The 102,774-nt window shown below is 35.0% G+C and carries 88 protein-coding genes, 5 pseudogenes, 2 riboswitches and 4 other annotated features; of the genes and pseudogenes, 73 read left to right on the forward strand and 20 right to left on the reverse strand.

Going from position 1 to position 102,774, the window contains the following annotated elements; translation table 11 throughout:
- The first annotated feature begins 78 nt into the window (after positions 1 to 78).
- The 4 genes from malS (at position 79) to DM800_RS11070 (ending at position 7,401) form a co-directional block, all read left to right on the forward strand.
- Positions 79 to 1,791, forward strand: coding sequence for an oxaloacetate-decarboxylating malate dehydrogenase (gene malS / locus DM800_RS11055; protein ID WP_002096733.1), 1,713 nt, complete (start codon positions 79 to 81; stop codon positions 1,789 to 1,791).
- Positions 1,792 to 1,854: 63 nt separating this feature from the next.
- On the forward strand, positions 1,855 to 3,153 hold the full coding sequence (locus DM800_RS11060; RefSeq protein WP_079998372.1) for a sensor histidine kinase: 1,299 nt from the start codon (positions 1,855 to 1,857) through the stop codon (positions 3,151 to 3,153).
- Between the two features lie 2 nt (positions 3,154 to 3,155).
- Positions 3,156 to 4,088, forward strand: coding sequence for a response regulator (locus DM800_RS11065; RefSeq protein ID WP_147786859.1), 933 nt, complete (start codon positions 3,156 to 3,158; stop codon positions 4,086 to 4,088).
- A gap of 118 nt (positions 4,089 to 4,206) precedes the next feature.
- A complete protein-coding gene (locus DM800_RS11070) occupies positions 4,207 to 7,401 on the forward strand; it encodes a DEAD/DEAH box helicase (protein ID WP_097906907.1) in 3,195 nt (1,064 codons plus the stop codon).
- Between the two features lie 95 nt (positions 7,402 to 7,496).
- Here the strand turns inward: DM800_RS11070 and DM800_RS11075 are convergent, their stop codons facing one another.
- Positions 7,497 to 7,631 carry a DUF3934 domain-containing protein gene (locus DM800_RS11075; RefSeq protein WP_000047588.1) on the reverse strand — a complete coding sequence of 45 codons (135 nt, stop codon included), beginning with the start codon at positions 7,629 to 7,631 and terminating at the stop codon, positions 7,497 to 7,499.
- 405 nt (positions 7,632 to 8,036) lie between these two features.
- Positions 8,037 to 8,295, forward strand: a binding site (T-box leader).
- 70 nt (positions 8,296 to 8,365) lie between these two features.
- On the opposite strand from DM800_RS11075, the gene asnA reads away from it, so the two are divergent.
- The 3 genes and pseudogenes from asnA to DM800_RS11090 form a co-directional block, all read left to right on the forward strand.
- Positions 8,366 to 9,349: an aspartate--ammonia ligase gene (gene asnA, locus DM800_RS11080; protein ID WP_000284898.1), complete on the forward strand. Its 984-nt coding sequence runs from the start codon at positions 8,366 to 8,368 to the stop codon at positions 9,347 to 9,349.
- A 136-nt stretch (positions 9,350 to 9,485) separates the two neighbouring features.
- Positions 9,486 to 9,599: a helix-turn-helix transcriptional regulator gene (locus DM800_RS11085; protein ID WP_000052039.1), complete on the forward strand. Its 114-nt coding sequence runs from the start codon at positions 9,486 to 9,488 to the stop codon at positions 9,597 to 9,599.
- Positions 9,600 to 9,727: 128 nt separating this feature from the next.
- Positions 9,728 to 10,066: pseudogene (locus DM800_RS11090) on the forward strand (helix-turn-helix domain-containing protein); the annotation flags it as partial.
- A 207-nt stretch (positions 10,067 to 10,273) separates the two neighbouring features.
- Here DM800_RS11090 and DM800_RS11095 read toward each other — a convergent pair.
- Positions 10,274 to 10,726 (reverse strand): VOC family protein, encoded by a 453-nt coding sequence (locus tag DM800_RS11095; protein WP_087983092.1) that lies wholly within the window; start codon positions 10,724 to 10,726, stop codon positions 10,274 to 10,276.
- Positions 10,727 to 11,072: 346 nt separating this feature from the next.
- Entirely contained in the window at positions 11,073 to 12,302 is a 1,230-nt protein-coding gene (locus tag DM800_RS11100; RefSeq protein ID WP_147786861.1) for an aspartate kinase, read from the reverse strand.
- Between the two features lie 200 nt (positions 12,303 to 12,502).
- Positions 12,503 to 12,689: riboswitch (Lysine riboswitch) on the reverse strand.
- 191 nt (positions 12,690 to 12,880) lie between these two features.
- Here DM800_RS11100 and DM800_RS11110 point away from each other — a divergent pair.
- The 3 genes and pseudogenes from DM800_RS11110 to DM800_RS11120 all read left to right on the forward strand — a co-directional run bounded on the left by DM800_RS11110 (position 12,881) and on the right by DM800_RS11120 (position 16,034).
- Positions 12,881 to 13,788: pseudogene (locus tag DM800_RS11110) on the forward strand (DoxX-like family protein).
- Between the two features lie 3 nt (positions 13,789 to 13,791).
- Positions 13,792 to 14,403 carry a DUF4166 domain-containing protein gene (locus DM800_RS11115; RefSeq protein WP_147786862.1) on the forward strand — a complete coding sequence of 204 codons (612 nt, stop codon included), beginning with the start codon at positions 13,792 to 13,794 and terminating at the stop codon, positions 14,401 to 14,403.
- Positions 14,404 to 14,408: 5 nt separating this feature from the next.
- The gene (locus DM800_RS11120; RefSeq protein WP_147786863.1) at positions 14,409 to 16,034 is read left to right on the forward strand and encodes a YndJ family protein; all 1,626 of its coding nucleotides are present in this window, start codon (positions 14,409 to 14,411) and stop codon (positions 16,032 to 16,034) included.
- 28 nt (positions 16,035 to 16,062) lie between these two features.
- On the opposite strand, the gene DM800_RS11125 is transcribed toward DM800_RS11120, so the two are convergent.
- Positions 16,063 to 16,548 carry an 8-oxo-dGTP diphosphatase gene (locus DM800_RS11125; protein WP_098133621.1) on the reverse strand — a complete coding sequence of 162 codons (486 nt, stop codon included), beginning with the start codon at positions 16,546 to 16,548 and terminating at the stop codon, positions 16,063 to 16,065.
- Positions 16,549 to 16,717: 169 nt separating this feature from the next.
- Here DM800_RS11125 and DM800_RS11130 point away from each other — a divergent pair, with 169 nt between their 5' ends.
- The 4 genes and pseudogenes from DM800_RS11130 (at position 16,718) to DM800_RS11145 (ending at position 20,323) form a co-directional block, all read left to right on the forward strand.
- Positions 16,718 to 17,959, forward strand: a complete 1,242-nt coding sequence (locus DM800_RS11130; RefSeq protein ID WP_097889348.1) for an N-acetylmuramoyl-L-alanine amidase — start codon at positions 16,718 to 16,720, stop codon at positions 17,957 to 17,959.
- Between the two features lie 255 nt (positions 17,960 to 18,214).
- Positions 18,215 to 19,627, forward strand: a complete 1,413-nt coding sequence (locus DM800_RS11135) for an S-layer homology domain-containing protein (protein WP_147786864.1) — start codon at positions 18,215 to 18,217, stop codon at positions 19,625 to 19,627.
- 145 nt (positions 19,628 to 19,772) lie between these two features.
- A pseudogene (locus DM800_RS11140) lies at positions 19,773 to 19,910 on the forward strand (MFS transporter); the annotation flags it as partial.
- Between the two features lie 134 nt (positions 19,911 to 20,044).
- Positions 20,045 to 20,323 (forward strand): hypothetical protein, encoded by a 279-nt coding sequence (locus tag DM800_RS11145; protein ID WP_087983074.1) that lies wholly within the window; start codon positions 20,045 to 20,047, stop codon positions 20,321 to 20,323.
- 19 nt (positions 20,324 to 20,342) lie between these two features.
- Here the strand turns inward: DM800_RS11145 and DM800_RS11150 are convergent, their stop codons facing one another.
- The 3 genes from DM800_RS11150 to DM800_RS11160 form a co-directional block, all read right to left on the reverse strand.
- Complete coding sequence (locus DM800_RS11150) at positions 20,343 to 20,807, reverse strand: hypothetical protein (RefSeq protein WP_087983072.1); 465 nt, start codon at positions 20,805 to 20,807, stop codon at positions 20,343 to 20,345.
- A gap of 619 nt (positions 20,808 to 21,426) precedes the next feature.
- Positions 21,427 to 22,530 (reverse strand): ABC transporter ATP-binding protein, encoded by a 1,104-nt coding sequence (locus tag DM800_RS11155; RefSeq protein WP_000829430.1) that lies wholly within the window; start codon positions 22,528 to 22,530, stop codon positions 21,427 to 21,429.
- Positions 22,531 to 22,632: 102 nt separating this feature from the next.
- Positions 22,633 to 23,496 (reverse strand): PucR family transcriptional regulator, encoded by an 864-nt coding sequence (locus DM800_RS11160; protein ID WP_016134130.1) that lies wholly within the window; start codon positions 23,494 to 23,496, stop codon positions 22,633 to 22,635.
- A gap of 434 nt (positions 23,497 to 23,930) precedes the next feature.
- On the opposite strand from DM800_RS11160, the gene DM800_RS11165 reads away from it, so the two are divergent.
- From DM800_RS11165 to DM800_RS11220, 12 genes are all read left to right on the forward strand, one after another.
- Positions 23,931 to 25,181, forward strand: a complete 1,251-nt coding sequence (locus DM800_RS11165; RefSeq protein ID WP_088608704.1) for an ABC transporter substrate-binding protein — start codon at positions 23,931 to 23,933, stop codon at positions 25,179 to 25,181.
- 53 nt (positions 25,182 to 25,234) lie between these two features.
- Positions 25,235 to 26,179: a carbohydrate ABC transporter permease gene (locus DM800_RS11170; RefSeq protein WP_000389888.1), complete on the forward strand. Its 945-nt coding sequence runs from the start codon at positions 25,235 to 25,237 to the stop codon at positions 26,177 to 26,179.
- Positions 26,172 to 27,005, forward strand: coding sequence for a carbohydrate ABC transporter permease (locus tag DM800_RS11175; protein ID WP_033659821.1), 834 nt, complete (start codon positions 26,172 to 26,174; stop codon positions 27,003 to 27,005). The genes DM800_RS11170 and DM800_RS11175 overlap by 8 nt, the downstream gene beginning before the upstream one ends.
- A gap of 26 nt (positions 27,006 to 27,031) precedes the next feature.
- Complete coding sequence (locus tag DM800_RS11180; protein ID WP_073517940.1) at positions 27,032 to 28,297, forward strand: Gfo/Idh/MocA family protein; 1,266 nt, start codon at positions 27,032 to 27,034, stop codon at positions 28,295 to 28,297.
- Positions 28,298 to 28,461: 164 nt separating this feature from the next.
- On the forward strand, positions 28,462 to 29,181 hold the full coding sequence (locus DM800_RS11185; RefSeq protein WP_088608703.1) for a GntR family transcriptional regulator: 720 nt from the start codon (positions 28,462 to 28,464) through the stop codon (positions 29,179 to 29,181).
- A 77-nt stretch (positions 29,182 to 29,258) separates the two neighbouring features.
- Positions 29,259 to 30,446, forward strand: coding sequence for an SIS domain-containing protein (locus tag DM800_RS11190; RefSeq protein ID WP_088608702.1), 1,188 nt, complete (start codon positions 29,259 to 29,261; stop codon positions 30,444 to 30,446).
- A 6-nt stretch (positions 30,447 to 30,452) separates the two neighbouring features.
- Positions 30,453 to 31,616, forward strand: a complete 1,164-nt coding sequence (gene nagA / locus DM800_RS11195) for an N-acetylglucosamine-6-phosphate deacetylase (protein WP_088608701.1) — start codon at positions 30,453 to 30,455, stop codon at positions 31,614 to 31,616.
- A gap of 4 nt (positions 31,617 to 31,620) precedes the next feature.
- Positions 31,621 to 32,466, forward strand: coding sequence for a tagatose-bisphosphate aldolase subunit GatY (locus tag DM800_RS11200; protein WP_098133623.1), 846 nt, complete (start codon positions 31,621 to 31,623; stop codon positions 32,464 to 32,466).
- Between the two features lie 12 nt (positions 32,467 to 32,478).
- Positions 32,479 to 33,402 (forward strand): 1-phosphofructokinase, encoded by a 924-nt coding sequence (pfkB, locus tag DM800_RS11205; RefSeq protein WP_147786865.1) that lies wholly within the window; start codon positions 32,479 to 32,481, stop codon positions 33,400 to 33,402.
- 19 nt (positions 33,403 to 33,421) lie between these two features.
- Positions 33,422 to 34,363 carry an ROK family protein gene (locus DM800_RS11210; RefSeq protein ID WP_088608699.1) on the forward strand — a complete coding sequence of 314 codons (942 nt, stop codon included), beginning with the start codon at positions 33,422 to 33,424 and terminating at the stop codon, positions 34,361 to 34,363.
- Positions 34,364 to 34,647: 284 nt separating this feature from the next.
- Positions 34,648 to 35,460 carry a polyphosphate kinase 2 family protein gene (locus tag DM800_RS11215; protein WP_098133625.1) on the forward strand — a complete coding sequence of 271 codons (813 nt, stop codon included), beginning with the start codon at positions 34,648 to 34,650 and terminating at the stop codon, positions 35,458 to 35,460.
- 173 nt (positions 35,461 to 35,633) lie between these two features.
- On the forward strand, positions 35,634 to 36,902 hold the full coding sequence (locus DM800_RS11220; RefSeq protein WP_097906898.1) for an MFS transporter: 1,269 nt from the start codon (positions 35,634 to 35,636) through the stop codon (positions 36,900 to 36,902).
- An 84-nt stretch (positions 36,903 to 36,986) separates the two neighbouring features.
- On the opposite strand, the gene DM800_RS11225 is transcribed toward DM800_RS11220, so the two are convergent.
- Entirely contained in the window at positions 36,987 to 37,970 is a 984-nt protein-coding gene (locus DM800_RS11225; RefSeq protein ID WP_087983062.1) for a ketoacyl-ACP synthase III, read from the reverse strand.
- A 180-nt stretch (positions 37,971 to 38,150) separates the two neighbouring features.
- Between DM800_RS11225 and DM800_RS11230 the strand changes: the two are divergent.
- Together DM800_RS11230 and hflX are read left to right on the forward strand one after the other, a co-directional pair.
- A pseudogene (locus DM800_RS11230) lies at positions 38,151 to 38,685 on the forward strand (cobalamin biosynthesis protein CbiN).
- A 483-nt stretch (positions 38,686 to 39,168) separates the two neighbouring features.
- Positions 39,169 to 40,428 (forward strand): GTPase HflX, encoded by a 1,260-nt coding sequence (gene hflX, locus DM800_RS11235; protein WP_061673188.1) that lies wholly within the window; start codon positions 39,169 to 39,171, stop codon positions 40,426 to 40,428.
- Positions 40,429 to 40,469: 41 nt separating this feature from the next.
- Here hflX and DM800_RS11240 read toward each other — a convergent pair whose 3' ends face one another.
- Complete coding sequence (locus tag DM800_RS11240; RefSeq protein WP_147786866.1) at positions 40,470 to 42,110, reverse strand: peptide ABC transporter substrate-binding protein; 1,641 nt, start codon at positions 42,108 to 42,110, stop codon at positions 40,470 to 40,472.
- Positions 42,111 to 42,354: 244 nt separating this feature from the next.
- Here DM800_RS11240 and DM800_RS11245 point away from each other — a divergent pair, with 244 nt between their 5' ends.
- From DM800_RS11245 to DM800_RS11260, 4 genes are all read left to right on the forward strand, one after another.
- Positions 42,355 to 43,566, forward strand: a complete 1,212-nt coding sequence (locus DM800_RS11245) for an MFS transporter (RefSeq protein WP_087983058.1) — start codon at positions 42,355 to 42,357, stop codon at positions 43,564 to 43,566.
- A gap of 10 nt (positions 43,567 to 43,576) precedes the next feature.
- Positions 43,577 to 44,494: a cysteine synthase A gene (gene cysK, locus DM800_RS11250; RefSeq protein WP_000762271.1), complete on the forward strand. Its 918-nt coding sequence runs from the start codon at positions 43,577 to 43,579 to the stop codon at positions 44,492 to 44,494.
- An 80-nt stretch (positions 44,495 to 44,574) separates the two neighbouring features.
- Positions 44,575 to 45,087 carry a GNAT family N-acetyltransferase gene (locus tag DM800_RS11255; protein WP_087983247.1) on the forward strand — a complete coding sequence of 171 codons (513 nt, stop codon included), beginning with the start codon at positions 44,575 to 44,577 and terminating at the stop codon, positions 45,085 to 45,087.
- A 93-nt stretch (positions 45,088 to 45,180) separates the two neighbouring features.
- Positions 45,181 to 46,005, forward strand: a complete 825-nt coding sequence (locus DM800_RS11260) for a DUF4037 domain-containing protein (RefSeq protein ID WP_048543298.1) — start codon at positions 45,181 to 45,183, stop codon at positions 46,003 to 46,005.
- Between the two features lie 38 nt (positions 46,006 to 46,043).
- On the opposite strand, the gene DM800_RS11265 is transcribed toward DM800_RS11260, so the two are convergent.
- Entirely contained in the window at positions 46,044 to 47,678 is a 1,635-nt protein-coding gene (locus tag DM800_RS11265; protein WP_087983056.1) for a putative polysaccharide biosynthesis protein, read from the reverse strand.
- Between the two features lie 221 nt (positions 47,679 to 47,899).
- Positions 47,900 to 48,122 (forward strand) — a binding site (T-box leader).
- Positions 48,123 to 48,425: 303 nt separating this feature from the next.
- Between DM800_RS11265 and DM800_RS11270 the strand changes: the two genes are divergently transcribed.
- Entirely contained in the window at positions 48,426 to 49,763 is a 1,338-nt protein-coding gene (locus DM800_RS11270) for a sodium-dependent transporter (RefSeq protein WP_060489936.1), read from the forward strand.
- A gap of 35 nt (positions 49,764 to 49,798) precedes the next feature.
- On the opposite strand, the gene DM800_RS11275 is transcribed toward DM800_RS11270, so the two are convergent.
- On the reverse strand, positions 49,799 to 50,503 hold the full coding sequence (locus DM800_RS11275; RefSeq protein WP_087983054.1) for a polysaccharide deacetylase family protein: 705 nt from the start codon (positions 50,501 to 50,503) through the stop codon (positions 49,799 to 49,801).
- 326 nt (positions 50,504 to 50,829) lie between these two features.
- Here DM800_RS11275 and DM800_RS11280 point away from each other — a divergent pair, with 326 nt between their 5' ends.
- From DM800_RS11280 to DM800_RS11300, 5 genes are all read left to right on the forward strand, one after another.
- On the forward strand, positions 50,830 to 51,093 hold the full coding sequence (locus tag DM800_RS11280) for a CD3324 family protein (protein ID WP_087983052.1): 264 nt from the start codon (positions 50,830 to 50,832) through the stop codon (positions 51,091 to 51,093).
- Between the two features lie 164 nt (positions 51,094 to 51,257).
- The gene (locus DM800_RS11285; protein WP_088062986.1) at positions 51,258 to 51,944 is read left to right on the forward strand and encodes a DUF421 domain-containing protein; all 687 of its coding nucleotides are present in this window, start codon (positions 51,258 to 51,260) and stop codon (positions 51,942 to 51,944) included.
- Between the two features lie 110 nt (positions 51,945 to 52,054).
- Positions 52,055 to 52,696, forward strand: coding sequence for a FusB/FusC family EF-G-binding protein (locus tag DM800_RS11290; protein WP_085310389.1), 642 nt, complete (start codon positions 52,055 to 52,057; stop codon positions 52,694 to 52,696).
- 164 nt (positions 52,697 to 52,860) lie between these two features.
- Positions 52,861 to 53,757, forward strand: coding sequence for an RCC1 domain-containing protein (locus tag DM800_RS11295; RefSeq protein ID WP_147786867.1), 897 nt, complete (start codon positions 52,861 to 52,863; stop codon positions 53,755 to 53,757).
- A gap of 204 nt (positions 53,758 to 53,961) precedes the next feature.
- Positions 53,962 to 54,162: a hypothetical protein gene (locus DM800_RS11300; RefSeq protein ID WP_087983046.1), complete on the forward strand. Its 201-nt coding sequence runs from the start codon at positions 53,962 to 53,964 to the stop codon at positions 54,160 to 54,162.
- Positions 54,163 to 54,325: 163 nt separating this feature from the next.
- Here DM800_RS11300 and msrA read toward each other — a convergent pair whose 3' ends face one another.
- The gene (msrA, locus tag DM800_RS11305; RefSeq protein ID WP_087983044.1) at positions 54,326 to 54,862 is read right to left on the reverse strand and encodes a peptide-methionine (S)-S-oxide reductase MsrA; all 537 of its coding nucleotides are present in this window, start codon (positions 54,860 to 54,862) and stop codon (positions 54,326 to 54,328) included.
- 247 nt (positions 54,863 to 55,109) lie between these two features.
- On the opposite strand from msrA, the gene DM800_RS11310 reads away from it, so the two are divergent.
- Genes DM800_RS11310 through DM800_RS11325 form a run of 4 tightly spaced genes read left to right on the forward strand, consistent with a single transcriptional unit; the run spans position 55,110 to position 60,222 of the window.
- The gene (locus DM800_RS11310) at positions 55,110 to 56,738 is read left to right on the forward strand and encodes a multicopper oxidase family protein (protein WP_087983042.1); all 1,629 of its coding nucleotides are present in this window, start codon (positions 55,110 to 55,112) and stop codon (positions 56,736 to 56,738) included.
- Positions 56,739 to 56,754: 16 nt separating this feature from the next.
- Positions 56,755 to 57,999: a copper resistance CopC/CopD family protein gene (locus DM800_RS11315; protein WP_087983040.1), complete on the forward strand. Its 1,245-nt coding sequence runs from the start codon at positions 56,755 to 56,757 to the stop codon at positions 57,997 to 57,999.
- Between the two features lie 27 nt (positions 58,000 to 58,026).
- A complete protein-coding gene (locus DM800_RS11320; protein WP_087983038.1) occupies positions 58,027 to 59,517 on the forward strand; it encodes a sensor histidine kinase in 1,491 nt (496 codons plus the stop codon).
- A 15-nt stretch (positions 59,518 to 59,532) separates the two neighbouring features.
- Complete coding sequence (locus DM800_RS11325) at positions 59,533 to 60,222, forward strand: response regulator transcription factor (RefSeq protein WP_087983036.1); 690 nt, start codon at positions 59,533 to 59,535, stop codon at positions 60,220 to 60,222.
- 49 nt (positions 60,223 to 60,271) lie between these two features.
- On the opposite strand, the gene DM800_RS11330 is transcribed toward DM800_RS11325, so the two are convergent.
- Positions 60,272 to 61,030, reverse strand: a complete 759-nt coding sequence (locus tag DM800_RS11330) for an SDR family oxidoreductase (RefSeq protein ID WP_147786868.1) — start codon at positions 61,028 to 61,030, stop codon at positions 60,272 to 60,274.
- Positions 61,031 to 61,290: 260 nt separating this feature from the next.
- Positions 61,291 to 61,536: a binding site (T-box leader), on the forward strand.
- A 67-nt stretch (positions 61,537 to 61,603) separates the two neighbouring features.
- Positions 61,604 to 61,843, forward strand: a binding site (T-box leader).
- 151 nt (positions 61,844 to 61,994) lie between these two features.
- Here DM800_RS11330 and ilvE point away from each other — a divergent pair.
- From ilvE to ilvA, 6 genes are read left to right on the forward strand one after another with little or no spacing between them, the layout of a single operon-like run.
- The gene (ilvE, locus tag DM800_RS11335) at positions 61,995 to 62,894 is read left to right on the forward strand and encodes a branched-chain-amino-acid transaminase (RefSeq protein WP_087983034.1); all 900 of its coding nucleotides are present in this window, start codon (positions 61,995 to 61,997) and stop codon (positions 62,892 to 62,894) included.
- A 23-nt stretch (positions 62,895 to 62,917) separates the two neighbouring features.
- Positions 62,918 to 64,630: an acetolactate synthase large subunit gene (gene ilvB / locus DM800_RS11340; RefSeq protein WP_087983032.1), complete on the forward strand. Its 1,713-nt coding sequence runs from the start codon at positions 62,918 to 62,920 to the stop codon at positions 64,628 to 64,630.
- Complete coding sequence (locus DM800_RS11345) at positions 64,627 to 64,857, forward strand: ACT domain-containing protein (RefSeq protein ID WP_142287553.1); 231 nt, start codon at positions 64,627 to 64,629, stop codon at positions 64,855 to 64,857. Before ilvB ends, DM800_RS11345 begins: the two co-directional genes overlap by 4 nt.
- A gap of 14 nt (positions 64,858 to 64,871) precedes the next feature.
- Positions 64,872 to 65,879, forward strand: a complete 1,008-nt coding sequence (gene ilvC, locus DM800_RS11350; protein WP_087983028.1) for a ketol-acid reductoisomerase — start codon at positions 64,872 to 64,874, stop codon at positions 65,877 to 65,879.
- Between the two features lie 46 nt (positions 65,880 to 65,925).
- Positions 65,926 to 67,599: a dihydroxy-acid dehydratase gene (gene ilvD / locus DM800_RS11355; protein WP_087983026.1), complete on the forward strand. Its 1,674-nt coding sequence runs from the start codon at positions 65,926 to 65,928 to the stop codon at positions 67,597 to 67,599.
- A gap of 31 nt (positions 67,600 to 67,630) precedes the next feature.
- The gene (ilvA, locus tag DM800_RS11360; protein ID WP_046959078.1) at positions 67,631 to 68,893 is read left to right on the forward strand and encodes a threonine ammonia-lyase IlvA; all 1,263 of its coding nucleotides are present in this window, start codon (positions 67,631 to 67,633) and stop codon (positions 68,891 to 68,893) included.
- Between the two features lie 79 nt (positions 68,894 to 68,972).
- Here ilvA and DM800_RS11365 read toward each other — a convergent pair.
- Positions 68,973 to 69,201, reverse strand: a pseudogene (locus DM800_RS11365) (hypothetical protein).
- Between the two features lie 52 nt (positions 69,202 to 69,253).
- Positions 69,254 to 70,357 (reverse strand): CapA family protein, encoded by a 1,104-nt coding sequence (locus tag DM800_RS11370; protein WP_048543278.1) that lies wholly within the window; start codon positions 70,355 to 70,357, stop codon positions 69,254 to 69,256.
- A gap of 211 nt (positions 70,358 to 70,568) precedes the next feature.
- Here DM800_RS11370 and DM800_RS11375 point away from each other — a divergent pair, with 211 nt between their 5' ends.
- The 3 genes from DM800_RS11375 (at position 70,569) to DM800_RS11385 (ending at position 73,537) form a co-directional block, all read left to right on the forward strand.
- On the forward strand, positions 70,569 to 71,285 hold the full coding sequence (locus DM800_RS11375) for a DUF554 domain-containing protein (protein WP_046955070.1): 717 nt from the start codon (positions 70,569 to 70,571) through the stop codon (positions 71,283 to 71,285).
- An 18-nt stretch (positions 71,286 to 71,303) separates the two neighbouring features.
- Entirely contained in the window at positions 71,304 to 72,155 is an 852-nt protein-coding gene (locus DM800_RS11380) for a GNAT family N-acetyltransferase (RefSeq protein ID WP_142287552.1), read from the forward strand.
- Positions 72,156 to 72,322: 167 nt separating this feature from the next.
- A complete protein-coding gene (locus tag DM800_RS11385; RefSeq protein WP_087983022.1) occupies positions 72,323 to 73,537 on the forward strand; it encodes a multidrug efflux MFS transporter in 1,215 nt (404 codons plus the stop codon).
- Positions 73,538 to 73,589: 52 nt separating this feature from the next.
- Here the strand turns inward: DM800_RS11385 and DM800_RS11390 are convergent, their stop codons facing one another.
- Entirely contained in the window at positions 73,590 to 74,351 is a 762-nt protein-coding gene (locus DM800_RS11390; protein ID WP_048543275.1) for a DODA-type extradiol aromatic ring-opening family dioxygenase, read from the reverse strand.
- A 204-nt stretch (positions 74,352 to 74,555) separates the two neighbouring features.
- On the opposite strand from DM800_RS11390, the gene DM800_RS11395 reads away from it, so the two are divergent.
- From DM800_RS11395 to DM800_RS11445, 12 genes are all read left to right on the forward strand, one after another.
- The gene (locus DM800_RS11395; RefSeq protein WP_087983020.1) at positions 74,556 to 75,479 is read left to right on the forward strand and encodes an alpha/beta hydrolase; all 924 of its coding nucleotides are present in this window, start codon (positions 74,556 to 74,558) and stop codon (positions 75,477 to 75,479) included.
- Between the two features lie 55 nt (positions 75,480 to 75,534).
- Positions 75,535 to 76,140 (forward strand): pentapeptide repeat-containing protein, encoded by a 606-nt coding sequence (locus DM800_RS11400; protein ID WP_087983019.1) that lies wholly within the window; start codon positions 75,535 to 75,537, stop codon positions 76,138 to 76,140.
- 81 nt (positions 76,141 to 76,221) lie between these two features.
- Positions 76,222 to 76,866, forward strand: coding sequence for a LytTR family DNA-binding domain-containing protein (locus DM800_RS11405; RefSeq protein ID WP_087983018.1), 645 nt, complete (start codon positions 76,222 to 76,224; stop codon positions 76,864 to 76,866).
- A gap of 127 nt (positions 76,867 to 76,993) precedes the next feature.
- Positions 76,994 to 78,508 carry an acetyl-CoA hydrolase/transferase family protein gene (locus DM800_RS11410; RefSeq protein WP_147786869.1) on the forward strand — a complete coding sequence of 505 codons (1,515 nt, stop codon included), beginning with the start codon at positions 76,994 to 76,996 and terminating at the stop codon, positions 78,506 to 78,508.
- 212 nt (positions 78,509 to 78,720) lie between these two features.
- Complete coding sequence (locus DM800_RS11415) at positions 78,721 to 79,164, forward strand: GNAT family N-acetyltransferase (RefSeq protein WP_087983016.1); 444 nt, start codon at positions 78,721 to 78,723, stop codon at positions 79,162 to 79,164.
- A gap of 27 nt (positions 79,165 to 79,191) precedes the next feature.
- Entirely contained in the window at positions 79,192 to 79,551 is a 360-nt protein-coding gene (locus tag DM800_RS11420; protein WP_087983015.1) for a YunG family protein, read from the forward strand.
- Positions 79,552 to 79,604: 53 nt separating this feature from the next.
- Entirely contained in the window at positions 79,605 to 80,930 is a 1,326-nt protein-coding gene (locus tag DM800_RS11425; protein WP_137035941.1) for a bifunctional S-methyl-5'-thioadenosine deaminase/S-adenosylhomocysteine deaminase, read from the forward strand.
- Between the two features lie 154 nt (positions 80,931 to 81,084).
- Positions 81,085 to 82,713 (forward strand): peptide ABC transporter substrate-binding protein, encoded by a 1,629-nt coding sequence (locus DM800_RS11430; RefSeq protein WP_147786870.1) that lies wholly within the window; start codon positions 81,085 to 81,087, stop codon positions 82,711 to 82,713.
- A gap of 348 nt (positions 82,714 to 83,061) precedes the next feature.
- On the forward strand, positions 83,062 to 83,202 hold the full coding sequence (locus tag DM800_RS29140) for a hypothetical protein (RefSeq protein ID WP_179955670.1): 141 nt from the start codon (positions 83,062 to 83,064) through the stop codon (positions 83,200 to 83,202).
- Positions 83,203 to 83,261: 59 nt separating this feature from the next.
- Entirely contained in the window at positions 83,262 to 83,642 is a 381-nt protein-coding gene (locus tag DM800_RS11435; protein WP_147786871.1) for a BA_1872 family lipoprotein, read from the forward strand.
- Between the two features lie 63 nt (positions 83,643 to 83,705).
- Positions 83,706 to 83,918, forward strand: coding sequence for a hypothetical protein (locus DM800_RS11440; RefSeq protein ID WP_147786872.1), 213 nt, complete (start codon positions 83,706 to 83,708; stop codon positions 83,916 to 83,918).
- Positions 83,919 to 83,969: 51 nt separating this feature from the next.
- Positions 83,970 to 86,015: a class I SAM-dependent methyltransferase gene (locus DM800_RS11445; RefSeq protein WP_147786873.1), complete on the forward strand. Its 2,046-nt coding sequence runs from the start codon at positions 83,970 to 83,972 to the stop codon at positions 86,013 to 86,015.
- 310 nt (positions 86,016 to 86,325) lie between these two features.
- On the opposite strand, the gene DM800_RS11450 is transcribed toward DM800_RS11445, so the two are convergent.
- Entirely contained in the window at positions 86,326 to 86,850 is a 525-nt protein-coding gene (locus tag DM800_RS11450) for a GNAT family N-acetyltransferase (RefSeq protein ID WP_147786874.1), read from the reverse strand.
- A 142-nt stretch (positions 86,851 to 86,992) separates the two neighbouring features.
- On the opposite strand from DM800_RS11450, the gene DM800_RS11455 reads away from it, so the two are divergent.
- The 3 genes from DM800_RS11455 to DM800_RS11465 all read left to right on the forward strand — a co-directional run bounded on the left by DM800_RS11455 (position 86,993) and on the right by DM800_RS11465 (position 89,760).
- Positions 86,993 to 87,691, forward strand: a complete 699-nt coding sequence (locus DM800_RS11455) for a response regulator transcription factor (protein ID WP_147786875.1) — start codon at positions 86,993 to 86,995, stop codon at positions 87,689 to 87,691.
- On the forward strand, positions 87,681 to 88,748 hold the full coding sequence (locus tag DM800_RS11460; RefSeq protein ID WP_147786876.1) for a sensor histidine kinase: 1,068 nt from the start codon (positions 87,681 to 87,683) through the stop codon (positions 88,746 to 88,748). Before DM800_RS11455 ends, DM800_RS11460 begins: the two co-directional genes overlap by 11 nt.
- Positions 88,749 to 88,830: 82 nt before the next feature.
- Positions 88,831 to 89,760 carry a M23 family metallopeptidase gene (locus DM800_RS11465; protein WP_147786877.1) on the forward strand — a complete coding sequence of 310 codons (930 nt, stop codon included), beginning with the start codon at positions 88,831 to 88,833 and terminating at the stop codon, positions 89,758 to 89,760.
- Here the strand turns inward: DM800_RS11465 and DM800_RS11470 are convergent.
- Complete coding sequence (locus DM800_RS11470) at positions 89,717 to 91,012, reverse strand: Nramp family divalent metal transporter (RefSeq protein WP_048543263.1); 1,296 nt, start codon at positions 91,010 to 91,012, stop codon at positions 89,717 to 89,719. The two genes, DM800_RS11465 and DM800_RS11470, sit on opposite strands and share 44 nt — an antisense overlap.
- A gap of 491 nt (positions 91,013 to 91,503) precedes the next feature.
- Here DM800_RS11470 and trhO point away from each other — a divergent pair, with 491 nt between their 5' ends.
- The gene (gene trhO, locus DM800_RS11475; RefSeq protein WP_000246241.1) at positions 91,504 to 92,463 is read left to right on the forward strand and encodes an oxygen-dependent tRNA uridine(34) hydroxylase TrhO; all 960 of its coding nucleotides are present in this window, start codon (positions 91,504 to 91,506) and stop codon (positions 92,461 to 92,463) included.
- A 208-nt stretch (positions 92,464 to 92,671) separates the two neighbouring features.
- Here trhO and DM800_RS11480 read toward each other — a convergent pair whose 3' ends face one another.
- On the reverse strand, positions 92,672 to 94,147 hold the full coding sequence (locus tag DM800_RS11480; protein WP_147786878.1) for a hypothetical protein: 1,476 nt from the start codon (positions 94,145 to 94,147) through the stop codon (positions 92,672 to 92,674).
- A 175-nt stretch (positions 94,148 to 94,322) separates the two neighbouring features.
- Here DM800_RS11480 and panE point away from each other — a divergent pair, with 175 nt between their 5' ends.
- Positions 94,323 to 95,267, forward strand: coding sequence for a 2-dehydropantoate 2-reductase (gene panE, locus DM800_RS11485; RefSeq protein WP_088092009.1), 945 nt, complete (start codon positions 94,323 to 94,325; stop codon positions 95,265 to 95,267).
- Between the two features lie 54 nt (positions 95,268 to 95,321).
- Here the strand turns inward: panE and DM800_RS29595 are convergent, their stop codons facing one another.
- On the reverse strand, positions 95,322 to 95,450 hold the full coding sequence (locus DM800_RS29595) for a hypothetical protein (RefSeq protein ID WP_000031869.1): 129 nt from the start codon (positions 95,448 to 95,450) through the stop codon (positions 95,322 to 95,324).
- Between the two features lie 139 nt (positions 95,451 to 95,589).
- Positions 95,590 to 95,736, forward strand: a riboswitch (cyclic di-AMP (ydaO/yuaA leader).
- Between the two features lie 144 nt (positions 95,737 to 95,880).
- Here DM800_RS29595 and DM800_RS11490 point away from each other — a divergent pair.
- The 5 genes from DM800_RS11490 to DM800_RS11510 all read left to right on the forward strand — a co-directional run bounded on the left by DM800_RS11490 (position 95,881) and on the right by DM800_RS11510 (position 102,749).
- Entirely contained in the window at positions 95,881 to 97,707 is a 1,827-nt protein-coding gene (locus DM800_RS11490; RefSeq protein WP_048543259.1) for an APC family permease, read from the forward strand.
- Between the two features lie 593 nt (positions 97,708 to 98,300).
- Positions 98,301 to 99,461: a non-hemolytic enterotoxin NHE subunit A gene (gene nheA / locus DM800_RS11495; protein ID WP_048543258.1), complete on the forward strand. Its 1,161-nt coding sequence runs from the start codon at positions 98,301 to 98,303 to the stop codon at positions 99,459 to 99,461.
- Between the two features lie 31 nt (positions 99,462 to 99,492).
- Positions 99,493 to 100,701: a non-hemolytic enterotoxin NHE subunit B gene (gene nheB, locus DM800_RS11500; RefSeq protein ID WP_087982994.1), complete on the forward strand. Its 1,209-nt coding sequence runs from the start codon at positions 99,493 to 99,495 to the stop codon at positions 100,699 to 100,701.
- Between the two features lie 107 nt (positions 100,702 to 100,808).
- Positions 100,809 to 101,888, forward strand: coding sequence for a non-hemolytic enterotoxin NHE subunit C (nheC, locus tag DM800_RS11505; RefSeq protein ID WP_147786879.1), 1,080 nt, complete (start codon positions 100,809 to 100,811; stop codon positions 101,886 to 101,888).
- Between the two features lie 234 nt (positions 101,889 to 102,122).
- Entirely contained in the window at positions 102,123 to 102,749 is a 627-nt protein-coding gene (locus DM800_RS11510; RefSeq protein WP_088608654.1) for a LysE family translocator, read from the forward strand.
- Positions 102,750 to 102,774: the final 25 nt, after the last annotated feature.

Below are 102,774 nucleotides of genomic sequence, written 5' to 3' on the forward strand. Positions count from 1 at the left end.
TAAAAGAAGAGGGGGGACAATCCCCTCTTTTTTGTTTACAATATAGAAATGCTATATATGAATAGAGGTAGGGATGTTATGAGTAAGTTTACAGTAGCTTCTAATGGTTCATTAGAAACGACATTAAGAGGAGTAGAAGTATTATCAACACCACTTTTAAATAAAGGGGTCGCTTTCACGCAAGAAGAGAGAGAAGAATTAGGTTTAAAAGGGTTATTACCGCCAGCGGTTTTAACATTAGAAGAACAAGCACGCCGAGCGTATGAACAATTTTGTTCTCAGCCGGACGATTTATTAAAGAATGTATACTTAACAGCGTTACATGATCGAAATGAAGTGTTATTTTATCGTATATTAACAAATCATTTACGTGAAATGTTACCAATCGTATATACACCAACTGTTGGTGTAGCGATTCAAAGATATAGTCATGAATATCGTAAACCGCGTGGTGTGTATTTATCAATTAACGATCCGTCGGGTATTGAAGAAGCATTTGCGAATATCGGTGCAACAGCTGAAAACATTGATTTAGTCGTTGTAACAGATGGAGAAGGCATACTTGGAATTGGTGACTGGGGTGTTGGTGGTATAAACATCGCAATCGGGAAATTAGCTGTTTATACGGCCGCAGTTGGTATCGATCCTAGCCGTGTATTACCGGTAATTTTAGATGTGGGTACAAATCGTGAGGAACTATTAAACAATCCATTTTATATTGGAAATCGTCACCCTCGTATAACTGGTGAAGCTTATGATGAATTTATTGATACATTTGTACAAGCAGTGAATAAACAATTCCCGAAAGCACTTTTACATTGGGAAGACTTTAGCTCTCGAAATGCACGAAAAATTTTAGATAAATATCGTCATGATATTTGTACATTTAATGATGATATTCAAGGTACAGGTGCAGTTTCACTTGCTGCTGTGTTATCGGCAGTGAAAGTTTCGGGTGTACCTTTAAGTGAACACCGCGTTGTTGTGTTTGGTGCTGGTACGGCTGGAATCGGTATCGCAGATCAAGTTAGAGATGCAATGGTCCGCGTTGGCGTATCAGAAGAAGAATCATATAAGCGTTTCTGGTGTATTGATCGTAACGGGTTAGTTACAGATAATATGGAAGATCTTCTTGATTTCCAAATTCCATATGCAAGAAAAGAAGCGGAAGTAAGTGAGTGGAAACAAAATGATGTGATCGGACTTGCTGAAGTTGTGAAGCATGTAAAACCGACAATTTTAATCGGTACATCAACTGTTGCAGGAGCATTCAAAGAAGAGATTATTAAAGAAATGGCTTCTCACGTAGAAAGACCAATTATTTTACCGATGTCGAATCCGACGCCACTTGCTGAAGCAAAACCAGCTGATTTAATCGAGTGGACAGAAGGAAGAGCATTAGTTGCAACAGGAAGTCCATTTGAACCAGTTACATACAACGGTGTAACGTATGTGATTGGACAATCAAATAACGCACTTATTTTCCCAGGTCTTGGTCTTGGAACAATTGTTGTACGTGCAAGCGTCATGACGGATGGAATGTTCGCAGCAGCTGCTGAAGCAGTTGCAAGCATGGTAGACACAAGTCAGCCAGGAGCACCTATTTTGCCAGAGGTTGAAGAGTTACGTAATATCTCGGAAATGGTTGCAATTGAAGTAGCGAAAGTTGCCGTTGCAGAAGGTGTTGCTAGAGAGAACTTAAGTGATAACGATATCAAGATTGCAGTGAAAGAAGCAATATGGGAGCCGGAGTACCGCCAAATAAAAGCGGTAGAAAAGGTTAGAATATAGAAATAAAGCCCGTTTATTATAATAAGCGGGCTTTCACTTTTATTACCGAAAAAAGTATAGGAAGTGGCACCTTTGAATTGGAATCAATTATGGAAGAAAGATATATCCCTTTTAATTATATTAATGGTTGTTGTTCCGATTGCTGGAGAGCTTAATTTTCACCCTTTTAACGATACGTTTCGCGTTAGCTTTGGGACACCGCTTTTCTTCTTTTTATTATTATTTTTAAGAAGAATACCAGCAGCGGCTGCAGGTATTCTTGTCGGTATATGTGTCGTTTTATTCCGTGTATGCCTTGATTGGATCATGCAAGGTTCATTTCATATGACAGAATCATTTTATTTGCGCTATCCTGTGTTCTTTTATTATTTTATTTATGGAAGTCTTTTTTCACTTTGTAGGGTGAATAAGTTTCATCAGAAACCAATCGTTATTGGGTGCCTTGGAATTACAATTGAAATTATCGCAAGTATGTCAGAACTTGCGATTTATCATATGGTAGTACTCGGTACAACAATAACAGTTTCTGAAGTGAATAAATTAATTATTATTGCTATTTTTCGTAGTTTCTTTGCACTTGGCTTTTTAAATATGATGATTTTATATGAAACGAAATTAAAAGAGTCACAAGTCCGAAAAGAAAATGAAAAAATGTTCATGCACCTTTCAAATTTATATGTAGAATCTGTTCACTTGAAAAAAACGTTACAAAATGCAGAATTGATTACACAAGAAGCATATCAACTATATCGAAATTTACAGACAGACGATGATTCCAGTAGTAAAACAGCATTGAAAATAGCAGGAGAAGTGCACGAAATAAAAAAGGATAATCAAAGGATTTTTGCAGGATTATCTAAACTGTTATTAGATAAAAATGTGACTGAGTATGTAGAAGGACATGAGCTTACAGAAATGATCGTAAGAATAAATGAGAAATATGCTGAAATGCTAGGGAAAGATATACGTTTTTCAAAACATATAGAAGGTGAACACGCTGCATATCACGTGTATACAGTGCTATCAATCTTTAATAACTTAGTTGCCAATGCAGTGGAAGCAATTGAAGATAGAGGTCTCATTCGTATTAAGTTATATAAACGAGAGCAACATGTAATCTTTGAAGTAATTGACGATGGCCCTGGTATTGCACAAAAGTATAAGAAATTAGTATTTAAGCCAGGGTTTACTTCCAAGTATGATCAAACAGGAACACCGTCAACAGGTATTGGACTTTCTTACATACACGAAATGGTAACAGAGCTCGGCGGAGAAGTAAGGTTAGAAGACAATGAAACTGAAAAAGGGTGTAAGTTTATCGTTTGTTTACCGGAGTGCAGTTTAAAGAGGGAAGGGGAATAGGTTTGTTTTATTATATTGTAGATGATGATGAAGTTTTCCGTTCAATGCTTTCGCAAATTATTGAGGATGGCGATCTTGGGGAAGTAATTGGAGAATCGGAAGATGGAGCGTTTATTGAAGCAGAACAGCTAAATTATAAAAAAGTAGATATTTTATTTATTGATTTACTAATGCCGATGAGAGACGGCATTGAAACAGTTCGTCATATAGCGTCTTCATTTACTGGGAAAATTATTATGATTTCCCAAGTTGAATCGAAACAGCTCATTGGTGAGGCGTATACACTTGGTGTGGAATATTATATTACAAAACCACTAAATAAAATAGAAGTAGTATCTGTTGTACGAAAAGTGATGGAGCGTATTCGTTTGGAACGTTCTATACATGACATTCAAAAATCATTAAATAATGTGTTTCAGTGGGAAAAGCCGCCAATGCGTAGTGAAACAGTACAAGAAGGAAAAAAGATATCAGATTCAGGACGCTTCTTACTAGCAGAGCTCGGTATTGCGGGAGAGAACGGAAGTAAAGATTTACTTAGTATGCTGGAATATTTATACGGACAAGAAAAGGCGCAAACATTTGAATTTGGCTTTCCTGCGTTAAAAGATATTTTTCACTATATTACGATAAAAAAATTAGGGGATGAAGCTTTACATACGGATATTGATAAAGAGAAAAAAGCATCTGAACAAAGAGTGCGCAGAGCAATTTATCAATCATTGAATCATTTAGCCTCCATCGGACTAACAGACTTTTCAAATCCGAAATTTGAAAGCTATGCTCCGAAATTTTTTGATTTCACTGTAGTTAGAAAACGGATGACAGAAATGACAAAGGATGAAGTAGCAACTTCTGGCCATATACGAATTAATACGAAAAAATTTATTCAAGTGTTATATTTTGAGGCGAAACGGTTGATGGAGATAGAGTGAAGAAGGTGCTTATAAATAAGCATCTTTTTTTGTTCAATCAATATTTTATATTTTCTCGTAGAGCATGTAAAATGTTAAGTAAGAGAAAATGGTTTTACATTAAGGAAGTGTCAAAACAATGAGTTTTACATTAAATAAATCGATTATAAAAGAAGTATGCGGAGAGACCTCATATAAAAGAGGCGAAGCTTATTATAAAGCAAATAAAGTAATCGTGAATCATTATGATGAAACGAAAGAAATTTGTGAGGCGACGGTAAAAGGGAATGAGGATTTTCATGTTACAGTAGAAAAAGCTAAAAAAGGTGATGTAGTTGCGAGATGTAGTTGTCCTTCATTAGCGTCTTTTCAAACGTATTGTCAACATGTTGCAGCCGTACTAATACAAATAAATTATAACCAGCAAACGGGCGGCATGTCCGAAAATATGAGCGGAAATGATCAATTAACGAGCGGGATGTTTCAGTTGTTTGCAGACAAACCACTTAGGCCAAAAAGTAAACAACACCGTTTTGATACACGTGAAATATTAGATGTGGCTTTTATATGTTCACCAGTGGATACGAAAAGTGGTGGGGCCCTTCTTGGAATTCAGTTAAAACTTGCGCAAACATATTTTATAAATCATATTAGAGAATTTCTTTCTAAAGTGGAGAAAAGAGAGACTTTTCATTGTTCTAATGAATTTACATACACACCAGATGTACATAGCTTCAGGCAAGAAACGGATGCGGTTATTCAGCAACTTATTAAAATGTATCATAATGAAAAAATGTATGAAGATGCGTTAGAAGTACATGCGAAACAAGATGAAAGTATGATATTCATACCGCCAGCTTCGTGGAAAGATATGCTCTCTTCACTTTCTAAAGTTGAGTATGTACAGCTGAAACAAAATGAACAACAGTTTCAGGGCTTACAAATTTCAAACGGTTTATTGCCATTACATTTTGAGTTTACGAAAGGAAATAATGGTGGATTCACACTTCATATAGACGGCCTAAATCGTGTTCAAGTTATGGAAATGTATAACAACGCTCTTTACGATGGGAAATTATATCATTTACCTATGGAAGATTGTATGCGACTTATTGAATTACAAAAGATGATGAGTCGCTCAAATAGCAATCAGTTTTATATTCCTGAAAGTAAGATGGAACATTTCGTAGCGAAAGTTGTGCCAGGATTAATGAAACTGGGAACGGTACGCATTGATGAAGTAATATCAGATCGTGTTGAAACGCCGTCGCTAAAAGCAAAGCTGTATTTAGATCGAGTGAAAAATCGTTTGTTAGCAGGTCTTGAATTTCATTATGGAAACGTCATGATCAATCCGTTAGAAGAAGATGGACAGCCGTCTGTTTTTAATCGTGATGAGAAAAAGGAAAAAGAGATTTTAGACATTATGAGTGAAAGTGCCTTTGCAAAAACAGAAGGCGGTTATTTTATGCATAATGAAGAGGCTGAGTATAACTTTTTATATCACGTCGTTCCGTCGTTAAAAGGCTTGGTTGACATTTATGCGACGACAGCAATTAAATTACGCATTCATAAAGGCGATACCGCACCTCTTATTAGAGTGAGAAGAAAAGAAAGAATTGATTGGTTATCATTTCGTTTTGATATAAAAGGAATACCGGAAGCGGAAATTAAAGGTGTGTTAGTGGCTCTGGAAGAGAAACGCAAATATTACCGATTAGCGAATGGTTCTTTATTATCACTAGAGAGCAAAGAATTTAATGAAATTAATCAGTTTGTAAAAGAATCGGGTATTCGGAAAGAGTTTTTACACGGAGAAGAAGTGAACGTTCCGCTTATCCGGAGTGTAAAATGGATGAACGGACTTCACGAAGGTAATGTTTTAAGTTTAGATGAGTCTGTTCAAGATTTAGTAGAAAGCATTCAAAATCCGAAAAAATTAAAGTTTACAGTGCCGCAAACTTTAAATGCTGTAATGAGAGAGTATCAAGTATACGGATTTGAGTGGATGAAAACACTCGCCTATTACCGTTTTGGCGGTATTTTAGCAGATGATATGGGACTTGGAAAAACGCTGCAAAGTATTGCTTACATAGATTCTGTGTTGCCTGAAATTCGAGAAAAGAAACTACCTATATTAGTCGTTTCACCGTCCTCTCTCGTTTACAATTGGTTTAGTGAATTGAAAAAATTCGCCCCGCATATTAGAGCGGTTATTGCAGATGGAAATCAAACAGAGCGGCGAAAAATATTAAAAGACATAGTGGAATTTGATGTCGTAATTACGTCATATCCATTACTGAGAAGAGATATAAGATCGTATGCGAGGCCGTTTCATACACTGTTTCTTGATGAAGCACAGGCGTTTAAAAATCCTACAACCCAAACTGCAAAAGCAGTGAAAACAATTCAAGCTGAATTTCGTTTCGGGCTAACGGGAACGCCTGTAGAAAATTCATTAGAAGAGCTATGGTCTATCTTCCATGTCGTATTTCCGGAATTATTACCAGGAAGAAAAGAATTCGGTGATTTAAGGCGCGAAGATATAGCGAAGCGCGTAAAACCTTTCGTATTAAGACGATTAAAAGAAGACGTATTACAGGAGCTTCCAGATAAAATAGAGCACTTACAGTCATCGGAGTTATTACCAGATCAAAAGAGACTTTATGCTGCTTATTTAGCGAAATTAAGGGAAGAAACGTTAAAACATTTAGATAAAGATACGTTACGTAAAAATAAAATTAGAATTTTAGCTGGCTTAACAAGACTGCGCCAAATCTGTAATCATCCGGCTTTATTCGTTGATGATTATAAGGGTAGTTCAGCTAAATTTGAACAACTATTAGAGATACTAGAGGAATGCAGAAGTACTGGTAAGAGAATTTTAATCTTTTCTCAATTTACGAAGATGCTGTCTATTATTGGTCGTGAGTTAAATCGTCAAGCGATTCCATACTTTTATTTAGACGGGAGTACACCATCACAAGAACGTGTAGAGCTATGTAATCGGTTTAACGAGGGGGAAGGGGATCTATTTCTCATTTCTTTAAAAGCTGGTGGTACGGGTCTTAACTTAACGGGTGCCGATACGGTTATATTATACGATTTATGGTGGAATCCAGCTGTTGAACAACAAGCAGCTGATAGAGCATATCGAATGGGACAAAAAAATACAGTACAAGTTATAAAATTAGTAGCCCACGGAACAATTGAGGAAAAAATGCATGAACTGCAAGAGAGTAAGAAAAATTTAATCGCTGAAGTGATTGAGCCAGGAGAAGAGAAATTATCATCAATCACGGAGGAAGAAATACGAGATATTTTAATGATTTAATATAAAAAGCTATGCTTTCACATGTATGAGAGCATAGCTTTTTTAGTGTAATAATTATAATTTGTTTTGAACAAAGTAAAGAGATAATACAGAATTTATTTTTTAGTCCCTTTACTTTTATATGGCTTGGCAGCTGCCTTTTTCTTTGCACTTGATTGCCAACGATTCCATCCTTTACTTCCTGTACCTTGCCCTACACCTTTTTTCGGTTTTGCTTTCGTTTTACTCATATGATCACTCCGTTATATAAAAATCTCATTTGATAATAGTCAATGATTTAGAACATACTCTTTATAAATGACTATGATTGCTTTAAGTAAAAATAAACTGCTTGAATGTTATAGTATAACACGAATTTGCAAGTAAACTGAAAGGAATTACAAAGAAAATGAAAATAATACGAAATACTGCGGATTCTATATTTCGAACGATTACATTACTTGTTGTGTATATGTTAGTTTCGGTTAGTGAAACGTTTTTTGGATTGACAAGACAAAAGAAGTGAAGACGTTATATTGAAAACAATCAATAAAGCCGAAAAATAAAGAATTGAAAAATATTTTTAAATTTTTGTTGACTTTCTTTATTTTTTGTATAGAATAATCATTAATAAAATGTTTCAGAGATGTGACAACAAAACGACTATGAAAGGACGAGTAGTAGTAGGAAGTAGTTTAAGCGAGTCAGGGGTGGTGTGAGCCTGATACGAAGCCTATTATGAAGAACCTCCTGGAGTTGCTAACCGAAATCCTTTACAGGAAAGTAGACTTAGCCGGGAACTTCGCCGTTACAAGAAGAACAGTATCGAGATATTTCATCTCCGTATTGTATAAGTGAGCAACCTCTGTTGCTAATTTGGGTGGTACCGCGGAACCAAAGTCTTTCGTCCCAGTTTTTTGGGAAAGAAGGGCTTTTTTTGTTGGCTTCTTTTCACAACATCCAAACATTTTAGGAGGAAACCACCATGTATCAATCATTAATGACAGTAAGAGAGACTCAAATCGCAATTAAGGAAGTTAAAACATTTTTCGAGGATCAATTAGCAAAACGCCTTGAACTATTCCGCGTGTCTGCACCATTATTCGTAACGAAAAAATCAGGATTAAACGATCATTTAAACGGTGTAGAACGTCCAATTGAATTTGATATGTTACATTCAGGAGAAGAATTAGAAATTGTTCACTCACTAGCGAAGTGGAAAAGATTCGCATTACATGAATACGGATATGAAGCTGGTGAAGGTTTATATACAAACATGAACGCGATACGTCGTGATGAAGAACTTGATGCAACACATTCCATTTACGTTGACCAATGGGATTGGGAAAAAATCGTTCAAAAAGAATGGCGTACTGTAGATTACTTGCAAGAAACAGTACAAACAATTTATGGAATATTCAAAGATTTAGAAGACCACTTATTTGAAAAGTATCCGTTCCTTGGAAAGTATTTACCAGAAGAAATTGTTTTCATCACTTCCCAAGAACTAGAAGATAAATATCCAGAATTAACACCGAAAGATCGTGAACATGCAATTGCGAAAGAACACGGTGCAGTCTTCATTATCGGAATTGGTGATGCACTTCGTTCAGGTGAAAAGCATGATGGACGCGCAGCTGATTATGATGATTGGAAATTAAACGGTGACATTTTATTCTGGCACCCAGTATTACAATCTTCATTCGAATTATCATCAATGGGAATTCGTGTTGATAGTAAATCACTTGATGAGCAGTTAACGAAAACAGGTGAAGACTTCAAACGTGAGTACGATTTCCATAAAGGTATTTTAGAAGACGTACTACCGTTAACAATTGGCGGTGGTATTGGACAATCAAGAATGTGCATGTACTTCTTACGTAAAGCACATATTGGTGAAGTTCAATCTTCTGTATGGCCTGACGATTTACGTGAAGCTTGCAAGAAAGAAAACATCCATCTGTTTTAATAGAAGAGAGAGGATAGCTCAAAGAGTTATTCTCTCTTTTTCATTGTGTAAACGAATGGTTTACAGTGGGTTTTACTAATGGTTTCTTTCTTTTTTGGATCCTTTTATGTAATAATTTGTTAAAGGAGGGGATGTTATGAGCTTAGGACAACAACTTAAAAAATTAAGAGAATCAAAAGGATTTTCACAAGAAGATGTTGCTAAAAAGATTGGTATAACGAGGCAAGCAGTGTATAAAGTGAAACTTTAATCAGTGGGCGATTTATCCTACTGATTATTAGTTGAACCAATCGGGCTTTTATAGGCAGTTAATCGCATCTGGCTGCCTTGATTGTGCTTAAAAGCTTTGATGAGATTTACTGCCTGTTAAAGCGGGGTAAGTGGGAAAATGATAAAAGTTGCCCTGATATTGAAAATTTAATTTTATTGAGCGAAATGTATAATGTTACGCTCGATGAGTTAATAAAAGGGAAGCGAAATTTAAAAGAGAAAATACATATTGATGAAGATGAGGATTTTGAGAAAGAAAATGAGTTTGGTTTTTATATTGGGTTTGGTTTGCTAATTGTGAGTGCTTTCATTGATTATGAAGGAATGCAAGAGATTTTATTAGGAATTGCACTATTCATGATGGTTTTTTACTCTGATGTGAAGAAAGTTATTTTGAATGAGTTCAGATCGTTTTTTAAAAGAAAAGATATATATGATAAGAAGTGAGAAGAGTCCGTTATATTTCCTAGGAAAGAGTATAACAAGTAATTGAATTGTTTTATAATGATTTCGGGATGTTGATAGTATGTTAAAAAGCTCAAACAAGTATAACCCCGTTCTAAAGCTAGGACGGGGTTCAAAATCTAAGTTTTATTAAGCGTAAAGTTCTTTCAAGTATTTTTACTTCGGCAAAGACTTCATATAAAACATTACTTATTTGTTACCGAGTTCTTCCGCCAAACCGATTAAAATACCTTCGGTTCCACGAATGTAGCAGAGTCGATATGAGTCCTCGTACTGAACTACTTCGCCAACGAGCTGAGCACCATGCTTTGTAAGTCTCGATACCATTTCGTCAATGTCTTCAACGGTGAACATGACGCGCAAATAACCGAGGGCATTTACAGGAGCTGTCCGGTGATCTGCTATAGTAGGTGGGGTGAGAAATCGCGAAAGTTCAATTCGGCTATGGCCATCTGGCGTAACCATCATAGCAATCTCTACGCGCTGAGAACCGAGTCCTGTTACGCGACCAGCCCATTCACCTTCGACAGTAGCTCGCCCTTCGAGTTTTAGTCCAATCTCCTCGAAGAAAGAGATTGCGTTATCAAGGGATTCTACAACGATGCTGACATTGTCCATTCTTAGTAATCTGTTGTTTGCCATAGTCTTTATCTCCTTATATGTATAATTTTATTAGTTAATTCTCCTCATAATTATACTAAAATCTCTTCTAAACAAAAAACACCTTGTCACAGTGTAGGAAAATGTGACAAGGTGTTTTCGGGTATAGTATAAAACATTTTGTTAACGAACAACACTTTTTAAACCCTCTACTATTGAAATATGCGCGAACTTTATTTCGAGAATGCTATCATTTTAAGAATTCAATAATGTAGTTTCTATTCGATAATATAACTTCGACTTGCCCGCAAAATATTCCGACCCTATTGCTATTAATATAGGAAGGAAATAGATTTATATAATTTATTTTAAGTTTTACTGGTGGAAATTAACTCATCTGCACTAAAGGCTCAATTTTCGCCATAAATGATTGATGAAGCGCCTCGACACCTATTACTAAATGAAGGCGGTCAATAACGACAGACACTTTAATTTCTGATGTACTTACCATTTTAATATGAACATCTTCTTCTTTTAAAGTAGTGAACATATTTGCAGCAACACCTGGATTAGAGACCATACCAGATCCTACAATGGATACTTTTGCTAAATGATTTTCATATTCTACAGATTCATAGTGAAGTGTTTCTTGATTTTGTTCCAATACCTCTAATGTTTCTTTTAAATCATTAGAATGGATTGAGAAGGAGAGGTGAACAGTTCCTTCATTTGTAATACTTTGAATGATGATATCTACATTAATATGTGCCGCTGCTAATGTAGAGAAAACTGTTGAAAGTGCACCTTGTTCTAATCCTTTCATTGTGACGCGTGTAATATTATCTTCAAATGCAATACCTTTAACGATTGATTGTTGTTCCATGTTACATTCTCCTTTTACAATTGTTCCGTTTTCTCGTTCCATACTTGAGCGAACTTCTAAAATGACATTGTGATTTTTAGCAAACTCAACAGCACGCGGGTGTAATACACCAGCACCGAGATTTGCAAGTTCCAACATTTCATCATAAGAAATTTCATCTAATTTATAAGCATTTTTTACAACTCGTGGGTCCGTCGAATAAACACCGGTCACATCCGTGTAAATATCACATTTTTTTGCTTTCAGTGCAGCAGCTAATGCAACAGCAGTTGTATCAGAACCACCGCGGCCAAGTGTTGTAATTTCATGGTTTTCACTAACTCCTTGGAAGCCAGCTACAATAACAATCGTGCCTTCAGTAAGATAAGACTGAATTCGATCAGTATTAATTTCAGTAATCCGTGCACTACTATGTACAGATTCTGTCGTAATACCAGCTTGCCATCCAGTTAATGAAGTCGCGTTATAGCCTTTTGCTTGTAGTGCCATCGTTAATAATGAAATAGTCACTTGCTCTCCTGTTGATAGAAGCATATCCATTTCGCGTTTACTCGGATTTTCTGAAATCGCGTTAGCAAGTGCTACGAGTTCATCTGTGCTTTTTCCCATTGCTGAAACGACAGAGACGATGCTATGTCCTCGTTCATATTCTTCAATAATTAAATTTGCTACATGTTGAATGCGCTCAACGCTTCCAACAGAAGTGCCACCAAATTTTTGTACAATCGTTTCCATTACGAATTCCTTCTTTCATCCATTTTTAAGAATAGATTAGGACATATATAGATCCCAATATTCCTGTAGTTACCAGAGAAAAAACAAAAAACACCATCTCAAATAAGTGAGGATGGTGCTGTTACAGGAAAAGGGAAACAGAAAACGGAGCTAATAAAAAAACCGCCAAAAAAGGAATACCATAAAAATGATATCTCTTTTTTGTAGATAGCTCTTCATACATACACGTCTGTACATATGACAGTTCTGTTTCTATTCGAAAACAGCCCCAATCGATAAATGCAGAGAAATGTATCGATTTCGGCAATACTTCCTTTCATCTAATTTCATAGACATCTCTGTGTCTCCATTAGAATACTCATAAGTATCGCAACCTCTATCTCACGTTTTAGGCGAGAGTGTTTGATTTATGAAGTTGTTGGTAACATTTGTTTTATAATAATTTAAATTTTTCGGGGAATCAAGTGTTTTATATATATTTTAAAAATTCTTTCTATTTATGAGAAAGTTTGTGAAAAATGTAGCAAAATAAATTCATTGCATGTACATTAAAATTATAGTGCATTGGAGGTGGAAGAATGAAGGGGAAAAAGCCTATTTATGTTTCGGCAGAAATGAACACAACAATGGAGAAATTATGGGAATACACGCAAGAACCACATATACATACAGAATGGGATGCTCGCTTTACTGAAATTTCGTATTTAGAGAAAAAGAAGGAGAACCGCAGAAGTTTTTATATAAAACAAAGATTGGATTTGGACTTGAAATAGCTGGTGAAGGGGAATCGATAGGTGAAATAAGAAAAGAAACGGGTGAAAGAATTTCTTCTTTAAAATTTTGGACGGATAATAAATTATCACTTATTCAAATAGGGCGTGGTTATTGGAAGTATACACCGCGTGAAGAACACATTTATTTTGAGACACAATATGATTATGATACGAGGTTTGGTCGTATAGGAAATGTAATAGATTTCTATATGTTTCGGCCTTTATTAGGCTGGGCGACTGCTTGGAGTTTTGATGCGTTAAAATTATGGATAGAAAAGGGACTTCATCCTAAGTTACTAATTAGAAGAACAATGACACATTGGCTCGTATGTTTTTTATTTGCATTTGTATGGATGTATCAAGGAATAGTACCGAAACTAGTGTTTACTCATTCAGAAGAAGTAAAAATGCTATCTGTGATAATTGGTTCAACTGAACATAGTATTTTTGTACTTAAAATAATTGGATTGTTAGAAATTATTTTTGGTGTCATATGGCTGTTGCCATTTCCAAAACGAAAAGTATTTATCGTACATATTTTTATGTTAATAGCCTTAACGATAGCGGCAGGGATTACGAATATTGCAAGTTTTACAGAGCCGTTTAATCCAATTACATTAAACGTTCTAATCATGGGATTATCAATTGTCGGTTATATAAATAGCACGAACTTGCCAAGCTCAAAAAATTGCAAGAGGAAGAGAAAGGGATAATGTATGGCTAATATGTATGAAAGACTATTAGGGGATTCTTATAAAAAACTACATCCAAAATTACAGAAACGCTATGAAATTACAGAAGAAAATAGTTTTACTGGAGAAGGAAAGATGGATGAGATTTATGGTGGTTCTTTTTTCGTAAAATTCATATTAAAAATTGCATCAAAGTTCCGTATGTTTTTCTCTGAGCGGGGGAAGGAAGTGCCATTTACAATACATAATACCGCTGAGCGGGATGAACATGGACATGAACTTGTGCGGTGGAATCGTACTTTTTATTTTCACAATAAGAAAAGATATTTTAACGCCGTTATGCAGTTGGATGAAGAGAATAATGAAATTGTAGATTGTTTTGGTGAACCACACATACTTGTTTCTACATTGAATTTTCATATTGATGAGGTGGGGGCAATGCATATTTTCTCAAAGAAACAATGGTTTTACATGTTTGGCAGAAAAGTCCCGTTACCTAGATTCTTATACGGAGAGGCCAACATTGTAGAAAGTTATGATGAAACACGACAATGCTTTCGAATTCATGTACAAGTACGCAATCCGTTAATCGGTTCATTATTTTCATATAAGGGAACATTTGTGGAGAGGAAATAAATGATATGAAAAATATAATAGTTGGGCTTGCTTGTTATATTGTTTTTCTAATATGTGAGTGGACAAATGTAAACCCAGTTGAAGCAATTATTTTATTATCTATTTTGTTATTTATACCGATGTCATTTTGCATTCTTGATAAAAAGACAAGAAGTGGATCATATTTATCCTTTTATAAACTAGTATCGCTTTTATATCCAATCGCAGCAATTAGTGCAATGTTAGCTTTCGTAACAAATCACTATTTCTTTGCATTACTTTGGTTTGTATATACAGGAATCGTTGCGTTATTCGGTGTAAGTAGAGTGCTAGAAAGAGGATGGAAACCGTTAGAGGAGACAGCTATCGATAGTGCGTTTATGTATTTGTTTTTAGGTGGTTTCTGGTTTTTTGCTTCTGTAGCAAAGCTTTCCATTATGCACTTTAGTTCCGACATTGTTTTGCTTACAGCTGCACACTTTCATTATTCGGCATTTCTATTGCCGTTATCAGCTGGTTTAATTGGGAGGAAAAGAGAAAAGAGAAGTAAAGTATATGATGCTATTATGTTTGTCATCGTCATTTCACCTATGACAGTTGCAATAGGAATTACGTACTCAAGAGTATTTGAATTTTTTGCAGTGTTCCTATATTTATGCGCTATTTATAGTTATGGGATTTATGTTTGGCGTACGAAATTTAATGCTATTAGTGCAAAGGTTCTTCTGATCATATCGTCTAGTACACTCATGGTAACAATTATGTTTTCGCTTATATATTCATATGGGAATTTGAAACATGTAATGACGATTACAATTGCTCAAATGGTTTGGATTCACGGTTTTGTCAATGGAATTGGAGTAGCGTTACCCGCATTTGTCGGCTGGATGATTGAAAAGACTGCTCCGAATTATAAATATTACGGGAAACCAATGAGCAGGTTAAGAGGAAATACGACAGTTGGTGAAGCATTTTTACATAACAGAAGTTTAATAGATAGCAAGGAATACAAAGGTTTAGTTGATAATATGAACGATTTTCATAGTGAGGGATTTGACATAGCAAAGATTCCTTTAAGTATTACTCGTTTTTATGAAAATACAAAAGAGTATGAGTTACAATCGCATATTAAGTGGGCTCGTTGGTTTCGTCCGGTTGCATTTTGCTATGAGAAAATGAGTAAGCGTGTAGGACAAATACATTTAGGAATGGGCGGTAAGTGGGAAACGATGCATGGCTCTATCGTTGGGATAATAGATGAGAAAGATGGAAGGGAGAATGTAAGGGCTTGGCTAAGAAAAAATGAAGCAGGAGAATCTATTTTTGTAGCTCTTTACTCAAAGCACACATATAAGAGCGAGACATATATGAATATTGCATTACCTTTACCATATTCGAATATGACGGGGGTTTTAAAATTATGTAATAAGAGTAATGATTTAATCATTACTAGTAAGCTGAGAAGAAACGGTAAAGGAGATGAGGGGATTTATTTACATACTCGTTTCTTTACAATTCGTTTACCGTTAGCAGAGACTTTTATTATAAAAGAGAACACGAATCACATATTAAAAGCTAACCATAGAATGTGGATATTTGGAGTTAAGTTTTTAGAAATTGATTATGAGATTAAGAAAATAGAAGGAAAGTAAAAAAAGCTTGGAGAGATACCAAGCTTTTTTACGTATGCGTAATTGTCATAGCAACTTGTTTATCTAAGTCCCGGTCCCAAACACGTTGAATTTCAAACGTACCTTTTTCAAAAAATAATGGGAATCTCTCTTTAAACCAATTTTGCATAGGAAGATTTAGTGCCTCATCAATTGGCACCCATAATAATTCGCCCTCAGGAGGGTTTATAAGAAGTTCACCATCAAACGAATCTGTCCAATAATTGAATACCATATATCGAACATTTTCTTTCGGATTTACATATTCGTCTAACCCCTTGAAAATTAAATTAGAAACGTGAAGTCCGGTTTCCTCTTTCGATTCTCGTATAGCAGCTTGAACGATACTTTCTGGGAAATCTACTTTTCCGCCAGGAGCGATGTAACCAGGGAAGCCTAGATGATCGGGGCGCTGTATTAGCAATATTTTGTTATTACGCTGAATCATACACATTGTATAAATACGGTGCTCTATATCTTTCCAATTGTTGCTCATACGAATCTCTCCTCTTATAAAATCTTATAGTTTTTAACTATAGTTATATATGACAAAAAATACAATAATAATACAAAATTATACAAATCTCAATTGACTATTACTAATTTTCAGAACTATAATTAGTCTGTTACATAAATACATTGTACTTGAGAGGGGAATATATTCTATGAAAAATAGAATAATCGCAGCAGGATTAATCGCAGCTAGTATATTATCTTATTCATCTAGTAGTTTCGCACAAACAAAAAAATTTCCAGATGTCCCAGCTAAACATTGGGCAGAAGATTCTATTTACTATTTAGTAGAGAAAGGTGCAGTTACGGGTAACGATAAAGGAATGTTCGAGCCTGGAAAAGAAATTACTCGTGCCGAAGCAGCTACAATGATGGCTCGAATATTAAACTTAAGAATCGATACAAATGCTAAACCATCTTACGCTGATTCTCAAAAACATTGGGCTACTCCAATCATCGCAGCTGTAGAAAAAGCTGGCGTTGTTAAAGGTACAGGCAATGGATTCGAGCCAGACGGGAAAATCGACCGTGTTTCAATGGCATCTCTTCTTGTAGAAGCTTACAAATTAGAGTCTAAAGTAAACGGTACTCCAGAAACTAAATTCAAAGATTTAGAAACACTAAACTGGGGTAAAGAAAAAGCGAACATCCTAGTTGAATTAGGCATCTCTCTTGGTACTGGTGAGAAGTGGGAGCCTAAGAAAACTGTAACGAAAGCAGAAGCAGCACAGTTTATTGCAAAGGCTGATTCACTTAAAATAGGCAATCCTTTAGTAGAACAGATGATTATTATTGATCCAGGTCATGGAGGAACAGATCCTGGGAAAGCAACACAAGGATTACATGAGAGTGATATTGTATTAGATACATCTAAAAGATTACAAAGTTTAATAGAGAAACATACTCCATTCCGTGTGATGTTAACACGTGAAACAGATATTCGTCTTGGTGAAAAACAAGGAGAAGACCTTAAAAATCGTGTGGATTTCGCGAAAGAACATAATGGAGATATTTTTGTAAGTATCCATGCAAATGCTTCTCAAAAACATGATGGACATGGAACAGAAACTTTTTATTATAAAGGATCTGAAAAGAAAGAATTAACTGAGCGTGAAAAAGATAGTTATATGTTAGCTGATAAAATACAAAAGCGATTAGTTAAAGCTCTAGATACAAGAGATCGTGGTGTGAAACCAGAAGACTTTTATGTACTAAGAGAAAATGAGATGCCAGCAGTACTAACGGAGCTAGCATTTTTAGATAACAGCGCGGATTATGAGAAGTTAGCTTCAGAATCTGGAAGACAAATAGCTGCTGAGGCAATTTATGCGGGTATTTTAGATTATTATGAGTGGAAAGGTTTTGATGCTTCAAAATCTCGTTTAACGAAATAACAATGTTGATTGTTAAGTCCATCGTCTATATAGAGGTGGGCTTTTTATGTAAGTTTTTGTAATTTTATATCGAAATAGAAAGATATATCGTATTATGCTGATTATGAATAAAATAATGGTAGATTAGTTTATTTTTATCACGTATACTTTTACTGTTGACTAATTAAGAGTTTGTTAGTTTAATAGGGAAAATTATACGATAAAGGGAGGCAAGTTAACACGGTATAAGCATATAGAAAACGTGTTAAACAATTTATGAAAAAAGTTATTTCTAATGTGTTAGCAGTGACAGTCGCACTTCAAGTAGTACTGGCTCCAGCAACTTCGTTTGCATCTACAAAAGAATTTCCAGACGTTCCGAAAAATCATTGGGCACTTGAAGCGATTACTGATTTAACGTCAAAAGGGGTTATTGCAGGTTACGATAATGGTAAATTTGGCTTTGGAGATGTTGTAACTCGTGAGCAAGTAGCAGCATTAATGTATCGCGCATTAAAACCAGAATTAAAAAGCGATTATAAAAATCCATACTCTGATATTAGCGGAGGAACGACGATGTTCCCAAAAGAAATTTTGGCATTAACAGATATGGGGATTTTCATAGGTGATGGTAAAGGGACGTTTAGACCGAAAGAATCATTAACTCGTGCTGAAATGTCTGTTATTTTGCAAAGAGCATTTAAATTAGAAGTAAAAGCACCACATACATTTAATGATATAGATGCAACACACTGGTGGGCAAAAGAAGCAATTAGTGCATTGCAATCCAATGGTGTATCGGTAGGAAATGGACTTGGAGGATTTGATCCATCAGGTATATTAACACGTGAAAGCTATGCGCAATTATTATATAAAGCGATGAAAATTAAAAATGATGTTCCTGTTGAACAGCCATCGTATATTAATCTAGACGTAACTTTGCCATCTAACGTAACGGCACTAGAGATTGATAATTTCATTAAAAAATCTCATTCGGATAGTCCACTTATTGGAACTGGTAAAGATTTTATTCAAGCACAAAATGAGTATGGTGTGAGCGCACTATATTTAGCTGCACATGCAATCTTAGAATCAGCGTACGGTAAATCAGAAATTGCATATCGTAAACATAATTTATTTGGCTTAAGAGCATATGACCGTGACCCATTTGCATATGCAAAATATTTACCGTCATACAAGGAAAGTATTTCTTACAATGCTGATTATGTAAGGAAGAACTACTTAGAAGAAGGTGCTAATCATTTTAATGGTTACACATTACCTGCTATGAATGAAAAGTATGCAACAGATAAAGAATGGGCTGGCAAAATCGCTAATATTATGGAGCGTATTAAACCGTTTAACAAGAAAGATTATGAAAATGTAAAACGATTACCGAAAAATCCTAATACATTAAATGTAGAGGCATTAGGAAAAGACATCCCATATAAAGATTATGCAAAAGATGCAACGGCTACGGTTCAATTAGTAGGTTCTTACTATCAAGTGCCATATCCATTTGGTTATACAATTAAGAGTGTACCAAATATTACACAAAATGAAGTTGGAAAATTAGAAAATGGTAAGAAAGTAACTGTATATCGTGAAGATCCAAACGGTTGGGTAGAATTTTCATTTGAAAATACTCAAGAAAAATATTGGACATTGAAGAAGAACTTAAAATTATAATATAAAAAAAGGTGTTTTCATTTATGAAAACACCTTTTTTATTTTTACCAATAATTTAACAGTTTCATATATAATTATAAGTATTAAAGATTGCATTTTCTGTTTTATATTTAGTGTTAACTTAATTTGAAAAGAGGAGAGAAGTATGCAAGGAGAAATACGAACAGAGAAACATGTAAGTTATGTCGGTAAATTGTTATTGCCAGTTAAAGCGTCACCACATTTTAAATTTTTGTGGATTGGGCAATTACTTTCGACTTTAGGTAGTTCGATAACGATGGTTAGCTACTGTCATAGGTGGCGAAATAACGATTATAACACTAGCTATATTAGTACTTGTAACAATTGGAGTAGTATTATGTGTACCAAGTATTCGACGATTTGATTGATGATATAAGGGGAAGGAGAATAACTTATATGATTATAGAAGACTTGAACGATGTAGTAGTAAAGGAATTGGACAGCCAATACACTTTGCAGGAAAAGGTCTTTGAAGCAAAAAATTTCACAGTCTATATTGCTACCCATAGAGAAAATAAGCTAGCATATAACCAACTAGTATTAATAAAACATTTTTGTAACGAAAAGCCTTCCGTACATATTTGGCATAAGAAAATTAGCACCGATGCAACAAAACTGGATATCACAAAAGAAGTGACAGAAGCAATTCAATCTGGTTTTGTAAATGAAGAGTAAGCCCTAATCAAATTAGGGCTTACTCTTCATTAAATACAAATGTTTGTTTCATTTGTTTCCCTTCATTTACCGGATGACCGTTGTAAGAGAAATTCTTTTCTTCCCAAGTGATGACGACTTTGAAATTGTGGCTGTTAAAATCTAAAGGGAATACGATGTAGTCAAAGCTCGTCTGATTTTTTGAAACGTTGCTATTTAGCAAAGTAGGATTAAAAGTAGCTTTAGAGGTAGGGATGTTATCAACTATTTCTACAGCTACGTTTGACACATCATTGCCGATGTTTTTTACGAGTAAGCGATATGTATCGTATACACCTTGTTTTGGCTGCACTGCTTGCTTGTTTGCGTTATGGGATTTATCAATTTCGATATACCACTGTTTTGACTTTGATGCAATTGGTAGTGATTGAAATGTGTATGCACTAGCTTGTATTGGTAGTGTTAAACAGATTAGTGCGAAGAGAGAAAATATTTTTCGTTTCATTTTTAGAGAGCTCCCATTCTGTAACGGATTTATTTATTATTATTTTCTTTTTGTGAAAGGGTATACCATATAATGTAAGAGTTTGTTTTGTGAATATCGGATTAGGAGTCATTATCTTAGTTGTTACGCTTATACTTAGTGTTAGTACAGCTTTTTCCCAACAAGAAAGCCGATCGCCTTTAGGCATAGAATGAAAGGGAAGCTGGATCCGGAATGCTACTAAAAATCGTAAGGTCCGTGGTAATTTAAGTATCCAAAGTATAGGTAGTTTCTTCAGGTTTTTTGTTTAATTTTTCCGAAATAAATGATTATAGAAGAGTGTTTCAAAGTATTGGTTGAAGGGATATGTAACGAGCTTGATATGGTTAGTATCGCAATGTTATGTGATACTAATCGCGTTCATTTGTTTTTAAGTACACGGACAATCACTCCTTAGCCCTGCGAATATAATGAGAAAATAAAATGAGTGACATCAAAATGTTTGAGAGTAGAATGCCCTCATTAGAACGTTAAATAGTATATTCAATATATTTAGGGGATTAGAGGAAAAAGCTGTGTAGAGGCCATACTACACAGCTTTTTTCGTATGTCTGACTTTAGGATAACCAATTAAGCTTGTTTAATTGTTACGTATACGTACTTCTGTATCACTATCAAAAAAATGTGCTTTTGTTAAACTAAAGGCTACTGAAAGCTTATCGCCAGCTTTCAGTTCTGATCGAGCATTAATTCGTGCGACAAAACTTTGATTTTCAAGTTTTCCATGTATCATAGTCTCAGCACCTAATAATTCAGCAACTTCAATATTAATTTCGACAGTTGAATCGGGAGAAGATTGAAGGACAATTGGTTCATCGTGAATGTCTTCTGGACGAATACCGAGTATAAGTGTTTTTTGGTTGTATCCCTTTTTCTGCAATTTTTTTAATTGTCCTTCTGGTACTTTAAAACGAATGTTTTCTATATGAAAATAGTTATCTTTTAATGTTCCAGTAAAAAAATTCATGGCCGGAGAACCAATGAATCCGCCAACAAAAACATTCTCAGGAGTATCATAGACTTCTTTTGGTGTACCAACTTGTTGGATGATACCATCTTTCATCACAACAAGGCGTGATGCCATTGTCATTGCTTCCGTTTGGTCATGTGTTACATATATAGTAGTTGTGTTTAAACGACGATGAAGCTTAGAAATTTCTGAACGCATACTTACACGTAATTTAGCATCTAAATTGGATAGAGGCTCGTCCATTAAGAATACTTTTGCGTCACGAACGATAGCTCTTCCTAATGCAACACGCTGTCGCTGCCCACCCGATAATGCTTTTGGTTTTCGCTTTAAATAATCTTCAAGACCTAATATTTTTGCCGCCTCAGTTACGCGATGATTAATTTCATCTTTTGGTAGTTTTCGTAATTTTAAACCAAACGCCATATTATCGTAAACAGACATATGTGGGTATAGTGCATAATTTTGAAATACCATTGCAATGTCACGATCTTTTGGAGCGACATCATTCATAAGTTTACCATCAATATAAAATGAGCCATTAGAAATATCTTCTAAACCTGCAATCATACGTAGAGTAGTTGATTTTCCACAACCAGAAGGACCAACAAATACAATAAATTCTTTATCTTGAATATGTAAATTAAAATCAGAAACAGCAGTTGTTTTATTATCATATAATTTGAAAATATGATCTAATACGAGTTCGGCCATTATACATCACCCCTATTTTTATAATTAACTGAATTATAAGGTTTATTGATTGTAAGGTGAATTGGCAAGTTGCACAAAAAATGTTAATTTTTTTATGCAAAATTACGAGATGTTCAAAGAAAGAAAAGCCAAATAGACAGCTACAGCACCTTCAAATGTTTTTATATTCAATCCTGTTTTTTCAATAAATTTGTCAATTCGATACTGTAAAGTATTTCGGTGTAAATATAATTGTTTGGCCGCAAGTGATACATTTAAATTACATTGGAAGAATACTTTAATACTCTCTATTAGCTCTTTATCATTGAAAACATGTGCTAATAAATGATTTGTATATTTTTCCCTCTTTTCTTTTGGTAATAAGGTCATTAATTGATAAGGAAGGAGTTGTTCAATGTATGTAATTTTCTTTGATAGATAGGGAGAAAGATAAGAAAATAAATTTCGTTCCCATTGATACAAGTGAGAAATTTGATTGGTATGGGTGTAGTGTCTGCCGACAAAAAAGGATAAGGATATAAAAAAATCTGTTTCCAGCGTATCAAGGGCTGTTTGCAATCTATATTCAGATATATTTTCTGTTAAGATGAGGACTCCAGTTTGTGAAGTTTCCCATATTGTAGGATTATCAAAACCAAGTATTGAATGTAAAGCATTATGAAATTCTTCTCGTTCCGTTATAGGATGCGTTGTGAAGAAATGTAAAAAGCGTACAGATGTTATTTGAATATCTTTACTCTGATATAACGCTTCGTACCAATACTTTTCTATTTCTGTTTCATAGCATGTGTCAGTATGGAGGGGAGTTAAGAGGGATGAAAGTAATTGACACTCTTGTTTATGTAAGCGAGATTTACGAATTCCTACTCTATTCCCATCAATCAAAAACCAACTGTACTCTTCAGAAAGTATGGCCTCATTAATTTTTATATCTTTATCGTAATATCTTTTTAATTGTTGAATCATATGAACACTCCTTATCTTTATATTATTTATTAATAACAAATGCTATAGGGATAATGGATTGACATAGTTTGCGATGAAGATTTAAAAAATTCAGAAAATATATTGCGGAGGAAAAAGTGATAGTGTTATACTTCATAACAACTGGTAATGACAACATCATGTCGTGATCGAATTGGTATATGTATAAATAATATATCAATGATAGTTTATTCCTTCAACTGGTAATGACATAAGTCTACTAAAATTGATAGGAAGGGAGAGAAGAGCATTGTTTTTATAAATGAATAAAATTCGTTTGTAAACGCTTTATTTACAAGGTGCTCCAAATCTTTTGTAAAGTTGATTATATTAGTTTAATTTGTTGTCAGTGAGTTACAAGAAACATAAGTAAAGATTTTGTTATATAGATGATTGTTTCTAGAGGAGGAAAAGGGATGAAAAAGTGGTTTATTTTCTTTTTGTCAACATTGCTATTGGCAATAGTAGGATGTTCTAACAGTGGCGAAAAAGTTAACACGTCATCTAAAGATGAAAAAATAGAATTACGGTATGCACTTTGGGATAAGAAACAACTACCAGCAGTGGAGAAAGTGGTTCAACAGTTTAATGAAAAACATCCGAATATTAAAGTGAAAATAGAATTAACAGCGTACGGACAGTACTTTCAGAAGCTTGAAACGGCAGCAACAGGAAATGCATTGCCGGATGTATTTTGGATGAATGGACCAAATGCCGTGAAATACGCTTCGGGAAAAGTATTGATGCCTTTGGATGATAAAGCGAAAAAAGATAATTATAAATTGGAAAATTACCCAAAATCTTTAGTTGATTTATATACAGTAGATAATAAAACTTACGGTATTCCAAAAGATTTTGATACAACGGCACTTTGGTATAACAAAAAATTATTTGATGAAGCTGGAGTAGCATATCCAGATGATTCATGGGATTGGGAGAAAATGAAAGAAGCTGCAAAGCAATTGACGAAAAAGGAAAAAGGTGTTTGGGGATTTGCAGCAGCAATGGGAAATCAAGGTGGTTATTATGATCTCATTTACCAAAATAAAGGGTATGTTCTTTCTAAAGATAAAAAAACAGTAGGATTTAATAAACCACAAGCAATTGAAGCAATTAATTATAACATTAGTTTTATTAAAGAAGGATTATCACCAACATTTGCTCAAATGACAGAGACAACAGCATCTGATTTGTTTTTATCAGGTAAAGTAGCGATGATTTTTGACGGGCCTTGGATGGTACCAGAATATAAGAAAAATCCTGATTTAAATATTGCTGTTATGCCAAAAGGGAAAGAAAGAGCTGTTATGATTCATGGTCTAGCAAATGTCATCTCAGCGAAAACAAAATATCCGGATGCAGCTTGGGAATTTGTGAAATATTTAGGTTCTAAAGAGGCAGCAGATGTGTTTGCAGAAACTGGAACAGTCATTCCTGCTTTTAATGGAACACAAGAAGCGTGGGTTAAATCCGTTCCAAACTTGAATTTACAAGCGTATATCACTGGTCTTGAATATTCTTACCCATTACCGAGTGTGAAAAATACAGGAGCTTTATGGGAGCAAGAAACAAAAGTATTAAAAAGGGTATGGGGAGGAGAATTGAATGTTGAAGAAGCAACAAAAGAATTAACAGAGAAAGCAAATGAAGTTCTTTCTAAAAAATAAGGAGAGGGATCCTCTCCTTGCTTTAAATCAAAAATTATGGGAGGAGTGAAGAGATGGAGGATCTATCAATAAAGGTAGTGGAGCAAAAAAACACACATATACAAAAAAAATATAAAAAGAAAAAGAAATTAGATTATATATGGGCATATGTCATGATTGCCCCAACTATGTTAGGGTTATTCATTTTTTATATGTGGCCAATTGTGCAAAATATTTATTTTAGTTTTACAGCGTGGGATGCGTTTGGTAGCTATGAATGGATTGGACTAGAAAACTATAAAAAGATGTTTACTGATAAAGATTTAGGAAAGGCTTTTCAAAATACATTTATTTATATCGTGCTTACTGTTCCAATCGGTATATTTTTATCCATCATATTAGCGGTGCTATTAAATCAAAACATTAAAGGGAAATCCCTTTATAGAACATTATATTTTTTACCTGTTATTACAATGCCTGCTGCAATCGCTATGGTATGGAAATGGATCTATAATTCTGACTATGGGTTACTCAATTACATGTTATCATGGTTTGGAATTGATGGTCCTAATTGGCTTACCAACCCTAACATTGCATTATATTCAATTATTATAGTTGCGATTTGGGGGGGGATAGGATATAACATGGTTATTTTTCTATCTGGTCTCCAAAACATCCCTAAAACATACTATGAAGCGGCAATTATGGATGGAGCCCGGCCAATTACAATTTTCTTTAAGATTACATTGCCACTTTTATCGCCAGTTATTTTCTTCGTAACGATTATGTCTTTAATTGGAGCATTTCAAGTATTCGATCTCATCTTTATGATGATTGGTAGAACAAGTAATGTAATTGAAAATACACAATCTATTGTTTATTTATTTTATCAAAATGCCTTTATTTTAAATGAGAAAGGATATTCGGCAGCCATAGCAGTTGTATTATTAATTATTATATTAATCATTACAGCGATTCAAATGATATTACAGAAAAAGTGGGTGCATTATGATGAATAAAAGAGTAGGTGCAGTCAATAAAAATACAATTATGATTCATGCAATACTTATCATAGGTGCCTTATTAACCATTGGTCCTTTTATTTGGATGATATTAACGTCTCTAAAAACTTATACAGAATCTGTTCAAGTTTCACCAGTTATTATCCCATCTCAATTTATGTGGAGTAACTATACGGAAATATTCAACTTATTACCATTTTTTAAATTTATGATGAATACTGTAATTGTTACAATAGCTAGAACGGTCGGGCAGTTGTTTTTATGCTCATTAGCAGCTTATGCTTTTGCTAGAATACAATTTCCAGGTAGAAATGTACTGTTTTTACTAACTCTTTCCGTCCTAATGGTTCCGGCTCAAGTGTTTTTGCTTCCACAATATTTAATTATGGTAAAACTGGATTGGTTGAATACATTACAAGCGGTAATTGTACCTGGGTTATTTAGTGCATTTGGTACCTTTTTATTACGTCAGTTTTTTATGGGCGTTCCAAAGGAACTAGAAGAAGCAGCAAGATTAGATGGTTGCAATCACTTCCAAATTTATTGGTATGTTATGCTGCCTCTTGCGAAACCAGGTTTAATTGCGCTTGGTATATTTACAACACTCTGGTCTTGGAATGAATTGATGTGGCCGATGATTGTAAATAATTCACCAGATATGATGACATTGTCAGTTGGTTTATCTTCACTACAAGGGCAATATGCAACAAACTATCCGGTACTAATGGCGGGATCATTTTTAGCGATTTTACCAATGTTGTTATTGTTTGTTTTTTTACAAAAACAATTTATTGAAGGAATTACAATTACAGGTGGAAAATAAGAATAATAGAATAGGAGAGGATATAAATGATTACAGCGGCATTAATTGGGGCAGGAAGTCGTGGAATGTACGCTTATGCTTCTTACGCGTTAGAACATCCAACAGAGATAACTTTTGTTGCGGTTGCAGAATTGGATAATGCAAAAAGACGGAAATTCTCTGAAATGCATAGCGTTTCGGAAGATATGCAATTTGAAACATGGGAAGAGTTATTAGCGAAAGAAAAGCTTTGTGATGTATTGCTTATTTGTTCGCCCGACCGGTTTCATTATAAACCTGTTATGCAAGCGATTGAGAAGGGATACAAAATTTTATTAGAAAAACCAATGTCACCAAGCCCTACAGAGACATTGGAAATTGCAGAGGCTGCCACGAGATATAACGCATTATTAACAGTATGTCACGTATTAAGGTATGCACCGTTTTATAGGACTTTAAAAGAAATTGTTGATCAAAAGAAGATAGGGGACATCGTTTCAATTCAATGGAATGAAAATGTTGGTCATTGGCATCAAGCGCATAGTTTTGTAAGAGGGAATTGGCGTAATAAATCTGAATCAAGTTCAATGATTTTGCAAAAATGTTGTCATGATATGGATGTGCTACAATGGCTTGTGGGTGCAGAGTGTGAAAAGATTTCATCTTTTGGAAGTTTGACTCATTTTAAATCCGAACATGCACCTAAGGGTTCGACGTTACGTTGTACAGATGGTTGTGAAGTTGAAGAAAACTGCCAATATTCTGCTTTAAAATGGTATTTACACGAGAGAGATGAATGGCCAGCGAATGTAGTTTCTATTGATACAAGCATTGAAAATAGACTGGAGGCACTAAAAAAAGGACCTTATGGGCGTTGTGTGTACCATTGTGACAATGATGTTGTAGATCATCAAGTGGTAAATTTGCTATTTGATAATGATGTAACAGTTGCTTTTACAATGTCTGCATTTACGAAAGAGTGTTGCCGTACGTTTAAAATTATGGGAACACATGGTGAAATTCATGGTCATGATGTATTAAATGAATTGAAGGTCAAATATTTTTCAGGTGAGGTTGAAACGATTTACCCAGAAACAATAGAAGGTGGACATATGGGAGCAGATAATGCAATTATGACTGATTTTATCGAAAAGGTAAAAAGCAATAAAACAGAAAGTTTAACGTCTGCAATGATTTCGGCAAATAGTCATTTGATTGCCTTTGCCGCTGAAAGATCAAGAATAACGGGTGAAACAGTAAATCTTAAGCAATATGTGACAGACTTACAAGAATCGATGAATCCAGCAAAATAAGAAGAGCGCATATAAAGGAACAAATTAAATGTACGATTAAAGTAAATTTTAACAGTTGGAATAAGCTTATCTTTCTATGTGAGAAAGTGATGGTAATTCCTATTTTCATTCGATATAATAGCCATAAACTGGTTATAACAACTTTATAGATGAGGGAGTAAAACATGATTGCAAAAGATAATCGAACACCATTATACTACCAATTAATGGATATTATTGTGGAGCAAATTGAAGCTGGGAATTTACAAGAACATGATAAGCTTCCATCAGAACGCGAGCTATGTGAGATTCATGATGTAAGTAGAACGACAGTAAGACAGACAATGCAAGAAATGGAAAAAGAAGGATATATTTATAAAAAACATGGTAAAGGGAGTTTTGTCTCACCTCGTGTATTTAATCAAAGTCTTGTTCGTTTTTATAGTTTCACAGAAGAAATGAAAAAATTTGGAAAGGTTCCATCATCAACAGTCGTATCATTTTCCATAATTCATTGCGATAAAAAAATATCGAAAATTATGAATCTTAATCATGAAGAAGAGGTATATCAAATTACAAGACTAAGGTTAGCTGATAAAGAACCGATGCTATTTGAAACATCTTATATTCCTGTAAAGTTCTTTCCATATTTAACGAAGAAAGAATTAGAAGAAACACCAATGTACGAGATTTTTCGTACAAAATATCAAGTCCATATCACGCGCGCGGTGGAAAATTTCAAAGCGATTGCAGCAGAAAAAGAGCATGCAACATGGCTACAAGTTGAAAAGAATGAACCATCTTTATCTCTAGAACGGATTGCATATGCGAAAGAAAATATAATCGAATACACGCAGACCATTGCAAGAGGAGATAAATTTACTTACACAGTTGAATTACAATAAGTATGGTTATACTTATTGTAATTCAACTGGTAATGATGACGTGATAAGATATGAACTAATATTAAGGGGGTTCTCAAATGTTATTACATGCAAATGATGAAATAAGAGAAATATATGGAGCATGTTTTACAACGAAAGAGATTGCACAACAGCCAGATCTTTGGGAGCAAGTATATTTAAATTTTCAAAGCAAGCATCATGAAATTATAGGTTTCTTTTCAAGTATTTCAAGAAAGCATGAACAAGTGAGAGTTATTTTCACTGGTGCAGGGACATCCGCTTTTGTTGGAGACACAATTGTTCCATATATAAAAAGAATAACAAATTTAAAGAAAATGCATATTGAAAGTATTCCCACAACAAATATAGTTTCAAGTCCTTATTACTATCTTCAGCCAGACATCCCAACAATTTTAGTATCTTTTGCTCGCTCTGGCAATAGTCCAGAAAGTTTAGCGGCAGTACAATTAGGAGAACAAATTATTCGTTCAGTTTATCATATTATTTTAACATGTAATGAAGAAGGAAATTTAGCGAAGCAGTTTCAACATAAAGAGAACGCTTTTGTTATGTATATGCCGCCGGAGGCAAATGATCAAGGATTCGCAATGACAGGAAGCTTTACCTCTATGATGTTAACTGCACTTATGTTATGTAACTATAATCATATCCATCTTTTAGAACCTAGCATTATGGAAATTGTAAGATTAGGAAAAGGTGTTATCGAAAAACAAGAACGGGAAATTCAACGAATTGCAGAAAAAGAATTTCGTAAAATTGTATTTTTAGGATCAGGCGTATTTGAAGGGCTTTCTCGAGAGGCTGCTTTAAAATTTCTAGAGTTAACTGCTGGTCGTATCCCAGTTATGTTTGACACCCCCCTTGGGTTTAGGCACGGACCGAAATCAATTTTAGATAAGGATACAGTTGTTGTATTATTTTTATCTAATGATGAGTATACGAAAAAATATGATCTTGATTTATTAAAAGAGATTTTTCAAGAGAAAGAAAGGAGCGAGATTATTGTTATAGCACATCAAGATAATCAAGAAGCAAGGAGACATTGTAATACGTTTTTATGCAATGAAGGACGAAATCTAAAAGATGACATGTATATTACGTTTATTTATATATTATACGGACAAATTTTAGCATTATATAAATCAATTGCATTAGGGATTACTCCAGATAACCCTTGTCCAAGTGGAAGTGTAAATCGTATCGTTCAAGGGGTAACAGTACATCCTTATAAAGGAAAGGAATAGTAATTTATGAACTACTACGTCAAAGCATCTATATATCTACTAGAAGATGGTGTTCGTGAAAGTGGATATTTACATATTGTAAATGGATACTTTCTAAAACATGTTGAAGAAATAGTAGACGGAGCGTTAGTAATGGATTTTGAAGGTAGAATTATTTCTCCAGGATTTGTTGATACACATATTCATGGTGTAGCGGGACATGATGTCATGGATAGCACATATCAATCGTTAAACAATATCTCTATTAAGTTATTGGAAAATGGTGTTACGAGCTTTTTGCCCACAACATTAACTGATTCTTCGGAAAATATAATGGAAGCTTTGAAAAATATAGCTCATGCAAAAAAAAGAGGGGTAGAAGGGGCAAGTATTATTGGATCTTTTCTTGAGGGACCTTGTTTTACGGAGGTATATAAAGGTGCACAAAATCCTAAATATTTTATTGATCCAACCATTGAAATGTTAGAGGAGTGGATTGTTGCATCAGAAGGGACTATTAAAAAAATTGCAATGGCACCAGAGAGAAGAGATGCTATTGCTTGTATACGTCATGCTGTGAAAAAGAATGTCCGTGTAGCAATTGGTCATGCGAATGCAAACTATGAGATATGCCAGAATGCGATTCAAGCAGGAGCGACGATTTTTGTGCATACGTTTAATGGAATGAGAGGATTACATCACCGTGAACCTGGCGTTGTTGGAGCGGTACTCTCAACTGAGCATGTGTATGGTGAAATCATTGCAGATGGACATCATGTACATCCAAGCGTAGTGAATATTTTATATAAATGTAAAGGATACGACAAAACTTGTTTAGTTAGTGACTGTATGCGAGCGGGCTTATTAGGGGATGGCACATATAATTTAGGAGAATTTGTTGTCCAAGTGCAAGACGGCATTGCCCGAACAGAGGCGGGTTCTTTAGCGGGAAGTACACTTCGATTTATTGATGGTGTGAAGAATATGGAGAAATGGACAAATGCATCGTTATGGGAATGTGTTCATATGGGATCGTTAATTCCTGCTAAAAGTATTGGAGTTGATAATGAAATTGGAAGTATAGCACCAGGGAAAAGAGCTGATTTTCTTATATTAACAGAGGATTTAGATCTTATAGGAACAGTTGTAGGGGGAGAAATGAAATATAAAAAGAATAAAGAGAGGATTTGAGAGTATGCTTGTTTCAACTCAATTTATACTGAGAAATGCACAAGAACAGGGTTATGCGGTTCCGGCTTTTAATATTCATAATTTAGAAACTTTAAAAGCAGTAATTGAATCCGCAGTAGAGCTTAGGTCACCTGTTATTATAGCTGCTACACCAGGCACGATAAAATATATGGGAAAAGAATATCTTTTGCATATGATTGAAGCAGCGAGAAAGCGATATGATATACCAATTAGTCTACATTTGGATCATCATGAAGATATAAGTGATATTAAAAATTGTATCGATTTAGGAGTTAGCTCTGTTATGATTGATGCATCGCATCATCCATTCGAAAAAAATATTCAGATTGTTCAGGAAGTTTCGGCGTATGCAAAACAATATGGAGTAACAGTAGAGGCTGAGTTAGGGCAATTATCAGGAATAGAAGAAGATATAGTAGTGGAAAACTCAATTTATACAGATCCTTACCAAGCGAAAGAGTTTGTAGAACGTACAAATATTGACTCATTGGCAGTTGCAATTGGAACGGCACATGGACTATATAAAGGGAAACCAAAATTAGATTTACAAAGATTAACAAATATTAGAAAGCAAGTTGATATTCCCCTTGTATTACATGGTGCCTCCGGATTATCGGACAGTTTAGTGCAAGAAACGATTCGTTTAGGAATTTGTAAAGTGAATATCGCAACAGAGTTAAAAATTGCATTCGGAACAGCATTACGTCATTATTTATTTTCTCATCCAGAAGAAAATGATCCGCGTAAATATTTTTCAGATGCAATTATGGCGATGAAACGGGTTGTTGCAGATAAAATAAAGATGTGCAAAAGTTTAAATCGTGTGTAAGGAGATATTCTTATGATTGCGACAATTACATTGAATCCATCTGTTGATATGCGATATGAATTAGGAGAATTAAAACTAAACAAAGTACATCGCACGAAAGACTATGAAAAAACTGCGGGTGGAAAAGGCATTAATGTATCGAGAGTACTTCGTTTGCTAGGAGAAGAAGTAACTGGAGCTGGGTTACTTGGTGGTAGTAATGGTGAGTTCATAAGAAAAAACTTGAAAGATTTATCAATTATTGATGAGTTTGTTTCCGTTAAAGAAGAAACTCGCAATTGTATAGCGTTAATCACAAAAAAATCTGCGTCAGCTACTGAAGTATTAGAAGCAGGACCAGCTATTTCAGAGGATGAAATAGCTCTTTTTATAAAAAAATATGAAAGGATAGTAAAAGATTTTGAGTTTATTGTTGCATCGGGAAGTTTACCTAAGGGTATTCCAAATTCATTTTATCAGCAGTTGGCACAAAAGGCAGCTGAAAATGGTAAAAAATTCATATTAGATACAAGTGGAGAACCATTATTGCATGGCATACAAGGAAAACCATTTTTAATTAAACCAAACAGGCAAGAAATTTGCCAGTTGCTTCAAAAAAAACGTGTGTCACAGGAAGAAATGATTGCGGAAGCAACTAAAATCTGCGAGAGGGGCGTGCAGTATGTTTTGTTATCACTTGGAAGAGAAGGAGCGATACTTATTACGAAAGATGGAAGCATAAGGGCAATTATTTCAGAAATAAAAACTATCAATACTGTTGGCTCAGGTGACGCAATGGTTGCGGGAATAACGTTAGCACTCGCAAAGGGGTATGGGATAAAGGATGCACTTCGTTTTTCAGTGGCGTGTGGAATGGCTAACGCAGCTGAGGAAATAACAGGTTACATACAGCTTAAAAATGTAGAGAATTTCTATAATGAAATTATAATTGTCTAAAAGTAGGAAGGGGAGAAATATGGGGAAGTACGTTGCTTGTTTTGATATTGGAGGAACTTTTATAAAATATGCAATGATTGACGAACAAGGAATAGTACATGAACAAGGGAAAATAACAACACCAGTACAAAATCAAAAGAAAGAAATTTTGTATCGTATTTGTGAAGTAATATATGAGTTTGAAAAGAGCTATAAAATTCATTCTGTAGGTGTATCATCGTGTGGGATTATCGATAATATCAAAGGGGAAGTTCTGTATTCTGCCAATATTTCGGGATATAGCGGTACAAAAATAGCAGATTACATTTATAGTGAGACAGGGTATGTGGCGATAGTTGAAAATGATGTTCGTTCAGCTTGCCTCGGTGAAATGTGGAAAGGAGCAGGGAAGGGGAAAGAACATATTGTTTTAATCACACTTGGAACCGGGATTGGTAGTGGAATCATTACAAATGGCAAAATGCTTCAGGGAGTGAAAGGGCTAGCAGGAGAGCTTGGTCATATGATAATTGTTCATAATGGAGAAAAATGTAGTTGTGGCGGAGAGGGATGTTATGAGAGATATGCATCGACTTCGGCGTTGATTCGTCAGTATAAAGAAGCATCCAAAATTCAAGGGCTAGAGATAGGCACAATCACAGGTGAAGAAATTATAGAACGTATGTACAGAGGAGAGTGGTTGGCAAAAAATGTATATGAACAGTTTCTACAGTATGTTGTTGCTGGTTTAGTAAATATTACTTATATATTTAACCCCGAATTAATTATTGTTGGGGGAGGTATTACAGGGCAAGGTGAACCATTTTTGAAACAAATTCAAGAAAGGTTCTATGACAAAATAATGGAAATCTATCAAAATAAGGTGAAAATCGTTTTAGCATCATTACATAATGATGCTGGTGTATATGGAGCTTGTTATGTAGCGTTGAATCGATGTGAGGAAAAGTCAATGAATATATAATCTATAATCTTAGAAGATATTTATCGAGAATAGTTAACATGTGTAGAGCTTTTTTATTCAATTCACACAACCATCATCTTGTTTATGTAGAAGGTGATGGTTGTTTTTATTTTGGGATTTAAGGGGAAGATACATTCGTTAATGATGCACTATAAAGTATTTACGGATGTGATTTATCATTTCGGTTTTCGATTTGAAGTATAAGTCAAAAGGAATATAATTATGAAATAATTTCCAAAAATATGTTAAAATAACATTGTCATACAACAAGGGGGATTTGTTTTATGGAAAATGGATATCTTGCTAAAGTGGATTTAATGAAAAGAATAGAATCGAAATCTAAGTATAATAAGAAACTTGAAAAATACCAAAGACGTTTATTAGCACTGCAGCAAATTGTAAAAGAAGAAAAAATTGCGGTTATGCTTGTTATGGAAGGTTGGGACGCAGCTGGAAAAGGCGGAGCGATTAAGCGAGTGACGGAACATCTTGATCCGCGCGGGTTTCAAGTAAATCCAATTGGAGCACCAGCACCTCATGAAAAACGGTACCATTACTTGCAACGTTTCTGGCGAAAACTTCCTCAGTACGGGCAAATTACTATTTTTGATCGCTCATGGTACGGACGTGTGTTAGTTGAGCGTGTTGAAGGGTTTGCTACAAAGGAAGAGTGGACGAGAGCGTATGATGAGATTAATGATTTTGAAAAACTATTAACAGATGATCATTATATAATCGGGAAGTTTTTCTATCATATTAGTAAAGATGAACAATTAAAGAGGTTTAAAGATAGAGAGAAAAACCCTTTGAAAAGATGGAAAATTACAGACGAAGATTGGCGTAATCGTGAAAAGTGGGACGAGTATGCTGAAGCAATGGAAGACATGTTTGAAAAAACAAATAAGCCAAATGCGAAATGGCAAATTATCGCAAGTAACGATAAATTATACGCACGTTTGAAAACGTTGAAAGTTATTATTTCATTAATTGAGGATTACCTCTTAGAACATAATATAGAATTACCTTCGTATTATTATGAAATAAAAGATGGAAAGACAGAAGGCTTTGAAACTATTCAAGATGAAGTTGTAAAATAGTACAAAGCTTGTATATGAAATATAAAGTAGATCCACCCTGTAATTTTGGGAACCCCTCGGTAATAGGCAAAATGTAAACCGTGGGGTTCTTTACATGTATTAATAAATTTCAGCATTTGGTTGTTCTATAGTACATTAACAAGAGGTAGTAGTTTTATAGAGAGGGTGAGAGAATGATAGATACAGCAGATGCTTCAATAAGTAATCGTATGTACACAGAAGAAGACCAACAAAAATTATACAAACGAACATTAATAATCGTCAGCATCTCACAAATGTTCGGCGGAGCAGGGTTAGCTGCTGGCATTACAGTAGGTGCACTTCTTGCGCAGCAAATGCTTGGGACAGATGCATATGCAGGATTACCGGCAGCTATGTTTACAATGGGATCTGCGGTAGCGGCTTTCTTTGTTGGAAAATTATCGCAAAAACATGGTCGCCGTATAGGGCTTTCGGCAGGTTTTATAGTAGGCGGACTAGGGGCTATCGGAGTTGTGGGGGCAGCTTTAACAAATAGTATTATTCTTTTACTAGTTTCTTTACTTATATATGGCGCGGGCACAGCTACGAATTTACAAGCGCGTTATGCTGGAACGGATTTAGCGAATAAGAAGCAAAGAGCAACTGCTATTAGTATTACGATGGTAATGACGACTTTTGGTGCAGTCGCAGGCCCAAATTTAGTAGGTGTAATGGGAAGGTTTGCTCATTCAATTGGAATTCCTGAACTTGCTGGTCCGTTCATATTATCAGCAGCGGCATTTATACTGGCGGGTCTTGTTCTATTTGTTATGCTTCGTCCAGATCCGTTACTTATTGCTAATATGATAGAAACATATAAACAAGAGCATATATATAAAGGGCAACCAGTAATAGAAGAAGCGACAGAAAATAAACGAGGTATTACAGTTGGGGCAATCGTAATGATACTTACTCAAATCGTGATGGTTGCAATTATGACGATGACTCCAGTTCATATGGGGCATCACGGTCATGGATTAAGTGCAGTAGGGCTTGTGATTGGTTTTCATGTAGGTGCAATGTACCTTCCCTCTCTCGTTACAGGAATGTTAATTGATAAAATTGGAAGAACTACGATGAGTATAGCTGGCGGAGTAATTTTACTAGCGGCAGGTGTCATAGCTGCAATAGCGCCGAGTGATTCTTTAATACTATTAATTGTTGCTTTGTCTTTACTTGGATTAGGATGGAACCTCGGTTTAATAAGTGGTACTGCTCAAATTGTTGATGCAACTATACCTTCCACACGTGCAAAAACACAAGGGAAAATAGATGTGTTTATTGCGCTAGCTGGAGCTTCAGGTGGAGCGATGTCAGGTATGGTAGTGGCGAATTCAAGTTATGCGGCATTGTCATTAGCTGGAGGAGTGTTAGCTTTCATGCTCATTCCTGTTGTGATATGGGCTCGGACAGGTAAATAAAGTTAAGATAAAAGAAGCTGCGTTCAAAGGGAGGTAACCAATCTTTGAATGCAGCTTTTTTGTAGTGAATTGTATAAAAAACTTTTAGTTTAAATCCCACTCCACAATAAGCCCTAAATGCGTAAGCCCACCGCCAAATCCGTATAGTAAAAGTGTGTCTCCATTATTTAATTTTCCTTCTTTTCTAGCCAAATCTAGTGCAAGTGGAATAGAGACGGAAGATGTATTCCCCATAAATTCCACACTCGTTAATGTTTTTTGTGTTGGAATTTGAGATTTCTCACAAATAGATTCGATCATTCGTAAGTTAGCGCTATGGGGAATGAACCAGTCTATATCATCTATTTGCATATTTGCGGTATGTAATAGTTCTTTTATACCTGTTGGCACCGTGCGTGTTGCCCATTTATATACTTCTCTTCCATTTTGCACGATTTTTTCATTTGTTTGCAGTGGTGTACCATTCATGGTTGTAGATAAGTTTGTTCGGTATAGATGAATACCACCGTCCCCATTTGTTCCCATGTGTGCGGCAATAAAGCTTGGTTTGTTTTCATCTCTTTCTAATAAAATAGCTCCAGCACCATCGCCAAATAAAATACAAGTCGTTCTATCGGTGTAATCAGTAACTTTAGATAATGTCTCTGTCGCTACGACAAGTACTTTTTCGTGTGATCCAGAAGTGATTAAGCTATTCCCAACGTGCAAGCCATATGTGAAACCAGCGCAAGTTGCATTTAAATCAAATGCTATTGTATGAGGTATGCTGAAATGTTGTTGTATTTGACACGCGACACTAGGGAAAACGTAGTCAGCGGTTGTTGTAGCGACGATGATACAGTCTATATCTTCTAAGTTCTTTTTAAAAGTTGTACATAAATTTTCAATTGCTTGAATGGCTAAGTGTGAAGAGTATTCGTCTTTGCTCGCAATTCGTCTTTCCTTCATTCCTGTTCTTTGTGCAATCCACTCATCATTCGTATCAATCATTCTCTCTAAATCGTTATTAGATAATATTTGATTTGGAACATAAGTACCAATTGCAGTAATACGAGATTTAGAATGCATGGGAACATCTCCTAACTTATTTTATAACCTGATACTATTATTAGGTTATAAAAATGTCAATAAAGACTTTTATTGTATTGAAACGAAAAAGCTTAACTTACTATGAAGGAATTTGGCGAGTGTTGTAAAAAATAATATACGATAAGTTTTTAAAATTGATAATGAAGAGAGTTGGGCTCTTTGAAAAGAATTTTGTATATATTGCCTGTTGTCATTATTTGTAGCTTTATTCTTATTATTTTTCCAGGGAAATCTTATGCTTGTGATTGTATTAACGTATCAGCAGAAGATGCATTTCAAAAAAACGATGTAGTATTTGAGGGGAAGGTAATTGGGGTTGGGATTGAAGTATTATTTGAAGTGAAGAAAATTTGGAAAGGGACAACTTCTTCGCAACTTATTGTATATACAAATGGTGGTGATTGTGTATTTCACTTTGTAGAAGGAGGAGAGTATTTAGTATATTCTTCTCAAAGAGGATCAGAAAAACAATTACACACATAGTTGTAGTGGAACGAAGAGATTAGATGAGGCAGGGGCGGAGAAAGTGGCTTTAAGTCAAATTGCAAAAGAGTCTATTCCGACGAAGAAAGTCGATTTAAAAGAGAAGATGGTCAGCGGTTTCAGTTGGTGGCAAGTTGTTACCCTTTCTATAGGTCTGTTACTGATAGTAGCTTTTGTGATTTTTAGTGTAAGAAGAATGCGCAAAAAATGACGATTAAAGTAAATATATAAAGAATTTCTTTCTGTTTCTATAGGTGGTTTAATCTTGTGAAAGCGAATTACTTATGCTACACTTTATGTAACTTAAAATGAACGGAGGGGCTTCCTTTGATCTTAATCAGATTACGTCTCAATACTTTGTGCCAATAATTGAATAGCGCTCAAAGGCTCTGTCTGTGTGCAGAGTGAACGGGATTGGTCTGCCTATTTTAAAGGAACCCTTTATTAAGCTTATATGTGAAAAAGAGGGAGGGACGAATACGCCCTCTTTTTGTTTTGCCTTTATAAATAGAATGGGATCGTATAGGTGAACACTTATTGTGGATGCGTATATGATTTTGGGACTTATTGACTATGAGATAGGATGAAAGTATAGCTTTCTCCTATTTCTTTGGTGAACCCTTATCCGTTTACGAAAACACAGGCAGTAACCTGTGTTTTTTATTTTACGTAATCGAAATGGAGGAATAAATATATGGAAGAATTATTACAAAGAGCAGTTTTAGTTGGAGTAAATTTAGGTAATGAAGATGATTTTGCATATTCAATGGAAGAGCTAACAAATCTTGCAGAAGCTTGTGATGTAGAGGTAATTGGGCAAGTGACGCAAAATTTACAACGAGTAAATCCGTCCCATTATATTGGAAAAGGAAAGATTGAAGAAGTAGCAGCTTATGTAAATGAAGTAGATGCGAATATGGTAATCTTTAATGACGAATTATCTCCTTCTCAAATTCGAAATTTAGAAGCAGATTTAGATTGTAAAGTAATTGACCGTACCATATTAATTTTAGATATTTTTGCGCAACGTGCGAAAACGAAAGAAGCACAGTTGCAAGTAGAGGTAGCGCATCTTCAGTATATGATGCCACGTTTAATCGGTCTTCGTGAATCGTTAGGAAGACAGAGCGGCGGAGTTGGTACGAAAAATAAAGGTGTCGGTGAGAAGAAATTAGAGTTAGATCGTCGTAAAATTGAAGAACAGATTTCAGTTTTAAATAAAGATCTAGAAGCACTTGTTGCCCAGCGTCAAACGCAGCGAAAGCAACGTAAGAAAAATGAAGTACCAGTTGTAGCATTAGTAGGCTATACGAACGCCGGAAAGTCAACGACGATGAATGCAATGCTTGAAATTTACAATGGTACAGAAGAAAAACAAGTATTTGAAAAAGATATGTTATTCGCGACGCTAGAAACATCTGTGCGAAATATTGATTTGCCAGATAACAAATCATTCCTATTAACAGATACAGTTGGATTTGTAAGCAAATTACCGCATCACCTTGTGAAAGCATTCCGTTCAACGTTAGAAGAAGTAGCGGAAGCAGACCTACTTATTCACGTTGTAGATTACGCGAACCCAAATTACGAACAGTTAATTGACATTACAAATGAAACGTTAAAGAAAATTGGAGTAGAAAATATTCCAACCATTTATGCTTATAATAAATCAGATATGGTAGATGTTGAAATTCCGAAAGTACAAGAAGACCGCGTTTATTTATCAGCGAAGAAACATGTTGGGATAGAAGAGCTTGTCGAAATGATTCGTTCACATATCTATAAAGAGTATACGAAGTGTGAAATGTTAATTCCGTATGATCAAGGACAGGTAGTTTCTTATTTCAATAATCATGCGCACGTTTTATCTACAAGTTATGAAAACGAAGGTACAAAACTAGAAGTAGAATGTAAGACGAGTGATTACGAAAAGTATAAGCGTTTTGCAATTTAATAAAGAAGGCGATCCTAATATATGTTAGGATCGCCTTTTTCTTATTCTGTAATAGAGGCCCACTTATAAGAATAAATTCCTGCAAATGGACGAATAACAACACCTTTTACTGTTGGACGTTCTAAATATACCAGGCCTGATTGGAAGATTGGAGCGATAGCTGCATCATCTTCCAGTAAGACTTTCTCTGCATCTTGGAACGCTTTCCAACGTGCTGGTAAGTCAGTTGCTAAAGTAGAGCTCGTTTTCTCAATTAATTCGTCGTATTGTTTGTTTGAATAGCTCATCTTATTAAACGGTCCGTCAGTGACAAACATATTTAAGAATGTTGTAGGATCAGGATAATCTGGTCCCCATGTAGAAAGTGAAATTTCATAGTCACCATTTCCTTCACGATCTAAAAATGCTTTTACTGGAAGGGGCTGTAATGTGATTTTTAAGCCAGGTAAGTTTTTCTCCAATTCACCTTTTAAAAACTCGCTAATTTTTTTATCGTTAGACTCATCAGTTGTTATGATTGAAAGTGAAGCGTTTTGTAAGTTTGTTTCTTTTTTTGCAGTTTCCCATAGTGTTTTAGCTTCTTTCACATTTGTTCCTACTTTTACATTACTTGTACTGCGAAAATCTTTATTATCAGGTCCTTTTACGAATCCTTTCGGAACAAATGCATTCGCAGGTATAGAACCATTATTTAAAATCGTTGTTGCGATTCCTTGTTTATCAAAAGCGAGCGAAATAGCTTTTCGAGCATTCTTGTTTGCTAATAAAGGATTCTTTTGGCTAAATCGGAAAAATGTCATAGAAGGACGTTCCATTTTCTTTAAGCTCGGATCTTTTTGATATTTATCGACAAACTCTGAATTAATCGTAATTCGGTCTACTTGTTTGCTTTCAAATAAATTAACGGCTGTGGAAGTATCTTTTACGATATTTACATTAATTTCACTTAACTTCACATTTTTATTATCCCAGTAGTTCGGGTTTTTTGACATTTTATAACTTGTATCATGTTTCCATTCACTTAATTGAAACGGCCCGTTATAAACTACATTTGCAGCTTCAAGTCCGTAATTTTTCCCTTGCGCTTCTACAACTTTTTTGTTTTGAGGATAAAATGTTGCGAATCCCATTAACCCTAAAAAGTATGGAACAGGGTGTTCTAACTGTACTTCAAGCGTTTTATCGTCAATTGCTTTTACACCAAATGAGTCAATTGGTAATTCTTTTTTATTTATTTTTTCTGCGTTTTTAATATCGAACATAATATGTGCGTATTCAGAAGCAGTTTCTGGATTAACAGCACGTTTCCATGCATATTCAAAATCATGTGCAGTAACTGGATCACCATTTGACCATTTTGAATCGTGTAATGTAAATGTATATGTTTTTCCGTCTTCGCTCAGCTTGTATGATTCAGCTGCTGCAGGAACAGGTTTATTGTCAGGGCCAGGCATATATAATCCTTCCATTACGTTGTTTAATGCAGCGTAAGAAAACCCATCAGTTGCGATAGATGAATCAAGTGTAGAAATTTCCCCAGCTTCTACAATGTTTAATACTTGTTTTGAAGATTCTTTTTTCTTTTCTCCGGTAGTTGTTGCCTCTTGTTTTTGACCACATGCTGTTAAAAACATAGATAATGTGATTGAGAGTGCAACGATTCCTTTAGTTTTTTTCTTCATAGTTGTCATCCTTTCCTTCATCTCTGTCCTAGTATAAAAGAAAATATAGAAAATTTCTATAAATAAATCCGATAAAACTTATAGAAAAAATATATTATGTAAGAAGTGATATTTCTGGAAAAAGAAATGAAACCAGTATAGAATAGAAATGTTTCAAAAGTCAGAATTTATCGAGGTTAAAGTTTTACTTTATTACACTTGCTGTAATAAATATATATTTTGTACAGGAAGGAGAAATACATATATGCAGGCAGTTTCGAAAAAAAATACAATGGAAACACCGACGATATATCGAATTCTATTTGCGATTAGTTTCGGTCACTTTTTAAATGACTCGATGCAAGCAGTCGTGCCGGCATTGTTTCCTATTTTGGAAAAAACGATGAATTTATCTTATATGCAAGTAGGATGGATTGCGTTTGCATTAAATATGACGTCATCGATTATGCAGCCGGTTTTTGGTATGTATTCAGATAAGAAGCCATCACCATTTTTATTACCGCTCGGTATGTTTTCGAGTATGCTTGGAATGATTGGACTTGCATTTGCACCGAACTTTATTATTGTTATCATTTCTGTTTTATTTATCGGATTAGGTTCCGCAGTCTTTCATCCAGAAGGTGCTCGAGTTGCTTATATGGCAGCTGGTGCAAAACGAGGTTTAGCGCAAGCGATTTATCAGGTTGGAGGAAATACAGGGAATTCCTTAGCTCCTATTTTTACAGCGCTAATTTTCGTTCCGCTCGGCCAAATTGGTTCTTTAGGTTTTACAGCCTTTGCAGCAGTAGGAATTGTATTATTAATTTTCGTATCAAATTGGTATAGGAATGAATTAGCAACTGGCGCTGTGAGAAGAAAAAAGAGGGCTGCGCTTGAGGCGGAAAATGCGATTGTAAGTACACATATTAAATTTGTTATTCTACTTCTTGTTTTTCTTACTTTTGTACGTTCTTGGTACGGTGCTGGTATAGGGAATTTTTATCAATTTTACTTAATTGAGCATTACGGTTTATCTATAAAAAATGCCCAGTATTTCGTATTCGCATTTATGATTGCCGGTGTATTAGGAACTTTCTTTGGTGGACCGTTAGCAGATCGATTTGGAAAGAAAACAATTATTTTATTTTCAATGCTAGGTTCGGCGCCACTTGCCCTTTTATTACCTCACGTTTCGCTCATGTGGGTCGTACCACTATTTTTATGTATCGGTTTTATTAGTTCAAGTAGTTTTAGTGTAATTGTTGTTTATGCGCAAGAGCTTGTTCCTGGAAAAGTAGGGATGGTATCTGGATTAATTGTAGGGCTTGCGTTTGGACTCGGAGCTTTAGGATCTGTAGTACTTGGGAAATTGGCTGACATATATAGTCTACAATTCATTATGTTACTATGTAGTTGTCTACCATTAATTGGACTTACTTCTTGGTTATTACCAAGTGATAAGAAAACGATAGAATAGGGGATGCACTATGAAATTATGTGAAAATGTTACAGAATTAATAGGAGATACACCTGTCGTCCGATTATCTAAATTTATTCCAGAAGACGCAGCGGATGTGTATGTAAAACTAGAAATGTTTAATCCATCACGCAGTGTGAAAGACCGCGCTGCCTATAATTTACTGCACGTTGCAGAAGAGAATGGTCTCATCAAACCAGGAGATACAATTATTGAACCGACAAGCGGAAATACAGGAATAGGCTTAGCAATGAATGCAGCTGCGAAAGGGTATAAAGCAATTTTAATTATGCCAGACAATATGTCAAAAGAGCGTATAAATTTATTGAAAGCATACGGAGCGGAAGTAGTTTTAACACCGGCAGAACAAAGAATGCCAGGAGCAATTGCGAAGGCATTAGAACTGCAAAAGCAAATTCCAAATAGTTTTATTCCGCAACAATTTGAAAATCCAGCAAACCCGAATATTCATCGTTATACGACTGCACTTGAAATTTATGAACAAATGGATGGCGAGCTTGATGCATTCGTAGCAACGGCTGGAACTGGTGGAACTATTACAGGTACTGGGGAAACGTTAAAAGAGAAGCTACCAAACTTATATATTGCAGTAGTAGAACCAAAAGGATCTCCCGTTTTATCAGGCGGTGTTCCAGGTCCTCATAAACTAGTAGGAACAAGTCCAGGGTTTATCCCGAAAAACTTAAATACAGAAGTGTATAACGAAATTATTCAAATTGCAGACGAAGAGGCTTTAACGACAATGAGAAACTTAGCTAGACAAGAAGGTTTATTAGTTGGGCCATCGTCTGGAGCATCTGTTTACGCAGCAATTATGATAGCGAAACGTCTAGGCGCAGGTAAAAAAGTTTTATGTATTGCACCTGATACAGGAGAACGTTATTTGAGTATGGGATTATTTGAATGAAATTGATAGAAACAGCTTAATCGTGAAATTGTCACGATTAAGCTGTTTGTTTTAGGTTGTAAAGAGGGGAGAGAATGACAATGAAACTATTAAAACCAACAAATGAATATAGCGAACAAATTATAGAGTATCGGGAGGCATTTTTACATACGGATGAAAAACCACATGGTAGTAGTTCTTTACAAAATTTTGATTCTCTCGATAAATGGTTTGAAAAAGTGAGTATACAAGAAGTGGAAGAAAACTTACAAGGTAATCGAGTACCGTCTAGTCAATTTTTAAGTTTTGAAAAAGGGGAACTTATAGGTTTTGTGAATATTAGACATAGATTAAACCAAGAATTATTACTGGAAAGCGGTCATATCGGTTATAGTGTACATCCAAATAAACGTCGTCAAGGTTACGCTACGAAACAACTACAACTTGCATTAGATGAAGCACAGAAGTTAGGGTTACAGAAAGTGTTAATAACTTGCGATAAAGTTAATATCGCTTCGGCTAAAACGATTCAAAAGGTTGGCGGTATGTTAGAAGATGAAGTAGTTTCTGTTCATACTGGGGAAATTGTTCAGCGTTATTGGATAGAAATATGATTTAGTGGGACATTGAAAAGGGAATACAATGCATAATATCGAAATAGATAAATGAAAAGGTAACTGTGTACTGCAATTATAGGGGGAAATGAAGTGGGATTAAAAGAGAAAGCAATAGAAATGTCGGAGATTTATAGGAGAAATCCGAAAGTAGAGACTATTATTTTAGCGGGTTCAGTAGCTAGAAAACTAGAAGATGAACATTCAGATATAGAATTGCATATTTTATGGTCAATGCCACCAGAGGATGAGGATCGCAAAGGGCCAATTAACTATATTGGTGGAACAATTTTGTCATATCACCCTTACGAGGAAGAAGAATGGTCGGAAACGTATTTGACAAAAGAGGGAATTAAATTAGAGATTAGTAACTTTTTAACTGAAACTGTAGAGAAAGTTATTTCGGATGTGGTGGATCAATATGATATAAGTTATGAAAAACAATGTATCGTATCATCCGTTCATGATGGTGTTAGTTTGTATGGAGAAGAGAAAGTACATGAATTAAAAGATAGAGTGGTGGCATATCCAGAAGACCTAGCGAAACGGATGATTTCAGAAAATCTTTGGTTAAGTAATCGCTGGCATAATCGAGAGGCGCTTTTAAAACGAAAAGACTGGCTTATGTTATATGATGTTATTTGTGAAGTGCAAAGAAATATATTTGGGGTCTTATTTGGTTTGAATAAAATGTATGTACATCATCCGGCATTTAAATGGATGCCACATAATGTGGAACGAATGATTATTAAGCCTGAAAATCTATACGAGCGTATGGCAAATACGTTAATAGGGAAACCGGAGTATAGTGTACAGGAGTTAGAAGTGTTAATTGAAGAGCTATTACATTTAGTACAACAATATGCTCCAGAATTACATATTACTGAACAACAAAAACGTATACAATATGCGAAGTAAAAAAGAAGGGATGTAACAATGAGTTACCTCCCTTCTTTTTATTTGACTAATTTACCTAGTATGGGTAATCGTTGAAGTCTATCACCGAGAATATGTGAAGCAAGTCCGCTCGTTAGGACGAATAAAAGATAAACAATCCCTCCTACAGCGCCGCATATAAAGACAATGAGAAGTGATTCCATATAGGATTGTCCAGGAATCATCCATTTTAAAATCGCTTTTAATGCAATTACAACAGCAGACATTGCAGCGGAGTAAATTGTAATAAGAAGTACTGTTTTTGCTGTCTCACCAATTTTAAATTTCGCAAACTTAATGATGCAGTACAACATAATAACATTGGAAACGAGGTATCCAAGAATTGTTCCAAGTACAGCACCGTGTCCGCCAAATAAATGTAAGAGCGGTGTATTTACTAAAACTTTAACGAGAATACCGACTGAGAAAGCGATCATCGTTTTTCTTTGATAATCGATTCCTTGTAATATAGCTGCTGAAACTGTGAAAATCGCACTTAGTATAGCAGAAGGTGCAAATGAAATTAAATATTGTGATCCCCCAAGTGCAATTTCAGGATTTACATAAACCATACGGAAGGCATCGTAAGCGATGCTAGCAAGACCGAATGCAGCTGGGATAGTGAAGAATAATAAGACTTGAAATATCTTTGCAATTTGTTCTTGTAGTTCTTCTAGTTTCCCGCTTGTATACGATTTCGTTATAGCCGGAATGATCGTTAATGAGAATCCAGTTGCAAGAGAAGCTGGAATCATAATTAACTTTTGGGCATAGTTCGTTATATAAGCGAAAACTGCATTCGCTGTTTCTAACGGCTCGCCCATCGCCCTAAGGACATCAGCTACAGTATATTGATCTACTAACGTGTAGAGTGGAATTGCAATACCGACAAATACAATTGGGATTGCATATCGAAGTAATTCCATATAAATATTTTTTAATGGAATATTCGATGCCCTTGACTTTAATTCTCCTTCGGGAGGCTTTAATCTATTATATTTTTTCCAGTACAGCATTAAAATCGAAACGCTGGCAAGCGCTCCGATAACAGCGCCAAACGTAGCAACTGCAACAGAAGAGGCGACTGCCCCCCCTAATAGTTTTGAAACGATAAAACTACCAACTAAAATGAAAACCACGCGCGCAATTTGTTCTACGACTTGAGAAACGGCACTTGGTTTCATATGTTGAAAACCTTGGAAATAGCCACGTGTAACACTCATAGCTGGTACGATAATAAGTGCGAAACTTAATGCTCGCATCGTAAGTGTTACGTCGGCGATAAATTGTGGATCTGGCGTTTTCGAGCGAATAATAAATTGTGATATGTATGGTGCTCCAATAAATAAAGTTAAAAACCCTAAAAAGCCCATAAACAACATTAATTTTACGCTAGAGTTGTATAATTTTTTGCTTGTACTATAATCACCGAGCGCATTATGCTTTGCAACAAATTTGGAAACAGCAATAGGAATACCAGCTGTTGAAAAGCTTAATAAAATACCGTACCAAGAGTATGCATATCCATATAAAGCGACCCCTTGTGTTCCGACTAATAGTTGAAAAGGGAAGAAGTATATAAAACCTAATATACGTGAAATCATTGTTGCACCACTTAATAAAGCAGTACCTTTTAAAACTTTTGAAGTAGACAAAATTCTTTCCTCCTACTCGTGCTGTCTTGCATTTATCGTATACTACTATAAACCTGTTAGAGAAGTTAATATAGTATGGAACATAAATATTCTAATATTATTCATTTAAAAGTCATATTTTACATTTTTTAAATAGAACGTAATACATAAAAATTCAAAATATAAGTTGACACTATTTTTAATGTGTGATAAAAATGATAGTAATCAATTCGGAAAATAATATTTGGGCAATGAAAGGGTATAGTAGTGAATATCTCCCTATTTCAGAGAGCTGATGGTTGGTGTGAATCAGTATATAGATTATTCATGAAGTTCGTCCTGGAGCATCTTTCATAAATCTCACATTGTGAGGAAATGAAAGACGGTAGTTTATACCGTTATCAAATAAAGTGGTGAAGATTGTTTCACAACTAGGGTGGTACCGCGATATTTATCGTCCCTACGTATTTACGTAGGGACGTTTTTTATTTAGGTCCTAACTTTGTTGTGGCTTCATAACTAGGGTGGTACCGCGATAATTTATCGTCCCTACGTATTTGCGTAGGGACGTTTTTTATTTAGGTCCTAACTTTGTTGTATCTTCATAACTAGGGTGGTACCGCGATATTTTTGTCGTCCCTACGTATTTACGTAGGGGCGTTTTTTTTATTATTAGGGAGGAAGTGAATGTATTAGAAAAGAGTATTGATAGAACAATATAAATACTGAACTGAAACAAAGAAAAAGAGACAGAGAGGAGATTAACAAATGAATTCACAGCAATGGACATCGAAATTAGGTTTCGTATTAGCTGCAGCAGGTTCAGCAATTGGTCTTGGGGCGATTTGGAAATTCCCATATATGGCCGGCATCGGAGGAGGCGGGGCGTTCTTCCTTATTTTCATCGGTTTCACATTATTAATTGGTTTACCGCTATTATTAGCTGAATTCGTTATCGGAAGAAGTACACAAAAAGAGGCTGTTGATGCATATAGAGAAATCGCACCCAAAACATTATGGCCATGGTTAGGGAAATTAGGGATTATAACTTGTTTCATATTACTTTCTTTCTACAGTGTTGTAGGGGGATGGATTTTATTATACTTATGGAATGCAATTACAGGTAGACTATGGGAAGGAAATGGCGCATACGAAGCTACGTTTGGTGAAATCATTTCCAATCCTTATTTAGCAGTAGGAGCACAGTTATTATTCATTCTTATTACTATTTTTATCGTAAGTAAAGGCGTACAAAACGGTGTTGAAAAAGTAAATAAATATTTCATGCCAGCGCTATTCGTTTTATTCTTTGTATTAATTGTTCGTGCCCTTACATTAGACGGCGCGGGAGAAGGAGTTCGTTTCTTCTTACAACCTGATTTCTCACATGTAACATCAGAAGTTATTTTATATGCGATGGGTCAATCGTTCTTCTCATTATCGGTCGGTGTAGCAGTAATGGTAACATATAGTTCATACTTACCGAAGGAAGAAAGTTTACCGCGTTCAGCATTTTCTATCGTAGCTTTAACATTAGTAATTACATTACTTGCAGGACTTGCAATTTTCCCAGTTGTATTTGCATTTGGATTAGAACCATCTCAAGGACCAGGATTATTATTTATCGTATTACCTGCTATTTTCAGTAAAATGGCGTTCGGAAAAGTATTCTTCGTTATTTTCTTATTGCTGTTCTTCTTCGCAACGATTACATCTGCTATTTCTATGCTAGAAATTAGTGTTGCGTCGTTAACATCAAAAGGTAAAGGCAAACGTGAAAAAACGGCCTTAATCGTAGGTTTATTAATCTTCGTTGTTGGAGTACCATCAGCATTATCATTTGGTATATTAAGTGATCTGAAAATTTTCGGAAAGACAATCTTTGATTTAGCGGACTATGCAGTGAGTAACGTACTAATGCCACTTGGTGTTTTATTAGTTTCCATCTTTGTTCCTTTAAAAATGAAGAAAGATGTATTAATGAAAGAGCTTGGTGTAAGTAAAAATAAAGGCTATAAACTGTTCGTATTATGGTTATTCTTACTTCGCTTTATCGCACCAATTGCGATTATTATCGTATTCTTAAATGTACTTGGCATTATTTAAAAAGGTAGCGTATCGCTCTATGATACGCTACCTTTTTACTTTGCTCTTTTTTGCAGTTCGTTTACTGTTACGAACTGATAGCCCTTTTTAGATAAAGAATCTAAAATACCTTCGATGGTCTGTAAATTTTCATTAGACTCATCATACATAGAGTGCAGTAAAATGATAGAACCTGGTTGTACATTTTTATTAACATATTCAATTTTATCAGCAGCAGATTTATAAAAAGTATCAGGTTCAAGATCCCATGTAATTGTTTCGATATTGTTTTTATTTAAATAATAGGGCAGACCAATTAGCTTTTTTCCGTTTGGTGGTCTAAAGTCAATTGTGTCTGTAAATCCCGTTTGGCGGATTAATGAATTCGTTTTTTCTATTTCTTCTTTAATAAAAGAAGGTGTTTTAAAAACCATTCTGTTATGAGAATATGTATGGTTTCCAAGTTGGTGTCCAGATTGTACGATAGCTTCTCCTAACGATAGGTTTTTTTCTAATTCATTTCCGATTAAAAAGAAAGTAGCTTTTGCATTGTATGTATCTAGTAGCGGTAATATTTGTTTTACATTGTTCGTAGGACCATCATCAAAAGTTAAAGCAATCACTTTTTCATTTGTTTCTACTCGGTTTGTTAAATCTCCAAACAATTGAAAACTTCTTGCGTTCATTAATTTGTATGTTCCAAATAATGCTACAGTAATAATGAATAATGTAACGATTGTAATAATTATTTTCTTTTTCATAAAGCAACCTCACTATATTTTTGAATTGGACTAAAAAGTATTATATCAAACTAAGTAATTTCATGCTTTAAAAAGGATGTGGATGCAAGGGGGAGGAATTTATCATATAATAAAATGCAAAAGGTATATTAGGAGGTGTTTATATGGCGATTACAATTCAATTGCCGGACACTGCAGCGTCTCATGCAAAGCCAAGTATGGAAATGGCGATACTTTGCGTGAGGTAGACAAGTAATATACAATCGCCTAAATGAGCTCGTATCATTTTTTATATTTGGCTTTGCACCTTATTGAAATGAACCATAAAAAATAAGGGGCGAGCAGAAATGAAATACGTTAAAGCTGCAACGGTTTTACCAGAAAGTTTAATTATTGAAATTCAAAAATATATACAAGGTGAAACAATTTACATTCCAAAACAAGAAACGAAACATTATAAATGGGGTACACGATCTGGAGGAAGAAAACAATTAGATGAAAGAAATAAAGCTATTAAAGAAGCGTTTAAAAGCGGAATTTCCATTCATCAACTTGCGGAGGAGCATTTTCTTTCCGGAGAAACGATTAAAAAGATCGTGTATTCTAAATAAAAATAAAAGAGTCTAGTTCAATTATTAAATTGAACTAGACTCTTTTTTGCTTTGTATCTATTGGATATATTGCGTATGAATGGACAAAATAATAGAAAAATGTGTCGTTTTTTTACTAAATAGAATATAGAACATTTGAGTGAAAAGCAGAAAGGTGAGCATTTATGAATCATATTGGACAAATAACGATAGAGCTTTTAATTGGTTTCTTTGTTCTATTAATTGCTACAAAAATACTAGGGAAAACACAAATATCTCAGCTAACCCCCTTTGATTTTATTTCAGCTATCGTCCTTGGTGAGCTCGTTGGAAATTCAATATATGATCCTAAAATTAAAGTGTGGTCTATTTTATATTCAGTATTTGTTTGGGTAATTTTAATTTATTCAATAGAAGTGATAACACAAAAAATAAGAGGAACAAGAAGGTTTTTTGAAGGGTATCCTTCAATTATTATCCGTAATGGAAAGATTGACCGAGAACAATTAAGTTCAAATCATTTAGATATTAATCAATTACAACAAATGCTTAGGCAGCAAAAAGATATTTTTTCAATTCGAGAAGTTGAATATATGATTTTGGAACCTAACGGAAACATAAGCGTTCTGAAAAAGAGCAAATATGAATCTCCTACTATAAATGATTTAAGTTTAAAACATAAGCCTGTATACTTACCAATTTCATTAATTAGTGATGGAAAAGTAGTGAAAGATAATTTGAGGGAAGCTGGTTTTGATGAAGGATGGCTGTACAAGCAAATAAAGCAAAGAGGGATTACTAAATTTGAGGATGTATTATATGCTGAATGGAAAACAGACGATGGTTTCTTTTGTCAGGAAATGGAGCGGTAAAATATAATCGATGTATGTAATATTCGTTTCTAAGTTATCTTTTACATATCAAAAAGCTGAATCATTGTATACAATAAGACTAGATCAACAATTTGTATGGAGTGATAAAGATGGAAGCTTTTATTAGAAGTGATCAATATAATTTTATAAAATCACAAGCTTATATTTTAGCAAATGGACATGCAACTGCAAATGATAGAGGTGTCATTCAAGCGTTAAAATCACTAGCGATTGAAAAAATAATACATGTATTTGAGAATTTAACGGATGAACAGAAAGAGTTAATTGATACCGTATTAACAGTTCAAAATAGAGAAGATGCAGAATCGTTTTTACTGAAAATAAATCCGTATGTCATTCCGTTTCAGGAAGTTACAGCGCAAACATTAAAAAAATTATTTCCTAAAGCAAAAAAATTAAAACTTCCTGACATGGAAGAACTGGATATGAAAGAATTATCTTATTTAAGCTGGATTGATAAAGGGTCAAGTAGGAAATTTATAATAGCGAAAAATGATAAAAATAAGTTTGTTGGTCTGCAAGGAACGTTCCAAAGCTTAAATAAAAAGAGCATTTGTTCATTATGTCATGGACATGAAGAAGTTGGGATGTTTTTAGTTGAAATTAAAGGTGATGTACAAGGAACTTTCGTTAAAAAGGGAAACTATATTTGCAAAGATGGTGTAGCTTGTAATCAGAATATGAAATCACTTGATAAATTGAACGATTTTATTGAACGATTGAAGAAATAAAGAAGGGACCTCTAGTATTTAAACTGGAGGTTTTTATTTTTTGAAGAAGTAATAATAGGCTTCTTTTGTAGCTGTAAATTTATAAAAAAAGTCGGGTCATTTATAATGAAATTAGATAAAAATATCTATTTGGATACAGTTGCTTATATGCAAGGAGGTAAAACATGAATTACATTTCACCGAAAGAAGAAATGTTAAAAGTGAAACGGTGGCCTAAAGATACGATAGCGGCAGGTCGTGGTCATACAGTTGCTCTTAAATCGGATGGCACAGTTGTGGCAGTGGGGCGAAATAAAGAAGGAGAATGCAATGTAAGCGGTTGGTGTGATATTGAAGCAGTCGCAGCGGGCAATGTTCATATGGCGACGAACACGGGTAATGCTCATACAATCGCTCTTAAAAGTGATAATACTGTGGAAGCGGTGGGGTGGAATAAGCATGATCAATGTGATGTAAACGACTGGCATAATATTGTATCGGTTGCGGCGGGGTGGCGTCGTACCATTGGCCTTAAACCGGATGGCACAGTAGTAGCAGTGGGGCGAAATAAAGAAGGAGAATGTAATTTAAGTAGCTGGAGAGATATTGTGGTGGTCACGGCGGGGGACTGGCATACAGTCGGTCTTAAAATGGACGGAACAGTGACGACTGTGGGGAATAATCGATATGGCCAATGCAATGTAAGTGGATGGAGTGCTATGGTGGAGTTGGCGGCAGGTTATCTTCATACTGTTGGTTTGAAATCGGATGGCAAAGTGATGGCAGTGGGTAATAATAAACTTGGTCAATGCGATGTAGGCAGCTGGAAAGATATTATGGCAATAGCGGCTGGTACGAATCATACAATCGGACTTAAATCAGACGGTACCGTGGTGGCAGTCGGCTGGAATGAGTATGGTCAATGTAATGTAAGCGATTGGCGTGATATTGTAGCGATAGCGGCGGGTTGTGCGCATACGGTCGGTCTGAAATTAGATGGCACGGTGGTAGCAGTAGGTGATAATACATACGGTCAATGCGATGTAGGTAGCTGGCGTAACATCCGATTGCCTAGCAAATAGTTAATTCACAACAAATCACTAGTAATATTATTCTATTTTAGGAGTAATTATGGAATAGGATATGTAGATAAGAACCCCTTTTTAAAAGAGGTTCTTATTCTTTTTCCATAAAATGAGTGTCTAAATGGAATTTTGGAACAAACTTTATTTCAAAGCTACAGTAGAAAGTATAAATTACAAATAAAGCATAGGAGAGCTGAAGAAATGCTTAAAAAGTTTTTGCTTTCTTTACCGGATGTTTTACTTGTATGCATTGTTATCTACATAACATACACAACTACTTTTAGTTTTGTACAGATGTTAGTAATTTCAATTGCAATCGGAATTATTGGTGGTCTTGTTATAAAAATTTGTAAGGATGTATTCACGTATATAAGGTGGACAATTAAACAGAAGAAATCTTGAATATGTTGTATTTCTATTAGGAGGAGAGGAAATGAATAAGAAAAAGAGTAGAGTGAAAAATGAAATCGCACTTTGGACATTGACAGCGGTTGTTCTCATCATTGTATGGTACTTTTTTCAAAGATAAAAATGCATCGTACTTAAAAGGTACGATGCATTTTTATTATTTTTTTTGCCAATTTTCTTTTATAAAGTCTTCACGGCCAGATTCTTTTTGCTCAGTAGCATATTTCTCCGGATTTTTTTTATAAAAATGTTGATGGTATTCTTCAGCCTCATAAAAAGGTGCAGCCGGGCGAATTTCAGTTACGATTGGCTCTTTAAACATACCGCTTTCTGCAAGAGCTTGTTTTGATTTTTCAGCAAGCTCTTTTTGCGTTTCATTATGATAAAAAATAGCAGTGCGATAAGAGGGACCGCGGTCAAAGAATTGTCCGCCATCATCAGTTGGATCGATTTGTGGCCAATATAAATCTAGTAATTTTTCATATGGAAAAATAGAAGGATCGAATGTAATTTGTACAACTTCTAAATGACCAGATGTACCAGCTTTTACTTGTTCATATGTTGGGTTTTCTACATGACCACCTGCATAGCCAGAAAGTACTTTATGAATACCAGGAAGTTTATCAAATGGCTTTACCATGCACCAAAAGCAACCGCCTGCGAAGGTTGCGAGTTCGTATGTTTTTTCGGACATTGTTGTAATCCTCCTAAATATATATGTTTTATATAGTATTATACAATCTTTTTTATTACGCAATAAAAAAGATTTAGAAGTAAAGGAAAATTGAAATGTATTTCTTTATAAAGTCTTTAAAATTCCTTCAAAGTTTCTTTTTTTCTGAGTGTTATGATGTAAATCGAAGTGAAGATGTGAGGTGATAGGCAATGAATCCACGTATGAAAATTAATAGTTTACAACAAAAAATGAAAGAGAGACTAATATGAAAAAGGAATTTATACAAAGCGATTTAAGAAATATATTGATTGCGGCATGCTTACTATTAGGGTTAGTTATTTTTGGATATTTTTTAATAAATAATTACCCAGGTACAAATGAAAAAAAGAAGTTAACAGATGCAACATCTACTTCAGAATCAATTACATCTATTGCTAATTCAGATGCCAAAAAAAGGGTTACAAAAACTTTTAATATTACGGCGAAAGTAGCAAGTTTAGATTTGGGAGATGGGAAAAAGGTAGATGCATGGACCTTTGATGGAACATCACCGGGTACTCAAATTCGAGTTAAACAAGGTGAACGTATTGTTGTAAATTTGAAAAATGAATTGCCAGAACCAGTTACAATCCATTGGCACGGATTAGATGTTCCTGCGGCGGTAGACGGTGTTCCAGGTGTTACGCAAAATGCTATAAAACCCGGTGAAACATATACATACGCATTTAATGCTGATCAGGTGGGGACATATTGGTATCATTCACACCAAAAAAGTGCAATACAAACGGAGCGGGGACTATTTGGAACCATTGTTATTGAACCGAATAAACCAGCTGTAAAATATGAAAAGGATTATACAGTGGCGATCCATGAATGGAAAACAGGAGCCATAAAAACCCGTAAGCATAATGGCGAACAAGATAAAGATTGGGATAGCTACCCTAGCAATCATATTCGAAATGAAAAGGCGCAAACTTTAGAAGGCCCGTTAATGATGCCAAGTAATGATCAACTCAAAGATTTATCTGATGGAGATGATTACGATGTATTTACATTAAATGATACAAGTGAGGGACTACGATTGGATGCAAAACCAGGTGAAACAGTACGCCTTCGCTTAATTAATGCTGGGAATAATACGCATTTAATGACATTAGTTGGGGCGCCATTTCAAATTATCGCATTAGATGGTCGTGATATAAAAGGTGGGGACGAGCTAGATAAAGCAATTCTTCCGATGGGAGCTGCACAACGTTATGACCTTGTTTTTAAAATGCCGGAAACAACGAGTGTAAAACTTATTAATGTGGATCCATCTAAGAAAATGAATCGAATGTTAACGACGACTATTGGGAACGGTTCTTTGCCGAAAAAACCTATTGATATAAAGAGTTATCCATGGTTTGACTTTACGAAATATGGAGAAAAAGAAGTTGGCAAGTTTACGATAGATTCAAAGTTTACAAAGGTCTATGATATGGATTTGGCAGAAGGTGTGAAAGATGTAAATGGACAAGAAAAATGGGTGTATACGATTAATGGAAAGACATCACCTGACATTCCACCCATTAAAGTAGAGAAAGGAGATAAAGTTAAGATTCGCTTTAAAAATAAGGGAGAAGAAATTCATCCAATGCATTTGCATGGACATACATTCCAGGTTATTTCTAAAAATGGTAAACCAATGGAGGGAAGTCCGATTTACTTAGATACAGTTAATGTTTTTCCGGGAGAAGAATATGAAATTGCTTTAGAGGCAAATAATAGTGGACTATGGATGGTTCATTGTCATCATCTCGTTCATGCGGAAAAAGGAATGCATACGATGATGAATTATGAGGGGGTAACTACTCCATTTTCTACCGGAGATCACTCAGGTAATCATCCAGAATAATAATACGGAGGTTTTCATGCTTTATAGAATGATAGTATTTATTTTAACAAGTGTAAGTATATTTTTATTTTCTCATAGTAGTGTATTGGCTCATACAAGTGTTGTAGGAGCCACCCCTAAAGAGGGGGAGGTTCTTACAGAACAACCGGAACAGATTATTCTTGAATTTAGTGAAGCAGTTACAGGAAATGTAGTCAATATTGAACTGCTAGATCCAAGTGCAAAGAGAGTGCAAGTATCAAAGGTTGAAATATTAGATAACCCAACAAAAATAAAAGTGAAATTACCAAACTTAAATAATGGTACTTACACAGTAAGGTGGTCTATGATTTCTGCAGACGGACATCCGAGTGAGGGCGGCTATCCCTTTTCAATTGGAGAAGAAGTACAAACTAATGTAGTGGTAGAGGGAAATGCGAGTGGGAGTGGCTCAGTATTTTCAGATGTTATGATAGTAACACTACGCTATATTGTAGAGGGAATGATTTTAATTGGAGCAGGAGTAAAGTGGCTCGATATGTTTGTTAAACGTTATAGATTACCGTCCATATTGCAAAGAATGAAGAATATGAAAAAGATTTTCTTCTCTATACTTGTAGTAGGATTAATAACCGAATTAATAGTATATAAGTCAGTTATTCCGAAGGGAAGTTTACTTATTCATTCGCCATTTTCAGTTATTATTATGATTCAACTGCTATTATTAGTTCTTATGTCTTTGCAGCATATGGGGAACGAATGGTATGCGCTAGTTTGGGGATTTCTTGTTGCGAGTTTTTCTTTCACAGGTCATGTATGGATTACTAATCCAAATTGGGCAGCAGTTATAATTAGAATGGTCCATGTTATGAGTATTGCAGTGTGGCTAGGAGCACTTATTTATTTAGTTCTTGTTATAGCGTGGACAACATTATACAAAATTACATTTGATCAAAAGCGTTTCCGTAAACATTTTAGTAGTATTGCTGGTATTTCATTTATTCTAGCATTTCTTTCTGGGGAATTAATTGTGTTTCTACAGACAAGGAATTGGGTACTTTTTAATTTTAATTCAATATGGACGAACCTTTTAAATATAAAGATTCTTACTGTATGTATAATTACAATTGTAGCATGGAGACAAACGAAAACATGGGGTATCGATATTGGAACAGTTAATCGCCGTTTATTGCTCTTAGAAATTGTTCTAGCTATACTCGTATTATTAGCTGGTATTTGGATGAGTCAAGTTTCGTTTCCGGTGAATTCTGTAACAAGCTAAAATTATAATGTTCATAGGAGTTCTGTAATGTCAATCCGTATTAGATTGCTGTTGTCGTATGTTGCGATGGTAATTATTCCAATCGTTTTTTGCGGTATAGCAGTTATGTTAATTAGTGTTACTTTATTTGGTGATATTCGTATTGCAAAAGCAATCATTGGTCTTAATCAAAATAGTCATTCTCTCATTGATAAAGAGCAGGAGGGAGCTATTCGTACAAAAGAAGATGAAGATGATATTTTCAGTAGGTTGAAAATTCTTTCATCGTATGCTCCAGATAAATTGGAGGATATACATTTTTTAAAGGAAACTGATAAAGAATTAAACGATAATCAAGCAGGATTACTAATTCGAAAAAATGATGAGCTTACATATTCATCCCCATATTTTAAAATCTCTTCTTTTGATAAATACCTACCCGCATTTGAAACGGAAGGACAAAGAAAGGGAATGGATGTGAAAATAGAGGGTAATTCTTTTTACTATAAGCAATTTGATTACTACGATGAAGAGAAGGATAAGGTCAGTATTTTTGTATTTGAGTATGTAAATCCTTTAGAAGAAATGATTAGAGAATTTTTCCCGTATTTCGTATTCTCTTTAATACTTGGGTTAATTATTACGAATGGAATATTAACATATTTTATATCACGGAGTATTATTAAACCATTGCATTCATTAAAGCAGGCAACGGAAAGAATTCAAAAGGGTGATTTAGATTTTCAAGTAAAGCCACTTGCGAAAGATGAAATAGGTGAATTAAGTTTATCGTTTGAAGAGATGCGTGGCAGATTGAAGGAATCGGTCGAGTTGCAAATGCAATATGAAAAGAATCGTAAAGAGTTGCTTTCAAATATTTCTCATGATTTACGGACGCCAATAACGGCTATTAAAGGTTATGTACAAGGAATTAAAGAAGGTATCGCTCGAACTCCAGAACAATTAGATAAATATTTAACGATTATTTATCATAAAGTGTTTGATATGGATCAATTAATTGACGAGCTTTTTCTTTTTTCAAAACTTGATTTGAAAGAGGAACCATTTCAATTTGAAGAGGTTGAAATTAACCAATACTTATCTGATTGCATAGAAGAACTACAGCTTGAATTGCAAGATAAGGGAATTACAGTGAGATGGGATGCTCAAAAGGATACTTCTATTTTGGTAAAAGGTGATCGTGAAAAATTACGTCGTGTTATTACAAATATCATTTGGAATAGTGTGAAGTATATGGATAAAGAAGAAGGATATATAGGAATTCGCATGACTGAATCTATTGATTATGTAACGATTTACATAAAAGATAATGGGGTAGGAATAGAAGAGAAGGCGTTGCCTCATATATTTGAAAGGTTTTATCGTGCAGATCATTCTAGAAATTCTAAAACAGGTGGAAGCGGACTTGGTTTGTCAATTGCACATCAGATTATCACACAACATGGTGGTGATATTTGGGTAGAAAGCAAAAAAGGTAAAGGAACGACGTTGGCATTTACATTACAAAAAATCAATTAGAAAAAGGAGAGCATCTTGAAAAGAATTTTAATTATTGAAGATGAAGTTATTATAGCAGAGTTAGAAAAGGATTATTTAGAGGTTGCTGGGTATACAGTAGATATTGAGTACTCTGGCGAAAAAGGTTTACAAAGAGTTCTTCTGGAGGATTATGACTTGTTAATTTTAGACATAATGTTACCGGGAATAGATGGATATGAAATTTGTAAACAAGTTCGATTGGAAAAGGACATACCAATACTTATGGTGTCCGCAAAACAAGAGGAAATCGATAAAATTAAAGGGTTAGGTTTTGGAGCAGATGATTATATTATAAAACCGTTTAGCCCGAGTGAAATGGTGGCACGTGTAAATGCTCATCTAGCTCGTTATGATCGTTTAACAGGAAAACGAGAACAAATAAAAGATGAAATTCGTATTCGAGGATTACTTATTGATAAATCGGCCCGACGTGTATTTGTAAATGGAACTGAAATCATGTTAACAGGAAAAGAATTTGATTTATTAACTTGTATGGCAGAACATCCAAATCAAGTATTTAGTAAAGATCGTCTCTTTGAAACTGTATGGGGGATGGATGTCATTGGTGATGCAGCAACGGTTGCTGTACATGTGAAAAATATTCGTCACAAAATTGAACTCGATCCATTTGATAAATCATATATCGAAACAATTTGGGGAGTAGGGTATCGTTTTACACAGTGAAAAAGGCCAGCAAAAATGCTGGCTTTTTTTGCGTAAGTAGATTAAGAAATTACAAACAAGATCCTCCGCTCACATCAATTAATTGTCCAGTAACCCAGCGGCTGTCTGGAGAAGCGAGAAATGCCGCGGTATCGGCAATATCTTCTACTTCACCTAAGCGATTAAAAGCGGAAATGGTAGTGGCATACTGTTTCATCATTGGATCGCTCAAGAGTTCTGCATTCATATCGGTTTTAATAAATCCAGGAAGTATTGCATTCACTGTTATTCCTCGTGCTCCGAGCTGTTTTGCTAGCGTGAAAGTCATCGTATTAATAGCGCCTTTCGTCATACTATATGCAACGAAATCAGGTAAAGAAATACGAGTGGCAGCGGATGAAATATTAATAATTCGGCTATTGTCACGTAAACGAGATAGAGCTTGTTGGATGATAAAGAATGGTGCTTTTGCATTAACAGAAACCATTCTATCAAAAAATTGTTCAGTCGTTTCTTCAATAAAAGCACCAGGACCAATTCCAGCGTTGTTTATTAAAATATCAAATTTAGTACTACCAGTTCTTTTTTGTAATTCGCTATCTAAAGAACTATAAAGGGTTTCTACACCATGTAAAGATTCAAGGTTTGCACCGATAGAAAAAGCTAATCCGCCATTTGATTGAATTTCATAAACAGTTTCTTCAGCATCTTCTTTTCGATTTCCGTAATGAATAGCAACTAATGCACCGTCGTTCGCTAAACGTTTTGCAATAGCACGTCCAATTCCTCGGCTTGCTCCTGTAACTAATGCCACTTTTCCTTTTAACATAGTTTTCTCATCTCCTCAAAAAATTTTTTATGTTATTAAGTTGTTTTTCTTTATGTAGTAATGCGAACATACTTAAGTAATATATGAGTATGTGTAAGAAGTTCATTCCGATTTTGTTTTGAGAAAAAATAAATAGACTTCCCTTGAATTAATTGAATTTTATTTTTTTTCGGAAAAACATGTTGACAATGAAAAGAACAACGTCCTATAATACGTTTAACAAATAAAAGTTAATTAATAATTTTTAAACTTTATATGTTACATATGCAAAGAAGAGGAAAGTAGATGGTTATGATCGTTTCAGAGAGCTGCTCCTAGGCTGTGAGAGTAGTAACAATCGAATCATTGAATATCACCTCGGAGCATCGCTTGCGAAAGGGAAACTGAGTAGAGGGCGACGGCATCGTCTCCGGTAAAAGGACGGGGGTCTAATTGGACCTACAAAGCTTATATTTCGCGAGAAGTATAAGGAAGCTGAGTGGTACCGCGAAACTCTCGCCTCAGCAATCAAAGCTACTAAATTGTAGTAGTTGATTGCTGAGGCGAGAGTTTTTATTTTAAAAAATAGAATACGACAATGCGTAGAAGAGGAGAGTAAATGAAGAAAATTGTTTCAGAGAGCTGCCCAGAAGCTGTGAGGGTGGTAACAATTTCATCATTGAAAATCACCTCGGAGTACTACTTTTGAAAACTAGTAAAAAGTAGCGGAGTTGTTTCCGATAGAAAAACAAAAGTCTAATTGGACTTGCAGAGCTTATATTTCGTGAGAAGTGTAAGGAAGCTGAGTGGTACCACGATTCCCTCGTCTCAGCAATGGATTGCTACAAGTATGTATGTAATCGATTGTTGAGACGAGTATATTTTTAAGGTTTATATACTGAATATTCTGTTAAAATAACTCATCTCAGCAATCGATATAGAAATAGATTGCAAAAATAGAGAGAAAAAAGAGGAGCGATGTGAGATGGGAAACCAGTATATTTATATGAATGGGGAATTTGTAGAAAAAGAAAAGGCAGTTGTTTCAGTATATGATCACGGTTTTTTATACGGAGATGGTGTATTTGAAGGGATTCGTAGTTACGGTGGAAATGTATTTTGTTTAAAAGAACATGTAAAACGATTATACGAATCGGCAAAATCTATTTTACTTACAATCCCACTGACAGTTAACGAAATGGAAGAAGCAGTTTTACAAACATTGCAAAAAAATGAATATGCTGATGCCTACATTCGATTAATTGTTTCAAGAGGAAAAGGTGACTTAGGGCTCGACCCTAGAAGTTGTGTGAAACCGAGCGTTATTATCATTGCAGAACAATTAAAGCTATTCCCACAGGAATTTTACGATAATGGACTAAGCGTTGTATCTGTTGCATCGAGACGTAATACGCCAGATGCATTAGATCCACGTATTAAGTCAATGAACTATTTAAATAACGTACTTGTGAAAATTGAAGCGGCACAAGCAGGAGTGTTAGAGGCCCTTATGTTAAATCAACAAGGATATGTTTGTGAAGGATCTGGAGACAATGTTTTCGTTGTGAAAGATGGAAAAGTGTTAACACCTCCTTCTTACTTAGGGGCGCTAGAAGGTATTACGAGAAATAGTGTTATCGAGCTATGTGAACGACTTAATATGCCATGTGAGGAAAGGCCATTTACTCGCCATGACGTATATGTAGCAGATGAAGTGTTTTTAACAGGAACGGCAGCAGAATTAATTCCAGTTGTAAAAGTTGATTCAAGAGAGATTGGAGATGGAAAACCAGGAAGTGTAACGAAACAATTGACAGAGGAATTTAAAAAGTTAACGAGAGAAAGAGGAGTACGTGTTCCAGGACTGGCGGAGAGCTTACTGTAGGTAGGGGAGAGGAGTTAATTAAAATGGAACAACATACAACACGTGAGAAATTACAGTGTGAAGATGTGACAGGTGCCGGACATGTTATTCAATGCTTGAAAAAAATAGGTGTAACGACTGTTTTCGGTTATCCAGGCGGAGCGATTTTGCCAGTGTACGACGCGTTATATGGAAGTGGTTTGAAGCACGTTTTAACTCGTCATGAACAAGCTGCCATTCATGCGGCAGAAGGATATGCGAGAGCTTCTGGAAAGGTCGGGGTAGTCTTTGCTACCTCTGGCCCAGGGGCGACAAATTTAGTTACGGGTTTAGCAGATGCTTATATGGATTCGATTCCTTTAGTTGTCATTACAGGGCAAGTTGCAAAACCTCTCATCGGAAAAGATGGATTTCAAGAAGCAGATGTTGTCGGGATTACAGTACCTGTTACGAAGCATAATTACCAAGTTCGTGATGTGAATCATTTATCACGTATTGTACAAGAAGCTTTTTACATCGCCGAAAGCGGGCGACCAGGACCAGTATTAATTGATATTCCAAAAGATGTTCAAAATGAAAATGTAACAAGTTTTTATAATGAAGTAATTGAGATTCCAGGGTACAAATTAGAGCCTATGCCAGACGGTAGGAAGCTTAGAGAGGTAGCTAAAGCAATTTCCGAAGCAAAACGTCCCCTTCTTTATATTGGAGGAGGGATCATTCATTCGGGTGGTTCTGATGAACTTATTCAGTTTGCGAGGGAAAATCGTATTCCTGTCGTTTCCACTTTAATGGGACTTGGTGCATATCCGCCGGGAGATTCGTTATTTTTAGGAATGCTCGGCATGCATGGAACGTACGCTGCAAATATGGCAGTAACAGAATGTGATTTATTACTTGCGTTAGGTGTTCGCTTTGATGATCGTGTAACAGGAAAATTAGAACTCTTTTCTCCGCATTCAAAAAAGGTACATATTGATATAGATCCTTCGGAGTTCCATAAAAATGTAACTGTGGAATATCCGATTGTTGGAGATGTGAAAAAAGCGTTACATATGTTGTTACATATGCCAATTCGTACACAAACAAATGAATGGCTTACGAAAATAGAGGAATGGAAAGCGGAATATCCTCTTTCCTACAATCAAAAAGAATGTGAGTTAAAACCACAGCATGTTATTAGTCTAGTAAGTGAATTAACGAATGGTGAAGCAATTGTTACGACAGAAGTAGGACAGCATCAAATGTGGGCTGCTCATTTTTATAAAGCGAAAAACCCACGGACGTTTCTAACATCTGGCGGACTAGGAACGATGGGATTTGGTTTCCCAGCGGCAGTTGGTGCTCAGCTTGCGAAAGAAGAAGAACTCGTCATTTGTATTGCGGGCGATGCTTCTTTTCAAATGAACATTCAAGAATTACAAACAATTGCTGAAAATAATATTCCTGTAAAAGTATTTATTATAAATAATAAATTTTTAGGGATGGTAAGGCAATGGCAAGAGATGTTTTATGAAAATCGTTTATCAGAGTCAAAAATCGGATCACCAGATTTTGTGAAAGTGGCAGAAGCTTATGGAGTGAAGGGATTAAGGGCGACAAATTCAACAGAGGCGAAACAAGTGATGTTAGAAGCATTTGCTCATGATGGTCCTGTCGTAGTTGATTTTTGTGTAGAAGAAGGTGAAAACGTATTTCCGATGGTTCCGCCAAACAAAGGGAATAACGAAATGATTATGAAGAGGTGGGAAGAATGAGTCATACTTTTTCACTCGTTATTCATAACGAGCCAAGCGTCTTATTACGTATAAGTGGGATTTTTGCTCGGCGTGGTTATTATATTTCTTCTTTACATTTAAACGAAAGAGATACTAGTGGCGTTTCTGAAATGAAACTCACAGCAGTTTGTACTGAAAATGAAGCGATATTACTTGTCGGTCAGTTGAAAAAATTAATTGATGTACTGCAAGTAAATAAATTATAAGGAGTGTATGGAATATGAAAACATATTATGAGAAAGATGCAAAATTAGAGTTATTACAAGGGAAAACAGTTGCGGTAATTGGTTATGGATCTCAAGGTCATGCGCAGGCGCAAAATTTACGTGATTCTGGTGTGGAAGTTGTAGTCGGTGTTCGACCTGGTAAGTCTTTTGAAGTAGCAAAAGCAAATGGGTTTGAAGTAATGTCTGTTTCAGAAGCGGTTCGAACCGCGCAAGTTGTACAAATGCTATTACCGGATGAACAGCAAGCACATGTGTATAGAGCAGAAGTAGAAGAGAATCTCCGTGAAGGACAAATGTTACTTTTCTCACATGGATTTAATATTCACTTCGGACAAATTAATCCGCCAAGTTACGTAGATGTAGCAATGGTCGCGCCAAAAAGTCCAGGTCATCTCGTTCGCCGTGTATTTCAAGAAGGAAATGGTGTTCCGGCATTAGTCGCTGTACATCAAGATGCAACAGGCACGGCATTAAGTGTAGCGCTTGCGTATGCAAAAGGTGTAGGTTGTACACGTGCAGGTGTAATTGAAACGACATTCCAAGAAGAAACAGAAACAGATTTGTTTGGTGAGCAAGCGGTACTTTGCGGCGGGGTAACTGCACTTGTGAAAGCTGGTTTTGAAACGTTAACAGAAGGCGGATATCGTCCTGAAATTGCATACTTTGAATGTTTGCATGAATTAAAGTTAATTGTTGATTTAATGTACGAAGGTGGTTTAACGAACATGCGCCATTCTATTTCAGATACGGCTGAGTTTGGAGATTATGTAACAGGATCGAGAATTGTTACAGATGAAACGAAGAAAGAAATGAAACGTGTTCTTACAGAAATTCAGCAAGGTGAATTCGCGAAGAAATGGATTTTAGAAAATCAAGCTGGGCGTCCAACGTATAATGCCATGAAAAAAGCAGAGAAAAATCATCAGTTAGAAAAAGTGGGGGCAGAGCTTCGTGAAATGATGAGCTGGATTCATGCACCGAAAGAATTAGTAAAGAAATAGAGAAAGAGATTGTAAGTGAAAAATACGTAAGAGGGGATTTGACAAGATGAGAAGTGACATGATTAAAAAAGGTTTTGATAAAGCACCGCACCGTAGTTTATTAAAAGCAACTGGTTTGAAAGATGAAGATTTTGATAAACCGTTTATAGCTATCTGTAATTCTTTTATTGAAATTATTCCAGGTCATAAGCACTTAAATGAGTTTGGAAAACTTGTTAAAGAAGCAGTGCGTGCAGCAGGTATGGTTCCATTTGAATTTAATACAATTGGAGTAGATGACGGTATTGCGATGGGGCATATCGGTATGCGTTATTCGCTTCCGAGTCGTGAAATCATTGCAGATTCAGTAGAAACGGTTGTAAATGCACATTGGTTTGATGGCATGATTTGTATTCCAAACTGTGACAAAATTACCCCTGGTATGATGATGGCTGCACTTCGTATTAACATTCCAACTGTTTTTGTTTCAGGTGGACCGATGGCAGCTGGGATGACTTCTAAAGGGGAGGTTGTCGATTTAAGTTCTGTTTTCGAAGGAGTAGGAGCTTATCAATCTGGGAAAATTTCAGAAGAAGAATTAAAGGATATTGAAGATCATGGCTGTCCATCTTGTGGGTCTTGTTCTGGTATGTTTACAGCGAACTCTATGAACTGTTTATGTGAAGTATTAGGTTTAGCTCTTCCTGGTAACGGAAGTATTTTAGCTATTGATCCAAGACGTGAAGAATTAATTAAACAAGCAGCAGAGAAATTAAAGATTTTAATTGAAAGAGATATTAAACCGAGAGACATTGTAACGGAAGAAGCAATTGATGATGCGTTCGCGCTTGATATGGCGATGGGCGGTTCAACAAATACAGTGTTGCACACATTGGCGCTCGCACAAGAAGCGGGTTTAGATTACGATATGAACCGCATTGATGCCGTTTCAAGACGTGTACCACATTTATGTAAAGTAAGTCCTGCCTCCAATTGGCATATGGAGGATATTGATCGAGCAGGCGGAATTAGTGCAATTTTGAAAGAGATGAGCCGAAAAGAAGGGGTGCTTCATTTAGACCGTATTACTGCTACTGGGCAAACATTAAGAGAAAACATTGCTCATGCAGAGATTAAAGATAGGGAAGTTATTCATTCTCTCGAAAACCCTCATAGTGAAGAAGGGGGATTACGTATATTAAAAGGAAACCTTGCGAAAGATGGGGCAGTTATTAAAAGTGGGGCAACAGAAGTAAAACGATTTGAAGGACCTTGCGTTATTTTTAATTCACAAGATGAGGCACTTGCGGGCATTATGCTTGGAAAGGTTAAGAAAGGCGATGTAGTTGTTATTCGCTATGAAGGACCAAGAGGCGGTCCTGGTATGCCGGAAATGTTAGCACCAACGTCAGCGATTGCTGGTATGGGATTAGGTGCAGATGTTGCGCTATTAACGGATGGACGTTTTTCTGGAGCTTCACGTGGTATTTCGGTAGGGCATATTTCGCCAGAAGCAGCTGCGGGGGGAACGATTGCACTTCTCAAGCAAGGGGATATCGTTTGTATTGATGTTGAGGAAAGATTGTTAGAAGTAAGAGTTAGTGATGAAGAATTAGATAAGCGTAAAAAAGAATGGAAACGACCAGAACCGAAAGTGAAAACTGGCTGGCTTGGACGTTATGCGCAGATGGTAACATCGGCGAATACAGGTGCAGTTCTAAAAATCCCGGATTTTGATTGAGCCAATTTAAAAGAGATAAGGATGATATGAAATGGTGCAAAAGGTAAAGGAGAGAGTGAAAATTGAAGATATCTTAATGGCACATAATTGCATGAAAGATATCGTTATTAAAACACCGTTACAACGTGATACAGTTCTATCTGAGAAATATGATTGTGACGTTTATGTAAAACGAGAAGACCTACAATTGATTCGCTCTTTCAAAATTCGTGGTGCGTACAATTTAATTCAAAGTTTATCAAAAGAACAATTACAAAACGGTGTTGTTTGTGCAAGTGCTGGTAATCATGCGCAAGGAGTTGCTTATACGTGTAATTTATTGAAGATTCCGTCGAAAATCTTCATGCCAACAACGACACCTAAACAAAAAGTATCGCAAGTACAATTTTTCGGTAGTGATTTTGCAGAAATTGTATTAGTTGGTGATACATTTGATAGTTCTTTCCAAGAAGCACAGCGCTATTGTGAAGAAAATAGAATGACGTTTGTTCATCCGTTTGATGATCCGCATGTAGTTGCTGGTCAAGGAACAGTGGCAGTTGAAATTATGCATGATATGGAGAAACCAGTGGATTATATCTTTACAGCAATTGGAGGCGGTGGGTTAGCATCAGGTGTTGGTACATATGTAAAAGGTGTTAGTCCTGCTACAAAGGTCATTGGCGTAGAGCCAATGGGAGCTGCATCTATGAAAGAGGCTTTTCTTCAAAACGAAAATGTCGCGTTAGAGAAAATAGATAGTTTTGTTGATGGGGCAGCTGTCAAAAAGGTAGGAAAGTTAACATTTGAAACTTGTAAAGATGTAATTGATGATATTGTTTTAGTACCAGAAGGAAAGGTTTGTACGACGATTTTAGAACTGTATAAGAAAAATGCAATTGTAGCTGAACCGGCTGGTGCACTATCTATTGCAGCGCTTGATTTATATAGAGATGAAATAAAAGGTAAAACAGTTGTATGTACGCTAAGTGGTGGAAATAATGATATTGATAGAATGCAAGAAATGAAAGAACGTTCGCTCATTTACGAAGGGTTAAAGCATTATTTTATCATTGAATTCCCGCAGCGTTCAGGTGCGCTAAGAGAGTTTCTTGATAAGGGATTAGGGCCAGAAGATGATATTACTCGTTTTGAATACATTAAGAAACATAATAAAGAAAATGGCCCAGCACTAGTCGGAGTAGAGTTGAAACATAAAGAAGATTATGAGCAATTAATTACTCGTTTTAAAGAAAATAATATTCAATTTATGGAGCTTAATAAAAATCCTATTTTGTTTGATTTGCTTATTTAATAGAAGGAAAGAGTTAGCATCCAAATAAAAAAGATAGATGCAAACAGCGGAAATGCTGCTTGTATCTATCTTTTTATAATTACACTATATACTTTCCATATTCAAGTAGGATAAAGCTAGTTAACCAAAAGAGTATCGCAATGCGAATGATTACATACATAGTAAATTCAAAGGTAGTAAGTTTTCGTTCACGTTTTATTTTTTTTTAGAAGTTTAACAGAAAAAAATGAACATAAAAGTAGAACGGCTATAGATATTTTATAAATATTCTCTAACAAACTTACATTTTCTAATAAGTCTTTCAGCATGTTCATCACCTATTCTGTAAAGTATGTTACAGAGAAATAAATCTTGCGCTGTCTAGTTTCGTTTGTTTTTTATGTTCCCTGTATCATCAATTTCTACATCAGTTGAAATCGTTTGTAAATATTGTAGAGCTTTTTTCTTTTCTTCCTCATTTACAGGGGAAACTTGGTTGTTGCGAATGATGTAAGGATTGAATGACATTTGGACATCCTTTCCTTTAAAAGTTAAAGTTAATACGCCAGTTTCGGCGCTTTTCCCGCTTACATAACTTGGGAATAAAAAGTTACCTAATGAATAAGCGATAGGAACGTTATTATAATACTCAAATCCTTGTAACCAATGCGGGTGACTCCCGACAATCGCGTCAGCTCCTGCTTCAACCATTTTAGGTACATATTGTTTTTGGTATTCTACCGGACGATTTGATTTTTCAACGCCCCAATGCATATAGATGATTAAATAGTCTGCATCTTTCTTTTGCTCTTTAATTGTTTTTGTTACAAGATTTAAATCATATCCGTTCGCAACGCCAGGTTTATTGTCACCAGCTACCCAATTCGTATCAGGCATAAATCGAACGAAGGAAAGAAATTTGAACTTTTTCCCTTTTACAGTCATTTCTCGTGCAGTATATGCATCCTTTGCATTCTTTCCGGCTCCAATGTAAGGGAACTTTAATTTTTCAACGTGAGAAATCGTGTCTAATAATCCATCTTGCCCATAATCAAGTGTATGGTTATTCCCAATATTTACGATGTCATATCCCGTGTTTTTAATAGCTTTTAGTGTAGATGGATCACTTTTAATCCAAAACAGTTGTCCAGGAGCTTTCTTTTCTCTCGTTGTAAATGCTGACTCTAAATTAACGAAAGAAATATCAGCTTTTGTTATTTCTTCTTTTACATGTTGGAATGGATAATCAGCCCCGTTTTTTTCGATTACAGGACGTAATTGCCAATCGAACATTGTATCACCAGAGAAGGTGAGTGTGATTTCCTTGTCTTCTATTTTCTTTTCACTTGTTGAAGCTGTTTTACTAGATTTGTTTTGCAAATCGGGTTTGTCTTTTGCTTTTGAAATAAAAGAGTAGTTAACTAATAAAACAATTGGTGTAATGCAAAAGGCTATTAACAGAAATCGTTTTAGTAAAGTTTTCATAAATACCTTCCCTTTTGAGTTTATACCGCAATTTGTGGGCAATAAAACTCGCGCTAGTTAAAGTTTCACTTTATGTATAACTACAAATGCAGTTTATGTAGTGAAAACATTTGTTAATATTCTCAATATTAAGTTAACATATAGATAACCTGTAAATCAATGTATAAACCAAAATATAGAAATAAAGAATTCGAAGGGTGAAGAACGAGAGATGGTTATATTAGGAGCAGTTGTAAATGGGATTTGTATTATATTTGGTACTTTACTAGGAAAATTATTTAGTAGAATTCCAGAAAGTATGAAGGGAACAATTATGCATGCAATCGGTTTAGCAGTTACTGTGCTTGGACTTCAAATGGCATTGAAAAGTGAAAATTTTCTTGTTGTCATTTTAAGTTTAGTTATTGGTACCGTCATCGGGGAATGGCTACAACTAGAGGAAAAGTTAAAGCTGTTAGGAGATTGGCTAGAAAATAAAGTTGGATCGAAAGGGAAAGGGAGCATATCAGAAGGGTTTGTAACAGCTACTTTAATTTTTGCAATTGGTGCGATGGGCATACTTGGTGCACTCGACAGTGGGATTCGCGGAAATCATGATATTTTATTTACAAAGGCGATTATCGATGGGTTTATTTCTATTATATTAACGACAACTTTAGGAATTGGCGTAGTATTTTCGGCGATTCCAGTTATTTTATATGAAGGAGGGATTGCGGTTTTTGCAACACAAATTAATAGTTTGGTCCCGAAAGAATTAATGAATCAATTTATAGTGGAAATGACAGCTACAGGTGGTATTATGATAGCCGCTATTGGATTGAACTTACTTGGTATTATTAAAATTAAAGTGGCAAATTTACTGCCAGGTATATTGGTAGTTGGAATAATTGTTTCACTTATTTACGGTTACGGTTTAATAGTAAAGTAGTAGGGGATGGATATATATATGGAGGAATTTCAATATACAAAACGTGTGCATAACATATTGAAGATTGCAGCAGAAGAGGCGGAAAATAATATTATTCAATCAATTCATCTGTTTATCGGAATGAGTAAAGAAGGCACTGGAGTTTGTAGCGAGTTGTATATGTATTTGTTTCGTAACTTGGGTACGGATTTTTTAGAAAAATTTTCAATACGAAAACAATACGATTCACCGTATCAAGAGTATAAAAAAATAGGACAATATAAGGTATCTTATAAGGTGCTAGAAATTTTACAAATAGCGAAGAAACGTATGGAACGTTTCCAGCAAGTAATAATAAATGAAGGGCATGTTATATATGCGCTATTCCGCACGGATACGTTTATTGGAAATGCACAAATACAAAAAGATATATTACGTATTATAGCTGAGCCAAGAGATTTAGCGGTCGATCTAAAATATTTTGTTCCTACTTATAATCATTTAATTTGTACTGTTAGAAAGGCTAGCCCTTCTGATTTTGAAAAATTAGCAAGTTTTGTTAATGAGGAATTTGGTGAACGTTGGTTACATTCAATAGAGTATGGATTTCGTACATATAAAGAAAATTTACCTATTTATATAGCAGAACAAGAAGAAGTGATAGTGGGTTTCGCTTGTTATGATGTAGTGAGAGGAAAGAAGGGATTGTTTGGTCCAATGGGCACAGCGAAACAAAATCGCGTGAAAGGTGTAGGTAAGGAATTGTTACATCGTTGTTTACATAGTATGAAGCAAGAAGGATATGAATACGCAATTATTGGACAAGCAGGTCCGATTGAGTTTTATGAGCGAAATTGTGATGCGCGTTTAATACCGTTAGAGAATAAGTAACCAACTCCATATATGGGAGTTGGTTTTTTTATGAAAATAATGTAGAGATGTAGTGATTTTTACTAGAAAATAGCGGGTTTTGTAGTAAATCTTACAAATAAAGCAAATTACTAAACTTTTTACAAGAAAGGGTGTAGAATGGGTATCTAAAGAAAGAAGGTGTGAAAATGGCCAGCTGGAAACGAAATTTAATGATTTGTTGGCTAGGTTGTTTTACCACTGCAGCCGGTATGAGTTTAGTAATTCCTTTTTTATCTTTTTATATTGAGGAATTAGGAGTAACTGGCACTTCTAGTATTGCACAGTGGTCGGGACTTGCATTTGGTATAACATTTTTAATGGGTGCGATCGTATCACCAATATGGGGAAAGCTTGGTGATATACATGGACGGAAATTGATGCTGATTCGTGCGAGCCTTGGTATGGCGATTATTATGACGCTTATGGGGTTTGTAACGGATGTGTATCAACTAGTCGCACTAAGGTTTTTGATGGGAGCAGTATCTGGTTTCCTTTCAACGGCGATGACATTTATTGCAGCAGAAACTCCGAAAGAGCATTCAGGTTGGGCAATTTCCACAATTTCAACTGGGGGCGTGAGCGGTTCTTTACTTGGCCCGTTACTTGGAGGATACTTGTCTGAGTTAATTGGAATGCGCCATGTTTTTCTTGTTACAGGAGCTTTTTTATTCCTTTCTTTTCTCATCGTTTTTTTCTTCCTACATGAAGAGAATCACTTCGCTCAAGCAAAAAAAGTACAACCGAAAAAAGTATGGACAATGGTTCCAGCAAAGCATTTAATTATTAGTTTGTTTGTAACAACATTTATTATTCAACTTGCGAACATGTCAATTCAACCTATTATTACATTGTATGTAAAGAATTTAGAAGGCCCAGGAACAGCTCATATTGAAATGGTTGCAGGCGCAGTCATGTCTGCGACAGGTTTAGCTATTATTATGGCAGCTCCTAAGTTAGGGAGATTATCAGATCGTATTGGACCTCAAAAAACGTTAGTTGTGGCATTATTTGCGGCAGGAATTATTTTTATTCCGCAAGCATTTGTAACCTCAGCTTGGCAACTATTAATTCTTCGCTTTTTATTAGGTATCGCACAAGCAGGACTATTACCTTCCGTACAAACTCTACTAAAACAACATACACCAACCCATGTAACGGGAAGAATATTTGGGTATAATCAATCGTTTCAGTTTTTAGGAAATATGATTGGACCAGTACTTGGTGGACAAATTGCAGCTCATGCAGGCTTCCAATATGTTTTCTTCTCTACTTCATCACTATTATTTATTGCGTGCATTTGGGTTTATTTTCACAATAAGAACGAAGAGGTATCAGAGAAACGACATTTGGAAGTTAGTTAACTAAGTGAATGAAAAAGAAAAGGATGAAGCAATGATTGCTTCATCCTTTTCTTTAAAATTGGAGACAAAGATAGCTTAATGTACCAAGCTCGTAACTGCGGTGAATGACTTCACCGTTATTTTCACCGCTTCCCATAGCGATAAATAAAGGAACAAAATGCTCTGCTCTTGGTACTGCTAATTGTGCATGAGGGGCATTGTTCTCCCAATTAAATAATGCATCTTTATCAGTAGTCTGCATATGTTTAATAATCCAATCATCAAATTCAATTGCCCATTGTTCGGGTGTAGTTTGATTCCATTTTAAAGCTCGTAAGTTATGAACGGTAACACCGCTCCCGATTACTAAAATATCTTCTTGTCCAAGTCCTTTTAGTGCTTCGCCAATCTTAAATTGCTCTTTTGCAGCAAGGAATGGATTGACTGATATTTGGACAACAGGAATATTTGCTTCTGGATACATGCGATGCAGAAGAGTCCATGAGCCATGATCTAAACCTCTCGTCATATTATGATGGACTGGAATACCTTTGTTTTTAAATTTTGTTTCTAACATAGATGCAATGTTAGAAGAGCCTTTCGCACGATATTTGATTTCGTATAACTCAGGAGGAAAACCTCCAAAATCATAAATTGTTTCATATTCGTTATCTGATGAAGAAATCGTTAATACTTCGCTTTCCCAGTGAGCGGTGAAAATAACAATTGCTTTCGGTTTGTATGTTTCGCCAAGAGTTTTTAAAAACCTTGTATAGTCTGTATCTTGAATAGCAAGCATCGGTGATCCGTGTGCTAAAAATAATGATGGCATCATAATAGAAACCTCCCCAAAATATAATAGTTACTTTATGTAAGTAACTATATAATTTTATTTTCTGTTCGTCAATATATTAGTTTAAGAGCTAATTGGAAAAGTGGGTCATTTGTCATAATGAAGGCAATTGCATATAATACATAATAAGAATAATGAATGGATATTCATTTTTTGATATACATAATAGAGTTGGGGGCTGACGAAATGAACGTACAGGAAAGTTTCGTTACGGCATTGGATGGATCGGAAATTTATTTACGTAAGTGGCTACCAGAAAGAGATCCGCGAGGGATTATTCAAATTGCACATGGTATGACAGAACATGCAGGTGTTTATACAGACTTTATTGCTGCCTTATTAGAAGCGGGGTATGGTGTTTATGCGCATGATCATAAAGGTCATGGGAAAACAGTGAAAAGAGAAGAAGATTATGGTCATTTTGAACCAAATGTAGGTTGGAGTGAGGCTGTTTCTGATGTTATCTTTGTATCAGAAACGATAAGAAAAGAGCAGACATGCCCGTTGTTTTTACTTGGACATAGTATGGGTTCTTTTTTATCAAGACGTGCTGTACAACTTAAAGGTGGATTATATGATGGATTCCTTATTTCAGGAACTGGTGGGAACCCGGGATTCTTAGGAGTCATTGGTCATAAAGTAGCGACAATCGAGATGAAACTACGCGGGGCAAAAACGAAAAGTCCGATGCTAAACTTTTTATCTTTCGGAAATTTCAACTCACACTTTAAGCCAAATCGTACGAAATTTGATTGGTTATCTTCAGATAATAATCAAGTTGATAAATATATTGCGGATCCTTTATGTGGATTTATTTGTACAACAAGCTTTTATCGTGAATTATTTTCTGGGGTATTAGAAGTAAATAAACTAGAAGAGTTTAAGAAAACACCGAAAAATCTTCCAATACATATTTTTTCAGGAGATCGTGATCCTGTTGGGGATATGGGGAAAGGTGTAAAAGAAGTATATGAAAATTATAAAAAATGTGGCGTGAAAGATGTAACGCTGCGCTTATATGAAAATGGAAGACATGAAATGTTCCACGAAGTAAATAGAGATGAAGTATTTCAAGATTTGATTTCTTGGTTAGATGGGCATATTGTATGAGAAGAAACCTCACTTTTTTCAAGTGAGGTTTCTTTGAGGAAATGGAGGAATAGTTATGAGTGAATTTGTAAATAAAGAGTATATAGAAATAGATTTTCAAGATGTTTTGATTAAAGAAGAGGAATTGAAAAATTGTACGTTCATAAAATGCTGTTTTAGAGGGGTGGATGCAACGGAAGTTTCTACTGAAAATTGTAATTTCATAGAATGTGATTTTACCGGTGCTCTATTTAACGCTTCTATCCATCAAGGAACTACATTTGCAAATTGTAAGTTTGTTGGTGTGAATTTATTCGTATCGAAGTTTGAAGAATGTAAAATGACTGGCTCTGATTTTGAAGAAGCGAATTTAGACGGAATAACTATCATATCGGGTGATTGGTCATATACGAATTTAAGGTTCGCGAACTTAAGTAAACAAATGTTAAAGGGTATACGTTTAATTGAAGCTGACCTATATGAATGTAATTTAGAAAAAGCAGATTTACGTGAAGCCGATTTAACAGGTGTACAACTAGGTAAGGCGAAACTTAGCGGTGCAAATTTAAAAGGGGCGATAGTTGATAGAATTGATTTTACAAGTTTTGATTTGAAAAATGTGAAATTAGATATAGCGCAGGCAGTTGCAGTAGCAAGATGTTATGGGGCTAAGGTGAACTAAATTGTTTGTAAAACCGTTCAAATTGTTGAACGGTTTTACAAATCATAATAGTAGTATAATAGTGAATGAGGTGTTAATAATATGGAAGATAAAACATTAGGTATACTACTAGATGTTGTTGGGGAATTATTTTCAGATGAAATATCAATCGCCGTTTCGAATACGAAAGAATATATTTACTATCGGCCAAGTAAACGAATTGATTTAAAGATTAGCGCCGGGAATCCTATTAAGGAAGGAACGATTGCACATAAAGCGATGGTAACGAAGCAAAAAGCCTCTGAGTTTATTAACCGAGATGTTTTCGGTATTCCTTATCATGGAATGGCCGTACCATTTTCAAATAATGGAAAGATTGAAGGTTGCGTGACGGCAATTTATCCCGCTTTAACGGATGGTAAGTCAGTCGTTACTTTAAAAACAACAGACGGATGGGTTCCAGTTCCTTTTGCAAAGGTCATGTATTTAGAGGCTAAAGATAAAAAGACATATGTGAATTCAGAAGAGTTAACAGGAACGCATAAATACTCTCTACAAGAATTCGAATACTTGCTTCCGAAAGATTCGTTTATTAGATGCCACCGTTCCTTTATTGTAAATGTTAATCATATTAAAGCAATTTATCCTGATACCCATTCTACTTTTTTACTTTCTATGGATAACGGAGAGAGGGTACCAGTAAGTCAATCATATGCCAGTTATTTTCGTAAGCTTCTAGGATTCTAAAATTTTCTGCTTTAGAACCTAGATTCGCTGTTTTGTCTGAATTTTCGGCATTGTGTAAGGAAATCCCTATTTTGATGGTGTTAATGTGTAAAATAATTATGAATATTCATTGGGAGAGGGATTACATATGGAGAATAATTTAGATAGAATTAGGGATCAACGATTAAAAGATCGAGTAGTTACACCTGAAGAAGCAGCTTCATGGATTGAAAGTGGAATGACTTTAGGATTAAGTGGATTTACACGTGCTGGTGATGTAAAAGCAGTCCCATTTGCACTTGTAAACCGAGTTAAGAATGATAAATCTTTTAAAGTAAATGTTTATACAGGGGCTTCCTTAGGTTCGGATGTAGATAAATTATTTGCTGAGGCAGGAATTTTAGGGAAAAGATTGCCTTTCCAAGCAGATGCAACTATGCGAAAAGGAATTAATAACGGGGACTTTTTATTTGTGGATCAGCACTTATCTCATACAGCAGAGTTACTTCGTGCTGACGTTATGGATATAGATTTCGCTATATTGGAAGCGGTTGCGATTACTGAAGATGGAATGATTATTCCAACCACTTCAATTGGAAATTCCTTAGCATTCTCCTTAAATGCTAAGTCCATTATTATTGAAATGAATATGGCTCAATCTACGCAATTAGAGGGGCTGCATGATTTATATGAACCAGGTAAACAAGGGGAAAGACTCCCTATTCCGCTCGTAAAAACGGATGATCGAATTGGAACAATCGGTATCCCAATTGATGCTGAAAAAGTGAAGGGAATTGTGTTTACGAATCAACTGGATTCGCCATCGACAATTGTTCCTCCAGATGAAGAAACTGTTATTATGGCACAGCATTTAATAGAGTTCCTTCGAGAAGAGGTTAAAGTAGGCCGATTAACAAATCGTTTAGCACCGTTACAATCGGGAATTGGTTCAGTTGCTAATGCAGTATTGCACGGCATGCTAGATTCGGAGTTTGAAGATTTAGAAGTATATTCTGAAGTTTTACAAGATGCGGTCTTTAATCTAATGGATGCTGGGAAAGTCAATTTTGCTTCCTGCTGCTCCATCACGCTTTCTGAAGAGAAAATGCAACAAGTATTTTCTAACTTTGAAAAATATCGTGATAAATTAATGATGCGCCCACAAGAGATTTCTAATCATCCTGAAATCATTCGTCGCCTTGGGTTAATCTCAATTAATACTGCTTTAGAATTAGATATATATGGAAATGTTAACTCTACTCACGTTTTAGGTACGAAAATGATGAATGGTATTGGTGGTTCTGGTGATTTTGCAAGAAATGCACGTCTAGCTATCTTTGTTACGAAATCGATTGCGAAAGGCGGTAACATTTCAAGTATCGTTCCTTTCGTATCTCATGTAGACCATACGGAACATGATGTAGATGTTATCGTCACTGAACAAGGGTATGTTGATCTAAGAGGACTGGCGCCAAGAGAAAGAGTGGAATTAATTATAGAGAATTGCGCACATCCAATGTATTGTGATCAGCTAAGAGCTTATTACGAAGAAGCTAAAATGAGAGGTGGACAAACCCCTCATGTTTTAGAAAAAGCTTTTTCTTGGCATACGAATTATGCTAAAAATGGAACAATGCTTGAAGCAGTAGTAGAAACTGTTTAGAAGTGTAAAAATGATTCTTAATATAATATGCCATAAAGGTTAAAAGAAAAAGAACGCCAATTTTCAGGAATGGCGTTTTTTTCTTTTAAAAAATTGTTACCTATTATGAAGAATTATAAAAGTAAGCTCTTATTTACGGAAATAAGAGGTTTTTTAAATTACTTTTCGAATCATTTTAAGAGTTTATATATCGAAGGGGAGGAGAAAGGATCATGAAGATAAGAAAAGCGTTATTAAGCGAAGCAGATGAACTTAGTGAACTCGCACTATATTCAAAAGCAACGTGGAACTATAGTGAAGAATTCATACATGCTTGTAAGGAGGATTTAACAATTACCGATGAGTACATAAAAAAGAATTTTGTATATGTTTTAGAAAACGATAATACAAAGATTGGGTTTTTCTCATTTTTATGTAACGATAAGGCTCTCGATTTCTTATACATTCATCCTCGTTACAAAGGAAAAGGGTACGGGAAAATACTTTGGGAGTATGTATTAGAAAAAGCAAATGAGCTAGGAATAAAAAGTTTTACAATTGATAGTGATCCGAATGCAAAAGGGTTTTACTTGAAGATGGGAGCAAAGTTAATAGGAGAGACACCATCAACGGTTTTTGAGGATCGTTTACTGCCTCTTTTGCAACATGATGTGTAAAACAATTAATAGTAGGAGAAGATTAGAATGGATGATGTAAAGATAAAAAGGATATATGAAGCACTAGTAAAATCATGGTCGATTGAAACAAGTTCAAAGTGGACTATTAAGAATCCGGCAAAGGGACAGTGTGGTGTAACGGCTTTAGTCGTTCAAGATATATACGGAGGAAAAATCAAAAAGACAAAAGTAGGGGAGGTGTGGCATTTTTATAACTGTATAGTTGGACAGAGGTTTGATTTTACAGAGACTCAGTTCAATGGAAGATTGAATTATTTGGATGTGGAATCAAATCGAGAAGAAGCATTTGCAGATACAAATGAAAAACAATATAGCATTTTGAAGGAAAAGATAATGAAAGAATTCAAATTATCTTTTGACTCTTAATCTTTAATAAGTTACTATAATGGTGGTAACTTATTAAAGGGAACTTCATAGAGTTGAAAGGGGAAATACTTTTGAAAACAACTTATGTAAACGCTACAATCGTAACGATGAATGAACAAAATGAAGTGATAGAAAATGGATATATCATTGTAGAAAATGATCAAATTATAGATGTAAAGAGCGGAGAATTCGCTAATGATTTTGAAGTAGATGAAGTAATTGATATGAAAGGAAAGTGGGTTTTACCAGGGCTTGTAAATACACATACACATGTTGTAATGAGTCTCTTAAGAGGTATTGGCGATGATATGTTATTACAGCCATGGCTTGAGACGAGAATTTGGCCACTTGAAAGTCAGTTTACGCCAGAGCTTGCGGTCGCTAGCACGGAATTAGGATTACTTGAAATGGTGAAAAGTGGTACAACATCATTCTCTGATATGTTTAATCCAATTGGAGTAGATCAAGATGCAATTATGGAAACGGTATCAAAGAGTGGAATTCGAGCTGCAGTTTCAAGAACTTTATTTAGCTTCGGAACGAAAGACGATGAAAAGAAAGCAATTGAAGAAGCTGAAAAATATGTGAAGCGTTACTATAATGAAAGTGGTATGTTAACTACAATGGTTGCACCGCATAGTCCATATACATGTTCCACAGAACTGTTAGAAGAATGCGCACGAATTGCAGTAGAAAATCAAACGATGGTTCATATTCATCTTTCGGAAACAGAGCGTGAAGTACGTGATATTGAAGCACAGTACGGAAAACGTCCAGTAGAATATGCAGCAAGTTGCGGGTTGTTTAAACGCCCAACAGTTATTGCACACGGTGTAGTATTAAATGAAAATGAACGTGCATTTTTAGCAGAACATGATGTTCGAGTAGCTCATAACCCGAATAGTAATTTAAAACTAGGATCTGGTATAGCGAATGTAAAAGCAATGTTAGAAGCAGGAATGAAAGTAGGAATTGCAACAGATAGTGTGGCATCTAACAACAATTTAGATATGTTTGAAGAAATGCGTATAGCAACATTATTACAAAAAGGCATTCATCAAGATGCAACAGCACTACCAGTTGAAACAGCTCTTACACTTGCGACTAAAGGAGCTGCTGAAGTAATCGGCATGAAACAAACAGGATCACTTGAGGTCGGAAAGTGTGCCGATTTTATCACAATTGATCCATCTAATAAGCCGCATTTACAACCAGCAGATGAAGTGTTATCGCACCTTGTATATGCTGCTAGTGGAAAAGATATAAGCGATGTAATTATTAACGGAAAACGTGTCGTTTGGAATGGCGAATGTAAAACGTTAGATGAAGAGCGTATTATATTTGAAGCGAGTCGTTATAAACGAGGTTTACAAAGATAGGTAATTATATGTAGTTGAAAAAGCTATCCTTTTTTAAAAGGATAGCTTTTTTCTTGGACTAATAAATATTCAAAAGAATGTCGCATCTTTCTGTTAGTATTTCTGTTATAATATATTACGCTTTATAATATATTATACTTAAGGAGAACAACTCATGAAGCGAAAAAAGAGCCATTTAATGGTAATGGCACTTGTTACATCTTTATTATTAACAGCTTGTAATAATAAAGCGAATAAAAGTGACGCAGAGGCAAAAAAACAAGTATTACATGTAACGGTATCGGAAGAAATCCCTTCTCTTGATACTGCGAAAACGATGGATGGTACATCAGCACATGTTATGCAAAACATATTTGAAGGTTTGTATGTATTAGATGATCAAGATCAGCCTATTCCAGCAGTAGCAAAATCGTTTAAAAGAAGTGAAGATGGTAAAAAATATACATTTGATTTGCGTAAAGATGCAAAATGGTCAAATGGAGACAGTGTGACAGCAAATGATTTTATGTTTGCGTGGAAACGTGCAATTAAACCTGAAACAGCGTCTCAATATGCGTACATGCTCTTTCATGTGAAAAATGCGAAAGAGATAAATAGGGAAACAATGCCTCTTGATGAACTTGGGGTTAAAGTTATAAATGATTATAAGTTAGAAGTGGAACTCGAACAGCCAATTCCGTATTTTTTACAGTTGTTAGCACTGCCGATTTACTTGCCACAGCATGAGTCATTTTTGAAAGAACAAGGAAAGAACTATGCATTGGAACCTAGTAATCTCATATATAACGGCCCATTTGTATTAGAGAAATGGAAGCATGAACAAGAGTTTCAATTAAAGAAGAATGCTACATATTGGGATGAAAAGAAAGTGAAATTAGACGAGATAAACTTTCAAATTGTAAAGGATACAATGACCGCTGTTAATTTATACGAAGCTGGTAACTTGGACCGGGTGCCTATTAATTCTCAATTTGTAGACAAGTATAAAGGAAATAAGGAATTGCATATGTCGAGCGAACCTGCAATTGCTATGCTACGTTTTAATGAAAAAAATCGTGCGTTAGCAAATAAGAAAGTGCGTCAGGCTATTTCATTCGCGTTAAATAAAGAAGATTTCGTTTCTCATTTTATTAATAACGGAGCAAAACCTGCAAGTGGACTTGTACCAATTGGTCATGTAAATGAAGAGACTGGTAAAGACTTTAGAAAAGAAAACGGAGATCTTTCTCCATATGATTTGCAAAATGCGAAAAAGATTTGGGAAGAAGCGAAAAAAGAGCTTGGAGTAGAACAAGTAAATCTCGAGTTTTTAACATTTGAACAAGATAATGCAAAACGTATGGCAGAATATATAAAAGGTGACTTAGAAAAGCATTTGCAGGGACTCGCGATCCAAATTAAACAACAGCCATTTAAGCAAAAATTACAGTTAGAACAAATAGGAGATTACGATATATCTATGGGAAATTGGGGACCGGATTATAAAGACCCAATTAGTTATTTAGAACTCTTTACGACGGATAATCAAAATAACAAAATGAATTATTCTAACCGACACTACGATGAATTAATAAAGAAAGCGAAAAGCGATCTAGTACTAGATCAGAAGAAAAGATGGGAAGCATTGCAAGAGGCCGAGCGTATTCTATTAGAGGATGCTGCGGTCGCACCGCTTTATCAAATGGGCTCAGCTTACGTACAAAAGGGTTATGTAAAAGGAATTGAGAAGCATCAATTTGGTGGTATTTATACTTATAAGAATGCTTATATTGCTAATGAATAAATAAAAAAACCTTACTTTTTAAAAGTAAGGTTTTTTAAAGAGTACATGGAATAAGGGAATACAGTACAAATCAGCATACAAACAATCTCTTGTTGTAACTATGTTTGTTTTTAATTATATAAAAAATATTAGATTATATATTTTGTCATTGATATACTTAAAAGGTAATTGAGGTATTAAGATGAATCGATAGCGATGTTTGTGTATAATTATTTGAGTATTATAAAAATAAGGGAGCTTAAGTGTTTGATTTGAACGGGGCTTTTTCTATATGAATGAATTGGTATGTATAATACTTGGGGGATTTGGTTTAGAAGTTAATGGTAAGGAATAAAGGGGATAATTAGTATGAATAAGAAAGTAAAAAGATTTAAATATTTTATGGTTGTATTAGCCTGTATTGCAATTTTTGGTACAATGGGTACTTGTTTATTATTTTCTATTACTTATTTTATTATAAAAACAGCTATTTTAAGAGGTGGGAAATAAGATGGTACAAAATTTAGAGTTAGAATTTTAATTCATATACATAAAAAAGGAGAATTTCTATGAAATTACTACGTTTATTTATGATTCTCACTCTTGTTGTATTGTTAAGCGCATGCAATACAGCAACACAAGTCACAAAGGTACAAAAAAATGGCGAAACGACTTTGAAAATTGGTTCGTTGCAAGGGTATTACGATGTGCAAACGGTTAAAGCTGAAAAAGGAAATGTGGAAATTCCTTATAAAGCAGCCGTTGAAGAAGGTACGATTTTATTACAAGTTACAAAAGATGATAAGGTTATTTATGAAGAAGAAATCGCTTCTCAAAAAGAAGGCTTGCTTTCTTTTGAAGCGCCAAAATCCGGATCATATGATTTAATTGTGCGCGTGAAGGGTGAAAAAGAGAAAGCGAAAGAAATTCAAGTACATATTAAGCTATGAAAAAACGGCAAGTGGAATGCACCCGCTTGCCGTTTCCATTTTCGGGTGATTCTATCACAACATATGTTTATCCATGTAAGAAGTGATTCGCTGAGTCCTACTGTTTATTCCGCCGAAATTCCTGATGAAGTTAAAATAAGAGATGAACAAAAGAATGTGTTACAAACTTGGCATGTTAGAAACGAAATTGATAACTCTCTTTTACATGATAAAAAGACTCGGTTTGATGCATTTGTATTTGAAAGAGATATAGATGGTAAAGGGGAGATAAGGTGATAATCTTTTTAGAGAAGATGTCCCAGACCATACTACTGATATTGATTATATATGGGGGTAAATAAGTTGAAAAATATTGAGGTTCTAAATAAATACATTGAAGGGTTTTCTAATACTCTCCCTACGTGGTTAAAGTATCTAATCGAGGCAGAGGAGATACATCAAAACTATGAGAATGTACAAGTACTTGGTGAATTAAAAACAGATGCGGTGTTGTACTATGTACACCGTACGTTGCAAGTGTTAGATGGATTGTCTTTAGATGAAGAAGCGTATCGCATTATTGAAAAAGTACTAACGTATAGTGAGCTTGCAAAGGTAGGCTCTTTAAAACAGCGAGAGAAATGGAAGAAGAACGGAATCAATCTATTGGTACATAACGAGGGTTCTGCTGATATCTTTAGTGATATTCAGTTTATCGAACATATAGAGACAAACTTAAACTCTACTGAGTATTTGTTTGTTCGAGATTTAATTAGAACACATGGATTAATCGGGCAGTATATCCGCGGAGAGGCTCGTTTGGACTCTCATATTGATTTAATTGACACATATAAAGAAAAATACGGAGACGTTAGGTTAAAGGAGATTCTATACTATCTTAACCAATGTATTATTGAAGGTGTATCAAAATCTTTGTGGAGCGAAGTAAAGAACGATGTGAAGATTACAATTGATGGGCTATTTGATGGTTATGTGGAGCCATTTACTTCTCGTGTACATAGACTCACGCCAAAACATAAGGAGTCAGTATTTGAAAAAGATATAATTATGGGGAGCGAGAAGAGAGACGTTCAAACATTTTTATCTGATAAGGATTTGTGGTATGTAGAACCGTCTATGCATGCCCTTAGCTTCGAGGATATTTGGACAGTTTTTGTTATGTTAAAGAACGAGATAGGCACTAGAAAGGTTCAGCATATCCATTTCGAGAAATTGATGCAGCAGTTGCACTATGATTTCAAAGGCGAGAAGAAGGACAACGTGTATCGTAAGCGGGTTATTGAGAAGTATCTACGGGAGTACCGTGAGAACGAGAAGCCGAATACAACGCATGTTTCTTTTGAGGTTAAAGTCGATGAAAGTATGAAGACTGCGTATGTGTCGTTTCAGTTTTCTGCTGTAGGTGAAGCGTTAATCACCTTCTGTGTAGAGGCAGAGAAGATAGATATGATGCATGCTCGGGCAAATGTACTGCTCTTTGATTTCTTCGGGTTACGAAAGGATGCATATGATAGATTCCATAACGAAGAAGTGTATCTGGAGCATATGAATAGTTCGGCTGATGATAAACGAATTATTCTTGATTATATAAAGGGAGATACGATTGTAGATGTCGGATCCGGTGGTGGTGTTATGCTAGACATGATTGAAGAAGAGACCGAGGATAAACGAATATACGGTATCGATATTTCCGAAAACGTGATTGATACGTTGAAAAAGAAGAAACAGGACGAAGGTCGTTCTTGGGACGTCATTAAAGGGGATGCAATCAACTTAGGTAGCTCGTTTGGTAAAGAATCGGTTGATACGATTGTATATTCTTCTATCCTTCATGAGCTGTTCTCTTATATCGAGTATGAAGGTAAGAAATTCAATCATGAAGTAATTAAAAAGGGGTTACAGAGTGCTTACGAGGTGATAAAGCCAGGAGGTCGTATTATCATTCGTGATGGCATCATGACTGAAGATAAAATGTTAATGCGTGTGATTCATTTTAAAGATGCAGGTGGAATGAAGTTCTTAGAGCAGTATGTCCGTGAATTTAAGGGGCGTATAATCCAGTATGAGGTACTTGCAGACAATATAGTCAAAATGCCTGTTAACGATGCGATGGAGTTCCTATATACATATACATGGGGCGAGGATTCCTTCGTTCACGAGGTGCAAGAGCAGTTTGGAATCTTTACGCCAAACGACTATAAGGATTTCGTAAAGGGTATCTTTGGAGATAAAGTAAACATAGTTCAAGCTATGAATTATTTACAGGATGGATATACACAACATCTTAGCGAGAAAATCGATTTTAAAGATGAGTCTGGGAATGCGGTTGTGCTACCGGATAGTACGTTCTTTATGGTTTTAGAAAAGAAGTAATGATATTGAAAACTTTTAAAAAGTTTAGTTTGTGAAGGATCTCGTTCTAAAGCATATGCAATGACGGGAGAGTACATGGACAGCTATACATTCCAAAAGCATTGCGAAAACAGAAAAAGAACGTAAAAAAAGGGACATGAGTAAGAATATGCTCATGCCCTTTGTTTGGATTATATAATTTATTGTACTTCGCATCAGTCGTATGATGATCTAAGAAATGAAAAACGCTCGGTTTCCTATCTTTCGTTAAAAATCCACTATCTTGATTAATTATGCTGAAACGAGTTTTTACGCATAATTTCTATTAAACTCATTTTAATAAAGAATAATAGTTCGTGTCATATGGGATATCATCTTGATACATATAATTTTTTAAAACGCCTTCTTTTTCAAATCCTAATTTTAATAACACTTTATTGGAAGCTTCATTTTCAAGAAAGACAATTGCTCCGATCCGTTTTAAATGAAGTGTGTGGAAACCGTATGATATAACCTCAGAAACAGCTTCCGTCGCATATCCTTTTCCCCAGTGTTCAGGGAGAAAGGCATAGCTTATATTGGCTCGTTTATGCTCAGAAGACCAATCGTGAAACCCGATTGTTCCAACGAGCTCTTTTTTGTCCTTTAATTCGATTCCCCATTTTATACCGCTTCTTGCATTGTAACTGAGCTTAAAGTTATGAATGACTTGTTTCACTTGATCAACATCTTGTAACGGTTTTTGGCCATAATAGCGCAGTACATTAGTATTAGAAAAGCATTGTAGTATACGCGGTGCATCTTCTTCGGTAAGTTCTCTTAAAATGAGTCGGTCGGTTTTTAATATAGGAAACATACTTTCACTCCATTTCTTTTGAAACTAGAATGTATTGTTATTATATAATCTAGTCTGAAAATAAAGATTATTCAAGGGTAAAGTATGTTTTTGATTTATGATAAAATTAATTGTGGAATATATTTCAAAAAGAGGTCTGTATATGGAGAAAAATTCAATTTTAATTGTAGATGATGATCAAGATATTGTTCAATTTATAAACGTGAATTTAATGCAAGAAGATTTTAAAGTTTTTAGTGCTCATAACGGAGAAGAGGCTTTAAAAATAATAAATAATAACAGTATTCAACTTGCTATTTTGGATATTATGATGCCACATATGGATGGGATAGAATTGTGTAGAAGGATTAGAGAGAAACATAGTTTACCAATTATGTTTTTAAGCGCGAAATCATCGGATGTAGATAAAGTAATTGGGTTTAGTACTGGGGCAGATGATTATATTGTGAAGCCGTTTAGTACAATTGAATTTATAGCAAGAGTGAAAGCTCAATTAAGAAGGTATACATATTTCAATCAAAATGCTGTCCAAGTAATAGAAAAGAAAATAAATATTAGAGGTTTAGAAATAGATGAAGTGTCGAGGACAGTAATGTTATATGGGGAAACGATTAATCTTACGAAAACTGAATATGATATTTTGTACTTAATGGCCGCTGCAAAGAATCGTGTGTTTACTATTGAAGAAATATATGAGAGCGTTTGGAAAGAAAGAGCCTATGAAAGTAATAATACAGTAATGGTTCATATTGCGAGATTGAGAAATAAAATTGAAGAGAATCCAAAAGAACCTAAGTTTATTCAAAATGTTTGGGGAGTCGGATATAAAATTGAAGATTAAATCATTACAAGGCATTAGAGCTAAGTTTTTTATCGCATTCATATGTAGTATTTTGCTAGCAACTGTAAGTATAATAGCGTTTCAAATTGTAATTGGAAATATATATAGTCATGTTACTGCGTTAGAAGAAAAATATTCACTTTTATATGTAATAGCTTTTTTAATTATTACTACAATATACTTTGCATTCATGACAAGAACAATGATAAAAAGGTTATCTGAAATAAATAAGAACGTGAAAGAAATAAGTAATGGTAATTTGGAGATACATATACCTATTTCAAAAAATGACGAGATTGGTGAATTAGCAGCGAATGTTAATAGAATGGCTAAAAGTTTAAAAGAGTCTATCGAAAATGAAAAAAAATCACAGGAAATGAAAACTGAAATGATTAGTAATATTTCTCATGACTTACGAACACCTGTAACATCTCTAATCGGTTACGCGGACCTGTTAGGAAGTCAGCTTCATACAAATAGAGAAGAATGTGAACAGTATGTAAGTATATTAAAGCGAAAAAGTTATGAATTAAAAAATCAAGTAGATGATTTATTAGATTATTGTCAAATAAATTATAGGGAGATTGAATTACATAAAAGTGTAGTAAATATGAAAGCGTTCAGTGAACAAATCATGATTGATTTTGTGCCACAACTAGATGATGCCGATATGAGCTTTCGTATTAAAGGTGATAACGAGTTACATGTGGAAATGGATGTGGCGCTTATGGTGAGGCTGTTCGAAAATGTAATTAGTAATAGTATTATGTACGGGAAAGACGGAAAGGAGCTTTTAATTCAAGTTTCTAAAAGCGACATGAATGTTGAAATAGAAATTAAAAATTTTGGACAATGCATTCCGAATGAGAATCTTCCTTACGTTTTTGAGAAGTTTTATCGTGGTGAAAAATCACGTAGCTCTCATACGGGTGGCAAAGGAATGGGACTTGCAATTGCGAGAAGTATAGCAGAGCTTCATAAAGGGGATATCACTGTGCGCAGTAACGAGAAAGAAACTGTTTTCACTATCGTTTTACCGCATTATAAAGAATTGTAAGAAAGTCGTAAGTATTTCTTTTATATGTCGTAATTTTCACTTCGTATCATGTAGGACAAAGATATGAGAGTGAGGATACATTATGTGGAAGAAGTATGTATTAGTAATTTTAGTTGCGTTTTTAATTATAAGTTGGAGTGTAGTTTATTTAGCTAAAGGTGTTATATCAGTCATTTTTTGGTGGAGTATACAAGCCTTTAGCATAGTATCACTCTTTATTTTGATAGGGGTAACGTTACTATTTGTGTGGAAAGGCATTTTCAGACAGCGAATAGATAGAGAGCTACTCTTCATCGTTCTTTTCTCTATAATTGGAGCTTGGCCCTTAGGGTGGTTTGCTAACATAGGGGGACTTGCTTACCCAGCAGATGTACATTCTATGAGTCCTAAGGTAGTCGTTCGTTTTCCTTTGAATGAACGAGCATTAATAGGTTGGGGCGGTGATCGGTTAGAAACAAACTATCACGTTATAAAACCAAATGAAAGGTGGGCATATGATATTCTCATTCCGCCTGCTGAAGTGAAAAGTCGTAAGTTAGGAGATTATGGAATATATGGAGCGAAAGTAATGGCACCAGCTTCTGGAACAGTTGTATCCATCAATAATGATGAAAAAGATGTAGTTCCGGGAGAGGGTAATTTTGAGTCAATGGCGGGGAATCATATTTATTTGCAACTAGATGAATCAGGGACATTTTTGATTCTTGCCCATTTAAAAAAAGGATCAATTAAAGTGAGGGAAGGCCAACATGTAAATGAAGGAGAGGTACTTGCTCAAGTTGGTAACTCAGGAAGTTCAAGTGAGCCGCATTTACATATTCATCATCAAAGGCAGGATCCATCCAAGGTGAGCATATTTCTTTCGGAAGGATTACCACTTTACTTTCGAACTGAAAAAGGTACGATAATGCCAGAAAGAGGTACATACATAAGTGGTAATTCCAGTTTTATTGGAATACCTTTTTTCATTACCCTACAAATGTTTGATAAAGTAAGAAAATATTTAAAATGATAACAAGTGCAGCGATGATCCAAGCGATAAAGGTTGTTATGCGGTGATTAACGAGCGCACCCATAATTTTTTTATTGCTTGTAAACATAATAAGTGGCACTAATGCAAAAGCAATACCGAATGATAAGACGACTTGGCTCATGACTAGTGCGTAAGTTGGATTTACACCTAAAGCGATAATAACTAATGGTGGAATCATTGTAATGAAACGTCGTAAATATAACGGAATATGCATTCGAATGAAACCTTGCATAATAATATCACCTGACATTGTACCGACAGACGAGCTAGATAGTCCTGCTGATAAGAGCCCAATTCCAAATAAAGCAGCTGATACAGGACCGACTAAAGTACTGAACTGGTTAAAAGCAACATCAAGGTCTTCAACATGTAAACCATTTTTAAAGAATAGTGCGGCAGCAACAATTAACATACTCGCATTGATTGCTCCAGCGATAACCATTGCGATAATGATATCAATAAACTCGAAACGGAAAATTTTTTTCTTTTGTTCATCAGTTGTTCCGATCACGCGGCGTTGTGTCAATGCAGAATGTAAATAGATTGCATGTGGCATAACTGTCGCACCTAATATCCCTGCTGCAAGTAATATACTGTCTACACCTTGGAATTTTGGAATAAATAGTCCTGAAAGAAGGGGACTTAATTCTGGTTTTGCATAAAAAACTTGAATCCCAAATGCTATTACTACGATAAAAATCATCCCTGTAATAATAGCTTCTAGTGGGCGAAATCCTCTGCGTTGAAACTCAAGAATAATAAATGATCCGACTGCTGTAATTAAAGCAGCTGGTAACATCGGAATTCCAAATAATAAATACAATCCGAGTGCTGCCCCGATAAATTCCGCTAAATCTGTAGCCATAATAACGAGTTCACCTTGAATCCATAAGCCAATAGACACAGGTTTTGGAAAGTGTTCGCGAGCGATTTCAGGTAAATTATTTCCCGTAGCAATTCCTAATTTAGCTGATAAAGTTTGAATTAATACTGCCATTAAGTTAGAGGCGAATATAACCCATAATAGTAAATATCCATATTGTGAACCAGCTGCGATATTTGTAGCAAAGTTACCAGGGTCAATATAAGCTACGGATGCGATAAAAGCGGGTCCTAAAAACGGTAACAGTCTTTTCCACCCTTTCGTTTCTCCACTTAAAGCTAAGTGTGCTGATTGAACAGTTGTACTTTGAGAAGGGACTTGTTCATCTTTTGATATATCTTTATTCATAGTAGTTTTCCCCTTTGAAATGTTAACTTGATGAAATTATTGTAAGTATTCTTATTGTTTATTTCAATACATTTAAATGTATGAGATGATATTTTTATTTGAACACAAATGTTTCCTTAGTGCAAATTATATGCCTTGCCGCAATAGATGGTGTCGTGTTATAAAAAAATGGGAGTTTATGGTGTGATCACATGGGGAAACATAATGAATTAAAGGACTAATTTTGAAATTTATGTGAACATAGAGCCTATATTACAGCATATTAATTGATGGAAATGAAATTGTATGATATATAATATATTGGGATTACAACATAACCATAGTGTTTTGTGATGTAATCTTGTTTTTATTTTCGTTAACTTATAGAAAAAATTGTAAATAGAAGAAAATAGGCTAAGTACAATTTAGTATGTATTTTCTTATTATATATGTTTTGATATGAACGTTAACTTATACATGATTTTAAAATTTAGATAGGTGGTAGAAATAAATTGGCAACTACAAAACCATATAGAGTATTACTATATTACATGTACACAACAATTGAAAATCCAGAAGAATTTGCTGAACAGCATTTAGAATTTTGTAAATCACTTGAGTTAAAAGGAAGAATTCTTGTAGCGACAGAAGGAATTAATGGAACTTGTTCTGGAACTGTTGAGCAAACAGAGAAATACATGGAAGCAATGAACAATGATCCACGTTTTGCTGGAATCGTTTTTAAAATTGATGAGGCAGATGAACATGCATTTAAGAAAATGCACGTACGCCCTCGTCCAGAGTTAGTTACACTTCGTCTAGAAGACGACATTAATCCGAAAGAAATAACTGGTAAATATTTAGAGCCAACAGAATTCTATGAGGCAATGAAACAAGAAGATACAGTTATCATTGATGCACGAAATGATTATGAGTTTGATCTAGGTCACTTTAAAGGTGCGATTAAACCGGATATTGAATCATTCCGTGAGTTGCCAGATTGGATTAGAGAAAACAAAGAAACACTTGAAGGTAAAAAGATTTTAACATACTGTACAGGCGGAATTCGTTGTGAGAAGTTTTCTGGTTGGTTAGTTCGTGAAGGTTACGAAGATGTAGGTCAGCTTCACGGCGGTATTGTAACGTACGGAAAAGACCCAGAAGTACAAGGTGAGCTTTGGGATGGACAATGTTACGTGTTCGATGAGCGTATCTCTGTACCAGTAAACCAAAAAGAGCATGTTATCGTTGGTAAAGACCACTTTACAGGTGAACCTTGTGAGCGCTATGTAAACTGTGCAAATCCAGAATGTAATAAGAAAATTTTATGTTCTGAAGAAAACGAAGCGAAACATTTACGTGCATGTTCTCATGAATGTCGTGTACACCCACGTAATCGTTATATCGTTCAACACGAATTAACTGAAGAGCAAGTAGCTGCTGCATTAGAGAAAATCGAAGCAGGGAAGTAAGTTAAATTATTGTAATAAAAAAGTACTCCAAATTTTATTTTGGAGTACTTTTTTTACTATGTGTTTTTTATCAGTTTTTGTCGGTAAGTCGATATATCTTAAAAATCGCTGATATAATTTGAGTTACGCCGATATATCTTAAAAATCGCTGATAAAAATTTCATTCACTGAAATGCTCTACGTATTTGTAATTTGAAAATCCCCCTTTTTAATGTTTATCATCTTTCTCTTTAACAGCAGAAAGTACAGTTTGTTTTACCCATGATTTTCTTCGTTTATGTTGTAGACCCCATTGGTATAAACTTTGCGCACCTAAAATAAGTGAAATGACTATGCCGCTAATTGCTATTAAAAGCGCAAAAAATTCAAGTGGCGACGAGATTTTGTTTGAATCGGTGTTTCTTAAAAGATCAATCATAGTAAACCCTAACATTTGGCCTACTACAGAGTAGAGCGTTAAAATTAATAGTAAAAGGCTATCTTTTTTAGAAGCGACATTTTCTTGATATTTAAACAAACTATCAAGATTTTGTTTTGCATTCGAGTATAGTACTTCAATGTTAAATAGATTTCTTAAGCGGAAGAAAATATCTTCACTCTGTGATTGGGATACTAACTCTAAAGAGAAGTAATTTGCTGTAAATGAATTGATTGAATAAATTAATTTCTCTATTTCATTTGTATCTTGTTCAATGTTAAGTTCAGCATAAGCGTTTGCCATTTTTAATAAAACAACTTTATGAAATAGATTTAATAACAAAGCGTAATAAAACTCCCCGTACATTTGACTAGCAAGTTTAGCGATTGCTTGCTCATCTTCATTTGTTATACATGTAAAAATATGTTCTTCCATAACAAAGTAGCGATTAGGAGCCCATCTTTGATAAGAATGTTTTATTAAATAATCTTGAATATAAGGAACATTATTTGCGCTAATATACGGCTTACCATCGTCTGTTAATCCGGAAAGGCTGGAAGTACGATAAACATCCACTTCATTCAGGTCCATATCTTCTTTTATAGATAATAACGTTTGTACATACATTCTTTGGTCTTCAAAGAAAGGAAAGGTTTGAAAGTAAGAGCTCCGCAATCTCTTTTTCTCAAAGAAGTCTGTTACACCATGAAATAAATCACCGAATATAAGTTTTTCCACTTGTGAGTATTGTTTTCCGTTACATTCAATACAAATAGTCTCGTTTGTATCATTTTTAGTTTCGAGTACACGGAAGCGGGCGGCGAATTCGATTGCTTCTGATAATGTCATGTTTGGAGCGGTTTCTACTTCTGTCCGAATTGTTAAGAAGCCAAGCTCATAAGGGCAAAGTGTTACATCAATAGAATGAATCTTGAATGGAACAGAAATCAAATTTGTTGTTAAGTGTCCAGTTAAGTTAAGGTCTTTAGAATAGCGTTGTAATCCTTTTTGATGCTCTGAGTGAGGAAATAGAATTTTATTTGTAAATGAAAGATAGTATGCTTCCATATTTTGATGTGAAACTTGAAACTTTCCGTAGTATGTATTTTCATTTTCAAGATGATCGAGTCGAAAAGGGCGGAAATCATTTTTCTGTAAGAAAGGGAACATATTTTGTTCATATCCAGTTTTAAAAGAAAACGGGAATATAAATTGAAATATAGCTGTTGTTATATCTTTTCCCTCGATTGTTTGTATTGCCTCCATTTACATTGTTTCCTTTCCATATATGCTATAAAAACAACATACCCAAATTTATTTGAAAATAACCACTGTTTTATACTCGATTAAGAATGAAAATTCAGCTTATTTAGTAGGGGACATGTATAATGTTATGTATATTAAATGTTATAAAATTGTATTTTGAAAAGGGGGATGTTGTATGCGTATTTTAGTATTAGGAGCTGGTGGCGTCGGAGGCTTTTTTGGAGGTCGATTAGTCGAAAAAGGAGAAGATGTTACGTTTCTTGTCCGCAGTAAAAGAAAACAGCAATTAGAGGAAAAGGGACTTGTTATTCGTAGTGTTAATGGGGATTTTTCCTTCCAACCGAAATTAATAACGAAAGAAGATCGAACTTCTCCGTTTGACGTTATTTTATTTTCAACAAAAGCGTATCACTTAAACGAGGCGATTCAAGATTTGAAGCCGTTTGTAGGTGAAAATACTGTCATCATTCCATTGTTAAATGGTATCGCTCATTTATCACTATTACAAAAAGAATTCGGCGTGGAAAAAGTAATTGGCGGTTTATGCTTTATCGAGACGACGTTAAACGATCAAGGAGAGATTGTACAAACGAGTGTTGCCAACAGACTTGTATTTGGAGAAATGAAGTCTCAAGATTCAGAGAGAATAAAGCATATTTCTAAAGCATTTGCAGGTACGAAATCTAGCTTTGTTTTAAGTGAAAATATTATGCAAGATATGTGGCATAAATATTTATTTATTACTGTAATGTCGGGTGTGACGACATTAATGCGTGCACCGATAGGACCGATTCGCGAAAGCGAAGGTGGACGCGATTTTATCCAAAACTTATTTGAAGAATGTGTGCAAATCATGAGATCTATGAAAGCTCCAGTTAAGGATGGGATTGCCCAAGAACATATGAAAACAATTGATAAAATTTCGTATGATATGAAGTCATCGATGCAGCGTGATATGGAAAAAGGTTCGTTCATTGAAGGCCAGCACTTACAAGGATACTTACTAGATGTAGCGGAACAATTTTCTATAGAAGCACCATTATTAGGGGCAGTATATCAAAATTTGAAAGTGTATGAAGAAATGACCTTTCACAGATCAGCAATACAATTGGATGTATGAAAAAATAAAAAAGAAAGCAATATATAAGTGTATTGCTTTCTTTTTTATGACAAATTATTTATTTCTTTTCGTTCTATCTGTCAAATTTATTTCCTGTTCACGTTTACCGTATAATTGATTAATTTCATTTGCTAATGCATCTAAATAGGAATCGGAAAAAATAGGCTTCTTTTCTTTAGACATATGAGTCTCCTTTATCGATTTTTTAGTATTCATTATGTATATTTACAAGCGGATTATGCGCAATCATTTAAATTTTTTCTTTTTAAAAATTTTTGTTTACATTTTGAAAATAAAGGAGTATTATAATCCACAGTTTCAATTTTCTAAATCGCTGAAACCGCATGGTGCGGGGGACCCGTTCTTATGGATTAGTACTTAATCCAATGGGGTGAATCCTTGAAAAAGGTAGGGCTACTCATAGGCCCGAATCCGACAGCTAACCTCGTAAGCGTTATATTGAGAAGGAAGGTGGAGCTTGTGCGACAAAAAAAATAATGTCTACAAGTCTATTTCGTTATGGCTTGTAGACATTTTTTGCTTTCTGAAGAAATCGTTTATTCGCTGTAACTAGCAGAAAAGTTCGTACAAAATTATTGGAGAGTGGACAGCAGTGGTTTCATCAATCAAAAGGTTTTTAATTGGAAGGCCGTTAAAATCAACTGAGTTAGGAGAGCAAAAGCTTAATAAAACGAAGGCGCTAGCCATTTTATCTTCTGACGCATTGTCATCGGTCGCATACGGACCAGAGCAAATATTAATCGCACTAGCAGGCCTAGGAGCAGTAGCTTATTGGTATTCTATTCCTATCGCTGTTGGGGTATTAGTATTATTGACAGCCCTTATTTTATCTTATCGACAAATTATTTTTGCTTATCCGCACGGCGGGGGCGCATACGTAGTATCAAAAGAAAATTTAGGGATGAATCCAGGGTTAATAGCTGGAGGATCTTTATTAGTTGATTATATTTTAACTGTTGCAGTAAGTGTATCAGCAGGTACAGATGCGCTTACATCAGCTTTCCCTAGTTTACATGCACATAATGTAATCATTGCGATTATATTTGTTATATTGATTACTATTTTAAATTTAAGAGGGGTAACGGAATCAGCTTCCGTTTTAGCATATCCTGTTTATTTATTCGTTTTAGCACTCTTTATATTAATTGGTGTAGGTATTTATAATATTATAACTGGTCAAGTTTCACCGACATTACATTCACCGATTGGAACACCAGTTGCAGGAATTAGTTTATTTTTACTGTTACGAGCATTTGCTTCAGGAAGCTCTGCTTTAACGGGTGTTGAGGCAATATCTAACGCAATTCCAAACTTTAAGGATCCTGCACCTAACAATGCAGCGAAAACATTGCTCGCAATGGGGGCATTACTTGCAGTTTTATTTTCAGGAATTGTTTTCTTAGCTTATTATTACGGAATTAATCCAAGTAAGGAAGTAACAGTTGTTTCACAAATTGCTGAACAAACTTTTGGACGTAATTTCATGTACTATTTTATACAGGGTACAACTGCTTTAATATTAATTCTTGCTGCTAACACAGGGTATTCTGCATTCCCACTATTAGCAGTTAACCTTGCAAAAGACAAATTCATACCGAGAATGTTTACGATTAGAGGAGACCGCCTAGGTTACTCAAACGGTATTATTATACTTGGAATTGCTTCGATTATTTTAATTGTAGCTTTCCAAGGGCAAACAGAACATTTAATTCCGTTATATGCAGTAGGTGTATTTATTCCGTTTACACTCTCTCAAACGGGGATGGTATTAAAATGGCTTCGTGACAAACCTGAAGGATGGGCTTTGAGATTAACGGTCAATTTAGTTGGTGCAGTCATTAGTTTTATTGTAATGAGTATGTTCTTTTTAACTAAGTTCGCACAAGTTTGGTCAATCCTTATTTTCTTACCTGCCATCATCTTCTTGTTCCATAGAATTAAGAAGCATTACGATGCAGTGGGTGATCAATTAAGTTTAAAAACTTGTGAGCCACTTGTTCCAATTGAGGGAAATGTAATTGTTGTTCCTGTAGCTGGTATGACGCATGTAGTAGAAAATTCATTGAACTATGCGAAGGCTCTTTCGGCAGATCAAGTTATTGCTGTATATGTTGCTTTTGACAGAGAAGAGGAAAAGAAATTTGAAGAGAAATGGAAGAAGTGGCAACCTGAAGTAAGGCTTGTTACCTTACATTCTCATTATAGAAGTATTATTCAGCCACTAACAAAGTTTATTGATACAGTACAATATAAAGCGAGTGAGTCAAATTACCGAGTTACTGTCGTTATACCACAGTTCATTCCGAAAAAAGGTTGGCATAACATTCTTCATAATCAGTCTAGTTTACTCATTCGTGCGTATTTACTCTATAAAAGAAATGTTGTTATTACGACAGTTCCATATCATTTGAAAAAGTAAGAAGATTTTTTAAGGATAGCTTTACGAAAGTGAAGCTATCCTTTTTGTGTATACACTATGCATAATTGCATATGGGTCTGAAATATATATCAATATAATTTTTGTATCTATGAATAAGTAGAGGTTTTTGTTGTGATATATGGATATTTCAATTGAAAAAGTGAAGTGGATTATATTTTGAAATAAGGACAGGAAAGCTTGAAAATAAAGGGAATGAAAATACTTCTTTACGTTATATAAATAGCTGTGTTTAAATGACCTTACAGTACAAAACTTACATGAAAACAAAACGGAATTTCATATTTACGTACGTTATTTAGTTTAAAATGAATAATATTTTTATGTAATATATTCACTGTGTGAATGTGAGAATGGCTATAAAATAGAAATTTTATACAATATTATTCATACTAATCACATATGAAATGTTTTATAACAATAAGTAAGTACTGTAGCAATAAAAGTTGGGAGAGGTGGTTCGTACATGGATCGCGGTGAGAACGTTCTCTATTTTAACCATCTCAAACTATATGCAAGAAAATAGAATAATAAAATGCGATAGTAATAGTTGCTAATACATAGGAGGAGTTAAAGTGAAAAAGACTTTAATTACAGGGTTATTGGTTACAGCGGTATCTACGAGTTGTTTTATTCCTGTAAGCGCTTACGCTAAGGAAGGGCAAACAGAAGTGAAAACAGTATATGCACAAAATGTAATTGCTCCAAATACATTATCCAATTCAATTAGAATGTTAGGATCACAGTCACCGCTTATACAAGCATATGGACTAGTGATTTTACAGCAGCCAGACATTAAGGTGAATGCGATGAGTAGTTTGACGAATCATCAAAAGTTTGCAAAGGCAAATGTAAGAGAGTGGATTGATGAATATAATCCGAAGCTAATCGACTTAAATCAAGAGATGATGAGATATAGTACTAGATTTAATAGTTATTATAGTAAGCTCTATGAACTAGCAGGAAACGTCAATGAAGATGAACAGGCAAAAGCAGATTTTACAAATGCATATGGAAAATTACAATTGCAAGTACAAAGCATCCAAGAGAGTATGGAGCAAGATTTATTAGAGTTAAATCGATTTAAAACGGTATTAGACAAAGATAGTAGCAACTTATCACTTAAAGCTGATGAAGCAATAAAAACACTGCAAGGATCAAGTGGAGATATTGTGAAATTAAGAGAAGATATTAAAAGAATTCAAGGAGAAATCCAAGCGGAATTAACGACTATTTTGAATAGACCGCAAGAAATTATTAAAGGTTCTATTAATATCGGTAAACAAGTATTTACAATTACAAATCAAACTGCGCAAACGAAAACAATTGATTTCGTTTCTATCGGTACTTTAAGTAATGAAATTGTAAATGCTGCAGATAGCCAAACGAGAGAAGCGGCTCTTCGTATTCAGCAAAAGCAAAAAGAGCTATTACCACTTATTCAAAAGTTATCACAAACTGAAGCAGAGGCGACTCAAATTACGTTTGTTGAAGATCAAGTAAGTAGCTTTACAGAACTAATTAATCGCCAAATTTCAACTTTAGAAACGCTAATAACGGATTGGAAAGTTTTAAACAGTAATATGATCCAAATTCAAAAGAATGTTGAAGAAGGCACGTATACAGACAGTAGTTTACTTCAAAAACATTTCAATCAAATTAAAAAAGTAAGTGATGAAATGAATAAACAAACGAATCAATTTGAAGATTACGTTACAAACGTTGAAGTACATTAAAAATAAGTAACGATATAGGGAGAGAAGAAAAATGACAAAAAAACCTTATAAAGTAATGGCTCTATCAGCACTTATGGCAGTATTTGCAGCAGGAAATATCATGCCAGCTCATACGTATGCAGCTGAAAGTACAGTGAAACAAGCTCCAATTCATGCGGTAGCAAAAGCTTATAATGACTATGAAGAATACTCATTAGGACCAGAAGGCCTAAAAGATGCAATGGAAAGAACAGGTTCAAACGCTTTAGTAATGGATCTGTACGCTTTAACAATTATTAAACAAGGGAATGTTAACTTTGGTAATGTATCCTCTGTTGATACGGCTCTAAAAGGGAAAGTAATTCAGCACCAGGATACAGCTAGAGGAAATGCGAAACAATGGTTAGATGTATTAAAGCCGCAGCTTATTTCAACGAATCAAAATATCATTAACTACAATACGAAATTCCAAAACTATTATGATACGTTAGTTGCTGCGGTGGATTCGAAGGATAAAGCGACTCTTACGAAAGGGTTAACTAGATTATCAAGTAGTATTAATGAAAATAAAGCGCAAGTAGATCAGTTAGTAGAAGACTTAAAAAAATTCCGAAACAAAATGACGTCCGATACGCAAAACTTTAAAGGTGATGCAAATCAAATTACATCTATATTAGCTAGTCAAGATGCTGGAATTCCGCTTCTGCAAAATCAAATTACAACGTACAATGAAGCAATTAGTAAATATAATGCAATTATTATCGGTTCATCTGTTGCAACAGCACTAGGACCAATTGCAATTATCGGTGGTGCAGTAGTTATTGCTACAGGTGCAGGAACGCCGCTAGGAGTCGCATTAATTGCAGGTGGTGCCGCAGCTGTAGGCGGTGGTACAGCTGGAATCGTATTAGCGAAGAAAGAACTTGATAATGCACAAGCTGAAATTCAAAAAATAACAGGACAAGTTACAACTGCTCAATTAGAAGTAGCTGGGTTAACGAACATTAAAACACAAACGGAGTATTTAACAAATACAATTGATACTGCAATTACAGCGTTGCAAAACATTTCAAACCAATGGTACACAATGGGATCAAAATACAATTCTTTACTTCAAAATGTAGATTCAATTAGTCCAAACGACCTTGTTTTCATTAAAGAAGATTTAAACATTGCGAAAGATAGCTGGAAAAACATTAAAGACTATGCAGAAAAGATTTATGCTGAAGATATTAAAGTAGTAGATACGAAAAAAGCATAATCGGATACGAATCGTTAGAGCGTTAAGTATTGATGAGTGATTTGAAGCTCCTGTTCAGTTGTGAGCAGGAGCTTTTTATACCCTTATAAAGAAGATAGGTGAAAAGTATGCAGAAACGATTTTATAAAAAATGTCTTTTAATGTTAATGATTGCTGGAGTGGCAACAAGTAACGCATTTCCTTTACATCCTTTTGCAGCAGAACAAAACGTAAAAACATTGCAAGAAAGTGCGGAAAATTATTCGCTAGGGCCAGCTGGATTCCAAGATGTTATGGCGCAAACGACATCGAGCATATTTGCAATGGATTCATATGCAAAATTAATTCAAAATCAGCAAGAGACTGATTTGAGTAAAATAAGTTCCATTAATAGTGAGTTTAAAGGAAATATGATTCAGCACCAAAGAGATGCAAAAATTAACGCAGCGTATTGGTTAAATTATATGAAGCCTCAAATTATGAAAACAGATCAAAATATTATTAATTACAATAATACTTTTCAAGCGTATTATAATAGCATGCTAGTAGCGATTGAACAAAAGGATAGTGGAAAATTAAAAGCGGATTTAGAAAAGTTGTATGCGGATATTGTAAAGAATCAAAATGAGGTAGATGTATTATTAGGGGATTTGAAAGCTTTTCGCGACAGAATGGCGAAAGACACAAATAGTTTTAAAGAGGATACAAATCAATTAACAGCAATTTTAGCAAGTACGAATGCTGGCATTCCGGCTCTAGAGCAACAAATAAATACATATAACGATTCAATCAAAAAGAGTAATGATATGGTCATTGCTGGTGGCGTACTTTGCGTAGCACTAATAACATGTCTTGCTGGCGGACCGATGATTGCGATTGCGAAAAAAGATATCGCAAATGCAGAAAGAGAAATCTCCAATTTAAAAGATAGAATTTCTGGCGCACAAGCTGAAGTGGCAATATTGACAGATGTAAAAAATAAAACAACAAATATGACTGAAACAATTGATGCAGCAATTACAGCATTGCAAAATATATCAAATCAATGGTATACAGTAGGGGCAAAGTATAATAATTTACTGCAAAACGTAAAAGGAATCAGCCCTGAAGAATTTACCTTCATAAAAGAAGATTTACATACAGCGAAAGATAGCTGGAAAGATGTAAAAGATTATACAGAAAAATTACATGAAGGCGTGGCGAAGTAAACAGTGGACTAGTTCTGCTGTTTATTTTTTATCCTGTTTTTTGTGAGAGGTGGACTTGTAATTTAATATATAAATTTGCTGTGTTTTTTTATTAATGTAGCTTTGGGGTAATGTTTAATCAAATCGATACTAATAACCTAAATATACTTCTGATCAAGCTTTTTATATTTAATGTTTTAATGAAAAAAGCTATACTGTAAGTAAAATTAAAAATTGGAAAGGAAATACTAGAACATGGAAAATTATCTATTATTTATTCTTACAGCAATGCTAATCATAATAATGCCTGGTCCTGGTTTTGCACTAGTTACAAAAAACACTATCTCGCATGGTAAAAATGGTGGGATAAAGACTGTGTTAGGAACGATATCTGGAATGATGATTCATACAATAATGGCTACGCTAGGACTCTCTGCCATCCTAATGAAATTTGCTATGTTATTTACATTTATAAAATATGCTGGGGCTTTTTATTTAATTTACTTAGCTGTAAAGTCAATTAAAAGTGCCTTACATAAAAAAGAAGATATGTCAGGTTCAGTAGAAATGTACTCTAAGGATATTGGGGCAATTAAAAGCTTTAGACAAGGATTTACTACGGCAATTTTAAACCCAAAAACCGCTGTGTTTTTCCTTAGTTTTTTACCCCAATTTATTGTAAGTAATCAAAATCATTTCCTACAATTTCTATTATTAGGAGTCACATTTACGACTTTGACAGCAATATGGTATTTACTTTATATCTCACTCATACGTCAATTAAGAACTTTTTTAAGAAAAGAAAGAGTGAACCGTACAATAGAGGGTATTACAGGCGCGGTATTATTAGTATTTGGAGTTAGATTGTTTTTCCAAAAATAAATATGTAAATGAAAAGAGAAATAAA

Source organism: Bacillus sp. AY18-3, from assembly GCF_008042305.1.
Lineage (GTDB): Bacteria > Bacillota > Bacilli > Bacillales > Bacillaceae_G > Bacillus_A > Bacillus_A wiedmannii.

Excerpts from the sequence above, each read along its gene's own strand:
- DM800_RS11445 (WP_147786873.1), top strand. The coding sequence starts at position 83,970 with ATGGGGGTAAATAAGTTGAAAAATATTGAGGTTCTAAATAAATACATT.
- ilvB (WP_087983032.1), top strand. The coding sequence starts at position 62,918 with ATGGAACAACATACAACACGTGAGAAATTACAGTGTGAAGATGTGACA.
- DM800_RS11320 (WP_087983038.1), top strand. The coding sequence starts at position 58,027 with ATGTCAATCCGTATTAGATTGCTGTTGTCGTATGTTGCGATGGTAATT.
- DM800_RS11180 (WP_073517940.1), top strand. The coding sequence starts at position 27,032 with ATGATTACAGCGGCATTAATTGGGGCAGGAAGTCGTGGAATGTACGCT.
- nheB (WP_087982994.1), top strand. The coding sequence starts at position 99,493 with ATGACAAAAAAACCTTATAAAGTAATGGCTCTATCAGCACTTATGGCA.
- DM800_RS11370 (WP_048543278.1), bottom strand. The coding sequence starts at position 70,357 with ATGAAAACTTTACTAAAACGATTTCTGTTAATAGCCTTTTGCATTACA.
- DM800_RS11125 (WP_098133621.1), bottom strand. The coding sequence starts at position 16,548 with ATGAGCAACAATTGGAAAGATATAGAGCACCGTATTTATACAATGTGT.
- DM800_RS11240 (WP_147786866.1), bottom strand. The coding sequence starts at position 42,110 with ATGAAGAAAAAAACTAAAGGAATCGTTGCACTCTCAATCACATTATCT.
- DM800_RS11430 (WP_147786870.1), top strand. The coding sequence starts at position 81,085 with ATGAAGCGAAAAAAGAGCCATTTAATGGTAATGGCACTTGTTACATCT.
- ilvE (WP_087983034.1), top strand. The coding sequence starts at position 61,995 with ATGGGAAACCAGTATATTTATATGAATGGGGAATTTGTAGAAAAAGAA.
- DM800_RS11455 (WP_147786875.1), top strand. The coding sequence starts at position 86,993 with ATGGAGAAAAATTCAATTTTAATTGTAGATGATGATCAAGATATTGTT.
- DM800_RS11160 (WP_016134130.1), bottom strand. The coding sequence starts at position 23,496 with ATGATTCAACAATTAAAAAGATATTACGATAAAGATATAAAAATTAAT.
- DM800_RS11165 (WP_088608704.1), top strand. The coding sequence starts at position 23,931 with ATGAAAAAGTGGTTTATTTTCTTTTTGTCAACATTGCTATTGGCAATA.
- DM800_RS11450 (WP_147786874.1), bottom strand. The coding sequence starts at position 86,850 with ATGTTTCCTATATTAAAAACCGACCGACTCATTTTAAGAGAACTTACC.
- DM800_RS11390 (WP_048543275.1), bottom strand. The coding sequence starts at position 74,351 with ATGATGCCATCATTATTTTTAGCACACGGATCACCGATGCTTGCTATT.
- DM800_RS11400 (WP_087983019.1), top strand. The coding sequence starts at position 75,535 with ATGAGTGAATTTGTAAATAAAGAGTATATAGAAATAGATTTTCAAGAT.
- DM800_RS11410 (WP_147786869.1), top strand. The coding sequence starts at position 76,994 with ATGGAGAATAATTTAGATAGAATTAGGGATCAACGATTAAAAGATCGA.
- asnA (WP_000284898.1), top strand. The coding sequence starts at position 8,366 with ATGTATCAATCATTAATGACAGTAAGAGAGACTCAAATCGCAATTAAG.
- DM800_RS11170 (WP_000389888.1), top strand. The coding sequence starts at position 25,235 with ATGGAGGATCTATCAATAAAGGTAGTGGAGCAAAAAAACACACATATA.
- DM800_RS11075 (WP_000047588.1), bottom strand. The coding sequence starts at position 7,631 with ATGAGTAAAACGAAAGCAAAACCGAAAAAAGGTGTAGGGCAAGGTACA.
- DM800_RS11070 (WP_097906907.1), top strand. The coding sequence starts at position 4,207 with ATGAGTTTTACATTAAATAAATCGATTATAAAAGAAGTATGCGGAGAG.
- DM800_RS11385 (WP_087983022.1), top strand. The coding sequence starts at position 72,323 with ATGGCCAGCTGGAAACGAAATTTAATGATTTGTTGGCTAGGTTGTTTT.
- DM800_RS11130 (WP_097889348.1), top strand. The coding sequence starts at position 16,718 with ATGAAAAATAGAATAATCGCAGCAGGATTAATCGCAGCTAGTATATTA.
- DM800_RS11190 (WP_088608702.1), top strand. The coding sequence starts at position 29,259 with ATGTTATTACATGCAAATGATGAAATAAGAGAAATATATGGAGCATGT.
- malS (WP_002096733.1), top strand. The coding sequence starts at position 79 with ATGAGTAAGTTTACAGTAGCTTCTAATGGTTCATTAGAAACGACATTA.
- DM800_RS11270 (WP_060489936.1), top strand. The coding sequence starts at position 48,426 with ATGAATTCACAGCAATGGACATCGAAATTAGGTTTCGTATTAGCTGCA.
- DM800_RS11330 (WP_147786868.1), bottom strand. The coding sequence starts at position 61,030 with ATGTTAAAAGGAAAAGTGGCATTAGTTACAGGAGCAAGCCGAGGAATT.
- DM800_RS11405 (WP_087983018.1), top strand. The coding sequence starts at position 76,222 with ATGGAAGATAAAACATTAGGTATACTACTAGATGTTGTTGGGGAATTA.
- nagA (WP_088608701.1), top strand. The coding sequence starts at position 30,453 with ATGAACTACTACGTCAAAGCATCTATATATCTACTAGAAGATGGTGTT.
- DM800_RS11085 (WP_000052039.1), top strand. The coding sequence starts at position 9,486 with ATGAGCTTAGGACAACAACTTAAAAAATTAAGAGAATCAAAAGGATTT.
- DM800_RS11510 (WP_088608654.1), top strand. The coding sequence starts at position 102,123 with ATGGAAAATTATCTATTATTTATTCTTACAGCAATGCTAATCATAATA.
- ilvD (WP_087983026.1), top strand. The coding sequence starts at position 65,926 with ATGAGAAGTGACATGATTAAAAAAGGTTTTGATAAAGCACCGCACCGT.
- DM800_RS11150 (WP_087983072.1), bottom strand. The coding sequence starts at position 20,807 with ATGAAACGAAAAATATTTTCTCTCTTCGCACTAATCTGTTTAACACTA.
- DM800_RS11225 (WP_087983062.1), bottom strand. The coding sequence starts at position 37,970 with ATGCATTCTAAATCTCGTATTACTGCAATTGGTACTTATGTTCCAAAT.
- DM800_RS11420 (WP_087983015.1), top strand. The coding sequence starts at position 79,192 with ATGGATGATGTAAAGATAAAAAGGATATATGAAGCACTAGTAAAATCA.
- DM800_RS11345 (WP_142287553.1), top strand. The coding sequence starts at position 64,627 with ATGAGTCATACTTTTTCACTCGTTATTCATAACGAGCCAAGCGTCTTA.
- ilvA (WP_046959078.1), top strand. The coding sequence starts at position 67,631 with ATGGTGCAAAAGGTAAAGGAGAGAGTGAAAATTGAAGATATCTTAATG.
- DM800_RS29140 (WP_179955670.1), top strand. The coding sequence starts at position 83,062 with ATGAATAAGAAAGTAAAAAGATTTAAATATTTTATGGTTGTATTAGCC.
- DM800_RS11300 (WP_087983046.1), top strand. The coding sequence starts at position 53,962 with ATGCTTAAAAAGTTTTTGCTTTCTTTACCGGATGTTTTACTTGTATGC.
- DM800_RS11280 (WP_087983052.1), top strand. The coding sequence starts at position 50,830 with ATGAAATACGTTAAAGCTGCAACGGTTTTACCAGAAAGTTTAATTATT.
- DM800_RS11435 (WP_147786871.1), top strand. The coding sequence starts at position 83,262 with ATGAAATTACTACGTTTATTTATGATTCTCACTCTTGTTGTATTGTTA.
- DM800_RS11415 (WP_087983016.1), top strand. The coding sequence starts at position 78,721 with ATGAAGATAAGAAAAGCGTTATTAAGCGAAGCAGATGAACTTAGTGAA.
- DM800_RS11275 (WP_087983054.1), bottom strand. The coding sequence starts at position 50,503 with ATGAAAAAGAAAATAATTATTACAATCGTTACATTATTCATTATTACT.
- DM800_RS11290 (WP_085310389.1), top strand. The coding sequence starts at position 52,055 with ATGGAAGCTTTTATTAGAAGTGATCAATATAATTTTATAAAATCACAA.
- DM800_RS11245 (WP_087983058.1), top strand. The coding sequence starts at position 42,355 with ATGCAGGCAGTTTCGAAAAAAAATACAATGGAAACACCGACGATATAT.
- panE (WP_088092009.1), top strand. The coding sequence starts at position 94,323 with ATGCGTATTTTAGTATTAGGAGCTGGTGGCGTCGGAGGCTTTTTTGGA.
- DM800_RS11115 (WP_147786862.1), top strand. The coding sequence starts at position 13,792 with ATGGCTAATATGTATGAAAGACTATTAGGGGATTCTTATAAAAAACTA.
- DM800_RS11470 (WP_048543263.1), bottom strand. The coding sequence starts at position 91,012 with ATGAATAAAGATATATCAAAAGATGAACAAGTCCCTTCTCAAAGTACA.
- DM800_RS11375 (WP_046955070.1), top strand. The coding sequence starts at position 70,569 with ATGGTTATATTAGGAGCAGTTGTAAATGGGATTTGTATTATATTTGGT.
- DM800_RS11175 (WP_033659821.1), top strand. The coding sequence starts at position 26,172 with ATGAATAAAAGAGTAGGTGCAGTCAATAAAAATACAATTATGATTCAT.
- DM800_RS11440 (WP_147786872.1), top strand. The coding sequence starts at position 83,706 with ATGTTTATCCATGTAAGAAGTGATTCGCTGAGTCCTACTGTTTATTCC.
- DM800_RS11145 (WP_087983074.1), top strand. The coding sequence starts at position 20,045 with ATGATTATAGAAGACTTGAACGATGTAGTAGTAAAGGAATTGGACAGC.
- hflX (WP_061673188.1), top strand. The coding sequence starts at position 39,169 with ATGGAAGAATTATTACAAAGAGCAGTTTTAGTTGGAGTAAATTTAGGT.
- DM800_RS11215 (WP_098133625.1), top strand. The coding sequence starts at position 34,648 with ATGGAAAATGGATATCTTGCTAAAGTGGATTTAATGAAAAGAATAGAA.
- DM800_RS11220 (WP_097906898.1), top strand. The coding sequence starts at position 35,634 with ATGATAGATACAGCAGATGCTTCAATAAGTAATCGTATGTACACAGAA.
- DM800_RS29595 (WP_000031869.1), bottom strand. The coding sequence starts at position 95,450 with ATGTCTAAAGAAAAGAAGCCTATTTTTTCCGATTCCTATTTAGATGCA.
- DM800_RS11310 (WP_087983042.1), top strand. The coding sequence starts at position 55,110 with ATGAAAAAGGAATTTATACAAAGCGATTTAAGAAATATATTGATTGCG.
- DM800_RS11465 (WP_147786877.1), top strand. The coding sequence starts at position 88,831 with ATGTGGAAGAAGTATGTATTAGTAATTTTAGTTGCGTTTTTAATTATA.
- DM800_RS11200 (WP_098133623.1), top strand. The coding sequence starts at position 31,621 with ATGCTTGTTTCAACTCAATTTATACTGAGAAATGCACAAGAACAGGGT.
- msrA (WP_087983044.1), bottom strand. The coding sequence starts at position 54,862 with ATGTCCGAAAAAACATACGAACTCGCAACCTTCGCAGGCGGTTGCTTT.
- DM800_RS11095 (WP_087983092.1), bottom strand. The coding sequence starts at position 10,726 with ATGGCAAACAACAGATTACTAAGAATGGACAATGTCAGCATCGTTGTA.
- DM800_RS11285 (WP_088062986.1), top strand. The coding sequence starts at position 51,258 with ATGAATCATATTGGACAAATAACGATAGAGCTTTTAATTGGTTTCTTT.
- DM800_RS11100 (WP_147786861.1), bottom strand. The coding sequence starts at position 12,302 with ATGGAAACGATTGTACAAAAATTTGGTGGCACTTCTGTTGGAAGCGTT.
- DM800_RS11480 (WP_147786878.1), bottom strand. The coding sequence starts at position 94,147 with ATGGAGGCAATACAAACAATCGAGGGAAAAGATATAACAACAGCTATA.
- DM800_RS11315 (WP_087983040.1), top strand. The coding sequence starts at position 56,755 with ATGCTTTATAGAATGATAGTATTTATTTTAACAAGTGTAAGTATATTT.
- DM800_RS11255 (WP_087983247.1), top strand. The coding sequence starts at position 44,575 with ATGAAACTATTAAAACCAACAAATGAATATAGCGAACAAATTATAGAG.
- ilvC (WP_087983028.1), top strand. The coding sequence starts at position 64,872 with ATGAAAACATATTATGAGAAAGATGCAAAATTAGAGTTATTACAAGGG.
- pfkB (WP_147786865.1), top strand. The coding sequence starts at position 32,479 with ATGATTGCGACAATTACATTGAATCCATCTGTTGATATGCGATATGAA.
- DM800_RS11155 (WP_000829430.1), bottom strand. The coding sequence starts at position 22,530 with ATGGCCGAACTCGTATTAGATCATATTTTCAAATTATATGATAATAAA.
- DM800_RS11295 (WP_147786867.1), top strand. The coding sequence starts at position 52,861 with ATGAATTACATTTCACCGAAAGAAGAAATGTTAAAAGTGAAACGGTGG.
- DM800_RS11185 (WP_088608703.1), top strand. The coding sequence starts at position 28,462 with ATGATTGCAAAAGATAATCGAACACCATTATACTACCAATTAATGGAT.
- DM800_RS11395 (WP_087983020.1), top strand. The coding sequence starts at position 74,556 with ATGAACGTACAGGAAAGTTTCGTTACGGCATTGGATGGATCGGAAATT.
- DM800_RS11120 (WP_147786863.1), top strand. The coding sequence starts at position 14,409 with ATGAAAAATATAATAGTTGGGCTTGCTTGTTATATTGTTTTTCTAATA.
- DM800_RS11380 (WP_142287552.1), top strand. The coding sequence starts at position 71,304 with ATGGAGGAATTTCAATATACAAAACGTGTGCATAACATATTGAAGATT.
- nheC (WP_147786879.1), top strand. The coding sequence starts at position 100,809 with ATGCAGAAACGATTTTATAAAAAATGTCTTTTAATGTTAATGATTGCT.
- cysK (WP_000762271.1), top strand. The coding sequence starts at position 43,577 with ATGAAATTATGTGAAAATGTTACAGAATTAATAGGAGATACACCTGTC.
- DM800_RS11135 (WP_147786864.1), top strand. The coding sequence starts at position 18,215 with ATGAAAAAAGTTATTTCTAATGTGTTAGCAGTGACAGTCGCACTTCAA.
- DM800_RS11210 (WP_088608699.1), top strand. The coding sequence starts at position 33,422 with ATGGGGAAGTACGTTGCTTGTTTTGATATTGGAGGAACTTTTATAAAA.